Origin of the sequence: Kitasatospora sp. NPDC056184, from assembly GCF_042268405.1 — a bacterium.
Taxonomy (GTDB): Bacteria; Actinomycetota; Actinomycetes; order Streptomycetales; family Streptomycetaceae; genus Kitasatospora.
Map to the genome: position 1 here is coordinate 48147 of NZ_JBHJUI010000001.1, position 115343 is coordinate 163489.

At 75.5% G+C, this 115343-nt stretch carries 65 protein-coding genes (1 of these 65 only partly in view); 33 read left to right on the plus strand and 32 right to left on the minus strand.

The features are described 5' to 3' along the window. Positions 1-183 precede the first annotated feature (183 nt). The 14 genes from ACFC0B_RS00205 to ACFC0B_RS00270 all read left to right on the plus strand — a co-directional run bounded on the left by ACFC0B_RS00205 (position 184) and on the right by ACFC0B_RS00270 (position 12910). A complete protein-coding gene (locus ACFC0B_RS00205; protein WP_376079967.1) occupies positions 184-1968 on the plus strand; it encodes a nickel-dependent hydrogenase large subunit in 1785 nt (594 codons plus the stop codon). After that, positions 1965-2447, plus strand: coding sequence for a thioredoxin (locus tag ACFC0B_RS00210; RefSeq protein ID WP_376079969.1), 483 nt, complete (start codon positions 1965-1967; stop codon positions 2445-2447). Before ACFC0B_RS00205 ends, ACFC0B_RS00210 begins: the two co-directional genes overlap by 4 nt. Then, entirely contained in the window at positions 2444-3091 is a 648-nt protein-coding gene (locus ACFC0B_RS00215) for a DUF5947 family protein (RefSeq protein ID WP_376079972.1), read from the plus strand. The genes ACFC0B_RS00210 and ACFC0B_RS00215 overlap by 4 nt, the downstream gene beginning before the upstream one ends. After that, the gene (locus ACFC0B_RS00220; RefSeq protein ID WP_376079975.1) at positions 3088-3732 is read left to right on the plus strand and encodes a DUF6084 family protein; all 645 of its coding nucleotides are present in this window, start codon (positions 3088-3090) and stop codon (positions 3730-3732) included. The genes ACFC0B_RS00215 and ACFC0B_RS00220 overlap by 4 nt, the downstream gene beginning before the upstream one ends. Further along, positions 3729-5123 carry a hypothetical protein gene (locus tag ACFC0B_RS00225; RefSeq protein WP_376079977.1) on the plus strand — a complete coding sequence of 465 codons (1395 nt, stop codon included), beginning with the start codon at positions 3729-3731 and terminating at the stop codon, positions 5121-5123. The genes ACFC0B_RS00220 and ACFC0B_RS00225 overlap by 4 nt, the downstream gene beginning before the upstream one ends. Continuing rightward, positions 5120-5626, plus strand: coding sequence for a hydrogenase maturation protease (locus tag ACFC0B_RS00230; RefSeq protein ID WP_376079979.1), 507 nt, complete (start codon positions 5120-5122; stop codon positions 5624-5626). The genes ACFC0B_RS00225 and ACFC0B_RS00230 overlap by 4 nt, the downstream gene beginning before the upstream one ends. Beyond that, complete coding sequence (locus tag ACFC0B_RS00235; protein WP_376079981.1) at positions 5620-5724, plus strand: DUF6893 family small protein; 105 nt, start codon at positions 5620-5622, stop codon at positions 5722-5724. The genes ACFC0B_RS00230 and ACFC0B_RS00235 overlap by 7 nt, the downstream gene beginning before the upstream one ends. A gap of 116 nt (positions 5725-5840) precedes the next feature. Then, positions 5841-6221 (plus strand): hydrogenase maturation nickel metallochaperone HypA, encoded by a 381-nt coding sequence (gene hypA / locus ACFC0B_RS00240; protein WP_376079984.1) that lies wholly within the window; start codon positions 5841-5843, stop codon positions 6219-6221. 5 nt (positions 6222-6226) lie between these two features. Further along, a complete protein-coding gene (gene hypB / locus ACFC0B_RS00245; protein WP_376079987.1) occupies positions 6227-7003 on the plus strand; it encodes a hydrogenase nickel incorporation protein HypB in 777 nt (258 codons plus the stop codon). Then, positions 7000-9375 (plus strand): carbamoyltransferase HypF, encoded by a 2376-nt coding sequence (gene hypF / locus ACFC0B_RS00250; protein ID WP_376079990.1) that lies wholly within the window; start codon positions 7000-7002, stop codon positions 9373-9375. The genes hypB and hypF overlap by 4 nt, the downstream gene beginning before the upstream one ends. A 13-nt stretch (positions 9376-9388) precedes the next feature. Further along, positions 9389-9679, plus strand: coding sequence for a HypC/HybG/HupF family hydrogenase formation chaperone (locus ACFC0B_RS00255; RefSeq protein ID WP_376079993.1), 291 nt, complete (start codon positions 9389-9391; stop codon positions 9677-9679). Next, positions 9676-10800, plus strand: coding sequence for a hydrogenase formation protein HypD (gene hypD / locus ACFC0B_RS00260; protein ID WP_376079995.1), 1125 nt, complete (start codon positions 9676-9678; stop codon positions 10798-10800). Before ACFC0B_RS00255 ends, hypD begins: the two co-directional genes overlap by 4 nt. Next, positions 10793-11890 (plus strand): hydrogenase expression/formation protein HypE, encoded by a 1098-nt coding sequence (gene hypE, locus ACFC0B_RS00265; protein WP_376079998.1) that lies wholly within the window; start codon positions 10793-10795, stop codon positions 11888-11890. The genes hypD and hypE overlap by 8 nt, the downstream gene beginning before the upstream one ends. 198 nt (positions 11891-12088) lie before the next feature. Next, positions 12089-12910: a lipase family protein gene (locus tag ACFC0B_RS00270; RefSeq protein ID WP_376080001.1), complete on the plus strand. Its 822-nt coding sequence runs from the start codon at positions 12089-12091 to the stop codon at positions 12908-12910. 103 nt (positions 12911-13013) lie between these two features. Here ACFC0B_RS00270 and ACFC0B_RS00275 read toward each other — a convergent pair whose 3' ends face one another. Then, complete coding sequence (locus tag ACFC0B_RS00275; protein WP_376080004.1) at positions 13014-13421, minus strand: hypothetical protein; 408 nt, start codon at positions 13419-13421, stop codon at positions 13014-13016. A 276-nt stretch (positions 13422-13697) separates the two neighbouring features. Continuing rightward, positions 13698-15644 (minus strand): glycoside hydrolase family 5 protein, encoded by a 1947-nt coding sequence (locus tag ACFC0B_RS00280; protein ID WP_376082295.1) that lies wholly within the window; start codon positions 15642-15644, stop codon positions 13698-13700. Positions 15645-15986: 342 nt separating this feature from the next. Here ACFC0B_RS00280 and ACFC0B_RS00285 point away from each other — a divergent pair, with 342 nt between their 5' ends. Then, entirely contained in the window at positions 15987-17942 is a 1956-nt protein-coding gene (locus ACFC0B_RS00285; protein ID WP_376080007.1) for a hypothetical protein, read from the plus strand. An 85-nt stretch (positions 17943-18027) separates the two neighbouring features. Here ACFC0B_RS00285 and ACFC0B_RS00290 read toward each other — a convergent pair whose 3' ends face one another. The 3 genes from ACFC0B_RS00290 to ACFC0B_RS00300 all read right to left on the minus strand — a co-directional run bounded on the left by ACFC0B_RS00290 (position 18028) and on the right by ACFC0B_RS00300 (position 21415). Continuing rightward, positions 18028-18852, minus strand: coding sequence for a universal stress protein (locus ACFC0B_RS00290; protein WP_376080010.1), 825 nt, complete (start codon positions 18850-18852; stop codon positions 18028-18030). A gap of 103 nt (positions 18853-18955) precedes the next feature. After that, complete coding sequence (locus ACFC0B_RS00295) at positions 18956-19975, minus strand: hypothetical protein (protein ID WP_376080012.1); 1020 nt, start codon at positions 19973-19975, stop codon at positions 18956-18958. Between the two features lie 237 nt (positions 19976-20212). Continuing rightward, entirely contained in the window at positions 20213-21415 is a 1203-nt protein-coding gene (locus ACFC0B_RS00300) for a CapA family protein (protein ID WP_376080015.1), read from the minus strand. A gap of 255 nt (positions 21416-21670) precedes the next feature. Here ACFC0B_RS00300 and ACFC0B_RS00305 point away from each other — a divergent pair, with 255 nt between their 5' ends. Both ACFC0B_RS00305 and ACFC0B_RS00310 read left to right on the plus strand, forming a co-directional pair. Then, positions 21671-22387, plus strand: coding sequence for a hypothetical protein (locus ACFC0B_RS00305; RefSeq protein ID WP_376080017.1), 717 nt, complete (start codon positions 21671-21673; stop codon positions 22385-22387). Positions 22388-22529: 142 nt separating this feature from the next. Next, positions 22530-23021, plus strand: a complete 492-nt coding sequence (locus ACFC0B_RS00310) for a hypothetical protein (protein WP_376080019.1) — start codon at positions 22530-22532, stop codon at positions 23019-23021. Positions 23022-23058: 37 nt separating this feature from the next. On the opposite strand, the gene ACFC0B_RS00315 is transcribed toward ACFC0B_RS00310, so the two are convergent. The 21 genes from ACFC0B_RS00315 to ACFC0B_RS00415 form a co-directional block, all read right to left on the minus strand. Continuing rightward, entirely contained in the window at positions 23059-24318 is a 1260-nt protein-coding gene (locus ACFC0B_RS00315) for a glycosyl hydrolase family 8 (protein ID WP_376080022.1), read from the minus strand. 29 nt (positions 24319-24347) lie between these two features. Next, positions 24348-25772, minus strand: coding sequence for a DUF6519 domain-containing protein (locus tag ACFC0B_RS00320; RefSeq protein WP_376080025.1), 1425 nt, complete (start codon positions 25770-25772; stop codon positions 24348-24350). Positions 25773-25833: 61 nt separating this feature from the next. Next, on the minus strand, positions 25834-28056 hold the full coding sequence (locus ACFC0B_RS00325) for a hypothetical protein (protein ID WP_376080027.1): 2223 nt from the start codon (positions 28054-28056) through the stop codon (positions 25834-25836). Further along, positions 28053-31811: a putative baseplate assembly protein gene (locus tag ACFC0B_RS00330; protein ID WP_376080030.1), complete on the minus strand. Its 3759-nt coding sequence runs from the start codon at positions 31809-31811 to the stop codon at positions 28053-28055. The genes ACFC0B_RS00325 and ACFC0B_RS00330 overlap by 4 nt, the downstream gene beginning before the upstream one ends. Continuing rightward, positions 31808-35074, minus strand: coding sequence for a putative baseplate assembly protein (locus ACFC0B_RS00335; protein ID WP_376080032.1), 3267 nt, complete (start codon positions 35072-35074; stop codon positions 31808-31810). The genes ACFC0B_RS00330 and ACFC0B_RS00335 overlap by 4 nt, the downstream gene beginning before the upstream one ends. Continuing rightward, positions 35071-35478 carry a GPW/gp25 family protein gene (locus ACFC0B_RS00340; RefSeq protein WP_376080035.1) on the minus strand — a complete coding sequence of 136 codons (408 nt, stop codon included), beginning with the start codon at positions 35476-35478 and terminating at the stop codon, positions 35071-35073. The genes ACFC0B_RS00335 and ACFC0B_RS00340 overlap by 4 nt, the downstream gene beginning before the upstream one ends. Further along, complete coding sequence (locus ACFC0B_RS00345; RefSeq protein WP_376080038.1) at positions 35475-35807, minus strand: hypothetical protein; 333 nt, start codon at positions 35805-35807, stop codon at positions 35475-35477. The genes ACFC0B_RS00340 and ACFC0B_RS00345 overlap by 4 nt, the downstream gene beginning before the upstream one ends. Positions 35808-35820: 13 nt before the next feature. Beyond that, complete coding sequence (locus ACFC0B_RS00350) at positions 35821-36330, minus strand: phage baseplate assembly protein V (RefSeq protein ID WP_376080041.1); 510 nt, start codon at positions 36328-36330, stop codon at positions 35821-35823. An 18-nt stretch (positions 36331-36348) separates the two neighbouring features. Continuing rightward, entirely contained in the window at positions 36349-37443 is a 1095-nt protein-coding gene (locus ACFC0B_RS00355; protein ID WP_376082298.1) for a hypothetical protein, read from the minus strand. A gap of 55 nt (positions 37444-37498) precedes the next feature. Then, entirely contained in the window at positions 37499-37852 is a 354-nt protein-coding gene (locus ACFC0B_RS00360) for a hypothetical protein (RefSeq protein ID WP_376080043.1), read from the minus strand. Beyond that, positions 37849-38496 (minus strand): hypothetical protein, encoded by a 648-nt coding sequence (locus ACFC0B_RS00365; protein ID WP_376080046.1) that lies wholly within the window; start codon positions 38494-38496, stop codon positions 37849-37851. The genes ACFC0B_RS00360 and ACFC0B_RS00365 overlap by 4 nt, the downstream gene beginning before the upstream one ends. After that, positions 38493-39089: a hypothetical protein gene (locus ACFC0B_RS00370; RefSeq protein WP_376080049.1), complete on the minus strand. Its 597-nt coding sequence runs from the start codon at positions 39087-39089 to the stop codon at positions 38493-38495. Before ACFC0B_RS00370 ends, ACFC0B_RS00365 begins: the two co-directional genes overlap by 4 nt. Before the next feature lie 40 nt (positions 39090-39129). Next, positions 39130-45324 carry a DUF4157 domain-containing protein gene (locus ACFC0B_RS00375; RefSeq protein WP_376080052.1) on the minus strand — a complete coding sequence of 2065 codons (6195 nt, stop codon included), beginning with the start codon at positions 45322-45324 and terminating at the stop codon, positions 39130-39132. Continuing rightward, positions 45321-45698 carry a hypothetical protein gene (locus tag ACFC0B_RS00380; protein ID WP_376080054.1) on the minus strand — a complete coding sequence of 126 codons (378 nt, stop codon included), beginning with the start codon at positions 45696-45698 and terminating at the stop codon, positions 45321-45323. Before ACFC0B_RS00380 ends, ACFC0B_RS00375 begins: the two co-directional genes overlap by 4 nt. Beyond that, positions 45689-47653 (minus strand): ATP-binding protein, encoded by a 1965-nt coding sequence (locus ACFC0B_RS00385; RefSeq protein ID WP_376080057.1) that lies wholly within the window; start codon positions 47651-47653, stop codon positions 45689-45691. Before ACFC0B_RS00385 ends, ACFC0B_RS00380 begins: the two co-directional genes overlap by 10 nt. A 21-nt stretch (positions 47654-47674) precedes the next feature. Beyond that, a complete protein-coding gene (locus ACFC0B_RS00390) occupies positions 47675-48943 on the minus strand; it encodes a DUF4255 domain-containing protein (protein WP_376080059.1) in 1269 nt (422 codons plus the stop codon). 16 nt (positions 48944-48959) lie between these two features. After that, positions 48960-49673 (minus strand): hypothetical protein, encoded by a 714-nt coding sequence (locus ACFC0B_RS00395; RefSeq protein WP_376080061.1) that lies wholly within the window; start codon positions 49671-49673, stop codon positions 48960-48962. After that, positions 49666-50397: a hypothetical protein gene (locus ACFC0B_RS00400; protein WP_376080064.1), complete on the minus strand. Its 732-nt coding sequence runs from the start codon at positions 50395-50397 to the stop codon at positions 49666-49668. Before ACFC0B_RS00400 ends, ACFC0B_RS00395 begins: the two co-directional genes overlap by 8 nt. Before the next feature lie 13 nt (positions 50398-50410). Then, a complete protein-coding gene (locus tag ACFC0B_RS00405; protein ID WP_376080066.1) occupies positions 50411-50935 on the minus strand; it encodes a phage tail protein in 525 nt (174 codons plus the stop codon). A 7-nt stretch (positions 50936-50942) separates the two neighbouring features. Then, complete coding sequence (locus ACFC0B_RS00410) at positions 50943-52790, minus strand: phage tail sheath family protein (protein ID WP_376080068.1); 1848 nt, start codon at positions 52788-52790, stop codon at positions 50943-50945. Positions 52791-52990: 200 nt separating this feature from the next. Further along, the gene (locus ACFC0B_RS00415; RefSeq protein WP_376080069.1) at positions 52991-53950 is read right to left on the minus strand and encodes an acyl-ACP desaturase; all 960 of its coding nucleotides are present in this window, start codon (positions 53948-53950) and stop codon (positions 52991-52993) included. A 290-nt stretch (positions 53951-54240) separates the two neighbouring features. Here ACFC0B_RS00415 and hcp point away from each other — a divergent pair, with 290 nt between their 5' ends. The 3 genes from hcp (at position 54241) to ACFC0B_RS00430 (ending at position 57800) form a co-directional block, all read left to right on the plus strand. Then, complete coding sequence (gene hcp / locus ACFC0B_RS00420) at positions 54241-55911, plus strand: hydroxylamine reductase (protein ID WP_376080072.1); 1671 nt, start codon at positions 54241-54243, stop codon at positions 55909-55911. Then, complete coding sequence (locus tag ACFC0B_RS00425; protein ID WP_376080075.1) at positions 55908-56924, plus strand: 2Fe-2S iron-sulfur cluster-binding protein; 1017 nt, start codon at positions 55908-55910, stop codon at positions 56922-56924. The genes hcp and ACFC0B_RS00425 overlap by 4 nt, the downstream gene beginning before the upstream one ends. A gap of 225 nt (positions 56925-57149) precedes the next feature. Then, on the plus strand, positions 57150-57800 hold the full coding sequence (locus ACFC0B_RS00430) for a GNAT family N-acetyltransferase (RefSeq protein ID WP_376080077.1): 651 nt from the start codon (positions 57150-57152) through the stop codon (positions 57798-57800). 85 nt (positions 57801-57885) lie between these two features. On the opposite strand, the gene ACFC0B_RS00435 is transcribed toward ACFC0B_RS00430, so the two are convergent. The 5 genes from ACFC0B_RS00435 to ACFC0B_RS00455 all read right to left on the minus strand — a co-directional run bounded on the left by ACFC0B_RS00435 (position 57886) and on the right by ACFC0B_RS00455 (position 90899). Continuing rightward, positions 57886-68517, minus strand: coding sequence for an SDR family NAD(P)-dependent oxidoreductase (locus tag ACFC0B_RS00435; protein WP_376080079.1), 10632 nt, complete (start codon positions 68515-68517; stop codon positions 57886-57888). After that, positions 68517-73115: an SDR family NAD(P)-dependent oxidoreductase gene (locus ACFC0B_RS00440; RefSeq protein ID WP_376080082.1), complete on the minus strand. Its 4599-nt coding sequence runs from the start codon at positions 73113-73115 to the stop codon at positions 68517-68519. The genes ACFC0B_RS00435 and ACFC0B_RS00440 overlap by 1 nt, the downstream gene beginning before the upstream one ends. Next, complete coding sequence (locus ACFC0B_RS00445; RefSeq protein WP_376082301.1) at positions 73112-78508, minus strand: SDR family NAD(P)-dependent oxidoreductase; 5397 nt, start codon at positions 78506-78508, stop codon at positions 73112-73114. Before ACFC0B_RS00445 ends, ACFC0B_RS00440 begins: the two co-directional genes overlap by 4 nt. A gap of 93 nt (positions 78509-78601) precedes the next feature. Beyond that, a complete protein-coding gene (locus tag ACFC0B_RS00450; RefSeq protein WP_376080084.1) occupies positions 78602-89875 on the minus strand; it encodes an SDR family NAD(P)-dependent oxidoreductase in 11274 nt (3757 codons plus the stop codon). 232 nt (positions 89876-90107) lie between these two features. Beyond that, positions 90108-90899: a thioesterase II family protein gene (locus ACFC0B_RS00455; RefSeq protein WP_376080086.1), complete on the minus strand. Its 792-nt coding sequence runs from the start codon at positions 90897-90899 to the stop codon at positions 90108-90110. A 228-nt stretch (positions 90900-91127) separates the two neighbouring features. On the opposite strand from ACFC0B_RS00455, the gene ACFC0B_RS00460 reads away from it, so the two are divergent. Together ACFC0B_RS00460 and ACFC0B_RS00465 are read left to right on the plus strand one after the other, a co-directional pair. After that, positions 91128-91919, plus strand: coding sequence for an ABC transporter ATP-binding protein (locus ACFC0B_RS00460; RefSeq protein WP_376080088.1), 792 nt, complete (start codon positions 91128-91130; stop codon positions 91917-91919). A 3-nt stretch (positions 91920-91922) separates the two neighbouring features. After that, positions 91923-93287, plus strand: coding sequence for an FtsX-like permease family protein (locus ACFC0B_RS00465; RefSeq protein ID WP_376080089.1), 1365 nt, complete (start codon positions 91923-91925; stop codon positions 93285-93287). Between the two features lie 89 nt (positions 93288-93376). Here the strand turns inward: ACFC0B_RS00465 and ACFC0B_RS00470 are convergent, their stop codons facing one another. Next, positions 93377-94924, minus strand: a complete 1548-nt coding sequence (locus ACFC0B_RS00470; protein WP_376080091.1) for an AMP-binding protein — start codon at positions 94922-94924, stop codon at positions 93377-93379. 79 nt (positions 94925-95003) lie between these two features. On the opposite strand from ACFC0B_RS00470, the gene ACFC0B_RS00475 reads away from it, so the two are divergent. The 11 genes from ACFC0B_RS00475 to ACFC0B_RS00525 form a co-directional block, all read left to right on the plus strand. Beyond that, positions 95004-95249: a phosphopantetheine-binding protein gene (locus tag ACFC0B_RS00475; RefSeq protein ID WP_376080093.1), complete on the plus strand. Its 246-nt coding sequence runs from the start codon at positions 95004-95006 to the stop codon at positions 95247-95249. A gap of 408 nt (positions 95250-95657) precedes the next feature. After that, the gene (locus ACFC0B_RS00480) at positions 95658-96908 is read left to right on the plus strand and encodes a sensor histidine kinase (protein ID WP_376080096.1); all 1251 of its coding nucleotides are present in this window, start codon (positions 95658-95660) and stop codon (positions 96906-96908) included. Continuing rightward, complete coding sequence (locus ACFC0B_RS00485) at positions 96881-97537, plus strand: response regulator (protein WP_376080099.1); 657 nt, start codon at positions 96881-96883, stop codon at positions 97535-97537. The genes ACFC0B_RS00480 and ACFC0B_RS00485 overlap by 28 nt, the downstream gene beginning before the upstream one ends. 218 nt (positions 97538-97755) lie before the next feature. Then, positions 97756-98646: a proline iminopeptidase-family hydrolase gene (locus ACFC0B_RS00490; RefSeq protein WP_376080101.1), complete on the plus strand. Its 891-nt coding sequence runs from the start codon at positions 97756-97758 to the stop codon at positions 98644-98646. Positions 98647-98768: 122 nt separating this feature from the next. After that, positions 98769-99686 (plus strand): ACP S-malonyltransferase, encoded by a 918-nt coding sequence (locus tag ACFC0B_RS00495; RefSeq protein ID WP_376082304.1) that lies wholly within the window; start codon positions 98769-98771, stop codon positions 99684-99686. A gap of 237 nt (positions 99687-99923) precedes the next feature. Beyond that, positions 99924-101453, plus strand: a complete 1530-nt coding sequence (locus ACFC0B_RS00500; RefSeq protein ID WP_376080103.1) for an AMP-binding protein — start codon at positions 99924-99926, stop codon at positions 101451-101453. Further along, positions 101450-102700 (plus strand): type III PLP-dependent enzyme, encoded by a 1251-nt coding sequence (locus ACFC0B_RS00505; RefSeq protein WP_376080105.1) that lies wholly within the window; start codon positions 101450-101452, stop codon positions 102698-102700. The genes ACFC0B_RS00500 and ACFC0B_RS00505 overlap by 4 nt, the downstream gene beginning before the upstream one ends. Continuing rightward, positions 102697-103224, plus strand: a complete 528-nt coding sequence (locus ACFC0B_RS00510) for a cobalamin B12-binding domain-containing protein (protein ID WP_376080106.1) — start codon at positions 102697-102699, stop codon at positions 103222-103224. The genes ACFC0B_RS00505 and ACFC0B_RS00510 overlap by 4 nt, the downstream gene beginning before the upstream one ends. Beyond that, positions 103211-104539, plus strand: coding sequence for a methylaspartate mutase (locus ACFC0B_RS00515; protein WP_376080108.1), 1329 nt, complete (start codon positions 103211-103213; stop codon positions 104537-104539). Before ACFC0B_RS00510 ends, ACFC0B_RS00515 begins: the two co-directional genes overlap by 14 nt. Next, positions 104536-105735, plus strand: a complete 1200-nt coding sequence (locus tag ACFC0B_RS00520; RefSeq protein ID WP_376080111.1) for a cytochrome P450 — start codon at positions 104536-104538, stop codon at positions 105733-105735. Before ACFC0B_RS00515 ends, ACFC0B_RS00520 begins: the two co-directional genes overlap by 4 nt. A 33-nt stretch (positions 105736-105768) precedes the next feature. After that, positions 105769-115343, plus strand: partial view of an SDR family NAD(P)-dependent oxidoreductase gene (locus tag ACFC0B_RS00525; protein ID WP_376080114.1) — the 5' portion only. The gene runs 6685 nt beyond the window's last position; only the first 9575 of its 16260 coding nucleotides appear in the window; it begins with the start codon at positions 105769-105771; its stop codon lies beyond the right edge, outside the window.

A 115343-nucleotide genomic window follows, 5' to 3' on the forward strand; every position in this document is an offset into this window, starting at 1 on the left:
GTTTCTTTGTTTTATAATCCCCCGCCCACATTCCGCTCTAAAGTTACCGGGGGGGGCGCGGTTGGGGGCCCCCCCTCACCCCGGGCTCCCCCCCGCGGGGGTGCCGGGCGGGGCCGCCGCGCGGTGGGCGGGGCGGCCCCGCCGTCCATCCCCTCCCGCCTCCAGAAGGGCACGACAGACACGATGACGACGACGAGCAGGGCGGCCGGGGACGGCAACGGCCTGGTGGAGATGTCCTGGGACCCGATCACCCGGATCGTGGGCAGCCTGGGCATCCACACGAAGATCGACTTCAAGCAGAAGAAGGTCGCGGAGTGCTACAGCACCTCCTCGGTCTTCCGCGGCTACAGCGTCTTCATGCGGGGCAAGGACCCCCGCGACGCGCACTTCATCACCAGCCGGATCTGCGGCATCTGCGGCGACAACCACGCCACCTGCTCGGTCTACGCGCAGAACATGGCGTACGGGGTGAAGCCCCCGCACCTCGGCGAGTGGATCATCAACCTCGGCGAGGCCGCCGAGTACATGTTCGACCACAACATCTTCCAGGAGAACCTGGTCGGGGTCGACTACTGCGAGAAGATGGTCCGCGAGACCAACCCCGGCGTGCTGGAGCGCGCCGAGCGCACCGAGGCCCCGCACGCCGGCGACCACGGCTACCGCACCATCGCCGACATCATGCGCTCGCTCAACCCCATCGAGGGCGAGTTCTACCGCGAGGCGCTCCAGGTCAGCCGCTACACCCGGGAGATGTTCTGCCTGATGGAGGGCCGCCACGTGCACCCCTCCACGCTCTACCCGGGCGGCGTCGGCACGGTCGCCACCGTCCAACTGTTCACCGACTACCTGACCCGGCTGATGCGCTACGTGGAGTTCATGAAGAAGGTCGTGCCGCTGCACGACGACCTCTTCGACTTCTTCTACGAGGCGCTGCCCGGCTACGAGGAGGTCGGCCGCCGGCGCGTCCTGCTCGGCTGCTGGGGCAGCCTCAACGACCCCGACCACTGCGACTTCACCTACCGCAACATGACCGACTGGGGCCGGCGGATGTTCGTCACCCCCGGCGTCGTGGTCGACGGCAAGCTGGTCACCAACGACCTCACCCGGATCAACCTCGGCATCCGCATCCTGCTCGGCAGCTCCTACTACCAGGACTGGCAGGGCGAGGAGCTCTTCGTCACCCACGACCCGCTCGGCAACCCGGTCGACCCCCGCCACCCCTGGAACCAGCACACCATCCCGGCCCCGCAGAAGCGCGACTTCGACGACAAGTACAGCTGGGTGATGTCCCCGCGCTGGTTCGACGGCACCGACCACCTCGCCCTGGACACCGGCGGCGGGCCGATCGCCCGGCTCTGGTCCACCGCGCTGTCCGGGCTGGTCGACATCGGCTACGTCAAGGCCACCGGGCACAGCGTGCGGATCAACCTGCCGCGCTCGATGACCAAGCCGGAGACCACCTTCGAGTGGAAGATCCCGCAGTGGAGCAACGCCCTCGAACGCAACCGCGCCCGCACCTACTTCCAGGCCTACGCCGCCGCCTGCGCCCTGCACTTCGCCGAGAAGGCGCTGGAGGAGGTGCGGGCCGGCCGCACGCAGACGTGGGAGCGCTTCGAGGTGCCGGACGAGTCCGTCGGCTGCGGCTTCACCGAGGCCGTGCGCGGCGTCCTGTCGCACCACCTGGTGATCCGGGACGGCAAGATCGCCAACTACCACCCCTACCCGCCCACCCCGTGGAACGCCAGCGTGCGCGACAGCTACGGCACGCCCGGCCCCTACGAGGACGCCGTGCAGAACACGCCGATCTTCGAGGAGAACCCGCCGGACACCTTCAAGGGCATCGACATCATGCGCGCCGTCCGCAGCTTCGACCCCTGTCTGCCCTGCGGCGTGCACATGTACGTCGGCGGCGGCCGGACCGTCCAGCAGATGCACGTGCCCACCGGCCTGAGCGGGCTCACCGCATGACGGCGGAGGAGACCGGGCTGCGGATCCAGGACGCCCTCGACCGGCTCGACGGGCTCGGCGGCGACGGCGCCGCCCAGCAGGCCGGCGAGCAACTCGTCCGCGACCTCATGGACTTCTACCACGACGGCCTGGCCCGGATCGTCGGGGCGCTGCCCGGCCCCGCCCTCACCGCGCTGCTGGACGACCCGGCGGTCGCCGGACTGCTCGTCCTGCACGAACTGCACCCCGAGGACACCGAGACCCGGATCGGCCGGGCGCTCGCCGCGCTGCCCGAACCGGTCGAGCTGGCCGGCTTCGACCCCGCCACCGGGACCGCCCGGCTGCGCCGCACCCGGGCCGGCTGCGGCTGCTCCGAGGAGGACATCGAGGCCGTCCTCGCCTGCCACGCACCCGAGGTGACGGCCACCGTGGTCGACCGCGCGGCGCAACTGCTGCAGATCGGCGCCCGCCCGGACTCCGCCGCGGAGGCCGCCCGGTGAGCACCCGCCAACTCGCCCGCCCCGGCACCGCCCTGCTGCACCGGCTGCGCGAGCCCGTACCGCCGCAGCCGGAGCGCTGCGCCTTCTGCGGCCAGGGCGTCCCCCCGTCGCACCGGCACCTGGTCGACACCGAGGAGCAGACCCTCACCTGCGTCTGCACCGCCTGTGCGCTGCTGTTCCGGCAGCCCGGCGCGGCCGGCGGCCGCTACCGCCACGTCCCCGACCGCCACCTCACCGACCCCGGCCACCGGATCGGCGAACAGGCCTGGGCGGCCCTCGGCATCCCGGTCGGCACCGCCTTCCTGTTCCGCAACGCCCGGCAGGACCGGCTGGTGCTGCTTTACCCCGGCCCGGGCGGGGCCACCGAGAGCGAACCCGACGAGGCCGCCTGGCGGACCGCCCTCGGCGGCAGCCGGCTCGCCGCCGTCCTGGAACCCGACGTCGAGGCGCTGCTGCTGCGCCGCACCGAGGCCGGGATCCACTGCCTGCTGGTGCCGATCGACGCCTGCTACGAACTGGTCGGCCGGCTGCGGCGCTGCTGGAAGGGGTTCGACGGCGGGGCCGAGGCCCGGACCGAACTCGACGCCTTCTTCGCCCGGCTCGCCGAACGGGCCCGGCCGCTGCGAGAGGACGGACCCCGGTGACCCCGCTCGCCTTCTCCTGCACCGCCGTCCGGGCGGCCGAGCACGCCGCCGGGCCCACCCTGCTCTTCCGGCTGCGGATCACCGCGCCCGCCGGAACCCGGGTGCACGCCCTGGCGCTCCGCTGCCAGCTGCGCATCGAGCCCGCCCGGCGCGGCTACGCCGAGGCGGAGGCCGGGCGGCTCACCGACCTGTTCGGCGAACGCGCCCGCTGGGGGACCACCCTGAACCCGGTCGAGTTGGCCCAGGTGCCGCTGATGGTCCCCGGTTTCACCGGCGAGACCGAACTCGACCTGCCCGTCCCCGTGACCTACGACCAGGAGGTCGCCGCCGCCCGCTACCTCCGGGCGCTGGACGACGGCGACGTCCCGCTGCTGCTGCTGTTCTCCGGCACCGCCTTCGCCGGCCCCGGCGGCTTCCAGGTCTCCCCGGTCCCCTGGGACCGGGAGGCCGACGTCCGGATGCCCGCCCGGGTGTGGCGCGAGGCGATCGACCGGCACTTCCCGGGCTGCGGCTGGCTGCGGCTGCCGGAGGACCTGATGGACGCGCTGCTCGCCTACCGCTCGCGCCGCGCCCTGCCGTCCTGGGAGGCGACCGTGCGCGAGCTGCTGGCCGGCGCCGAGGTCGGGGAGGCGGCCCGGTGACCGCCCCCGCCACCCCCGCCGACCCCGACGGCGCCTTCGCCGACGAGGTCGAGGCCGACTTCGCGTACGCCCGGAAGGTCGCCGACGCCGTCCTGTTCGAGGGCTACGTGCTCTACCCCTACCGGGCGTCCGCGGCCAAGAACCGGCTGCGCTGGCAGTTCGGCGTGCTCGTCCCGCCCGGCTACGGCGCGGACCTCGGCGAACACTTCCACCAGCGCACCGAGTGCCTCGTCGAACCGCGCCCCGGCGACCGGCTGGCCGTCGAACTGCGCTTCCTGCGGCCGCGCCGACGCACCGTCGAGCGGGCCCTGCCCGGCGGCGGCTACGAGGAGACCGAGGAACTGGAGTTCGCCGACCGGGTCCTGGTGCCCTGGGACGAGGGGATCGAGCAGCGCGTCGAACTCGTCGTGGGCGTCGATGAGTTGGACGGCGAGGTGGTGCGACCCTTCCACCTCCCGGCCGGCCGGGAGGTGGAACGGCTGCGCGGCGCGGACGGCGTCACCGTCGGCCGGCTGCTGCGCCGCTGGGAGCGGACCGACGGCCTGCTGCGGCTGACCGCCCAGGAGGTGCCGGGGCCGTTCGCGGTGCGGCGGCTGACCGCCGTGGTGGAGAACACCACCGACTGGGCGCCGCGACGGGACGACGGCCGGGACGCGGCACTGGCGCGCTCGCTGGTCTCGGCGCACCTGCTGCTCGGGCTCGACCGCGGGACCTTCCTGTCGCCGACCGACCCGCCGGAGTGGGCCCGGGCCGCCGTGGCGCAGTGCCGCAACGAGCACACCTGGCCGGTGCTGGCCGGGCCGCCCGGCCGGGCCCAGGTGGTGCTCTCCTCGCCGATCATCCTGGAGGACCACCCGAGCATCGCCCCGGAGAGCCCCGGCGCGCTCTACGACGCCACCGAGATCGACGAGATCCTCGCCCTGCGGACCGCCGCCCTGACGGACCGCGAGAAGCGCGAGGCCCGGGGCACCGACGAGCGGGCCGGCGCGGTGATCGACCTCGCCGACTCGATGCCCCCGGAGGTGCTGGAGCGCCTGCACGGCGCCGTCCGGGGCCTGCGCGAGATCACCGGTGACGCGCCCGGACAGCCCTGGTGGGACCCGGGCGACGACCCCGGGGTGGACCCGGACCACGACCGGGTCCTGGTCGACGGCCGCGAGGTCGGCGCCGGCAGCCGGGTCGTGCTGCGGCCGGGACGGCGGCGCACCGACGCCCAGGACCTCTTCCTGGACGGCCGGACCGCCGTGGTGGAGGCCGTGCTGCACGACGTCGACGGCTCGGTGCACCTGGCGGTCACGCTGGAGGACGACCCGGGGGCCGACGTGTGGCGCGCCCAGGGCCGCTTCCGGTACTTCCAGCCCGACGAGGTCACCCCGCTGGAGGCGCCGTGACGGAGGGAAAGGTGCTGGTCGCCGGGGTGGGCAACATCTTCCTCGGCGACGACGGCTTCGGGGTGGAGACCGTGCGGCGGCTGCGCGAGCACGCGTTGCCGGCCGACGTGGAACTGCTCGACGTCGGCGTGCGCGGGGTCCACCTCGCGTACCGACTCCTCGACGGCTACCGGATGCTGGTGCTCGTCGACGCCACCGCCCGCGGCGGCGCGCCGGGCACGGTCTACCTCATCGAGGCGGACACCGGACCGGTGGAGGCGCCCGTGCTGGACGGGCACCGGATGGGCCCGGACGCCGTGCTCGCGCTGCTCGGCACGCTGGCCGCCGGAACGGGCGGCTCCCCGCCCGGCCGGGTCCTCGTGGTGGGGTGCGAGCCGGAGTCGCTGGAGGAGGGGATCGGACTGAGCGCACCGGTGGCCGCCGCCGTCGAGGAGGCGGTCCGGACGGTCCTGCGGACCGTCGGTGCGCACGCGCAAGCCAAGAGAGAGGCCTCAGCATGGTGAAGAACCTTCGGCGCGCGGTCGTGCTGGCCGTCGTGGTGGTGGTGATCTGGCAGAACCTGGACGACCTCAAGCGCTATCTTCACATCCGCCGGATGTGAGGGCGGCGTTGGTGCGTCCGGCGTAGTCCCGGCCGCGGCGGCGGCGCGGCTTCGGGCCGCTGCCGCCGCCGCGGCCTGTAATGGGGCCTGTTGCCTCCCAGCCGGGAACGGGGCCCATGCACGAGATGTCGATCGCGACGGCCGTCGTCGAGCAGGTGGACGCCGCGGCGCGCGAGCACGGGGCGGACGCGGTCGCGCGGGTGCGCCTGCAGATCGGCGAACTGGCCGGGGTGGTGCCCGCGGCCCTCGACTTCTGCTTCGAACTGGCCTGCGCCGGAACGCTGGTGGAGGGGGCGGTGCTGGAGACCGAGGCGGTGCCGGCCCGGGCCAGGTGCCTGCCGTGCGCGGCCGAGTGGGCCGTCGGCATGCCGCCCGACCTCGGCTGCCCGCACTGCGACGGCAGCCGGGTCGAACTGCTGGCGGGCCGCGAACTGCAGATCCTCGGCGTCGAGTGGGCGGGCCGTCCGCCGGGCGCCGGCGCCGGACAGGAAGGCTGAAACCCATGTGTCGCTCGGTGGAACTCCGGCAGGCGGTCCTCGCCCGGAACGACGACGGCGCGCGCGAGTTGCGCGCCCGGCTGCTCGCCCGGGGCACCGTGGTGGTCAACCTGCTCTCCAGTCCGGGCAGCGGGAAGACGGCGCTGCTGGAGGCCGAGCTCGGGCTGGCCCGGGAGCGCGGGATCGCGGTCGCGGCGCTCACCGCCGACCTCGCGACGGAGAACGACGCGGTGCGCCTGGCCCGTTCGGGCGTGCCGGTGAAGCAGGTGCTCACCGACGGGCTGTGCCACCTGGAGACCGGGATGCTCACCGGGCAGCTGGCCGGCTGGCTCCCGGAGGGGACCAGGCTGCTGTTCGTGGAGAACGTCGGCAACCTGGTCTGCCCCGCCTCCTACGACCTCGGCGAGTCGCTGCGGGTGGCGCTCGCCTCGGTCACCGAGGGGGAGGACAAGCCGCTCAAGTACCCGACGGCGTTCGGCCTTGCCAACCTGGTGCTGGTGACCAAGGCCGACCTGGCGGCGGCGGCGGAGTTCGACGAGGCCGCGTTCCTGGCCGCCGTCGCGCGGGTCAACCCGGGGGTGGAGGTGGTCCTCACCTCGGCCCGGACCGGGCAGGGGGTGGGGGTGCTGCTGGACCGGGCCCTCGCGGTGCTGGACGGCGGGCGGGTCCACCGGCCGGTGATGGCGGCGGCGCCGCAGCACGGGCACACGCACGGGCACGGACACACCCACGGGCACACCCACCCGCACGAGCACGCGGACGCGGCCGCGGAGCTGTCGTGACGGCAGGGCCGGTACCGGCCGGCCCGGTACGGCGCCGGGTGGCCGTGAGCGGGGTCGTCCAGGGGGTCGGCTTCCGGCCCTTCGTCTTCGCGCTCGCCACCGAACTGGGGCTCGCCGGGACCGTCACCAACACCGGCGAAGGCGTGCTGGCCGAGATCGAGGGAGGGCGGGAGGCGGTCGAGGCGTTCTGCCGCCGCGTCGCCGGCGACGCGCCGCCGCTCGCCCTGGTCGCCGCCGTGGACCACGCGCCGCTGCCCCCCACCGGCGCCCGCGGCTTCGCCATCACCCCGTCCCGCGGCGACGGCCCGCGCCGCACCCCGATCCCGCCGGACACCGCGACCTGCGCCGACTGCCTCGCCGAACTCGCCGACCCGGCCGACCGCCGCCACCGGCACCCGTTCATCAGCTGCACCAACTGCGGACCGCGCCACACCATCGTCACCGGCCTGCCCTACGACCGGGCCAACACCACCATGGCCGGCTTCCCGCTCTGCCCGGACTGCACCCGGGAGTACACCGACCCCGCCGACCGGCGCTTCCACGCCCAGCCGGTCTGCTGCCACGCCTGCGGGCCCCGGCTCGCCCTGGCCGTCCCCGGCCGGCCGACCGTCGAGCGCGAGGCCGCCCTGGACGGCGCCCGACGGCTGCTGCGCGCGGGCGCGGTGCTCGCCGTCAAGGGCATCGGCGGCTACCACCTGGCGTGCGACGCGCGGAACACGGAGAGCGTCACCCGGCTGCGCCTGCGCAAGCGGCGCAGCGCCAAACCCTTCGCCCTGATGGCCCGGGACCTCGCGGAGATCGCCGCCCTCGCCCGGCCGGGCCCGGTCGAGGAGGACCTGCTCACCGGCCCCGCCCGGCCGATCGTGCTGCTGCGCCGCTCGGGCCCGGCGTCGGCGGAGCTGGACGCGGTGGCGCCCGGCAGCCCCGACCTCGGCGTCATGCTGCCGTACACCCCGCTGCACCACCTGCTGCTCGCCCCGCCCGGCCCCGGACTGCTGGTGATGACCAGCGCCAACCTGTCCGGTGAGCCGATCGTGACGGACGACCGGGAGGCCCTCGCCCGGCTCGCCCCGCTGGTCGACGGCTGGCTGACCCACGACCGGGCCATCCACGTCCCCTGCGAGGACTCGGTGGTGCGGGTGGTGGACGGGGAGCAGCTGCCGCTGCGCCGCTCGCGCGGCTACGCGCCGCTGCCGCTGCCGCTCCCCGTGCCGGTGCGGCCCGCGCTGGCCGCCGGGGGCGACCTCAAGAACGTCCTCGCCCTGGCGGAGGGCGGCCACGCCTGGCTGTCCGGCCACATCGGGGACATGGACGACCTCGCCACGCTGGGCGCCTTCGACCGCGCGGCGGCCCAGTTGGGGGCCGTCACCGGGGTCCGGCCGCAGGTGCTGGTGGTGGACCGCCACCCCGGCTACCGGTCCGCCCGGCACGCCCGGCGCACCCTCCCGGCGGCGGAGCCGCGGACGGTCCAGCACCACCACGCGCACATCGCCTCGGCGATGGCGGAGCACGGGCTGGACGGGAGCCGCCGGGTCATCGGCGTCGCGTTCGACGGCACCGGCTACGGCGACGACGGCGCGGTGTGGGGCGGCGAGGTGCTGCTCGCCGACTACGACGGCTTCCGCCGGTTCGGCCGGCTGGCGTACGTGCCGCTGCCGGGCGGCGACGCGGCGGTGCGCCGCCCGTACCGGATGGCGCTCGCCCACCTGTGGGCGGCGGGCCTGCCGTGGACGGCGGAGCTGCCCGCCGTCCGGGACTGCCCGGAGGGCGAACTGGCGGTGCTACGCCGCCAGTTGGAGCGTTCACTGAACTGTGTGCCGACCTCCAGCATGGGGCGGCTGTTCGACGCGGTGTCCGCGCTGGCCGGGGTCTGCCCGCTGGCCGGGTACGAGGCGCAGGCGGCGGTCGAGCTGGAGGCGGCGGCGCTGGCGCACGGCCCGGCCGAGGGGTACGCCTTCGCGCTCCGCCGGGAGGACGGCGTGCTGGTCGCCGACCCCGGGCCGGTGCTGGCGGCGGCGGTCGCGGACCTCGGTGCCGGGGCGCCGGCCGGCCTGGTCGCCGCCCGCTTCCACGCCGCGGTGGCCGGCCTGGTCCGCGCGCTGTGCCGGGCCGCCCGGGAGGAGTGCGGACTGGAGACGGTCGCGCTGACCGGCGGGGTGTTCGCCAACGCGCTGCTCTCCGCCGACTGCGGGCGGGGTCTGCGGGCCGACGGCTTCACCGTGCTCCGGCACCGCCGGGTGCCCCCCAACGACGGCGGACTGGCGCTCGGCCAGCTGATGGTGGCCGCCCGGACCGGTGGCCGGGGTGTCGGACCGGATGCCGGTCCGGGCGTCGGTCCGGGCGCCGGTCGAGAGTCGGGAGTCGCGAGTTGAGAGGAGAGAGCGCATGTGCCTGGCGGTGCCCGGCAGGGTGATGGAGATCGCGGAGCGGGACGGCACACGGATGGCGGTCGTCGACTTCGGCGGCGTGGTCAAGGACGTCTGCCTGGAGTACCTCCCCGATCTGGCGGTGGGCGAGTACGCCATCGTGCACGTGGGGTTCGCGTTGCAGCGGCTGGACGAGGAGTCGGCCCTCCGGACCCTCGACCTGTTCGCCGAACTCGGCTTGATTCAGGAGGAGTTCGGCGACCCGTGGGAGGCGGCGGCCGGGCCGGACGGAACGGAGGAGCGGACGTGAGGTACCTGGAGGAGTTCCAGAACCCGGAGCTGGCGGGCGGACTGCTCGCCGACATCAGGGCGGCGGTGACCAGGCCGTGGGCGCTGATGGAGGTGTGCGGCGGGCAGACGCACAGCATCATCCGGCACGGGATCGACCAACTGCTGCCCGAAGGCGTGGAGTTGATCCACGGGCCGGGCTGCCCGGTGTGCGTGACCCCGTTGGAGGTGATCGACCGGGCGCTGGTGATCGCCGCCCGGCCCGGGGTGATCTTCTGCTCCTTCGGCGACATGCTGCGGGTGCCCGGCACCGACCGCGACCTGTTCCGGGTCCGCGGCGAGGGCGGGGACGTGCGGGTGGTCTACTCGCCGCTGGACGCGCTGCGGATCGCCCGGGAGAACCCGGACCGCGAGGTGGTGTTCTTCGGCATCGGCTTCGAGACCACCGCCCCGCCGAACGCCATGGCCGTCCACCAGGCCAGGAAGCAGGGCGTGCGCAACTTCAGCATGCTGGTCTCGCACGTGCGGGTGCCCCCGGCGGTCGAGGCCATCATGAGCGCGCCGGAGTGCCGGGTCCAGGCCTTCCTGGCCGCCGGGCACGTGTGCAGCGTGATGGGCGTCGACGAGTACCCGGCGCTGGCCGAGCGCCACCGGGTGCCGATCGTGGTCACCGGCTTCGAACCGCTCGACATCCTGGAAGGGATCCGGCGCACCGTACGGCAGTTGGAGCGCGGCGAGCACACCGTGGAGAACGCCTACCCGCGGGCCGTCCGCCCGGAGGGCAACCCCGCGGCCCGGGCCATGCTGGCGGACGTCTTCGAGGTGACCGACCGGGCCTGGCGGGGGATCGGCGTCATCCCGGGCAGCGGCTGGCGGCTCTCGCCGCGCTACCGCGAGCACGACGCCGAGTACCGCTTCGACGTCACGGGGATCACCACCCGCGAGCCCGCCCAGTGCCGCAGCGGCGAGGTGCTGCAGGGGCTGCTCAAGCCGGACCGGTGCGAGGCCTTCGGCACCGTCTGCACCCCGCGCACTCCGCTCGGCGCCACCATGGTGTCCAGCGAGGGGGCGTGTGCCGCGTACTACCTCTACCGGCGGCTGGGCACGCCGGGCGTCCCCCGGGAGGCGAGCCGCGTTGGCTGACACCGAGACCCTGACCGGGCCCCCCACCGGGCCGTCCGCCGCGCCCGACCCCTCCGGGTGGAGCTGTCCGCTGCCGCTGCGCGACCACCCCCGGGTGGTGATGGGGCACGGCGGCGGCGGGGCGCTGTCCGCCGAACTGGTGGCGGGCCTGTTCGCCCCCGCCTACGGCGGCCGGGCGCTGGCCGGCCTGGCGGACTCCGCCGTGCTCGAACTCGGCGGCGCCAGAATCGCGTTCTCCACCGACTCCTACGTCGTGCGGCCGCTGTTCTTCCCCGGCGGCAGCATCGGGGACCTCGCCGTCAACGGGACGGTCAACGACCTCGCCATGAGCGGGGCCCGGCCCGCCTACCTGTCCGTCGGCTTCATCCTGGAGGAGGGGGTGGAGATGGCCGTGGTGGACCGGGTGGCGAAGGCCCTCGGCGCCGCCGCCCGGGCGGCCGGGGTGGAGGTCGTCACCGGGGACACCAAGGTGGTCGAGGCCGGCCGGGGCGACGGCGTCTACCTGAACACCGCGGGCATCGGCCTCGTCCCGGCGGGGGTGGACATCCGCCCGCAGCGGGCGGTGCCCGGCGATGTGGTGATCGTCAGCGGGGACCTCGGGCTGCACGGCGTCGCGATCATGAGCGTCCGCGAGGGCCTGGAGTTCGGCGTTGCGATCGAGAGCGACTGCGCCGCACTCGGCGGGCTGGTCGAGGCGATGCTCGCCGCCGCCCCGGACCTGCACGCGCTGCGCGACCCCACCCGGGGCGGGCTGGGCGCGGCGCTCAACGAGATCGCGGCGGCGGCCGGTGTCGGGGTGGTGGTGAACGAGCGCTCCGTGCCGGTGCCGCCCGAGGTGGCCAACGCGTGCGCCGTGCTGGGCCTCGACCCGATGTACGTCGCCAACGAGGGCAAGCTGGTGGCCTTCGTGCCGCGCGGTCGGGCGGACGCGGTGCTCGCCGCCATGCGGGCGCACCCGCTGGGCGCGGGCGCGGCGGTGATCGGCGCGTGCGTGGCCGAGCACCCCGGCACGGTCGTCGCCCGGACGGCGTTCGGCGGCACCCGGGTGGTCGACCTGCCGATGGGGGAGCAGCTTCCGAGGATCTGTTAGCCCCGGGCGGGCGGAGGCCCCGGCGGACGGGAGGGCGTCCGCCGGGGCCCCGTGCCGTCCGGTCGCCCACGAACCGCCGGCGGGGTAGCGTCACTGCTGGTCACCGGAGCGTTGCGGACCGCGCGCCCGGGACGGGTTCCGGCGGGGTCCGCCGCGGCCCCCGTCGACCACCCGCCGATCCGACAGGAGTGTGCCCCCATGGCCCTACCCACCGGCTTCGACCAGAGCGCCACCGGCTTCGGCCTCCCGCTGGCCTACAACCTGGCCAAGGCCGCCGAACTCGCCTACCGGGACGAGGCGGCGATCGAGGCGCAGGCCCGCGCGTGGGGCTTCGACACCGTGCGCCACCACCGCACCCGCTTCACCCCGCCGTTCCCGCTCCAGGACACCCAGGCCTACACCATGGCCGGCGACCGGATGATCGTCACGGCGTTCCGCGGCACCGAGCCCGCGCAGATCCGCGACTGGCTCACCGACGGCACCACCCCGCCGTGGCCCGGGCCCGCCCGCACCGGCTACGTCCACTACGGCTTCGCCGAAGCCCTCGAATCCGTCTTCCCCGACGTCGCCGAGGCCATCGACGACCTGCGTACCGACGGGCAGGGCGTCTGGTTCACCGGGCACAGCCTGGGCGGGGCCCTCGCCATGCTGTCGGCCGCCCGGCTGAGCCTGGAGGACCCCAGGCTCCAGGCCGACGGCGTCTACACCTTCGGCCAGCCGCGCACCTGCGACCGCCTGCTCGCCGCCGCGTACGACAAGGGGCTCCAGGGCCGCACCCACCGCTTCGTCCACGACAACGACATCGTGCCCCAGCTGCCCCCGGAACCCGCGTTCACCCATGTGGAGACGCTGCACCGGATCGACTCGGCGGGCCGCGTCCGCGAGCGGACCGGGCTGGTCGCCGATCTGGGAGACCGCGCCAAGGGCCTGGGCGCCGCCGCCTTCTCCCCGGACGGCGAGGGCATTCGCGACCACCTGATGCGCACCTACCTGGCCGCCCTGGAGAAGGCCCTCGCCTGACCGTTGTCCGGGTCGCCGGCGGAGCGCCGCCGGAGGGTGTCCCGGTGTGCGGCGGGCCGCACGCCGGGACACCCTCCGGGCGGCCGGGCTCAACGTCCGGCGGTCACTTGGCGACGATCCGGGTCGTGGTGGTGGTGCGGGTGAGGTGCTCGTCGACGATGTACAGCGAGAGGTCCACCGCGTCCCTGGCCCACGCCTGACCGGTCGAGTCGGTGGTCACCGGGACGGTCGCGGTCCGCGGGGTGCCGGAACAGAGGACCTTGATCGTGCCCCGGCCCGACACGGCGGACTGCGTGCCCTTCACGGTGATGGTGGCCGTGTCGGAGGACGGGCTGCACTGGTAGGTCACGGTGACGTTCAGCGTGCGGCCGGCGTCCGCGACGGTGGCGCCGGTGCCGGAGATCGAGACGGGGTTGGCGTGGGCGGGCGCGGTCGCGAGGAGCACGCCCGCCGCGGCGACGGCGGGGACGGCCAGAAAACGGGTGAACTTCGTACGAACGGAAGAACGCATGACGGTCTGCTCCAGTCGGGACGGGGGCGCGGGGAATTCCCGCGCCCCCATCGTGCGGTCCACGAGCGGCCGGAGCGGTCGGGGAATGGGCGGACGACTGGAATCACCCGACGATATGGCGTGGAGTCGACTGCTGTGAGCTGCGTGTACGCCGTGTATATCGGGTGTCCACCGCATGCGGATAGGGTCGGCGGGGTGGTCCGTCCGGCGATATCAAGGGGAATTTCCGGGGGAATTCCCCGGTAATTCCCCCGCGCTGTGCGATCCGCCGCGGTGTCAGCCCAGCGGGCGGCAGAGCAGGGCGTCCGGAACGCCGTAGTGGAGCCACTTCCAGGTGTCGGCGACCCCTGCGAGGTACTCGCCGTCGGCGCACTGCCCCTTGTAGTGGCCCGGTGCCCAGTCACTGGCGGTGGAGCCGCCGGTGGCCGGGCGGTTGTCGCCGCGGTCGAACCACACGGTGCGGCCGGTGGTCGGCAGCGGGGTGGCGGACGGGGCGCAGAGCAGGGCGGCCATGGCGTTGTTGTGAACGCTGTAGCCGACGGCGAAGGTCTGGTCGGGGCACTGGAGCTTGTCGTAGCCGGAGGCCCAGTCGCCGCCGGTGACGTAGCGCTGGTCGGTGACGGTCACCCAGGCGCCGCCGCCGGTGGAGGGGCGGCCGGCGTCGGTGCACAGGCCGCGGCCGTCGCCGCGGCCGAGGCCCGCCAGGCGTTGGCCGTCGGGGCAGTTGCCCTTGCGGTTGCCGCTGCTCCAGTCGGGCAGGGCCAGCATGCGGGTGGAGACGTTCCGGTCGCCGTGGTCGAGGTCGAGCATGTTCCAGCGGGCCGTGGCCGCGACCGGGCCGCTGAACGAGGGCGCGTCGACCAGCTTGCTCCAGTCGGCGGCGCGCCAGTCGCCCGGGTCGGTGAGGCCGAGCCGCCGCCCGTCGGCGTCGTAGGAGAGCAGCGCCCAGGAGTCGTTCGGGACGCCGCCGCTCTGCCAGCCGATCAGCGGCCAGACGGCGAAGTCGGTGTCGTGGGCGGCCAGGAGGTCGGTGAAGCGGTCGAACCAGGCCTGCTCCTTGCCGTTCGTGGACCCGCGTCCGGCGGCGCCGAACTCGCTGATCCACACCGGCGCGGTGAAGTGCTGGCCGGACCGGGTGACGAAGAGGGCCTGCTGGTCGACCACCTGGGCGAGCTGCTCGGGTGTGAAGTCCTCGTAGCGGGGGTCGCTCGTGGAGCCGGGGCCGCTGCCCGCGCCGGTGTTGGCCGGACCGGTGTAGGCGTAGAAGTGTGCCGCGTAGACCAGCTTGTCGGACCGGACGAGCGTGTTGGACAGGGTGGCGACCGGGGTGAGCATCGGCCGGCCGTGGGAGAAGCCGGCGGCCGGGATGCCGTACCAGTTGATGCCTTCCATGACGACCAGCAGGTCCGGGTCGGCCTGGAGGATCCGGTTGCCGGCCTCCTCGAAGGCGGCGTACGCGTCGTGGGCGTCGCCCATTCCCCAGTTGGGGTCGTCCCAGACGTCGCGGCGGATCTCGTTGCGCAGATCGGCGCCGACGACCCGCTTGTCCGCCTTGTAGCGGTTCACCAGGAACAGCCAGTCGTCCACCCACTGCTGGGTCGTCTGGCCGCTGTTCCACCGCTCGTTGCCGTCCAGGCCGCAGCAGAACCGGTAGCTGGTGGTGTGGTTGTTGAGGATCACCGCGAAGCCGTCGGCGGTCAGCGCGGCGACGACGGCGTCGAACACCTGGAGCGGTGTCCTGCCCCGCAGCTGCGGGTTGGCGGTGACGGCGGCGTCCGGCACCGGGGCGGTGTCGTGGATCATCGCGTCGGCGAACGGGAGGCGGATCGTGTTCAGACCGAGGCCGTGGAGGTCCGTCAGGATGCGGCTGATCGGGACCCGGTCCAGGCCGAGCGGGATGTTGTACGACACCTGGCGGGCCTGGTTGTTGGCCGGGTCCGTGGTCGAGCCGCTGCCCTCCCACGTGCCCTGGGCGCCGGCCCAGTTGCCGGCCTTCAGCTTGAACCGGTCGCCCTTGGCGTCGACGACGTAGCGGCCCCGGGTGCTCAGCGGGCCGGTCCACGAGGCGGCGAGCCCGGCGCCGCTCAGGACCGGCGCGGCGGGGGCGCCGGCGGTGGCCGGAAGGGTGGTGGCGGCGGTGGCGGGGGCGGTGGCCGCCGTTCCGGCCAGGAGCGAGGCCGCCGCGACGGCGGCCACGAGGAGCCGGCGGGGTAACCGCGGCATGCGGGCGGGACTGCTGGGGTTCACGGTGTCTCCAGTGGGAGGAGCGGAGCAGGGATTGCTGACGCTACGTCCAACTGCGGCCCGCGAAAAGGGGGAGCCGGTCGGGGGAAGCGCCGCCGGGGCCGCGGGGCGGGCGCCACGTTAACCGCGGGGGAAAGGACCGTTCCGGGGCCGTGAAATCTCGGTCATGGCGATCCGGGAACCGTGCGAAACCGGGCAATGGTTCGGTCGGCGAATGTTAAGTTACCCGGCGGTCAGGAGCGGCGTGCGGCTGCTCCCGGCCGTGCGCTCTGCCACAAGTCACCACCGATCCAGCCATGTTGACCGGAAGGGACCCTCCACGTGACCGTGCGCAAGCTGACGCTGTCAGCAGCCGCCACAACCACCGTGCTCCTCCTCTGCGGCGCCGTCCTGAACGGAGCGGCGGCAGCACCGGCCGCCGCCACGACCGCCGCCACCGGCGCGGCCGCCACGTCGGCCGCCTCACCCGGTGTGCCCGCGACGCTGGCGCCACCGGCGTCCGGCACGGCCGCGGCGACCCTGGCGACCCCGGCGCAGGGCAGCGCGCCGGCCACCGCCACGGCCGACCCCGGCCTCGCGCTCTCCTCCTACGACCCGGCCACCGGCACCGCTGTGCTCGCCCCGGCCGCCGCCGGCCCGCAGCAGACGTCCGCCCGGGCCGCGGCCCCGGACGCCGCCGTGGCGGCCGCGGCCGCCGTCCGGCCCGGGCAACTGATCGACAGCCCGCCCACCCCGGCGGCCCCGCACGGCGCGCTGGTCGCCGTCACCGGCGTGCAGCAGGCCGCCGACGGGACGGTGGCCGTCACCACCCGCCCGGCGACCCTCCCCGAGCTGCTCGGCGCGACCAGCACCAGCCTGCACAGCGCCGTCAGCCCCGGCGCGTTCCAGGTCGAGCCCCGGCTCGGCGGCATCCAGGTCACCACCGACCTCGGGACGGCCGGCGGCCAGGGCTCCGTCTCCGGAAGTCTGGGGCTCACCGCCAACGCCACCGTCCCGCTGCCGAACGGGTCCTCGGCGACGCTCTCCGGCTCGGTCTCGCTCACCCCGGCCGTCGACTTCTCCTACCGGGGCGGCCTCGGCCTGATCGACCCCCAGCAGGCCCGGGTCGGCTTCAGCCTGGGCGCGCACGCCGACTGGCGGGTCAGCGCGAACCTCACCGGCGGCACCTCCGTGCGGATCCCGCTGGCCACGTACAGCGCCAGCCCGGTGGTGATGGTGGGCCCCCTGCCCGTCGTCATCAACCTGAACTTCACCCTCTCCGCCGACATCGCCGCGGACGGCACCGTCACCCTCGACGCCCAGCAGGCGTACGACGGTCAGTGGGGCGTCCACTCCGACTACGTGAAGGGCCCGGGCTGGACCACCACCACCGACCCGGGGACCTCCACCGTCACCCCGCTGCGCCTCGACGCCCGGGGTTCCGCCTCGGCGAAGGCCGGCCTGCTCGCCGAGGGCTCGATCGCCCTGTACGACACGATCGGCGTGAAGGCGTCGATCGAGCCGTACCTGCGGGCGGCCGTCAGCGGCTCGGTCGTCCTCGACGGCGCCGGCGGCACGCCGGACGTCAACGGCTCGGCCGTGCTCTACGGCGGACTCGACATCAACGGGGCGCTGATGGCACGGCTCGCCGTCCTCGGTACCCCGGTCCTCTCGGCGGACCTGCCCTTCCTCGCCTTCCACCGCGAATGGCGGCTCGCCTCGGGGAGCACCGGCCCGAACCCGCCGCGCATCGTGGACTGGACCCCGCTCAGCTCCGGCCTGGCCGACGACAACCGCTCCGCCCACCTGAAGGCCCAGCCGGACTGGGACCCGTACGCCGTCAAGGCGTCCTGCCCGGACGGCAGCCGGCTGATCGGACTCAGCCACGGCGGTGACGACGGCCTGTGCACGGACGTCACGCAGGCGGAACTCTGGGACGCCGGCCGGGCGTTCGTCGTCGACCACGGCGGCACCCACGTCACGGCCGACTGGGCCCCGGGCTACACCAAGGCGCAGTGCCCCGCCGGTTCCTACGTCTCCGGCTACAGCCGCAACGGCCGGACGATGGGCGTGCTCTGCGCGAAGTCGGCGGCACCGCAGGGGGCGTCGACCCGCACGCTCTGGTTCGACAAGGGGGACAACCGCCCCGCGGTGGCCGGGGGCGGTGACTTCGCGTACGGCTTCGCCAAGGGCCAGTGCGCGGACGACGAGTTCGTCGCGGGGGTGGCCTACAGCCAGCCCTGGTGGCAGCTGTGGGCGGCGCGGCCGTACGCGCTGCTCTGCCAGAAGCTCGCCTGACGTCCGCCTGACGTCCGCCCGGCCCCGGCCACCGCACGACGGTGGTCGGGGCCGGGTCGGTGGCCGGGAGGGCGGGAGGGCGGGGTCAGTGCAGGGGCACGACGGCGAGCGGGCAGGGCGCGTGGTGGATGACCGCGTGGGCCACCGGGCCCAGGTGGGCGCCCACCGGGTTGTGGTGGCGCCGGGCCCCGATGACCAGCAGGCCGGTCCCGGAGGCCGCGTCGACCAGCGTGATCCCGGCGTGGCCCATCAGCACCTCGGTGGACACCGGGAGCTCCGGGTGGCGTTCGAGCCAGGGCGCGAGGGCCGTGTCGAGCGCCCGCCGGGCGTCGGCGGCCAGCTGGTGCTCCAGACCGCCGATGGAGCCGAAGTGCAGGTACTCGTTGCCGGCCGGCGGCCCCCAGGCGTGCACCACGGTGAGCGGGACCTCACGCCGGGCGGCGGTCCGGAAGGCGAGGTCGAGCACCGGGTCGCACGGATGGGCGAGGTCCACGCCCGCGGTCACGCCGCGCGGCTCCTCCGCCCGGGTGTCGCCGCCCGCGGCGGCCCGCACCAGCACCACCGGGCAGTGCGCCGCGCCGAGCACCCGCCGGCTCACCGAGCCGGTCAGGAAACCCCGCAGCGAGCCGAGGCCGCGGGACCCGAGGACCAGCAGCACCGCCCGTTCCGAGGCCGCCGCCAGCGCGGCGACCGGGTCGTCCGGCGCCCGGGCGATCCGTACGTCCAGACCCGGGAAGAGGACCCGCAGGGCGTTCGCCTCGGCCGTCGGCGCCCGGTCCGGCTCCCGCGGCCCGGCCAGCACCAGTTCGAGCGCCAGCCCCTGCCGGACGGCCTCGCGCGCCGCCCAGCGCGCGGCGGCCCGGCCGGGCTCCGAACCGTCGAAGCCGGCGATGATCCGGTCAGCTGCCACGGTCCGCCTCCGATCCCGGCGCCCGCCCGCCGGCGGGCCCGCCCTCCCTCCATCATCCGCCCGCCGCCGCCGTCCCGCCGGACGCCCGCACCGGGCCGCCCGGCTACGGACGGTGGTCGTCGAGGGTGAGGCCGCCGGTGAGGTCCGAGCCGTCCACCCAGAAGGTGCCCGTGTTGCCGTACCGGTCGTAGGCGGCGATCTGCGGGTTGAACGACTCCTTGAAGCTGCCCAGCGGCCCGTTCGGGATGTGCCAGCCGTCACCGACGGTGGTGGCGTGCACCCAGGTGAGGCACAGGTACCGGTCGGGGTCGTTCTGCTCGTAGATCGTCGCGTAGTCCCACCACTCGTTCCCCTCGGGGAAGTTGACGATCTGGCCCAGGCTGTGCCCGTCCGACGAGGAGAAGTACGCGGAACCGTGCGGCTCCTGGTACCAGACGTAGCCGCCGTAGAAGTTCCGGTGGCGGTCCTCGGGCGGGATGTCGGCGGCGAAGAACCCGTCGTAGCCGGAATCGCTGAAGTGGCCGCTCACCGAGAAGGTGACGAAGTGGTTGTCCGCGGACTTCAGTGACAGACGGTAGTTCCAGGCGTCCGTCGTCACGTACTTGGTGTTGTCGCCCTCCTGGGTCGCGGTGCGCGCGTACTCCCAGGCGACGTCGCCCTTGCGGTACGTCACGGCCGCGCGCGGTTCGAGGGTGACCCGGTCGTGGTACGCGCCGTTCAGGGAACTCGTGAAGGTGTCGCCGGAGTCGGTCCTGACCCGGACGCCGATCGACTTCGGGTCGACCGCGGCGGGCCCGCAGTACACGTAGAACGTGATCTTCCGGCCGCCGCCGTCGTCGGACGGGGCCCCGGCGGGGGCCGCGGTGAACCGGTTCGGGGCGTCCGTGTAGGACCAGCCCGTGCTCCCGTTCCAGCCGAGCGCCGACTCGTCGGCGTAGTCGATCAACCACAGACGGGAGAGCAGGTGCTGCGGATCGACATCGAGGGCGTGCCCGTCCTCGTCGGTCGGCTCGACCGAGATCGTCACGCCGATCCGGTTCCGTCCGTTCGCGTAGACGGTGCCACGCTCGCCACCGCTGTCGAGTACGACCGAGAGCCTCGACACGCTCGTCCACGTCGGCATGCTGGGTCCCCTCCCGAGGGCCTCGAAGGAACGGCCCTCGTCCCGGGTTCGGTGCCGGGCCGGGCCTCTCCCCAGCCTGACGGTCCGCCGTCCGCGGTGGTGGGAGGAGCGCGCACAATGGCCGGTTTCCGCACGCATCGCCACTCGTCGGGTCTCCGTCCGCTGGGCAACGGGCCGGCTGCGCGGCCGGCCGGCCGGGCGGGGGCGGGCTGCCTGCGGGCGGTTGGGCGGGGGCGTCTACGGGGCCGTGGTCAGCCCCGCCGTGGCGGCGCCGCGGCTGAGGACCACCGAGCCGATGTGCTCCAGGGCGCGGGCGTAGTCGGCGCGGTCGGGGGCGTGGCGGGCGGCCTGGCGGAGGTCGAGGACGCGGTAGGGCGGGCCGAGGTCCGTGATCTGGGGGAGGAACTCGGCCCCGGTGACCGTCCAGCGCCGGTCCGGGGTGTCCGGCGGGGTGAAGGTGAAGCGGGCGATGGAGCTCCAGTTGCCGCGCGGGTCCTCGGCGCCGTCGTAGGTGAACATGTGGCCGGCGAGCTGGTCGCCGAGGCCGTAGACGGTCCAGGTGTCGCCGATCTTCTCGTAGGCCTGCGGGATGTGGGCGTGGGTGCCGAGGACCAGGTCGACGGCCGGTCCGTCCCCGGCCCGTCCGGCGGCCAGCTCGCGGGCCAGGGTGAGCTGCTGGTCGTTCGGGGCGTCCTGCCACTCGGTGCCCCAGTGGACGCTCACCACGACGACGTCCGCACCGTCGGCGCGGGCGGTGCGGGCGTCGGCGAGGATCCGGTCGCGGTCGATCAGGTTCACCGCCCAGGGACGGTCCGCCGGCAGCGGGATGCCGTTGGTGCCGTAGGTGTAGGCGAGGTGGGCGACGGTGGCGCCGCCGGCCCGGAGCAGCGCGGGTCGGCCGGCCTCAGCCTCGTCGCGGGCGGAGCCCGTGTGGGCGAGGCCCACGGCGTCCATGGCGTCGAGCGTGCGGCGGATGCCGGCCGGTCCGTCGTCGAGGGTGTGGTTGGAGGCGGTGTCGCAGGAGGTGTATCCGGCGTCCTTGAGGGCCCGGGCGACCTGGGGCGGCGACTTGAACGCCGGGTAGCCGGTGAACGGGCCGCCGTCGGGGCCGTAGACGGTCTCCATGTGGCAGATGGCGAGGTCCGCGCCGCTGATCAGGGGCTTGACGTCGGCGAACATCCGGCCGAAGTCGTAGCCGTTCCCGCCGGCGTCCTCGTTGGCCTGCCGGATGATCTCGGTGTGCGGCAGCACGTCGCCGGTGGCGACCAGGGTGAACGCGCGCGGCCCGGTCGGGGACGCGGTGGCGGTGGCGGTCGTGGTGGTGGCCGTGGTGGTGGTCGGGTCGTCGGCCGGGGGCGACGCGGGCGGGGAGCCGCAGCCCGCGGCGACGAGGAGCAGCGGGACGGCCGCCGTGAGGACCGGTCGACGGGGCAGGCGCATGGTCGGCTCATCTCATGATCGGAAGGTGCTATCGGCACTCCGACTATGCGGCGCCCCGGCGGCTCCGCCGCGTCCCCACGCCCTGGGGTCACCCGGGGGATCCGGTGCCGGCCGCGGCTCGGGCCGCCGCGGGCGTTCCGAGGCGGGGTGAACCGGATCCGCCGCGCCGTCCGTGTTCGGGGGCGGGAGCCGCGTCGGGCCGCAGGGCGGGCGTGCGAGGCGGTACCGCTCCACGAACCCCTGGGAGAAGCAGAGATGAAGCACATCCGCCGGACGGCCGCGGTCACCGGGGGCGCGGTCGCGGCCCTCGCCCTCGCGGGCACCGGGACCGCGTTCGCCTGGAAGCCGAGCGACGCCTCGTTGGAGGTCGGCTGCCGGACGGACGCCGGCCAGGTCGAACTCGTCCTCGGGAACCGCTACAAGGCCGCCGGCGACTACACCCTGAGCCTGGTCGGCGGCACCGAGGTGCACCGGGGGCGGATCGAGGCGAACGCCACCGTCAAGGTGACCGTCGGCTACTCGGGCCAGGGCGACACCTGGCGCTACACCCTGGCGGACACCCACGTGGAGAAGAAGGTCGCGGAGGTGCCGCTCTGCCCGTCCGCCACCCCGACCCCGACCGGCACGCCGTCCGTTCCGACGACCCCGGCCCCGACCCCGACCTCCACTGCGACCCCGACCCCGACCCCGACGCCGAGCGGGACGCGGTCCGTCCCGCCGGCCCCGGTGCCGACGGCGACCGCGTCGGTGCCGCCCTCGCCGAGCGCCACGCCCCCGGCGACCACCCCGGCGACCACCCCGCCGGCCGCGCCGAGCGCCTCGCCCACGCCCGGGGCGACCGCCGAGCCCGCCCTGGCCCGGACCGGTGGCGGGGACAGCACGCCGCTCGCCCTGGCCGGCGGCGCCGTGCTGGCCGCCGGCACGGGCCTGGTCCTCGTCGCGCGCAGGGCGGCGGCCAGGCGCCGCGCCTGACGGTGCGCGGCGGTACGGGTGCGGTGCGGGTCGGCGGATCCCGGTCGCCGGCCGCCGTTCGAACCCCGCGGGGTGCGCCGCCCGTGCTACCGGCTGAGGCCGGTCGGCAGTCGGCCCGCGCGACGGACGAGGGAGCACAGCGATGGCCTGGTACCAGGGGCCGAGCCGGATCACGGTGACGGCGGTGGAGGGGCGGTATCCGCAGCGGGCGGTGGTGACCGTCCGGGGCGCCGCCCCGGTGGAGGTCCCCGGCGAGGTCGGCGCCGTCCACGTCGTCGAGGCGGCGAGCTGGCAGCTCGACCTGGAGCACCGGGACCAGGGCGAGTGGTACCCCAACATCCTTGCGGTGCAAGGGCGGTGGGAGGAGGTCCGGGGCGTGCCGACGCAGGTCGTGCACAGCCGCAACCGCGACCACGACGGTGACCGCCGGGACCGCAACCTGGTGCTGCGGATCGAGCGGGTCGCGCCGGCCGGTGACGGGCCCTCGGTCGCCACCGGGCCGGCCGCGCCGCTGCGCACCTCGGCCGGAGCCGCGAGCGGCGGCACGGTCCCGGCCCCGGCCCCGGGCGTGCGGACGACCGTCTCGGGCGCCGCGGCCCGGCCGGTGACCTCGACCGGGACCTGGAGCGGCTGACGGCCGTCCGCCCCCGCCCGAGGGGGTCCGAACGGAGTTACGGCCGCCAGTAGTTGCCGGAGGCCACGATCATCGACTGGAGCTGGACGCTGCCCCCGTAGTAGAGCGAGGGGTCGATCGGCGTCGCGACCAGCTTGTTCCACAGGGCGTCGAGCCAGGCCTGGGAGCCGGGGTCGGTCGTCGCGGTGACGACGAACGGCGCGGTGAACGCCATGTCGGTGCCGCTGTCGAAGGCCGAGCCGTTGAGGCGGTAGCCGGTGACGACGCGGTCCGGGTTGCCGCCGGTCTTCGATCGGATCCAGGAGTTCAGCCTGCGCGCCGAGGCGAGCGAGGCGGCGTCGCCGCTGGTCACGGCGTCGGCGCCGATCCGCCACGGGTCGCGGCAGGCGTTCCAGCCGTAGTCGCCGTCGTGGGGGCTCTCCAGGACCTCGCCGGGGGCGGGCTTGGGCGTGCTGTTGGTGTTGACCACGAAGTCGGCCAGCAGACCGGTGCTCGCCGCGTACGTGGACTGCTGGGAGGTGATCAGGTTCTGGTGGGCGCTGCGGACGGTGTCCCAGGCGGCGTCGCCGGTCGCGGACCTGAAGGCCCGGAAGTGGTCGACCATCCAGTCCGAGGACCGCGTGACGTAGTGGAGCGGATCGCCGGAGCCGGACCAGTCGCCGAGCAGGGTCAGGTGCGTGCTCGGGTTGATCTCGCTCGCCTTGATCGCGTTGATGCGCTTGACCGCGAGCTTCTTGTAGTCGTACGTCCCGGTGGAGCCCCACTGCCGGTCGGCGAGCAGCAGCCCGTAGGCGACGTCGAGGTCCCCGTCGGTCGCCGAGTCGGAGCCGTTCACGCTCCTGCACGAGGCGTCCTGTTCGGCGGCCAGCAGGTCGGGGTTGTTGACCGACGGATGGGCGAGCACGAACGTCAGCAGGCCGTCGAAGGCGGTCCTCGCGCCGGGGTCGGCGCCGGCCATCAGGGCGGTGATCACCAGGCCGTAGCCCTGGCCCTCGGCCACGTACGGGTGGTCGGCGTCCGGGGAGCGGACCTCGTACCAGCCGTTGCCACAGTTCTGCTTGAGGAAGGCGGCCTTCCAGGCGTTGTACTTGTCGATCACCTGCTGGTCGACGGCCGACTGGGCGCCGCTCGGCCGCAGCGTGCCCGCCGTGTACGGGAAGGTGTGGCTGCCGAAGGGGACGGCCGGCCCGGCGGCGGCCGTGGCGGCCGTGGCAGCCGTGGTGCTCGCGGCGGGCAGCAGGGCCAGGACGGTGGGGGCCAGGGCGATGGCGGCGAGGACGCTCTTGAGTCGGTGCACGTCTGCTCGATTCTCCGATGCGCGGGGGCTCAGGTTTCGGAGGAGGTGGGGGTGCCGGTCAGGGGGGTGAAGGTGCGGCGGAGGTCGACGGTGGTGGCGGGGGCGGTGATCCAGGCGAGGGGGGCGTGGTGGAGGCGGGGGCCGGCCGGGGGGTGGAGGAGGGGTTCGCCGGCGGCGTTGCGGGGCCATTCGACGTCGCCGGTGGCGGTGCGGGCGGGGACGAGCCAGTGGTCGCCCCGGGTGTAGGTGCCGCAGGGGCGGAAGTACACCTGGACGCCGTCCTCCAGGTCGAGCCAGCCGCCCTCCCGCAGGGGCAGGGCGCCGCCGGACAGCGGGACGGCGTCGCGGCCGCGCGGGGCGCGGTGGTCCCAGCGGCGGAGGAAGGGGTGGCGTTCGGGCAGGCGGCCGGTCGGCGGGGGCGGTTCGGCGGACAGCCGCACCCGGCGGCCCGGCAGGTCGGTCTCCTCGACCTGGAGCAGGTCCGCCGGTTCCGTGCGGCTGAGGTGGGCGCTGTCCGTGACCTCCACCCAGTCGCCGACCGAGAGGGCGAGCCTGTCGTCGTCGCCCAGCGAGGTGAGGTCGACCCAGACGCCCTCGACGGAGGTGATCGGCAGGACCACCGAGCCGTTCTCCCGGGACCACGTAAAGGTGGCGCCGCCCTCGGCGGAGCCGCCGCGGTGGACCTCCACCCGGTACAGCTGGTTCTCCGGGCCCCGGTAGCCGGCCTCGGGGTGGGCCAGGCACGGGTCCTCGCTCGCCCGCTCCGGGCGGCGGGCGCGGGCGGCCAGCGCGCAGGCGGGGCGCTCGCGCGCTTCGGCCCAGGCGTCGAAGGCGGCCCGGACCTGGGGTGCGCCGCCGCCCTCCGGCAGGGACAACTCCGCGGCGGGCAGGGCGAGTACCTGCCAGACGACCTTGGCCCGGGCCGCCGTGTCGGGCATCGCCGCACCGAGCGCGGTCTCGCGGATCTCCGGGTCCTCGACCGCCGTGACGCTGCGCTCCCAGACCTTCAGGTAGACCAGGAACGGGAACTCCCCGGGCAGCCGGTCGCCGGGGAGGTCCTGGTCCCGGTAGGCGTCCGGCTGGTCCCAGTACGTCCAGCCGGCGGGCCCCTGGCGGAGGTCCTCGCCGTCCGGGGAGTCGTCGTCGGACACGGCGGGGGCGGGCTCGGGGCGGTCGGCCTCGCACAGCACGCCGTCGACGTAGTAGCGGCCGCCGCCGATGGTGAGGTCGTCCAGGTCGTGGCTGCCCGGCACGTGGCCGATCGCGAATCCGGCCGCCGCGGCCGGTCCGCCGTGGCGGCCGATCAGATCGGCGGCGAGCGTGCGCAGCTGGTACCGCTCGATCGCGGCCTGCTCGTTGGCGTCGGCGTCGAGCTGCACCCGGCCCTGCTGGGTCAGCACCGCGGAGTAGTGCTTGCCGGGCCGGAAGGTCAGGCGCGAGAAGTCTGCGTGCACGATTCCCTCACAGGGTCGAGGTCGGGGAGAAGGTCGGGAGCAGGGCGGGAGCGGAGGAGGATCAGGTGACGAAGAAGACTCCGGCGTCGGTGCCGGCCGGGGTGTACTCGGCCAGCCGCGCCCGCAGGTTGTCCTCCCGCTGGGGCTGGAACAGGTCGTGGAAGGCGCCGAGTTCGGAGCCGTCCTCGGCGCCGCGGGTGATCTCCGGCGCGCAGCCGGCGGCCAACTGGCCGTAGCCGGGCGTGCCGTAGCGCAGGCCGGTGAACAGCGGGCGGACCCGGGCGGCCTCCAGGTCCCGCAGCCGGGCGGCCTGCGCCGCGGGCAGCTCGCCGCGCTCGACCAGTTCGGTGACCGCCGAGCGGACCAGGTCGGGCTGGCAGGCGTACCGGCGCGGGGTGCGCGAGCCCGGGGGGACGTAGCAGAACCGCAGGCAGCCGAGCGCGCGGCGGGCCACCCGCAGCCGCCCGGTGAAGACGCAGTCCTCGGCGATCGGCACCGCGTGGGCGTGCACCTCGCCGACCACCGTGGAGCGGTGCGCGTGCAGCAGCGCGTGGGCGTGCGCGCAGTCGGGCCCGGAGAGCGCCGGCCGCTCGGGCCCGGTGGCGTCCAGGACGCTGTCGTCGAGGTGGATCTCCAGCGGGTCGGCGTCCACCTCGTCGCCGACGACCTGGATCGCGCCCAGGACGGTGCGCTCGATCCGCACGCAGGCCGTGGTGCGGTCCAGCACGAGGCTGGGCTCCTGCGGCGCGTGCGGCGCGCAGTGCGGCTCCAGCGACCAGCCGGGCACCAGGGTGCAGTGCCGCAGGGTGACGGAGGCGAGCGGACCGGTGACGTTGACCCCGCGGCCGGTGATCAGCAGGCCGTCCAGGACCAGCCGCCCGCCCGGGTCGACGCCCCGGACGTTGAGCGCGTCCGGCCGGTTGCTGTACCAGTCGAGCAGCCGGATCACCGGACGGGTGCCCTCGGCGGCGCGCAGTTCCAGGCGGTCGTCGGCCGCCAGGTCGAAGTCCAACTGCTCCTGGTAGGCGCCGCTGTGGGTGATCTCGATGACGGCGGAGCCGCCCGCGGCACCGGCCTGCTGGTCGGCGCGCCACTGCTCGTACACCTCGTTGATCCGCTCGTACGGCCGACCGGGGCCGACCCGGTACACCGTCCGGCGCGGGGGCTCCGGGCGGTCGCGCGGGTACTCCCCGCCGCCGGTGTCGTCGGCGAACACGTAGTGGTGGTCGACCCAGACGCCGCGGCGCGGGGCGGTGCGGGCGCCGAAGGCGATCCGGCCGAGCACCGGGTCGACGGCGACCTGGCCGCGCTGCGGCCGGTACGTCCAGTCGGTGAGGTCGGCCACCGTGATCTCGGCGGGCGGGACCGGTTCCCGGGCGCCGTCGCGCCAGATGGCGAAGCTCTTGCCGGGCCCGTAGTAGTCGGCCGGGTTCTCGGCCAGCTGTCGGCGCCGGATCGGGGCCGGCACGTTGTCGATCGCCGCGAGATGGGTGGCCGAGGGCTCCGGCTCGGGCCTGGTGAAGAGCGGGGCGTCGTTGCCGAGGACCGAGAAGGTGAAGAGGTTCCTGGCCCGGTCGATGCAGTAGGCCGGGGCCCGGGTGACGGAGTACGGCTTCAGCCGCCAGACGTAGAGGGCGACGCCGGCCGGCGTGTAGCCGCCCCGGCGGCGGGGGGAGGCGGCCCGCCGCACGTCGACGGTGTGCGCCTGCTCGTCGAAGGGCCCGCCGAGCAGGTCCAGGGCGGCGCCCCGCCGGACGTCGACCAGCCGCCCCCGGCCCGACCGGCGGCGGTCGGCCGGCTCCTCCTCCGGTCGCAGCAGCCGCACCGGCCGGGTGCCGCCGAGCAGCCGGGAGAGCTCCACGGCCCGGGCCGGCCAGTCGGCGACCGAGGCGGACAGCTCCTCCAGCAGGGCGAGCGTGCCCTTGCGCCGGCGGTTGGCGACGGTGTTCGCGACGTCGAGCCGGGGCGCCAGCCGGGCGGCGAGCCGGTCGCGGGCCGCGGCGCGCTCCGGGGAGGCGCCGCCGTGCAGGCCGGTGGCGAGCACCTCCTCGTAGCCGGGCAGGATCCGGTAGCCGACCAGGTCGCCGAGGTAGGCGACGGCCCAGTCGGCGGCGGTCTCCACGAACCAGTCCCGGTAGCCCTGGTCGATGCCGCCGCGGACGATGTCGACCTGCTCGGCGATGACGGCCAGCAGGGCGCGCAGCGGCTCGCCCGCCTCGGCGTCCCGCAGCCGGTGCCACTGCGGCAGCAGCTCCAGCAGCCCGTCCGGGTCCCGCTCGCTCATGGGCGGACCTCCTTGAGGATCAGCGTGTCGGGCAGATTCGGTGACAGCAGGGCGAGTTGGGCCGGGCGGATGCCCCGGAAGACCGTCAGCACCCGGCCGGCCGGCAGCGGGCGGGTGTCGGTGACGGCCGGGTTGAGGCGCAGCAGCTCCGCCACCGTGATGCCGTGCCGGGCGGCGATGTCGGTGAGGGTCTCCCCGGCGGGGTCGCGCACCCGGTAGCGCTGCTCGTCGAAGCGGGCGAGCCGGGCCGGGACGGTCGGCTGCGGCCGCGCGAGCTGCTCGGACAGGTGCTCCAGCCCCTCGGGGGTGAGGCTGCCGGGCACGCCGGTGAAGGCGTCGACGTCGACCCGGTCCACGCCGGGGACGGCCTGGGCGACCGCGAGCACCTCGGACAGGTGGGCGCTCTGGCCGAGTTGGCGCCCGCCGTAGCCGAGGCGGTCCAGCAGGGCGCGGCGCAGCGCCGGTTCGACGAGGTCCCAGGAGTGGTCCGGGTCGACCTCGACGCTCAGGGCGACGACCAGCAGGACGAGTTCGCGCAGCGCGACCTCGACCGGCAGCCGCGGGTCGCCGTAGGCGGCGAGCGAGGAGCGCAGGGTGCGGACCAGGTCGGAGTCGGCGGTGAGCGGGATGTCGTCCACCCCGGCCACCGTGACGTGCACGAGTTCGCGCCGGCCGTCGGAGAGCCGGGTGGCGGCGGCGCGCCCGATGCCGGCCCGGGAGCGGGTGAAGTCCTCGTAGTCGGGGACCGAGACCAGCCGGTCCAGGGCGGTGACGGCGAGCGGGATGGTGCGCCGGGCGAGGCCCGGGCCGTCCGGGCCGGCGCCGCCGGTGGCGGGCAGCGGGTTGACGACGGCGGAGACGCCGAGCGGACGGGTGGTGAGCTGGGTGATCCGGCCGGCGCCGACGTTGCCCGTCTCACCGATGCCGATCCGGTAGCGAGCGCGGACGTTCTCCCGGCCGGTGGGCAGGCGCGAACCGTGCACGCCGTCGCCGAAGGTGACGGTGGTGCGGCCGTCGGTGGCGGTCGCGGTGACGTAGACCTGTTCGTCGGCGCCGCGCCCGGCGAGGCTGTCGACCTCGTGCCAGCGCACGCCGTCGACCCGGACCTCCAGGGTGCTGCGCGCGCCTCCGGGGGTGTCGGCGGCCAGCCAGGTGAGCGGCGACTGCCAGAGGGCGAAGCGCTGGCCCGGGACGCCGGCGTCGCCGCTGCCGATGGCCTCGTCGCGGGTGGCGCCCTGGGTGGCGCGGACCACGTTGCCGAGGACCTGGACGGTGTCGCGCCGGTAGCGGTGGGCGAGGTCGGCGCTGAGCGTGATCGTGGTGCGGACGGTGTCGCCGGGCAGCCGCGGGTCGACGCCCTGCTCGACGCCGGCGATCATGGCCAGCTCGGTGGCCCGGACCCCGGTGGTTCCCGGGATGTCGGTCCGCTCGCCGCCGACCGTGATCCACCGGCCGGGGGTCAGCCCGTCGTAGAGCCGGGCGAGTTCGATCCGGCCGCCGTGGACGTCCTCGGTGACGGGCTCGTCGGCGAGCCGCAGCGACTCCCCGCGGGCGTAGACGGTGGCGTCCCTGATGTGCGAGAGCTGGGTGTCCTGGTCGTCCAACCACGGCTGTTGCAGGGTCAGTTCGGTCACCTTGCCGGTGATGCCGAAGTCGGCGCGGGAGATCACCCGGACATCGGTCACCCGGGTGATGACCTCGGCGAGGTCGCGGCTGCCCGGGATGCCGCCGTCGAGTCCCTTGCGCGGGCGCTGGACGACCACCCAGCTGCCGGGCGCGATCTGGTCGTACACGGCGTCGAGGGTGAGGACGGTGCCGGAGACCGGCTGCAGCTTGGTGGTGAGGACCACCTCGACGGCGGCGGCCGACTGGTCGGTGGCGGGGGAGCGGTGCACCCGGACGTTCAGCTCGCCGGACTCGCCGGTCCTCTCCTGGTCCGGGTCGAGCCGGTAGTCGAGCGCGGGGCCGGGCCCGCCGTCGATCCTCACGTGCACGCGGTTGTCGGCCTGCGGGCGGGAGACGAAGACCGTGCGCTCGGGCAGCTTGGGCAGGAAGCGGGAGCTGACGCCGGCCTCCGGCTCGGGGGCGGGGGCGTGCGGGTCGGGCTGCGGGGCCGGCGGCGCGGTGGTGACCACCTTGACCTGGCCGGGCCCGAACGGGAAGGTGTGGTCCCACGGCAGCGAGAAGCCGCTGTGCACCAGGCTGCCGGCCTCGACGTACGTGAAGTCGGCGGTCTCGGGGACGGCTCCGGTGGCGTCGAAGGTGACCCGGACGCCGATCAGCGTGCTGCCGGAGAGCGGCCAGTCCACGTAGCGGTCGATCCGGCCGTCGTCGCCGAAGACCGGCTTGAGCGGCGCGGTGGCGCCGAACGGGGTGGCGACCACCCGCATCGCCTGGATCTCGTGCACGGCGAGCGGCGCGGTCAGGTCGACCCGGCGCCAGGCGGGGTAGAGGCCCTCGCGCAGCCGGGGGTCGAGGGCGGCGAGCAGCTGCGCGCCGAGGTCCGAGCCGGGGGCGAAGAGGCGCCGGGGGTCGCGCGCGAGGTCCCGGGCGCTGAGCGGGGGCCGGGTGGGGGCGGTGCGCAGCGCCGCCAGCAGCGCGCCGAGTCCGCGCACGGCCGGGTCGGCGGGCGCGGAGCCGGGCGGCTGGGGCTCGGACCGGTCGGGCGCCTGCGGCGGCTCCAGCTGGTGGGCGCGGTCCTGGAGGCCGGCCAGTTCCCCGCCGAGGCGGTCGAACCAGTCGGCCACCGGCCGCTGGGACCGGGCCAGTTCGGCGGCCTCGGCCGCCCGGGCGATCACCGGGGTGAGCCGGTCGGCGAAGTCGGCCGGGGTGCTCAGCGGACCGGACGGCAGGTCGAGGTCGGCGCGCAGCGGGGCCAGCACCTGCGCGTCGAAGTCCCGGACGATCCGGCTGTGCCGGGGCCTGGGGTCCGGGGCGGTCGGGGAGTCCGTGATCCGGTCCGCCAGCTCGGCGCGCAGGTCCTTGAGGGTGCGCAGGTCGCGGGGCAGCCCGATCACGGTGACGTCGTTGTCGCGGTCGAGCCGGACCTCGGGCACCAGCCGCAGCACCCGGTGGACCGGGTCGGCGGCCCGGTCGGCGCTGAAGACGAACAGCAGCCGGTCGCCGGGCCTGATGTTGTTGGCGGTGCCGGCGGCGAACAGCTCGGCGCGTCCGCCGGGGTTCAGCTGGCCGGGCGTCAGCTGGTACGGGCGGCGGCGCAGGACGGCCAGTTCGTTCCAGGCCGCCCGGGCGGCGAGGTCCTCGGCGGTCTCGAAGGACTGCGGGTCCTCGCCGGGGCCGGGCACGCTCTGGCTGCGGGCGCCGCGCGGCACGGTCACGGTCGGGTCCTCGGCGGCCCGCGGGTCGTGGTCGAGGGTGTAGGCGAGGTAGGTGTCGGCGGCCACGCCGGGCCGGGGCCGGTGCCCGACCAGCCGGCCGAGCAGGGTGAGCGAGGCCTCCTCGGTGGCGGTGCGCAGATAGCCCTCGTTGGCGATCCGCTCCGAGGTGAAGGTCAGCGCGTCGGCGAGCACGGCCCAGGCGTCCAGCAGCGCGATCGCCGGGTCGTCCGGGATGCGGACCGTCAGGCCGCGCAGCGCCGGGTAGGCGGGGCCGGACAGCCGGGCGAGCTGGCTCGCGAGGAACTCCCCGTAGTGGCCGACGCGGTAGCCGATGGCGTCCAGCCCGGGCGGGTTGAACAGCGGGACGGGGGTCGCGGTCGCGGTACCCGCGCAGCCGCAGGCGCACTGGCCGGTCATCGGCCGCCTCCGATCACGATCGAGAGCCGGCCGTTCTCCGGCCGGTCGGGGTCGTTGTCGCACAGCGCGATCTCCAGCGCGCCGAGCCGCAGCAGCCCCTCGGCGGGCTCGCCCTCGTCCCGCCCGAACTGCCGCCGCAGCCGGGTGACCCGGGCGCTGACCACGCCGGGGACGGCGGCGGCCGCGGCCACCAGCCGGGAGACCCGCACCGGGTCGCCGAAGCCCAGCGCGTCGGGGTGGAAGAAACCCGGGCGCCCGTCCGGCCGGGCGCGGCTGCCCAGCACCCGCCGCAACTCGGCCAGGACGTGGCCGCGCTGGTGGCCTGGGGCGGCGCAGATCCGCAGTTCGAGGTCGATCGGCACCAGCAGCGCGGGGCGCACGACCAGGTCGTGGCCGATCCTGCGGTACGCCTCCAGGCCGTGCCCGACGGCCTCCAGCAGGGCGCTGTCCGCCGCCGCCTGCCCGTGGGGCTCGACGGCGACGTGGACCTCCTGGACGCTGCCGGTCCAGCGGAGTTCGGCGGCGGCGCGCCGGACACCCGGCAGGGCGGCGGCCAGCTCCGCGTAGTCGGCGGCCGTGACGGCCCGCAGCCGGGTGCGGCGCAGCGCGAGCGGGGCCGACTGGCGGACCTGGTCCAGCGGTTCGGGCTCGACGCCGCCGGTGGCGGGCAGCGGGTTGCGGACCAGGAGCACCGCGTCCTGCGGCCGGGCGGCGCCGCCCTCCCGCGGGTGGCACGGCCCGTCCTGGCAGACCACCAGGTGGTTGACGGCCTCCGCGCCGACGTTCCCGGCCGCGCCGTTGCCGATCCGGTAGGCGATCCGCAGCTCCGCGCCGGGCCGGGGCGGCAGGCCGTGGCGGCCGTCGCCGAAGCGCAGCGCGAGGCGGCCGTCGTCCTCCACCTCGCCCACGAAGTGCCGGTCGCGGGGGCCGTCGGCGAGCAGGTCCCGGCGGGGCGTCCACTCCCGTCCCTCGGCGGTGGCCCGGACCGCGGGCAGTGCGGCGCGCGGGTCCTGGACGGCGATCCCGCGCGCCGGGCCGGCCAGCGCGGGGGAGTCCGGGTCGAGCCCGGTGGCGTACCGGGCGCCCCAGCTCTGGGCCACCTCCCAGACGCCGGGGTGCCGCAGCGGCACGCCGGAGCGGGCCCGCGCGGTGAGCACGTCGAGGCGGCGCAGCTTGGCCGCGAGCAGGTGGCCGCGCCGGGCCAGCAGCTCCCGCAGTCCGGCGGTGGGCCGCTCGGCGAGGTGCAGCTCGCGCACCGCCTGGGCGCCGAACAGCAGGGTCAGTTCGGCGAGTTCGGCGCGGGAGAGGTGGTGGCCGCGGCGCGCCCGGTGCCACAGCTCCTCCAGCCGCTGCCGGACCCGCTCGGGAATCGCGGCGAGCAGGGCGGCCTGTCCGGCGCAGACGTCCGCCCGGTCCGGGTAGGCGGCCGCCTGGGTGACCGGCGCCTCGTGCAGCAGCGGGCGGAAGTGCTGCGGCAGGACGGGGTAGCGGGTCTGGTCGAGCAGCGTCTCCAGCGCCGCCGCCTGGGCGTCGGCGGTGGGCGGCTCGACGACGGCGCCCCCGCCGTCCTCGCCCTCCGCGCCCGCGCCGGGTGCGAGCCGGACGCTCAGCCCGGCCCGGAGCACCGCCGCCTCGCCGACCAGCGCGGCGAGCTCGCGCACCTGCTCCGGGCCGAGCCGGCGGCCGGTCCGGGCCCGGTCGAGCAGTGCGTGGACCGCCTCCGCGGCGGGACTGCCCCCGGTGCGGTCGGCGCAGCCGGACCCGCCCGGCCCGCAGGGCGCCACGCGGACCGGCTCCGGCGGCACCGCGACGGTCTCCGGGGCCCCGCCGCAGAAGGTGAGGGAGCGGCCGTGGTCGACCAGGACGACGTTGCCGCGGGCGACGCTCACGTCGGGGATCGGGTCGCACGCGGTGCCGCCGTGCGCGGAGAGGCAGACCGGGAAGGAGAGCGCGTCCTCGGGCGCCCAGGCGACCTCGACCACGGGCTGCCCGTAGAGCTCGTCGACCAGGGGGGTGACGGAGGTGAGGCGGACGGCCTGGCGGTGCGCGGGGTCGGCGTCGGCGGCGGCGCCGGTGCGCGGGCCGAGCACCTCCTCGACGATCAGCAGGTCGCCGGGGCGCAGCGCCAGGCGCCGGGGGCGGGGCCGCGGCCGGCCGTCCCCCTGACGGTCGCCCTCCTGCCGGCCGTCCTCCTGCCGGTCGCCGTCCTGCTGCTCGGCCGCGTCCTGCTCGGCCGGGTGCCACTCGTCGCGCAGGGTGGCGGAGGTCGCGCCCTCGGGCAGCACGCAGTCCTGGTCGCCCCAGGTCCAGAACCGCAGGGTGTTGTGCGCGGGGTGCAGCACCAGGTCCGCCCCGCCGAGCGGTTCGAACACCTCGACGGAGGCGGTCCGGGTGAGCGCGTCCAGCTCCTCGTCCGGGATCACCGTCGACAGCTGCGGGCGCTCCTGCGGGCCGAGCCGGCCGAGGTCGACGGCGGCGAAGCGGAAGGTGCCGTGCCGCAGGGTGAGCGGGCGGTCCGCCGCCAGCGCGACGAACGCCCGGGCGTTGCAGCCGTCGTGCACGGCGTAGTCGATCAGCCGGACGTGGCGGCGCACCGACACCCGGAGGCGGGCGGTGTCGAGGTACGCCTCGGTGGCCACCGCGTCCTGCTGGTAGGAGAGCTGGTCGGCGGTGTAGGCGAGCAGCTCGACCAGGGTGATGCCGAGGTCGGGCAGGTGCCGCTCGGACCAGCCGGGGGTGGTGAGGCTCATCCGGTCCAGTACGAGCCGCCGCAGGCTCTCGTAGTCGCGGGCGGTGCGGTCGATGACGGGGGCCGGCCGGACGGCGGGCGGGCAGCTCTCCTCGGTGCGGCAGTCGTAGGGGGAGGGGCAGTCGAGGCCGAAGGAGAAGCCGGTGCTCGCGTACCGCGGGTCGAAGCCCGGGTACGGGCGGGTGCCCGGCCGGCCGTGGGCGTCCGCCTCGACCACGGTCAGCCGGTAGCGGGAGGTGTCGCCGGAGCGGTCGAGGGTGACGCGCATCCGGTCGTCCAGCTCCGGGTCCTCCGCGCGCTCGATGTCGACCGCGACGGCGCGCAGGCCGGTGATCCGCCGGCCGCCGTCGACGCGGATGTTCTCCGGGCCCAGCTCCTCCGGCGCCCGGCCGAGGAAGGTCACGCCCAGGGTGCGCCCGTCGTCCTCCGGCTCGGCGCCGTCCAGGCCCAGCAGGTGCGCCGCGCGCACGTCGGCGCGCCGGAGTTCCGTCCCGCACTCGGTCCGCCCGGTCATGCCGCCACCCCGCCCTCGAACACGTCCTGCCGCCGGGTACCGGTCCGCAGGACGACGTACGCCAGCTCGACCCGCACCACGTTGTCCTCGCTCTCCACGTCGAGCGAGGCGACCTCGATCACATCGCCGAGCCACCGCTGCAGCGCCGCCTGGACGGACAGCTGCAGGGTGGCCGCCAGCTCCGGGCTGTTCGGCGCGAAGACCAGGTCGAGCAGTCCGCAGCCGAAGTCCGGGTGCATCACCCGCTCGCCGGGGCTGGTGAACAGCAACTGCTCGACCAGGTCGCGCACATGGTCGTCGTACGCCGCCTCGGCGGTGCGCCCGCGGCTGTCGATCCGGAACGGGAACGCGAGGTCCGTCCGGGCCGGTCCGGCGCCGTTCCCGGAGCGCTGCGCGGTGCTCATACCCCCACCGCCCGCTGCTGGACGACGGTCACGATCGGCGGCCCCTGCGGGACCTGCTCGGCGCTCTGGCACAGTCCGACGGCGGACTGCGGCAGCGCGGGGGAGCCGTTCACCCGGATCCGGGCCGAGGGCACCACCCAGCGGACCGTGACGCAGGGCTGCGGCTTGCCGGCCACGGTGAACGGGCAGCCGGTCACGGTGTACGGGTCGGCCGTGCTGGTGACGGCCTGGCCGGCGACCAGCACCCGCGCCTGGGCGGGCCGGGCCGCCGCCTGGGCGCCGTGCGGGCAGGTCACCGTCGCATTGACGTGCAGCAGATTTCCGGGCACGAGGTCTCTCCCGTCAAGTCACGCTCAGGGCGTCCTGGTTGATGGATACGGTGGCGCCGACGAGCGAGATCGAGGCGCCCTGGCCGTTGCTGATGCGGATGCCCGAGTCGTTGATGACGATCGAGGCCCCGGTCGGTGTGCGGAGGGTGATCCCCGTGGTCGGATCGTCGGACAGCACGATCACCCGCCGTCCGGAGGTCTCCAGCACCGTGTTCGGCGCGCCCGGCGGCCCGGTCGTCGCCTCCACCGGGACCTCCGTGGCGGAGCCGTACCAGCAGCCCGTCCAGACCGGGTAGCTCTGGTCGCCCTGCTCGAACTCCAGCCACACGCCCGCCCCGACCGGCGGGACCGCGTAGTGCCCCATGCCCGGCCCGGCCACCGGGAAGCACGGCATCGCCCAGCCCGACACGACGTCGCCCAGCACGTCGGGCACCTGGGCCTGGATGCGGCCGATCCCGAGCGGGTCGGCGTTGTTCACCACCGTCGCCCGGAACTTGCCGAGGTAGCGGGTGGGTTCGGCCATGCCGGCAACTCCTCCTGGTCACGGGACGACGGTCGGCTGGAGGGCGATCAGGCCCTCGCGGGTCAGCGTGAAGTTCTGGGTGTACGCGCCGCGCTTGAGGTTGTGGGTGACGCTCTTGACGAAGTACAGGCCGTCGTAGGTGAGCCCGGCGCCGCGGACGCCGACCAGCTCGCGCGGCCGCAGCACGCGGCCGTACCGGACGACGTCGAGTTGGCCGGAGCCCGAGACGGCGTCCGCCGACTGCATCGCCTGGGCGATGATCTCGGCCACGGCCTGGGTGGTGTCCTTCTTGGCGGTGTCGGCGACGACCTTCTTCTTCAGCGCCGGCGCGGGCCTGAGCGCCAGCGGCGGGCGCAGCACGGCGACCTCCGGCACCGGCAGGACGGAGGACACCTTGGTCGCCGGGAGCTGGATGCGGGCCTCCGGCTCCTCGCGGGCGGTCCCGTCGAAGGCGAACGTGAGCTGGTCGACGTTGGACAGCGCGTCCATGTTGACGTTCAGCGCGTGCTGCGGGACGCCGAGCCGGTTCTCCGGCCCCCAGTAGGCGCGGCTCGTCCCGGGGAACGGGCCGGGGTCGAGGTAGAACACGTAGCCGTTGGCCTTCGCCAGCTCGGTGACGTACCCGAGGTCGGTGCCCTTCTGGAAGTCGATCCGCCGGATCGGCATCGGCGTCTGCGGCACCAGCTCGGGGATGACCAGCGGCACGATGCCGTACTGGCCGTACAGGCTGATGATCGCGGCGACCCGGGCCGCCGGGGACATCGCGGGGAAGGGCACCGCGGCCCGCTCCTCCAGGTCCATCAGCACCGTGAGGTCCTCGCCGGTGACGGTGAGCGTGGACTGGCCGGGCTGGTTGCTGATGCCGGCCTCCTGGCGGATGATCACACCGTCCATCAGCACGGTCGGGGTGCCGGTGACGGTCGCCACCAGCACCACCCTGGTCTTCGGGTCGAAGAAGCCGCCCGGCAGCAGCGCGGTGTTGATCAGGCCGTGCTTCGACAGGTCGAAGGCGAGCTGGAACCCGCTGCGCTGCCCGGACGCCACCGTGACCTGCGCCGACAGCAGGGCGTCGGTCACCGGCTGCGGCACCGGCACCGGGATCTGCGGGCCCATCAGCAGGCTGAGCCGGATGGACCCGACCGGGCCGTCCCCGGTGACGGCCGGGGCGTCAGGCACGGCCCACCCCCGGCACCGCGCCGGGCAGCGCGACGGTGATCCGCCGGCCCGGCGTCGCGGTCAGCTCCCGTGGATCGACCACCGGATTCGCGTCGGCGATCCGCCACCACTGGTCGGCGCTGCCGAGGTAGCGGTGGGCCAGCAGATCGGGGCGGTCACCGGTGCCGACGGTGTGCTCGGCGAGCGGGGTCAGGCCGTCCGGGGCCGGCAGTAGCCGGCGCCCCAGGTACGGCACCTGCCGCCCGTCCGGTTCCGTGCGCACCGAGACCGGGACGCCGTGGTACCGGCTGGTCAGCGGGTACGGCGAGGGCGCGGGCAGCGCGTCGAACGGGTTGCCGGCGGTCATTGGAGTCCTCCTCCCAGGCCGAGCGCGCCCAGCCGGCCGTCGGCCGCGGCGCCGACCAGCCGCTCCTTCTGCGCCAGGTGTGCGAGGTAGAGCTCGGCCCCGCGGTGGCCGGTCGGCAGGTCGCTGACGGTCAGCACGCGCAGGCCGATGGCGACGGTGGCCCGGATCGGGTTCAGGTCGATGTCGAACGCCTCCTCGGTGATGGTGAGTTCGGTCAGCCGCACCGGCAGGATCCGCTTCCCGCCCCAGGTGAACAGGGTCAGCGGCGCCTCGATCGGCGTGATCTCCAGCGTGCCGAGCGCGGCCAGCGCCTGAGTGGCCCGCAGCCGCGCACTGGCCGGCTGCACCAGCAGCTCCAGCGTGGCCAGCTGCGGATGGACGCCGTTCGGGGCCGGCACGTCCAGTTGGTCGGTCGCGTCCAGCTCCGCGGTGAACTTCCAGGTCTCCACGGCCGGCCCCTTGAGCCGCAGCGCCTCCGTCCGGTCCCCGCTGCCGTCCGCCCCCGCCGTCTGCGGGGCCAGCGACCGCTCCAGGCTGTCCGGGTTGAACTGCAGCACGACGATCCGCTGCGGCGTGCCGCGCTGCGGGTCGACGATGACCAGCCCGGACCGCACGGGCCTGGGGGCGTCCGTGTAGCCCGTCATGACGCGTCACCCTCCGATGCGAGGGCCGTCGCGATGCTCGCGGCGCGTGACCGAAGCTCCTCCACCTGGTCGTGCGACGCGATCTCCCTGATCCGGGGGAGGAACTGCGGATAGCCGGTGTACGTCGCGGCCCAGAGGCCGGCGAGTCGGACCTGGGGCTCGCTGTCGGTGTACGTCCCGCTGATCCGGTGGAACACCTCCTCGTCGAACTCCGCGGTCGCGGCGAGCCCGATCCGGAGGATGTTCCTGACCCGTTCGCGGGGTTCGTCGGCCTCGTCGAGCCGCTCGAACAGTTCCGGAAGGGTCCACGGCCGCAGGTGATCGAGTACCGGACCCACGAACGGTTCCACCGCGGGCCGGCTCGGTCCGGCGAGGACGGCGTATCCGATGCCCGACACGGCATCCACGACGTAGTGCAGCGAGACGTCGTCCGTGCCCAGCCAGATCACCTGCCCGTCCACGCCCTCGTGCTTGTCGCGGGCGATCTCCCGAACGAGCTCCCAGCCGAGGCCGCGGGCAAGGTCGTCGGCCTGCTCGGCGCCCACTCCGGGCCGCAGGACATATCGATCGGACTGGTATGCGTACTCGGTCACGCTTGTCATCCTTCGTGCGGCGAGCGGAACGCGGCCCGCGCTATTTCCGGTTCTCGGCGAGGTACATGTCCTTCAGCACGGCGCCGATCTTGGCGAAGAGGGCCTGCTTCACCCTCTCGTCCGTCGGATCGACGCTCTCCAGCCCGAACTCCTTGACGATGGCGGGAATCCTCTCCTCGATGCCGAAGTCCTTGACCCAGGCGGCAACGGACCTGACATGGCGGTCCGCGAGCTTGTCGGCGTTCTTCAGGGGGCGCAGTTCCCTGTTGTACCTGTTCCTCGACTCCCTGTTGAATTCGTCCACCTGTGCCTTGCCGACCCCGGGATCCGCGCGCATCTGCTTCAACTTCTCGACGTCGGCGGCACGCTCCGCCTTGATCCGGTCGCGCTCGCTCTCGATGGACCGGGTGCCGGCCAGATCGTCGGTCAGCCACTCCCCGCCCTTCTCGGAGCCGGAGAAGGCGGCAGGGAGGGATTCGAAGACGCCCTTCAACACGCGGGGCCGGTTCTTCCCTTCCTTCTCGTTGACGAGGCGCTGCACCACGAGGGCGTTCGTCACCAGGGCCTGCGGATCGCGCTCGACCTCCTGCCCGGCCAGCAGCCAGGCGGTTTTGAGCATGTCGGTCCGGTCCTTCTTCGGGATCCCGGACGGCTGCGGCCTTCCGCGGAAGAAGTTGTCCATGAAGGTGACGTAGGCGTCCCATTGGCCGTTCTTCGTCAGCTCGTCGGCTATGCCGGGCTTCTTCACCCCCTTCGTCGTCTTCGTCAGATAGATGTGACTCAGCTGCTCCTCGGACAGGAACCCTTCGCCGACGACCACCTTGTTGGCAGCCTTGTCGCCGGTCTGAGTGCGTCGGAGCGATGCGATCTGCCCCTGCTCGTCGGGGAAGTCCAGAACGTCCTGTTCCTTCTGCTGCAGCGGATCGAGCGCCCGCGTCTTCCTGGTGATCGCGGGCGCCGGGACGGGTTCCCGCACGGTGTGCCGGGGGACGCTGCCCGGCTCCTTCTGCGTGACGTCGACATTCCCGCTCGCCTTCACGATCCCCGGATCGTTCTCGATCTCTTTGGCGAGTCGGTGGAGGAATTCCAGGACCTCGCGGCGCGAGATCGTCACGTCCTGTCCCTTGAGGACCAGATCCTCCGGATTGATCAGCGCGACGATCCCGAAGTGCTCCGCGCCGCGGACCGCCAGGTCCGTGAGCCGGTACCACAGGCGCATGCCGGCCAGCGCCGCACGGAGCGCCGGGCGTGGAACACCGCGCGCCAGCATCCGTTGGACCCGCGGCCGGATGCGGGCGACGACCAGGTCGAGGCGCTGCCGCTTGGCCTCCGGCGAGTTCTCGTGGGCGCGGCGTTCGGCGCGTTGCTGCCGGCGCTTGCGCTGCCAGGCGCGGAGGCGGTCGCGTTGCTTGCGGTAGGCGTCGCGGATCCGGTGGGCGCCGTTGGTGAGGGCACGGCCCAACCTGCTGGTGAGGAGCTTGCGGCCGAGGGCGCGGGCAGCGGCCCGGACGCGGCTGAGGGCGGCCCTGACGGTCTGCCGGGAGGCGTTGAGGGCGCGGCCGACGGGGGAGGCGGCGCGGCGGCGCGCGGTGGGCTTCGGGCGGGCGGCCTCGCGGCGCGGGCGTCCGGGGGTGGCGGCCGGGCGGTGGGCGGTGGGGCGCTCCGCGGGGCCGACGGTGTGCCGGGCGGGCCCGGTGCGCGCGGGGCGGGGGCGGCCGGGGGAGGGGCGGCGGCGCAGCGACCGGGTGGCCCGGCGCAGGCTCGCCCGGGCCTTGTTGACGGCGTTCCCGGCCGCCTTGCGGGCGCCCTTTCCGGCCTTGGCCAGGCCCTTGAGGATCCGCTGCGCGATCCCCTTGAGCCTGGTGCCGACCGCCTTGCCGGCCCCCTTGAGCTTGCTCAGCAGGAAGTTGGAGATGAAGTCCAGCAGCGCGACCACGCCCGCCGCGACCGCGTCGGCGAACAGACAGGCGGCCGATCCGGACTTGACGGCCTTGAGGAAAGCGACGAACTTTCCGATCGCGGCGACGATCCGGCTGATGGTGTTCCAGGCCGCGACCAGCCCCTGGACGATCGCCATGATCGCACCGGCCGCCGGCACGATCATCGACACCAGCTTCTCGACGACGAGCGAGATGATCATCCCCGGCAGCGCCGCGACGATCGCCTGCCAGGCCATCCGGCCGATCTGGGCCATCGAGATGCAGCCCTTGACCAGGACGTTGACGATCGTGGAGGTCAGCCCGACGACCGACTCCACCTTCTCGTTGAACCACGTCCGCACCGCGCTCTTGATCGCGCCCCACAGGTGGTGCTGGATGCCGTCGATCGCGGCGGTGCCGAGCTTCTTCAGCCAGCCGCCCGGGTCGGGGGCGATGTCGCCGATCAGGGCCGCGAACTCGCCGAAGACCGCGATCGCCTTCCGCACGAAGTCGATGGCGTCCAGCACGGCCTTGCGGACCGCCTCCACGGCGGCCTTCAACCCCGCCTCCAGCGCGTTCAGCAGCGCGTTCAGTCCGGCGGCCAGCGCGTCCAGCAGCTTGTTGACGGCGTTCTTGAGCCGGTCCGCCCAGGCGTTGACCTCGGCGATGGCCCTGTCCCGCCACTCCTCGATCTTCTTGCGGAACCTGTCCCGCAGTTCGGGGAAGGCCGCCAGCAGGACGTCGCAGATCCTGATCAGCGCGTCCGCGAGCCTGGTGATCAGCTCGACGGCGAACTTCCGCGCCTGGTCGATCGCCCAGTTCGCGAACGTGCGGAAGCCGTCGATGATGTCGTTGATCAGGCCGCGGAAGTAGTCGAAGACCTTGGTGACCGCCTCGACCAGCGCGTCGAAGGCCGCCTTGACCTTGGACTTGACCCAGCCCCACCAGCCCTCGGACTCCTCCTTCTTGCGGTCCTTCTCCTTCCGGGCCTTCTCCTCGGCCTCCTTCCGCTTGTCCTGGATCTTCCGGTTGTCCTGCTGCCGGCGGTCCTGGACGTCCTTGTCGGCCGCGGTGCGCTTGTCGTCGATCCGGCCGCTCGTGTCCCGGTGCTCGGTGCCGGCGTCCTGGTCCGCGGTCCGGATCCTCCCGTCCTGCTCGGTGCGCCACCGCTCGCGCTCGGCCCTGACCTTCTCCGCGGCGTCGCCCCGCTCGCCGGCCTGGGCCTCGGCGTTGTCGGCGACGGCCCGGTCGATCTCCGCCTGGTTCTGCCGGCGCGCGTCGGCCTCGCCCTGCCGCTGTGCGGCCTGTTCGGAGCCCAGCCGGCCCTGGCCCTGGCCGACGGCGGCCTGGATCTGCGGGCCGCGCTCCTGCTGGGTGACGACGCCGATGCCCGGCTCGGCGCCGACCGTGCCACCGGCCCGGGCAGCTCCGCCCTTGCCCCCGCCGCCCGGGACGGAGGCGGTGAGGGTCTCCTGCGGCACGTCCGGGTAGATCAGGTCCTCGCCCATCGGCTTGGCGGTGTCCTCCCGGCCGACGCCGAGGATCCTGCCCGAGCTCTCCGTGAGCTTCGCCGCCTGCCGGTCGGTGCGCGCCGGGTCGCTCTCCCCGGTCAGTTCGACCCTGGGCGCGGGGCCGACGGTGGTGTTCAGCGCCGGGTCGGTCGAGGGCACGCCGTCGACGGCGACCTGGACCCGCTGCACCTCCTGCGCCGAGACCTGGTTGCCCGCGTCGTCGGCGACGTGGGGATCGGCGACCCGGTCGGCCGGGTTCCGGCCCTCGGCCTTCTTCTGCTCGGCCTGCTGCTTCCTGCCGTCCGCGCCCTCCGGACCGACCCGCTCCAGCCGTTCGGTCACCGCCTCGGCGGGCGGAGCGGCCTCGGGCGGGCCGGACCGGGTCTGCGGGGCGCCGGACGGGCGCCGGGCGGTCGGCGGGGCGGCCTGCAGCCGGGCGTGCTGCTCGCCGACCGTACGGTCGACCGAGCCGTCCACGCCGTCCAGGGTGGTGGCCAGCTGATCGGGCGGCAGGCTCGCGGCGGTGGCGAGCGCGCTCTGCGGGTCCTGGCCGGAGACGTCGGGCGGGGCGGGCTTCTCCTCCCGCTCGGCCGGGGCGCCGCCGCCCCCTGCCGCACAGCCGGTGCCGCCACCGCCACCGCCGCCTCCGGCAGCGTCCGGCTCAGCCTCGGTGGTGGGCTGCTGCGGGCCCGCGCAGGCACCGCCGCCGGACTCCAGGGAGGCGTCCGGGGCGGGCCGGGCGGCGAGTTCGGCCGGTGCGTCCGCCTGCTCGGCCGCCGGACCGGGTGCGGCCCCGGGGGCGCCGTCGAGGGTGCTGTCGAGGGCGCCGGTGGGCCTGCCCGGGGCCTCGCCGCCGACCGGTCCGGCCCCGGCGTTGGCCGTGGCGGGCGCGGCGGTGGGGGCCGGGACGTCCGGCTCGGGTGCGGCTTCCCGGGCCTCCTCGGCTGGCGCTTCCGGCTGCTCCTCCGCTTCCGGCCGCGGCTCCGGGGCGGTGGGTTCGGCGGCCCGCGCCGGGTCCTGGGCCGGGTCGGGGCCGATCTCCTGCTCGACCGGGTGCTCCGGTTGGAGGTCGCGGCCGGCGCGGTCCTCGGCCTCCCCGGCCTCCCCGGCTTCCCCGGCCTCCGCGGCGGGCGTCGGGGGGACGGCGGCCTCGGGCTGGGCCGGCGCGAGCGGTGCGGCCGGCTCCTCGTCGACCTCCGGCCGGCTCTCCCGCTCCTCCTGGACCTTCTCGGCCTTGGTCGCGGGCGGCTCGGGGAACGCCGGTGCCTCGGCGTTCGCGGCGGATGCGCCGCCCGTCGACAGCGAGAGCCGGTCGAGGGTCGGGACGGCGGACAGGTCGAGGTCCGCGGAGGGCAGGAAGTCCGCGGGCCCCAGCCCCTGCTCGGCGGCGGCCGGCTGCGGCGGCTCCTCCTGATCCGCTCCCGGAGCCTCGCGGACCTCGGACTCCGCGCCGGTCTCCACGCCCAACGGCCGTTCCTGGTCCTGGGGTTCGCCCTGCGGGTGGTCGCCCTCCAGCAGCCCGTGCCGGGCGAGCGGGCTGTCCGGGGACTGCGCGACCGCGTCCAGGCGCTCGGGTTCGACCGGCGCGGGCTGCGGCGCCGCGGCGGCGGGTTCCTGCGGCCTCGTACCGGCCGAGGGCTGGACGGCGGCCTCCGGTTGTGCGGCTTCGGGTGTGCCGGTGACGGGGGCGGTTTCCGCTGCCGGGGCGGGCGTCTCCGGTGCGGTCACCGGTGCCGTTTCCACCGGGGCCGGGGCCGGGGCCGGGGCCGCCGTGGGCGCCTCCGGGGCGGTCGCGCCCTCGGCGGGCGGTGCCGGTCGGGCGTCCTGCCGGTCCTGCTGCTGCGGGTGCTCCTCCCCGCCCGGCGTGCCGTCCTGCTCCTCGCCCTGCTCGGGCCGTCCCTCCGGGCCGTCCGGCCGGTCGTCCTCCTGAACCGGTTTCCCGGGCCGGCCGGTCTGCCCGGTCGGCCCGGGTTCCTGTTCGGCGGTCGGCCCGGCGGTCTCGGTGACCGGCTCGGGCGTCTGCGCGCCGTCCACCTCGGCAGGGCGGTGCTCGGCGGCCTCGACCAGCTCCAGCACCCGGGTGTAGTCCGAGGAGGGCAGCCGGTCCGCCAGCCGTTCCAGCACGGAGGCCTGCAACTCGGGGGCGAAGCGCGCGAGTTGCAGGCGCACCCGGCCGGACGAGTCGGTCGGGTCGCCGCGCAGCGAGCGCAGGATGCCGCCCGCCAGCCGGTCCACCAGGGTGGCCGGATCGAGCCGCTCGGTGCGGAACCGGTCGGCGTCGACCGTCGCGTAGCGCAGCCACCCCGGGGTGGCGCCCGGCGTCGCCGCCGCCGGCCCCTCGCCGCGCGCGGTGTGCTCCGCCTCCCGTTCGATCGCGTCCTGCGGCAGGCTGACCGCGCCCAGGTCGCGGCCGGCCCGCAGCGCGCCGAGCGGGTTCGGGGCCTGGACGGTGTGCAGCAGCTCGTGGGTGAGCAGCCGCCGGCCGTCCTCGGCGGCCGGCCGGTACCTGCCCTCGGCGAAGAACAGGTCCGGGCCGACGGCGACGGCGTCCGCGCCGAGCAGCTCGGTCAGCGCGGCGGAGTCCCGGTCGGTGTGCACCCGGACCCGGCCGAGGTCGTGCCCGAGCCGCGCCTCCAGTTCCCGGCGCAGGCCCGGGTCGAGCGGCTGCCCGGCGCCGGAGACGATCTCCTTCGGTTCGGGCGTCCGGGCCTTCGGCGTCCGCGTCCTCCGCCGGGCCGCGCCCTGCTCGGAGCCCTTCGACGCGGTGGCGGTGGCGGCCGTGGTGGTGGCGGTGGGTCGGCTCATGCCCGCCCCCGTCCCGGCGACCGGCCGCCGCCGGACAGCCCGGCGTGCACGGCGCGGGCGAGCGCCTCGCCGAGCCGCCGCGGGGAGGCGTCGGCCGGCAGCGGGGGCAGCCCGGAGAGCAGGTCGAGTACGCGGTCGCCGCCGGCCGCGAGCGGCACTCCGCGCGCCTCGACCAGCCGGGCCAGTTCGCCGCGGAACGCCGCCGCCACCCGGTCCCGGTCGATCCCCGCGAAGCCGTCGAGGACCAGCTCGCCGATCTCGACCTCGATCCGTCCGGCAGGACCCCGCTCGGCCCCGCGTTCGGGCCCGGGTCCGGCCCCGCGTTCGGGCCCGGGCCCGGTCCGGGGATCGCGCCGCCCCTCGGTCAGATCCATCCACCGACCTCCGAGGGTGTCAGCGAGCGTTCCAGCTTCAGGTACTCGGTGCGCGCGGCGGCCAGCAGGTGCCGCATCTGCAGGGGGCAGTCCTCGTCGGCGGCCTGGAAGGCGGCCGACAGCGCGATGTTGCGGATGGAGCCGCCGGTCACGGTGAGCTGGGCGAGCCGCTCCGGGTCGAGGCCCTGGCGGGGGGTCCGTTCGGGGATGACCCGCCGCCAGATCTCGGCGCGCTCCGGCACCCCGGGGAACGGGAAGTCGACCACGAACCTGATCCGCCGCATGAACGCCGGGTCCAGCGCCTTCTTCATGTTGGTGGTCAGCACGGCCAGGCCCCGGTAGGCCTCCATCCGCATCAGCAGGTAGCTGACCTCCAGGTTGGCGTAGCGGTCGTGGCTGTCCCTGACCTCGCTGCGCTTGCCGAACAGCGCGTCGGCCTCGTCGAACAGCAGCAGCGCGCCGCCGCGTTCGGCCGCGTCGAAGACCCGCCGGAGGTTCTTCTCGGTCTCGCCGATGTACTTGCTGACCACCTGGGAGAGGTCGATGACGAACAGGTCCACACCGAGCTGCCCGGCGACCACCTCGGCCGCCAGCGTCTTCCCGGTGCCCGACCCGCCGGCGAACAGCGCGGTGACGCCGAGGCCGCGGCGCAGCACCGACTCGAAGCCCCACTCCTGGTAGACGGTGCCGCGCCGGCGGACGTGGGCGACGATCTCGCGCAGCGTCGCGCGCTGGCGCTCCTCCAGCACCAGGTCCTCCCAGCCGGCCCGCGGCTCGACCCGCCGGCCCAGCTCGTCCAGGGACATCCGGGCCTCCAGCAGCCCGGCGTGCCAGGCCAGCGGGCTGAGCTCCCGGTCGTCCCCGGCCGCCCGCCGGGCAGCCGCCGCGGCCGACCGGATCACATGGCCCGGCAGGGAGAACTGGGCGGCCAGCGCGCGCAGTTCGCCCTCGGTGACACCCGGCGCGCCGGCCAGCGCGGCGGTCCAGATCGCCAGCTGCTCCTCGGGGCCGAGCGGGGGCACGGTCAGCCGGGCGCGGTCCGGGGCGCCGGCGGGCGGCGGATCGTCGCCGGAGACGACCAGCGGGACCGCCAGGCCAGCGAGGAAGGACTCCGTGCCGTTCGGGGTCCGCGGGCGCTCCCGGTCCGGCTCCCCGCCCTCCACCAGCAGGGCGGCCGGGATCAGGATCGCCTCCCGCTGCCACAGTCGGGCGAGCTGCTCGCGCTCGGCGGGCTCGGCGGGCAGGTCCTCGCGGTGCGCGGCGTAGAGGACGAGCCCGGCGCGGTGGGCCGCCGTCGCGGCGATCTCCCAGCGGGTGCGGCGGTCGGCGCCGGTCAGTTCGGCGTGCGGCGGGCCGGTGAGCCCGGCGTCGGTCCAGCACCGCGCCAGGTCGGCGGCGCAGCGCTCGTGCGGGGCGGGCAGCGCGCCGGGCGGCCCGACCCGGGTGAGCAGGCCGTGCAGCCGCACGTCCAGGTACGGCACGCCGACCAGGAAGTGCAGCACCCGCTCGTCGATCCGCAGCCGGGAGGTGGTGAGCGCCGTCTCGTCGTCCAGCTCGACCAGCCGGAACCGGCGCAGCGGGGCCACCGGGGTGAGCGCGCTCCAGTGCGGCCGGTCCAGGGCGGCGAGGGCGAGCGAGAAGGTCGGGTACCCGCGTGCGGGGTCGCCGCCCGCCGCGGCGCACCGGGCGGCGGCGGTGGGGTCGATCGCGGGGGCGGTGGCCAGCACGAGGACGTCGCGCTCGAACGGGGTGAGCCCGAAGGAGGCGGCGAGCGCGTCCAGGGCCGTGGCGGGTTCACCGGGCGGCGGCGCGGGCTCGCCGGACCGCGGCCGGACGGTGCGCCCGGCCGCGTGGGCGTCGACCCGGGCGAGCACGGCGGCGACCGCGGCCGACAGCGCCTGCCGGTGCGGCTCGTCCGCCGGGCCGCCGCTGCTCCGTCCTCGGCGCGTGCTCATCGCTCTCCCCCCGTCCTGTGGTCAGTGCGTCAGGTCCACGACGGGACCGGTGAGGGACCCGTCGTCGGCCACCGTCAACGGGCTCGGCACGCCGTCCACCTGGACCCGGGCCAGGTACGCCGTCGGGCGGACGCCGGCGACCGGCACCCGGACCTCGAACGGGTCGCCGCGCGGCCGCCGCGGCGCGGGTGCGCGGAACTGGTGGCTCGCCGCGCGCCGCCCGGCGGGCGGGTGCCGCTCGTCCAGCAGCAGCAGGACGTCCTGGTCGTCCCCGAGCGGCAGGTCCAGCCGGACGGCCAGCCGGGCCGAGACCCCGGCCGGTCCGTCGGCGCGGTCCGCGGTGCGGATCGGTCCGGCGATCCGCGGTTGCCGGGCGAAGGTCTGGGCGTTGGACTCCAGGGCGAGGTGGTCGGCGGCGGGCCGGCCGTCCAGCGCCAGTCCGTGCAGCACCTGCAGCCGGTACACGCCGGGCGGCAGGTCCTCCGGTACGGCGACCACCAGGCGGTCGTCCCGGACGCCGCCCGGGCCGACCGGCACCCGCCGCTCGCCCAGCCGGGCCACCACCAGGTCCGCGCGCAGGCCGGAGCCCTCCACCACCAGCTCCCGGTCCTTGGCCACCGGCCCCTCCTCGGGGGCGCCGGGGGACCCTGCGGGCCGGGAGAGCACCCGTTCGACGACCGGCCCGCGGGAGGGCAGGGCCCGCACGGTGCGGCGCAGCACGGGCTTGCCGGCGACCGGGTCGGCCTTGCCCTCCACGAGGACGGCGGTGGCCTGGTAGACGACGGACAGCGCGTACGGGACCTGGTACAGCGCGGTCCACAGCTTGGACAGCTCGTCGACGTCCATCGGCGTGGGCGTGAAGCGCACCCGCTGCGGCGAGGCGGCCAGGTCGCTCCCCGCCAGGTACGGCCGGTCGGCGGCCTCCTCGATCAACTGCCGGGACAGCGCCGGCTGTTCGGTGAGCGCCCGGACGACGCAGCCGAGCAGCCGCTGGCCGACCAGCTGGGACTCCTCGCCGTAGCAGCTGATCAGGTAGTGCAGGTCGAGGGCGGCGGTCGGCCGGGTCAGCAGGATGCCGTCCGCCGTGCGGGTGGGCGCGTCGAGGTTGCGCAGCGAGGCGTTGGGCGTGACCTGGTAGAGGAAGACGGTGATGGTCGGGTCGGTCGGTGGATCGGTCGGCGGCCGGCGGGTGCCGACCTCGACCGCGAACGGGATGTCGGGCGAGAGCGCGCGGGTGAGGAGCAGTCGCAGCGCCTCGCTCACGGTCGCGATCGCGAGGTGGTTGCTCATGGGCCCGCCCGCCCGGTCATGAGGGGTCCCGGGTGAGGTAGCCGGCCAGGTCGACGGCCGGGGCCGGACGGGACGCCGCCGGCCCGCGCGGTCCGGCCGGGGTGCGTTCGGCGGCCCTGACCTCGACTCGGCCGATCTGGACCCGCACCACCCGCTCGACGGGCCGCTGCCGGCGGCGGGCCGCGGTCCCGGGAGCCTGGCCCGGGGCGGCCGCGGCGGCGGCCCGCCGTCCGGACGCCGGGGCGGTGGCGGGCCGGGCCGGTGCGGGCGGTGTGCCGACCGACGGCCCGGAGGCGGCCGCGCGGGGCGGCGCCGCGGCGGGCACGGCGGTGACGGGCCGGGCGGCGCCGGTCGGCGGGGCCGCCGGGCGGGCGGCCGCCACCCGGACCACCGGCCCGGCGGCGGGCGCGGCGGTGGGGGCGGTCGGCGGTGCGACCAGCAGCGGCGGGTGCGGCGACGGAAGGACGGGCGCGGCGGCGGGCCGGTCGTCGCCGACCGCCGCCCGGGGGGCTCCGGGCGGCACCGCCGGAGACGGTGCCGACCGGGGGAGCGGTGCGGCGAGGGGGCGCCCGTCGGCTGCGACCGGCGCCTCCTCGGCGGCCGGCAGCGCCGGTCCGAGCGCCGTGATCCGTTCGAACGGCTCCGGCAGACGCGGGCGCGCCCGCACCCCGGCCGCGGGGTCCGCGCCCGGGCCGCCCTTCGCGACCAAGCGGTCGAAGTGGTCAGGCATCGGCACACAGCTCCAGGTAGTAGCGGCGCCGCAGCGGGCTGAGCGCCAGGATCTCCGCCTCGCTCCAGCCGTAGGCGGTGGCGAGGAGGTGGACGTCGAGCAGGGTGGCCCTGGCCCAGTCGTCCAGCTCCTCCCAGAGGTAGGAGGCGATGTCCAGCTCGGCGAGGGTCGGCCGGCCGCACGCGGGGCAGCTGAGGTTGAGCCGGACGTCCGCGCAGGGGTCGGCCGCGGCTGCGGCCTCGGCCATCCGCCGCTGGACCGGTTCGGGGAGCTGCCGGGCGGCCACCGGCTCCCCGCCGTGCTCGGCGGTCAGCACGCACCGCTCCAGCAGGACGGCCCTGGCCCGCTCCGCCGGGGCCTGTTCGGCGGCGGCGAGGTCGCCGGGGGTGGCCGGCCGGAAGGCGACCCGCCAGCCGTCCAGCTCCACCCGCAGCGGACCGGTCGCCGGTGGCGCGGCGCCGGTCAGCTGTCCGGCGTCGAAGGCGGCCTCCATCTCCTCCGGGCAGTCCGGGCAGCCGATCCGCATCGTGAGTCGTTCGCCGAACAGTGCGGCGCGCAGTCCGAACAGTGCGGCGTCCCGCTCGCCGAGCGGCACCGCCAGCAGCTCCGCCGTCGCGGCGCCGGGGCGGGCGACGGTGTGCAGCAGCAGGGCCCGCCCGGTGCGGCCGGCCGCCAGCCCGGCCTCCCAGGTGGCCAACAGGGCGGCCTGCCCGGCGCGTTCCACGATCCGCCGCCGCTCAGGCCGGCTGCTGGAACGACGGTTCTTCCGGTTCGGGCGTCTCCTCGTCCCGCTCCCAGCCCTCCACCTCCAGCTTGAGGCTCTGGATCGCCACCGCGTTGGCGTTGGCGTCCAGTTCGCCGAGCACCTGGTACTCGCTCGGCCAGGCGCGGTACAGCTTGTGGGCGACCGCGACCTGGCCGGCCTCGTTGAGCACCTGGATGACCAGGTCTTTGCGGAAGTCCCGCAGCGAGACCTCCGCCCCGCGGCCCGCGCCGACCATCCAGACCTTGTTGGCCCAGCGGTCGAACTCCGGGTCGTGGGTGACGCCGCGCTCCAGGGTGACCGCCTCGAAGTCGGTGCGGCCCGGCGATTTCCGCGGCGCGCTCGCGTCGCCCCCGCTGCGGTGCTTCACCACCTCGGTGGTGCGCTTGAGCGGGCTGACCTTGCTGATTCCGGCGACGACCCGGCCGTCCCAGACGACCAGGAATTTGAAGTTCTTGTACGGATCGAATCGGTGCGGATTGACGGTGAACTCGACCATGGAGATCCTAAACCTCGAACTGTCCGGCGAGCTGCTCGATCTTGACGATCACGAATTCCGCGGGTTTCAGCGGCGCGAATCCGACCACGACGTTCACCACTCCGCGATTGATGTCGTCCTGCGTGGTGGTGTCCCGGTCGCACTTGACGAAATAGGCGGAGCGCGCGGAGGTGCCCTGGAACGCGCCCTGCTGGAACAGTGAGTGCAGGAACGCGCCCACGTTCAGCCGGATCTGCGCCCACAGCCGCTCGTCGTTGGGCTCGAACACGACCCACTTGGTGCCGCGGTAGAGGCTCTCCTCCAGCATCAGCGCGAGGCGCCGCACCGGGACGTACTTCCACTGCGAGGCGAGCACGTCGGCGCCGGCCATCGTCCGGGCGCCCCAGGCGACCGGGCCCACCACCGGGAAGGTCCGCAGGCAGTTCACCGCGAGCGGGTTCAGCAGGCCGTTCTCCCGGTCCGTCAGCGGGACGGTCAGCGCCCGCACCCCGGGCAGGCCGGCCTCGGTGCCGGCCGGGGCCTTCCAGACGCCCCGCCGGCCGTCGGTGCGCGCCATCACGCCGGCGATGGTGCCCGAGGGCGGGAAGCTGCGCAGCCGGCCGGTCAGCGGGTCGACCAGCTCCAGGTGCGGGAAGTAGAGCGCCGCGTGGTCGCTGCGCACCGAGTCGAAGGCGGACAGGCCCGCCCGGGCGGCGTCCAGCGTCGTCCAGGCCTGCGGCGAGTCGACGATCAGGAACATCCGCTGCTCCGCGCAGAGCGCCTGGGCGGCCGAGACGACCGTGACCGCGTCGTCGACGCTCGGGTAGCCGGCCAGTTCCGGCAGCACCAGCAGGTTGACGTCCTGCACGTCGCGCAGCGCCTGGATGCCGGTCTTGGCCGCCTCGCTGCCGATCAGGTCGGTCAGGCCGGGGGCCGCGCCGTCCTGGCCGCCGGCGAGCGCGAGCACCGGCGGGTTGACCGAGCCCTCCAGCCCGAGGTTGTTGGCGGCCTCGCCGAGGAAGCGCACCACGTCGGCCGGGTCGGTGGAGCCGGCGACGACCTGGAGCTGCCGGCCGAAGACGCTCACCCGGGTGCCCGCGAAGGCCCGCCGGCCCGGGGCGTCGGGCAGCGCGCGCAGTTTGCGCTCCAGCAGCAGGGCGAGTTCGGCGACGGTGGCCGGCGCGGCGCCGTCCGCGGCCGGGTCGTGGATCCGGAGGGTCCGCGTGACGTCGCCGATCTTGACCTGGATCTCGTGGGTGAGGTCCGGCAGGGTGGCCGCGAACGGCTTGGAGACGGTGCCGACCGGGTCCGGCCGGCTCTCCGCCAGGACCTTCACCCGGACGACCGCCGAGCCGCTGTTCACCACCGTCTCGGCGAACCGGGGGTCGGCGGCCCGGACCGAGAGGTCCGCGTAGGACTCCTGGACGGCGCCCGAGGTGTCGAACACCTGGAGGTTGAAGGTCGCGGCCGGGGTCGGCGTCCGGTAGTCCACGGCGACCCGCAGCGCCGCGCCCCAGGCCCCCGGTTCGACGGCCGTGACCTCCAGCGCCGGGGCCGCGGTGGAGATCTGGGTGGAGGTGAGCGTGACGCCCGCGGCGGCGCCGGTGCCGGCCGCCGCGACCCGGACCACGACCCCGATCGAGCCCCCGTTGAGGAAGAACTGCTGGACGGCGTAGCTGACCGGGCTCTGGCTCGCCAGCCCGCCGAAGCGGCGTTCGAAGTCCGCGAAGCTGGTGACGGTGACGGGCTGGTCGATCGGGCCGCGCCGGGTGGCCCCGACGAAGGCGGTCACCGAGGTGCTCACCGCGGTGATGGTACGGACGCCACTGGGGAGCTCTTCGATGTAGACGCCGGGGTAGGTCGGTGTCGTCGGCAATTCCGCCTCCGTTCACTTCGTGCGTCAAGAGACCCGGATAAAGGGCGGGGATTTCCTGATGCATTGACGGCAGGCTCAGTCTGGTATTGGGCGCGACGGTTCGTCAAGACCCTTTTTGGAAAGGGTAATTGTATGACAGTGTTTATTATCGGGGTTTCGGAATCGGGAATTCCGAAACCCCGTGCGCGTCGGGGCCGGGGTCAGCCGTCGGCCCTGGCGGCGCGGCGGGCCAGGATCGCGGCCTGCCGCTCGTCGAACCGGCCGGCCTGGGCGGCCAGCTCGGCGAGGTGCGCGCCGAGCTCCTGCTGCGCCCTGAGCCCGTCGGGGCCGAGTCCGCCGAGGTCCATGATCCGCAGGTGGCGCAGCACCGGCTGGAGCACGTCGTCGTGGTGGACCCGCAGGTTGTAGACGCCGCCGAGGGCGATCCGGGCGGCGGCGCGCTCGAAGCCGGGCATGCCGTGCCCGGGCATCCGGAAGCCGGTCACGACCTCGTTGACCGCCTGCATGGCCTGGTCGGGGGCGAGTTCGAGCGCGGCCTTCAGCAGGTTGCGGTAGAAGATCATGTGGAGGTTCTCGTCGTTGGCGACCTGGGCCAGCATCCGGTCGCAGACGGGATCCCCGGACTCCCGGCCGGTGTTGCGGTGCGAGATGCGGGTGGCCAGCTCCTGGAAGGCGACGTAGGCCACCGTGTGGAGCGGGGAGTGCCGGTTGTCGGAGACGAAGCCGCTGCTCATGTGTGACATCCGGGCCCGCTCCAGCTCCGCCGGGTCCACCGCGCGCGAGGCGACCAGGTAGTCGCGCAGCACGATGGAGTGCCGGGCCTCCTCGGCGGTCCACTGGTGCACCCAGGTGCCCCAGGCGCCGTCGCGGCCGAACAGGGACGCGATCTCGTGGTGGTAGCTGGGCAGGTTGTCCTCGGTGAGCAGGTTCACCACCAGCGACACCCGGCCCACCTCGGTGAGCGGGGACTGCTCGACCGACCAGGCCTCGCCGCCGAGCGGTCCGTCGAAGTCCCGGCCCCGGCTCCAGGGCACGTACTCGTGCGGCATCCACTCCTTGAAGACGCGCAGGTGGCGGTCGAGTTCACGCGCGACGACCTCCTCCAGGTCGTGCAGCAGGCGGGCATCGGTCAACGACGGGCGGGTGGGGGTGGCGCTCACGGGCTCCAGCTTCCGGGACGGGCGGCAGAACCTACGGCTTCGTAGGTTACGTAACCGTAAGTTGGCCGGACGGCCGGTGTCTGGGGTCCTTGGACCCCATCTGCCCGGCCGGTCCGCGACCCGCCGCCCGGGCCCGCCGCGGGCGAGGGCCGTCCGGCCCCCGCACCGGGCCGTCCGGCCCTGGACGGACCCCGGCACCGGGCGGCCATCCTGGGCGCAGGGGAACCACCCCCGTGCGGGCCGTGCCTGACGTCCTGCCACGCCACCCACGAGTCCCGGAGGACCCGGACATGTTCTGCTACCAGTGCGAACAGACCGACCGCACCGGCACCACCCCCGGCTGTGCCGGATCGATCGGCAACTGCGGCAAGGACGCCGCCACGTCGGACCTCCAGGACCTGCTGATCCACGCCGTCGAGGGCGTCGCCCAGTACGCCTCGAAGGCGCGGGCGCTGGGCGCCCCGGACGACGAGGCCGCCTCGTTCGTCCTCTACGCGGTCTTCACCACGCTGACCAACGTCAACTTCAACCCGACCCGCTTCGACGCCATGATCCGGGAGGCCGTCGCCGTCCGCGACCGCGTGAAGGAGGGGTACGAGCGGGCCGCCCGCGCCGCCGGGCGCGAGCCGGAGACCCTCACCGGGCCGGCCGCCTGGACGCCCGCCCCGGACACCGCCGGGCTGGCGGCCCAGGCCGCGGACGCCCGGGTCGACCTCGGACTCCCGCTGGTGGGGCCGGACGTGGTCGGGCTGCGCTCGCTCCACCTCTACGCCCTCAAGGGCATCTGCGCCTACGCCCACCACGCCGACGTGCTCGGCCGCAGCAGCGCCGAGGTGTTCGGCGGCGTGGAGGACGCCCTGGCCCACCTGGCGTCCCGGCCGGCCGACGCCGCCGACCTGCTGGAGCGCGCCGTCGGACTCGGCCGGCTGAACCTCGCCGCGATCGAACTGCTCGACGCCGCCAACACCGGCACCTACGGCGCCCAGCAGCCCACCGCCGTGCGCACCACGCCGGTCGCCGGCAAGGCGATCCTGGTCAGCGGCCACGACCTGCGGGACCTCGCGGCCCTGCTGGAGCAGACCAAGGACCAGGGCGTCAACGTCTACACCCACGGCGAGATGCTGCCCGCCCACGCCTACCCGCTGCTCAAGGCGTACCCGCACCTGGCCGGCAACTACGGCGGCGCCTGGCAGGACCAGCAGCGCGAGTTCGCGGCCTTCCCCGGCCCGATCCTGATGACCTCCAACTGCATCATCGAACCCCACGTCAGCTACCGCCGCCGGATCTTCACCGCCGGCCCGGTCGGCTGGCCCGGCGTCCGGCACCTCACGGACCACCGGTTCGCGCCGCTGATCCAGGCCGCCAAGGCGCTGCCCGGCTTCCCGGAGACCCCGGCCGAGGAGGAGTTCATCACCGTCGGCTTCGGCCGCGACGCCGTCCTCGCGGTCGCCGACCAGGTGGTCGACGCCGTGCGGCAGGGCGCCATCCGGCACTTCTTCCTGGTCGGCGGCTGCGACGGCCCCACCCCGGGCCGCGACTACTACACCGACTTCGCCCTCGGCGCTCCCCGGGACAGCGTGGTGCTCACCCTCGGCTGCGCCAAGTACCGCTTCAACCGGCACGACTTCGGCGAGATCGGCGGCATCCCGCGGCTGCTGGACCTCGGCCAGTGCAACGACACCTACTCCGCCATCAGGATCGCCGGCGCGCTCGCCGACGCCTTCGGGTGCGGCGTCAACGACCTGCCGCTCACCCTCGCGCTGTCCTGGACCGAGCAGAAGGCCGTCGCGGTGCTGCTCACCCTGCTGGCGCTCGGGATCCGCGACATCCACCTCGGCCCCTCGCTGCCCGGCTTCCTCACCCCCGCCCTGGTCGACGGCCTGGTCGAGCGGTTCGGCCTGCGGGTGATCGGCGACCCGGCCGCCGACGTGGCCGCCGCGCTGGAGCGGGCCGCGTCGTGACCGAGGTCGTCCTCACCACCAGCGACGGCGCGCGCCTGGAGTTCCCCTGCGACCCCGGCCGGAGCGTGCTGGAGGCCGCGGCGGAGGCCGGCGCCGCCCTCCCGGCCTCCTGCCGCCGGGGCACCTGCGGCTCCTGCCACGCCTCCGTCACCGACGGCCGGTACGACCTCGGCCCGCACAGCGCGCAGGCGCTGCCGCCGGACGAGCGCGAGCGCGGCGGGGTGCTGCTCTGCCGCACCTACCCGAGCGGGCCGCTGTCGGCCGCCCTGCCGTACGAGCAGTCCCGGATCCTGTACGGCGGCATCCCGGTCCGCGAGGCCGCCGTCGTCGCCGTGGAGCCGGTCGCCCGGGACACCGTGCGCCTGGAACTGCGCGCCGACGACCTCGACTGCCAGTTCGACGCCGGACAGTTCATGGAGCTCCAGCCGCCCGGCAGCGAGCTGAGGCGCGCCTACTCCCTGGCCAACACCGGCAACTGGGAGGGCCGCCTGGAGTTCTACGTCAAGCTGCGGGAGGGCGGGGCCTTCTCCTCCTACCTCGCCGACCGGGCCCGCCCGGGCGACCGGCTGACCGTGCACGGGCCGCAGGGCGCCTTCGGCCTGCACGAGACCGGCCTGCGGCCGCGCTGGTTCGTGGCCGGCGGCACCGGCCTGGCCCCGCTGCTCGCCATGGTCCGCCGGATGGCCGAGTGGCAGGAGACGCAGCCGGCCCGGCTGTTCCTCGGCGTCAACGAGCCGCAGGACGTCTTCGGCCTGCGTGAACTGGAGGCCGTCGCCGCGGACCTGCCGGGCTTCCGGTACGAGATCTGCGCCTGGAAGCCCGGCCCGGAGTGGTCCGGTCCGACCGGCCTCCCGTCCGAGCTGCTCGCCGCCGCCCTCGCCGAACTCCCGGGCACCGCACCGGACCTGTACGTCTGCGGCCCGCCCCCGCTGGTGGACTCGGTGCTGCAGGCGGCCTCGGCGGCCGGGGTGCCGTCGGACCGGGTCCACCGGGAGCGCTTCCTGGCGACCTGACCCGCCCCGCCCCGAGCCGGCCCCGAGCCGGCACCGCGCCGGTCGCCCGGCGCGGTGCCGGTCCGGGCCGCCCTCGAACGCCGAACCCGGCGAAGACGCACGTCAGTTGTTCGGTTCGGGCACCGCGGTCGCACGCGGTAGGGTGAGCCGTCCGGCGCAGGCGATCCAGGCTCCCGTCGCACCGGCACCGCGACGCTGCCCGTGTCCGCCGACCGATGGAACTCCATGACGCAGCGCCAGGACCAACCTGTCATAAGGCCGATCACCGAGGCCGACGTCCCCGCCGCGGTCGACACCCTCACCCGGGCCTTCACCGGCTACCCCTACATCCGGCACGTGCTCGCCGCCGACGGCCACGAGGAGCGGATCCGGCGCCTGCACGAGCTCCAGACCCGCACCGGAATGGCGTACGGGCGCGTCTGGGTCGCCGAGGACTGCCGCGCCGTCGCCGTCTGGCACACCCCCGACCAGGACCTCTCGTCCGCCCACGAGGAGATCGGCCGGCAGGCCGTGGAGATCCTCGGGGACCGGCTGGCCGCCCTCGTGCTCGCGGAGCAGGCCGTCGAGCCCCACCTGCCGCAGGAGCCGACGTGGTTCCTCGACTCGGTCGGCGTCGCCCCCGACTCCCGGGGGCGGGGCCTCGGCCGCGCGGTGCTGGCCCCCGGCATGGCGGCGGCCGCACGGGAGGGACGCCCGGCGTTCCTGGCGACCGCCACGGAACGCAACGTCAGGTTCTACGAGGGCCTCGGCTTCCGGGTGACCGCGGAGCTGGCGCTCCCCGGCAACGGCCCCCGCACCTGGTGCATGCGCAAGGACCCCGGTCCCCGGACGGGGCGGGGGACGCGGTTCAGGCTGCCGTGGACCCGCGGCCGGTGACCGGGGAGCGCCTCCCGGCGACCTGACCCGCGCGGGCCGGCCCGGTGTCCGGGGGACACCGGGCCGGCCCGTACCGCACCCGCCGTCAGTCCAGGTCGGTGGCACCGCCCATGACCAGGTTGATCAGCGCCTCGCTGTCCATCTCGTCGATCGAGGCGGACGAACCGGCCGTCGACGGCTCGCCGTCGGCGGAGGCCGCCTCCCCGGTCCGCGGGGCCCGGACGCCGGCCAGCTCCAGGAGGCTGTCCAGCAGGCCCGCGTCGCGGAGCCGGAACAGCGGGATGGAGCCGAGGATCTCCGCGACCTTCTCGTCGGTGAGCGCCTCCTCGCCGCTCTCCTCCTCCTGCGGCACCAGTTCCGTGGCCAGGTGGTCGGCCAGGACCTGGGCGTTCGGGTAGTCGAAGATCAGACTGGTCGGCAGCTTCAGACCGGTGACGATCGTCAGCTTGTTGCGCAGACCCATCGCCGACAGGGAGTCGAAGCCGAGCTCGCTGAAGGCCCGGTCGGCCGGGACCTCCTGCGGGTCGGCGTAGCCGAGGATCGTCGCCGCCTGGGTGCGGACCAGCTCCAGCAGGGCGGGCCCGCGCTTGGGCGCCGGCATCGCGGCGAGGCGCTCGCGCAGCGAGCCCGCCCCGGCCTCCGGCTCCGCCTCGCCCGCGACCCGCTTCGCGGTGCCGCCGCGGACCAGGCCGCGCAGCAGCACGGGCAGTTCGTCGCCCGCGCGGTCGAGGACGGCGCGGTCCAGGTTGACCGGCAGCAGGACCGGGTCGGCCAGCTCGCCGGCCAGGTCGAACAGGGCCAGCCCCTGGTCCACCGTCAGCGCGCCCACCCCGGACTCGGCGATCCGGCGCAGGTCCGACTCGCTCAGCCCGGAGGCCATGCCCGCGCCGTCGGTCTGCTCCCACACGCCCCAGGCCAGCGACGTGCCCGGCAGGCCGGCCGCGCGCCGGTCCGCCGCCAGCGCGTCGAGGAACGCGTTGGCCGCCGCGTAGCTGCCCTGGCCCGGTGCGCCGAGCACGCCGGAGGCCGAGGAGAACAGCACGAAGGAGGTCAGGTCCAGGTCCGCGGTGAGCGCGTGCAGGTTCGCCGCGGCCCGCACCTTCGGACGCAGCACCGTGTCCACCCGCTCCGGGGTGAGCGAGGCGATCACGGCGTCGTCGATCACGCCGGCCGCGTGCACCACGCCGCGCAGCGGCCGGTCGGCCGGGATCCCCGCGAGCAGGCCGGCCAGCGCGTCGCGGTCGGCGACGTCGCAGGCGACCAGTGAGGCCGTGGCGCCCAGGCCCGCGAGCTGCGCCCGGAGCTCGTCCGCGCCGGGTGCGTCGGCACCGCGCCGGCCGACCAGGAGCAGGTGGCGCACGCCGTGCCGGGCGGCGAGGTGTCCGGCCACCGCGCGGCCGAGGGCGCCGGTGCCGCCGGTGATCAGCACGGTGCCGTCGGGGTCCCAGACCGGTCCGTCGGCCGGGCCCGCCTCGGCGGGGGAGACGGCCTCGATCCGCGGGGCCAGCAGGGCGCCGGCCCGGACGGCGGTCTGCGGTTCCGCGCCCGCCGCCGCGGCGGCGAGCCGGTCGGCCGCGGTCGGCACCGCGTCCAGGTCGACCAGGACGATCCGGTCCGGGTGCTCCGCCTGCGCGGAGCGCACCAGGCCCGCCACCGCCGCGCCGGCCAGGTCCCGGGGCGCCCCGTCCCCGCAGTCCTGCGCGTCGCGGGTGACGACGAGGAGCCGGGAGGAGGCGAAGCGCTCGTCGGCCAGCCACCGCTGGAGGAAGCCCAGCATGCGGTGCACGGCGGTCCGGACGGCCTCCGCCGGCTCGGCCGCGGCCCCGGTGGCCGCCTCCTCGCCCACGGGGACGACCAGGGTGCCGAGGCCGACCGCCGCCTCCAGGTCGGGCCGGACGTCGATCCCGAGAGCGGCGGCCAGACCCCAGGGGTCGGCGCCGACCACGGCCCAGCCGGCGGTGCCGCCGGCCGCCGCCGCGTCCGCCGGCTGCCAGGCGAGGCGGTACATCGCGTCGGCGCCGACGGCCGCCGCGGGCGGCCGGGTCAGCGCGGCCGCGGGCCGCAGCACCAGCGAGCCGATCGAGGCGACCGGCTGCCCGGTCGCGTCCGCCACGTCCAGGGCGGCGGTGCCGGTGCCGGTCGGCCGGACGTGGACCCGCAGGCCGGACGCGCCGACGGCGTGCAGCTCCACCTGCTCCCAGGAGAACGGCAGCACGGGCTCGCCGCTCCCGGCCCGGCTCAGGCCGATCGCGTGCAGCGCCGCGTCGAGCACCGCCGGGTGCAGGCCGAACCCGTCCGGGTCGACCGGCGCCGACGGGTCGAACCCGACCTCGGCGAAGACCTCGCCGCCGCGCTTCCAAGCGGCGCGCAGGCCGCGGAAGGCCGGACCGTAGGCGAGTCCCGCCTCGGCCAGCTGCTCGTACCGCCCGTCCAGGGACACCGGCTCGGCCCCGCTCGGCGGCCACGCCGCCAGGTCGAAGGACGGCTTCGCGCCGCCGCGGGCCAGCAGCCCGGTCGCGTGCCGGATCCAGGGCCGGCCGGCCGGGCCGCCCTCCGCCCGCGAGTGGACGGTGACGGTGCGGCCGCCGTCGCGGCCCGGTGCGCCCACGGCGCACTGGATCCGGACGCCGTCCGCCCCCGGCATGATCAGCGGGGCTTCCAGGACCAGCTCGTCGAGCCGGTCCAGGCCGACCTGCTCGCCCGCGTGCAGGGCCAGCTCGACGAAGCCGGTGCCGGGGAAGACCACGGCCCCGGACACCTCGTGGTCGGCCAGCCAGGCGTGCGTGCCCAGCGACAGCCGCCCGGTGAGCAGCAGGCCGCCGTCGCCGGCCAGTTCGGTCGCCGCGCCGACCAGCGGGTGCGTGCCGCCCTGCTCGCCGCCGACGCCGCCGCCGGCGCCCTGGTACCAGTAGCGCTTGCGCTGGAAGGGGTAGGTCGGCAGCTCGACGATGCCGGGCGTGAGCCCGACGCCCCGGTACACCGCGGCCCAGTCCGGGGACAGGCCGTGGACGTGCAGCGCCGCGAGGCCGGACCACAGCGCCCGCAGGTCGTCCTGGTCCTTGCGCAGCAGCGGGGTGAGGACCGCGCCCTCGACGCCCTCGTCGCCGAGGGTCTCGCCGGCGAGCGCGGTCAGCGTGGCGTCCGGGCCGAGCTCGACGAACCGGGTCACGCCCTGCTCCCGCAGGGTGCTGACGCCGTCCGCGAAGCGGACCGCCTCCCGGACGTGGCGCACCCAGTACTCCGGGTCCACCAGCTCGTCCTCACCGGCGAGCCGGCCGGTGAGGTTGGACACCACCGGGATCCGCGGCGGCGCGTAGGAGATGCTCCGCGCGACCTCGCGGAACTCCTCCAGCATCGGCTCCATCAGGGCCGAGTGGAAGGCGTGCGAGACGGCCAGCAGCTTGGAGCGGCCGAAGCCCGCGCCCACCGCGAACACCGCGTCCTCGGCACCCGAGACGACGATCGAGGCCGGGCCGTTGACCGCCGCGACGTCCACGCCCGGGACGAGCGCGGCCCGCACCTCGGCCTCGGTCGCGGCGATCGCCATCATCGCCCCGCCGGCCGGCAGCGCCTGCATCAGCCGGCCGCGCGCGGCCACCAGCCGGGCCGCGTCGTCCAGCGACCACACCCCGGCGACGTGCGCCGCCGCGAGCTCGCCGACCGAGTGCCCGGCGAGGAAGTCGGGGCGCAGGCCGAGGGACTCGGCCAGGCGGTACAGCGCGACCTCGACGGCGAACAGCGCCGCCTGCGCGTACTCGGTCCGGTTCAGCGTCCCCTGGTCGCCCGCGAGGACCTCGCCCAGCGGGCGGTCCAGGTGCGGGTCCAGCGCGGCGCAGACCTCGTCGAACGCGGCGGCGAACACCGGGGAGGCCGCGTACAGGCCCGACCCCATGCCGATCCGCTGGGAGCCCTGCCCGGAGAAGAGCACCGCGCTCCGGCCGGCCGCCGAGGCCGAACCGGTGACCAGGCCCGGGGTCTCCTCGCCGTCGGCCAGGGCCATCAGGCCGCGCAGGAAGTCGCCCCGCTTGGTCCCGACCAGCACCGCCCGGTGCGCGAACGCGGACCGGGTGCACGCCAGCGAGTGGCCGACCGACGCGAGGTCCTGGTCCGTGCTCTCGTCGAGGAAGGACAGCAGCCGCTCGGCCTGGCCGCGCAGCGCCGCCGGGGTCCGCGCGGAGACCGGCCAGGCGACGACCGCGGGAGCCGCCTGCTCGGGCTCCGGCACGGGTGCGACGGCGGGCGGTTCCTCGATGATCACATGGGCGTTGGTGCCGCTGATGCCGAAGGAGGAGACACCGGCCCGGCGGACCCGGCCGTTGCGGGGCCAGGTGACCGGCTCGGCCAGCAGGCTGACGTGGCCGGCCGACCAGTCGACCTCGGGCGAGGGCTCCGACACGTGCAGCGTGCGCGGCAGCTCCTCGTGGCCCAGCGCGAGCACCATCTTGATCACCGCGGCGGCGCCCGCCGCGGCCTGGGCGTGGCCGATGTTCGACTTCACCGAACCGACCCGCAGCGGCCGGTCGGCGGGCAGCTCCGCGCCGTAGGTGGCCAGCAGGGCCTGGGCCTCGATCGGGTCGCCGAGCCGGGTGCCGGTGCCGTGCGCCTCGACGGCGTCCACGTCGGCCGCGGTCAGGCCCGCGTTGGCCAGCGCCTGGCGGATCACCCGCTGCTGGGCGGGGCCGTTCGGCGCGGTCAGACCGTTGGACATGCCGTCCTGGTTCACCGCCGAGCCGCGGACCAGGGCGAGCACCGGGTGACCGTTGCGCCGGGCGTCGGAGAGCCGCTCCAGGACGAGCATGCCCACGCCCTCGGCCCAGGCGGTGCCGTCGGCGTCCGCCGAGAAGGCCTTGCACCGGCCGTCCGCGGCCAGACCGCCCTGCCGGCTGAACTCGACGAAGGTCTCCGGCGTCGCCATCACGGTGACGCCGCCGGCCAGGGCCAGCGAGCACTCGCCGCTGCGCAGCGCCTGGCCGGCCCAGTGCAGCGCGACCAGCGAGGAGGAGCACGCCGTGTCGACGCTGACCGCCGGGCCCTCCAGGCCGAGCGTGTAGGCGACCCGGCCGGTCACGATCGAGCCGGTGCTGTTGCTGCCGACGTAGTCGTGGAACTGGACGCCCGCGTACACGCCGGTCGCGCTGCCCTTGAGCTGCGACGGGTCGATGCCGGCCCGCTCCAGCGCCTCCCAGGACGCCTCCAGCAGCAGGCGCTGCTGCGGGTCGACCAGGGCCGCCTCCTTGGGCGGGACGCCGAAGAACGCCGGGTCGAAGTCGCCCGCGTCGTAGAGGAATCCGCCCTCGGTGACCGAGGTGGTGCCGGGACGCAGACCCTCCGGGTCGTGCAGCGCGCCCAGGTCCCAGCCGCGGTCGGCGGGGAAGGGGCCGATGGCGTCGGTGCCCTCGGACACCAGCCGCCACAGGTCCGCCGGGGAGCCGACCCCGCCGGGCAGGCGGCAGGCCATGCCGACGATCGCGATCGGCTCGTCGTGGTGGTTCTGCTGGGCCGCCACCGCCGCGACCGTCCCGGACGTCTCGCTCAGCAGGTGCTCGGCGAGGGCGGCCGGGGTCGGGTAGTCGAAGACCAGCGTCGCCGGCAGCCGCAGCCCGGTGGCCGCGTTGAGGTTGTTGCGCAGCTCCACCGCGGTCAGCGAGTCGAAGCCGAGCTGCTGGAACTGGCCGGCGGGTTCGACGTCCGCCGCCGAGCCGTAGCCGAGCACCGCCGCCGCCTGCGCGCGGACCAGGTCCAGGGCGGCCGCCGCCCGGTCGGCCTCGGGCAGCGCGGCCAGGGTCCGGCCGAACGGGGTGTCACCCTCGCCGGTCCCGGCCGCGGTCCGCAGCCGACCGGGGCCGGCCAGGTCCAGCAGCGGCCGGGGCAGCGCGGCGGCGCGGTCGCGGAGCACCGCGGCGTTCGGCTTGACCGGGACCAGCGCGGCCAGTCCGGTGCCGAGCGCCGCGTCGAACAGGGCCAGGCCCTCCCCGGTGGACAGCGCGGCCAGCGCCGCGGTGCCGACCGTCCGGCCGGTACCGGCCATGCCGCCGGGCTGCTCCCACTGGCCCCAGGCCAGCGAGAGCGCCGGCAGGCCGAGGGCGCGGCGGTGGGCGGCGAAGGAGTCCAGGAAGCTGTTGGCGGCGGCGTAGTTCGCCTGGCCGGGCGCGCCGAGCACACCGGAGACCGAGGAGAACAGCACGAACGCGGCCAGGTCCGCCCCCTCGGTCAGGGCGTGCAGGTTGATCGTGCCGTCCACCTTGGGACGCAGCACCGCCGAGGTCCGCTCCGGCGTCAGGGCCGTGACGACACCGTCGTCGAGCACGCCGGCGGCGTGCACCACCGCGGTCAGCGGGTGCGCGGCGGGCACGGTCGCCAGGGCGGCGGCGAGGTCCTCGCGGTCGGCGACGTCACAGGCCACCGCGTCGACCTCGGCGCCCGCGGCGGTCAGCTCGGCGCTCAGGCCGGCCAGCGCCTCCGGGCCGCCGCGGCTCAGCAGCAGCAGCCGGCGCACGCCGTGCTCGGCCACCAGGTGGCGGGCCAGCACGGCGCCGAGCGCACCGGAGGCGCCGGTCACCAGGACGGTGCCCTCCGGGTCGAAGGGCGGGACCGCCGGGTCAGTCGGCCGGGGCAGCCGGGCCAGCCGGGCCACCCGGGCCGCACCGGCGCGCAGCGCCACCTGCGGCTCGCCCGAGGCCAGCACCGCGGGCAGCAGGGCGTCGAGGTCCGAGTCCGCGTCCACGTCGAGCAGGACGAACCGGCCGGGGTGCTCGGCCTGGGCCGACCTGACCAGTCCCCAGACCGCGGCACCGGCCGGGTCGGTGACGTCCTCGCCGTCGACGGACAGCGCGCCGCGGGTGAGCACCACCAGGACCGGGGCGTCGGCGGAGTCGTCGGACAGCCGCTCCTGCACGGCGCGCAGCGCCTCCGCGGTGGCGGCGTGCACGGCCTCGGCGTCAGCGCCGGCGGTGGTGGAGAAGAGCGCGTGCCGGTCCGCCGGGCCCGGCCGGTCCGCCGAGGCGGGCAGCGGCCGCCACTCCAGGCGGTACAGCGGCGCGGCAACGGTGGCCGAGGGCAGCACCAGCGGGCGGAAGGCGACCGAGTCGATCGAGGCCACCAGGCCGCCGGCCGGGTCGGTCACCTCGACGGCGAACGCGTCGGCGCCGGCCGGGGTGAAGCGGACCCGCAGCACCGTGGCGCCGGTGGCGGCCAGTTGGACGCCGGACCAGGAGAACGGCATCCGCCCCTGGTCCGAGCCGTCGCCGCCGTCCGCGCCGTCCGCGGCGTCGCCGACCGCGCGCAGCGCGTGGGTGGCCGCGTCCAGGGCCGCGGGGTGCAGGCCGAACGCACCGGCCCGCTGCGCCTCGCTCTCGGGCAGCCGGACCTCGGCGAAGATCTCCTCGCCCTGCCGCCACACCGCGCTCAGCGCGCGGAACGCGGGCCCGTAGTCGATCCCGGACCCGGCGAAGGCCTCGTAGAGCCCGTCCAGCGCGACCGGCTGCGCCGCGCTCGGCGGCCAGGCGGTTGCCGTGGCCTGCGGGGCGCCGACCGCCGGGGCGAGCAGGCCGGTGGCGTGCAGGGTCCAGTCCGGACCCGGGCCGGAGCCGTCGGACTCCTCGGGCTGCGCGTACACGGTCAGCGCCCGGCGCCCGGTGGCGTCCGGGGCGTCGACCGCGACCTGCAGCTGGACGCCCGTCCCGGCGGGCACCACCAGCGGGCTGCTGAGGGTGAGCTCCTCGACCCGGCCGCAGCCGACCAGGTCGCCGGCCCGCACGGCCAGTTCGACGAACGCGGTGCCGGGGACGGTCGCGACGCCGCCGAGCACGTGGTCGGCGAGCCAGGGCTGGGCCTCGACCGACAGCCGGCCGGTCATCACCGCGCCGTCGGTGTCGGCCAGCACGACGGCGGCGCCCAGCAGCGGGTGCTCCCCGCCGCCGTAGCCGGCCGCGGCCAGGCCCGCCGCCGCCACCGTGGCCGAGCCGCCCGCGCCGCCGCGGGCGTCCAGCCAGTAGCGCCGGCGCTGGAAGGCGTAGGTCGGCAGCTCGGTGCGCCGGGCACCGCTGCCCGCGAACAGCGCCGCCCAGTCCACCTCGGCGCCGCTGACGTGGAGTCGGGCGACGGCCGCCAGCAGGGTGGCCGGCTCGTCGCGGTCCTTGCGCAGCACGGGCACCAGCGCGGCCGGGCCGGCCGCGTCGGCCAGGGTCTCCTGGGCGGGCGCGATCAGCACGCTGTCCGGCCCGATCTCGGCGAACCGGGTCGCGCCCTCGGCCTCCAGCCGCCGCACCCCGTCGTGGAAGCGCACGGTGTCGCGCACCTGCCGCACCCAGTAGTCCGGGTCGGCGAGCTCCTCGGCCCCGGCCACCCGGCCGGTGAGCCCGGAGACCAGGGTGAGGGCCGGCGCGTGGTACGTCAGCCCGGCGGCGACCTCGCGGAACTCGGCGAGCATCGGGTCCATCCGGGCGGAGTGGAACGCGTGCGAGACCTTGAGGCGGACGGTCTTGCGGCCCTGCTCGCCGAAGTGCGCGGCGATCTTCAGGGTCGGCTCCTCGTCACCGGAGAGCACCACCGAGCGCGGGCCGTTGACGGCGGCCAGGCTCACGCCGTCGGTCAGCAGCTCGCCGACCTCCTCCTCGGTGGCCTGGACGGCGACCATCGCGCCGCCGCCCGGGAGGTCCTGCATCAGCCGGCCGCGGGCGGCGACCAGGGTGCAGGCGTCGGCGAGCGACAGCACCCCGGCCACGTGCGCGGCGGCGAGTTCGCCGACGGAGTGGCCCAGCAGCAGGTCCGGGGTCAGGCCCCAGGACTCGACCAGGCGGTAGAGGGCGACCTCGACGGCGAACAGCGCGGGCTGGGTGTACCGGGTCTGGTTCAGCAGCCGGGGCTTGCCGAACACCACCGTGCGCAGCGGCTGGTCGAGTTCGAAGCCGGCGCACACCTCGTCGAAGGCCGCCGCGAACACCGGGAAGGTCTCGTACAGGCCCTTGCCCATGCCCACGTGCTGGGCGCCCTGGCCGGAGAACAGGAAGGCGGTCAGCCCCGGGTCGGCCGCGCCGTGCACCACGGCGCTGCCGTCGGCCAGGGCGGCCAGCGCGGCGCGGGCCTCGGCCCGGCCCTCGGGCCCGCGGCCGGCGAGCACCACGGCCCGGCGGTCCAGCGGGGCCCGGCCGGTCGCCAGGGAGAAGCCGAGGTCGACCGGGTCGGCCCCGGGGTGCGCGTCCAGGTGGGCCAGCAGCCGTCCGGCCTGGGCCCGCAGCGCGTCCTCGCCGTGTCCGCCGAGCGGCCACGGGACGGGCGCCGCGCCCGGCCAGCCGGCCTGCTCCGCCGTGCCCCCGGCGGCGGCCGGGGCGGGCTCGGGCAGCTCCAGGACGATGTGCGCGTTGGTCCCGCTCACGCCGAAGGAGGAGACCGCGGACCGGCGCGGCGCACCGGTCTGCGGCCACGCCCGCCGGGCGGACAGCAGCCGCACGTTCCCGGCGGACCAGTCGACGCGCTCGGACGGCTTCGCGGCGTGCAGGGTCTGCGGCAGCACGCCGTGGCGCATCGCCTCGACCATCTTGATCACGCCGCCGACGCCGGCCGCGGCCTGGGCGTGCCCGATGTTGGACTTGATCGAGCCGAGCCACAGCGGGCGCCCGTCGGTGCGCTCCCTGCCGTAGGTGGCGAGCAGCGCCTGGATCTCGATCGGGTCGCCGAGCACGGTGCCGGTGCCGTGGCCCTCGACCGCGTCGACCTCGGCGGCCGCCAGGCCCGCGTCGGCCAGCGCCTGGCGGATCACGCGCTGCTGGGACGGGCCGTTGGGGGCGGTGAGGCCGTTGGACGCGCCGTCGGAGTTGACCGCGCTGCCGCGGATCACGGCGAGCACCTGGTGGCCGTTGCGCCGGGCGTCGCTGAGCCGCTCCAGCAGCAGGGTGCCGGCGCCCTCGGCCCAGCCGGTGCCGTCGGCGCCCTCGGCGAAGGCCTTGCAGCGGCCGTCCGGGGCCAGCCCGCGCTGCTTGCTGAAGGCGATGAACGGGCCCGGGGCGGACATCACCATCACGCCGCCGGCCAGGGCCATCGTGCACTCGCGGCGGCGCAGCGCCTGGACGGCCAGGTGCAGGGCGACCAGCGAGGAGGAGCACGCGGTGTCCACGGTGAGCGCGGGGCCCTCAAGACCGAACGCGTAGGCCACCCGGCCGGAGATCACCGAGGCGGCGTTGCCGGTGCTCAGGTAGTCGTCGATGACCGCGGCCACCGCACCGGGCGCCAGGTCCTCGTAGTAGTCCTGGCTGCCGCTGCCGAGGAACACCCCGACCCGCTGCCCGGCCAGCCCGCTCGGGGCCAGGCCGGCCCGCTCGAAGGCCTCCCAGGCCAGTTCGAGCATCAGGCGCTGCTGCGGGTCCATGGTCAGCGCCTCGCGCGGGGAGATCCCGAACAGGCCGGCGTCGAACTCGGGCGCGCCGTGGAAGAAGCCGCCCTCGTTGACGTAGCTGGTGCCGGGGTGGTCCGGGTCGGCGTCGTACAGCGAGCCGTCCCAGCCGCGGTCGGCCGGGAACGGGCCGACCGCGTCGGTCCCGGTCGACACCAGCTGCCACAGGTCCTCGGGGGAGCGCACGTCCCCGGGGTACCGGCAGCTCATCGCGACGATCGCGACCGGCTCCCGGTCCGCCGCCTCGACCTCGCGCAGCCGGCTGCGGGTCTCGTGCAACTCGGCGGTCGCCCGCTTGAGGTAGTCGAGCAGCTTTGCTTCCTCAGCCATCAGAAACCCTCGCCGTTTCCGCTCGATCCGAGCTCTTTGTCCAGCAGGTTGAACAGGTCTTCCGCGCTTGCGGATTCGAGCACGAGGGCCAGCTCGGGGCCGGCGCCTCCGGCGTCCTGGGAGCCGCCGGGCGAACCGCCCGGCAGGCCGCCCGCGCCGCCCAGTCGGGCGGCCAGTGCCTGGAGCCGGGCGCCGAGCCCGGCCCGCGCGGCCTCCTCCGGGGCGAGCCCGGCGACCAGGGCCTCCAGCCGGTCGAGTTCGGCGGACACCGCCGCCGCACCCCCGGGGGCCAGGTCGGCCAGCTCCGCCTCGATGAACTCGGCCAGCGCCCTGGGGTTGGCGTGGTCGAACACGATGGTGGCCGGCAGCCGCACGCCCGCCGCGGCGCTGAGCCGGTTGCGGAACTCGACCGCGGACACCGAGTCGAAGCCGAGGTCCTTGAAGGTGCGGCCGGGTTCGACCGCGCCGGCCCCCTCGTGGCCGAGCACCGCGGCCGCCTGCTCGCGGACCACGCCCAGCACGATCCGGGAGCGCTCCGGCCCGGCCCGGCCGGTCAGCCGGTCGGCCAGGACCGGGCCGTCCGCGGACGGCCCGTCGGCCGGGTCCCCGCCCGCCAGGGCGCGGACGGCGTCCGGCAGTTCGCGCAGCAGCGGCCGGGGCCGGGCCGCGGCGTAGACCGGGGCGAACCTGGTCCAGTCGATGTCGGCGACCACCAGGTGGCTCTCGTCCTGGCCCAGGGCCCGCCACAGCTCGTCGAGCGCCGCCCCGGGCTCCAGCGAGGCCAGGCCGATGTGCCGCAGGTGGTCGTCCGCCTCGGCGTCGACCATGCCGCCGCCGGCCCAGGTGCCCCACGCGATCGAGGTGGCCGTCACCCCGCGGGCCCGGCGCCGCTGGGCCAGGCCGTCGAGGTAGGCGTTCCCGGCCGCGTACGGGGCGCGGCCCGCGGTGCCCCAGACGGCCGCGCCGGAGCCGAACAGCACGAAGGCCTCCAGCGGGCGGTCGCCGAGCACCCGGTCCAGGTGGTGGGCACCGGCGATCTTGGCCCGGGTGGCCCGGGCGAACTCCCGCGGCGTCAGGTCGGTGGGCGCGGTCTCCGCGGGCAGCTGCCCGGCGGCGTGCACCACGGCGGTCAGCTCCGGGAGGCCGGCGACCAGCTCGGCCACCGCCCCGCCGTCGGTGACGTCGCAGGCCGCCACGGTCACGGTGGCGCCCAGCGCGGTCAGTTCGGCCGCCAGCTCGGCCGCGCCGGGGGCGTCCGGGCCGCGCCGGCCGGCCAGCACGAGGTGGCCGGCACCGGAGCGGGCCAGCCGGCGGGCGACGGCCGCGCCGATGGCACCGGTGCCGCCGGTGACCAGCACCGTGCCGCTCGGCCGCCAGTCGTCGGCCGTCCCCGGCCCGTTCGCGTCCAGCGGGGCGGGGACCAGGCGCCGGGCGTAGGCCCGGGCGCCGCGGACGGCGACCTGGTCCTCCTCGGCCCGGCCGGTGAGGACCGCGCAGAGCAGGCCGGCCGCCTCCGGTCCGGGGTCCGCCGGAAGGTCGATCAGACCGCCCCAGACGGCCGGCAGGTCGAGGGCGAGCACGGTGCCCGCGCCCCACAGCGCGGCGGCCGAGGGGTCGACGTCCTCGCCGTCCCCGACGGCCGCGCCGGACCGGGTCACGCACCAGAACGGCGCGGTGATCCCGGCGTCGAGGACGGCCTGCAGCAGCGGGATCGTCGCGGTGACGCCCGGCGCGGGGACCTCCGGCGCCTCCTCCGGTCCGGCCAGGGCCGTCAGCGAGAGCACGCCCGCGGGCCGCTCCTCGCCGAGGAGTCCGGTGATCCGCGCGGCCAGCTCGGCCCGGTCGGCCCCGGCGGCGTCCACCGTCAGCCGGACGACCTCGGCGCCGTGCGCGGTGAGCGCCTCGACGACCTGCTCCGCCGCCGGCGCGCGGTCGTCGGCCGCGACCAGCCAGACGCCGGACAGCGCGGGCTCGGGCAGTTCGGCGACCGGGGCCCACCGCACCCGGTACCGCAGCGAGCCCGCCGCGGCCTCCGGGGCCGCCGGCGCGCCGAACGGCTCCGGCGTCGTCCAGTAGGACGTGTGCTGGAACGGGTAGGTGGGCAGGTCGACGGTGCGGCCGTGCGGGAAGAACGCGGCCCAGTCCGCGGTGAAGCCGCTGACGTGCAGCTCGGCCGCCGTGAGCGCGAACCGCTCCAGCGCGGCGACCGGGTCGCCGTCCGGGCCGGGCGCCCCGACGACCACGGCCTCGTGGTCGAGGGCCGCGAGCGTCTCCCGCACCAGGGCGGTGAGCTCCGGGTCAGGACCGACGGCGAGGAAGGCGCGGTGGCCGCGCTCGGCGAGCTCCTTGAGCACCGGTGCCGGGTCCGCCGCGTCGCCGAGCGCGGCGAGCCACGCCCCGGTCCCGGTGGTGTCCAGGTCCAGCCGGCCGCCGAGCGCGGTGGAGTACACCGCGGGGCGGCGCGTGGCCGGGTCGGTGTCCTCGGCCGGCGCGGGGCGGTCGGGCAGGCCCGGTCCGTCGGCGCGGCCCAGCGAGGCCGCGGCCCGTGCGCCCTCGGCCAGCGACAGCAGTCCGGCGACCGTCGCCGCGGCGACCTCGCCCGGGCCGTGCCCGACGACCGCGTCCGGCTCGACGCCGTGGGCCCGCCAGAGCGCGGCCAGCGCGACCTGCACCGTCCAGCGGACCGGGTGCGCGACCTCCGGCAGGTCGGCCGAGGGCGCGCCCTCGGTGCCGCGCAGCACGTCGGAGACCGACCAGCCGAGCAGCGGCGCGAGCTCCCGGTCGCAGGCGGCCACCCGGTCGGCGAAGACCGCGGAGCCGTCCAGCAGGCCGGCCGCGGCGCCGGGCCCGGCGAGCCCGGCGAGCCCGGGGGAGACCTGACCGGAGAACACGAACGCCGTCCGGCCGGTGAGTCCGGCGCTCCCGGTGACGGTCCCGGCCCGCGGGCGGCCGTCGGCCAGCGCGTCGAGCGCCTCCAGCAGCTGCGACCGGTCCCGGCCGACGAGTACGGCCCGGTGCTCGAACGCGGACCGGCCGGTGGCCAGCGAGCGGCCGAGGTCGGCGAGCGCGAGCCCGGGACGGGCCCGCAGGTGGCCGGCCAGCCGGCCGGCGGCCGCCGCCAGCGCCGCGGGCGTCTTGGCGCCCAGTGCGAACGGGACGACCCGGGGGTCGGCGGCGGGCTCCTCGTCGGTCCCGGGCTCCGGCTCGACGGCCTGCTCCAGGACGACGTGCGCGTTGGTCCCGCTGATCCCGAAGGAGGAGACCGCGGCCCGGCGCGGCCGGCCGAGCTCGGGCCAGTCCTCGTTCTCGGCGAGCAGCCGCACCGCGCCGGCCGACCAGTCCACGTGCGGGGTCGGCTCGGCCAGGTGCAGGGTCCGGGGGAGGACGCCGTGCTCCATCGCCAGCACCATCTTGATGATCCCGGCGACGCCGGCCGCGGCCTGCGGGTGCCCGAGGTTGGACTTGACCGAGCCGAGGCGCAGCGGCTCGGTGCGCCGCCCGTAGACCTCGATCAGGGACTGCGCCTCGATCGGGTCGCCCAGCGTGGTGCCGGTGCCGTGGGCGTCGACCGCGTCCACCTCGGCGGGGGTCAGGCCCGCCGCGGCCAGCGCCGCGCGCAGCACCCGGACCTGCGCGGGACCGTTGGGCGCGGTGATGCCGTTGCTGGCCCCGTCCTGGTTCATCGCCGAGCCGCGGATCACCGCGTGCACCCGGTGGCCGTGGCGGCGCGCGTCGGAGAGCCGTTCGAGCACCAGCACGCCGGCGCCCTCGGACCAGGAGGTGCCGTCGGCGTCCGCGGAGAAGGCCTTGCTGCGCCCGTCGGGCGCCAGGCCGCGCTGGCGGCTGAAGTCGACGAACATCTCCGGGGTGCCCATCACGGTGATCCCGCCGGCCAGGGCGAGGTCCACCTCGTCGCGGCGCAGCGCCTGGCAGGCCAGGTGGGTCGCGACCAGCGAGGAGGAGCACGCGGTGTCCAGCGAGATGGCCGGGCCCTGGAGGCCGAGGCTGTACGCCACCTGGCCGGAGACCAGGCTGCCGCCGGGGCTGCCCTGGATGTAGTCGTGGTACATCAGGCCCGCGTAGACGCCGGTGTTGCTGCCGTGCAGCGTCGTCGGGTCCAGGCCGGCCCGCTCGATCGCCTCCCAGCAGACCTCCAGCAGGATCCGCTGCTGCGGGTCGGCGCGCCGGGCCTCGTTGGGGCTGATGCCGAAGAACTCGGCGTCGAAGCCGCCGGCCCCGGGCAGGAAGCCGCCCTGCCGCACATAGGTCTTGCCCGGCTTCCCGGGCTCGGGGTCGTAGATCGACTCGGTGTCCCAGCCCCGGTCGGCGGGGAACTCGCCGATCGCGTCCCGGCCCTGGGCGACCAGCTCCCAGAGTGCCTCCGGCCCGTCGACGCCGCCCGGGTAGCGGCAGCCCATGCCGACGATCGCGATCGGCTCGACCGCGGCCTCCTCGACCTCGCGCAGCCGCTGCTTGGTCTGCTGCAGATCGGCGGTCGCGCGCCTGAGGTAGTCGCGCAGCTTGTCCGTCGTGCCCGTGTCCTGATTCACCGTGCTCCGGTCTTCCATCCCCCGCCCCTTCGCACCCGGCCCGCTCACTGGATCCCCAACTCCTGGTCGAGCACGTCGAAGAGCTCGTCGTCACTGGCCTGCGCCAGGTTCCGTGCCGGCGCCCCGCCTTCGGGGCCGCCGGTGCTTGTTCCGTGCCCCTGCCAGCGGCGCAGCAGGGTTTCGAGCCGGGCGGCGACCGCCGTCCGGTCCGGTCCGGCCGGGTCGGCCGCGGCCAGCAGCTCCTCCAGCCGGTCGAGTTCGGCGTGCACGTGCGCGGCCGGGTCGGCCGGCGCCGGGTCGATCAGGTCCCGCAGGTGGCGGGCCAGAGCGGCGGGCGTCGGATGGTCGAAGACCAGGGTGGCCGGCAGGGCGCAGCCGGCGAGCGTGCCGAGCTGGTTGCGCAGTTCGACCGCGGTGAGCGAGTCGAAGCCGAGTTCGGACAGGGCCCGGTCGGGCCGGACCGCGGCGTCGGACGCGTGCCCGAGCACCGCGGCGACCCGGCCGGTGACCACGCCGAGCAGGTAGTCCTCGCGCTCCGCCTCGGGCAGCCCGGCCAGGGCGCGCGGCAGCAGGCCGTCCGCTCCCGGCTCGGCCGGGCGGTCGCGGCGTCCCGGGCCGGCGAGCGCGCGCAGCACGGCGGACGGCCGGTCGGTGCGGGCCCGCAGCGCCGCCGCGTCCAGGCGGAGCGGGGCGAGCACCGGGTCGGTCCCGCCGAGCGCGGCGTCGAAGAGCGCCAGGCCCTCGGCGGCGGTGATCGGGGGCAGGCCCAGCCGGCGCAGCCGGCGCAGGTCCGCCTCGTCCAGTTCGCCGGCCATGCCGCCGTCCGCCGCCCAGGCGCCCCACGCGAGGGAGAGCGCGGGCCGTCCGGCGGCGCGGCGGTGCGCGGCCAGGGCGTCCAGGAAGGCGTTGGCGGCGGCGTAGTTGGCCTGGCCCGCGCCGAGCACCAGGCCCGCGGCCGAGGAGAACAGCACGAAGGCCGCGAGGTCCAGGTGCGCGGTCAGCTCGTGCAGGTGCCAGGCGCCGTCGGCCTTGGGCCGCAGCACCGTGTCGAAGCGCTCGGGGGTCAGGGTCTCCAGCAGGCCGTTGTCGACCACACCCGCGGCGTGGACGACGGCGGTCAGCGGGTGTGCGGCCGGGACGCCCGCGAGGAGCACGGCGACGGCGGCCCGGTCGGCGATGTCGCAGGCGACGACGTCCACGGTCGCGCCCAGTCCGGTCAGCTCGGCGGCCAGCTCGGCGGCGCCGGGGCCGTCCGGGCCGCGGCGGCTGGTCAGCAGCAGCCGGCGGACCCCGTGTTCGGCCACCAGGTGGCGGCCGAGCAGCGCGCCCAGGCCGCCGGTGCCGCCGGTGATCAGGACGGTGCCGTCCGGGTCCCAGCCGGCCGGGCCGGTCTCCCGTTCGGGGGCGCGGCGCAGCCTGGGGACGACCAGGGCGCCGGCCCGGATCGCGAGTTCGGGCTCGCCGCTGCGCAGGGCCCGGTCCAGCAGCTCGGCGTCGACGGTGGTGTCGCCGTCGGTGCCGCCGCCGGTGCCGGCGTCCGTGTCGATCAGGACGAAGCGCCCCGGGTTCTCGGCCTCGGCGGCCCGGACCAGGCCCCAGACGGGAGCCGCACACGGGTCGCCGTGCTCCTCCGGGCCGACCGCGAGCGCGCCGGAGGTGACCACGGCCAGCCTGGCGGCGGGTGCGGACGCGTCGGCGAGGTGCGCCTGCACCGAGGCGAGCACGTCGTCCAGGACCGAGCGCACCAGGCCGGGCAGATCGGTCCCGGCCGAGGCGGACACGTGCAGGACCTCGGTCTCCGGGGCCGGTTCGGCGGACGGGGCCGGCGCGGCCTCCCACTGGAGCCGGTGCAGCAGGTCCCCGACCCCGTGCGCGGACGGCCCGACGGCGAGCGGACGGGCCACCAGCCCCTGGACCGTGGCCACCGGCAGACCGGATCCGTCCGCGACCGTCACGGTCACGGTGTCCGGACCGGCCGGGCTGATCCGCACCCGCACCGAGGCCGCGCCGGGCGTGCCGAGCGTGACGCCGGTCCACGCGAACGGCACCACCGGCGCCGCACCGCCCTCGTCGGACGGGTCGGCGGGCAGGTCGGCGAGCAGCTGGACGTGCAGGGCCGCGTCGAGCAGCGCCGGGTGCAGACCGTAGCGGGCGGCGTCGGCGCGGGCGGTCCCGGTCTCGGGGAGGGCGACCTCGGCGTACAGCTCCTCGCCGCGGCGCCAGGCGGCCCGCAGGCCGCGGAACGCCGGGCCGTAGCGGTAGCCCTCGTCGGCCAGCCGCTCGTACCCGTCGGCCGACTCGATCGGCACGGCACCGGCCGGTGGCCACTGCACCAGGTCGGCGCCGGGCTCGGCGGCCGCCTCCGGGGCCAGGATCCCGGTCGCGTGCCGGGTCCAGGCGCTGTCGCCCGCCCGGTCGTCACGGCGGGTACGGGAGTGGACGGTGAACCGGCGCAGGCCGTCCGCGTCCGGCTCCTGGACGTTCACCTGGACGGTGGCGCCGTGCTCGGGCACCGCGAGCGGCGCCTGGAGGGTCAGTTCGCGGACGGCCGGGCAGCCGGTCTCCAAGCCGGCCCGCAGGGCCAGTTCGACGAACCCGGTTCCGGGGAAGAGCACCGTGTCCAGGACCACGTGATCGGCGATCCAGGGCTGTGCGGCGGTGGACAGGCGGCCGGAGAGCACGATCCCCTCGGAGTCGGCGAGCACGGTGGCCGCGCCGAGCAGCGGGTGGTCGACGGCCTCCAGGCCGAGGGAGGACGGGTCGCCGTCCGAGGAGGAGGCCACCAGCCAGTAGTGCTGCTGCTGGAAGGGGTAGGTGGGCAGGTCGGTGGTGCCGGTGCCCGGGTGGAAGGTGGTCCAGTCGACGGTGGTGCCGTGGGTGTGGAGGGCGGCGAGGGCGGTGACGGCGGACTGTTCTTCGGGGCGGTTCTTGCGCAGGGTGGGGATGAGGGCCTGGTCGCCGTCGGTGGTGCTGTGTGCGGCCATGGCGGTGAGGACGGCGTCGGGGCCGAGTTCGAGGAGGCGGGTCGTTCCGGTGGTGGTGAGGGTGGTGACGGCGTCGGCGAAGCGGACGCTTTCGCGGACCTGGCGGACCCAGTACTCGGGGTCGCTCAACTCGCCTTGGGCGGCGGTCTTCCCGGTGAGGGTGGAGACCAGGGGGATCGTCGGCTCGTGGTAGGTGAGGGTGGCGGCGACGGTGCGGAACTCCTGGAGCATCGGCTCCATGAGGGCGGAGTGGAAGGCGTGCGAGACGGTGAGGGCCTTGGTGCGTTCGAAGCCTGCGGCGACCTTTGCCACCGCCTCCGTGTCGCCGGAGACGACGACGGCGCGGGGGCCGTTGACGGCGGCGATGTCGACGCCCGGCTGGAGTGCGGCGCGGACCTCGTCCTCGGTGGCGACGATGGCGGTCATGGCGCCGCCGGCGGGCAGGGCCTGCATCAGCCGGGCCCGGGCCGCGACCAGGGTGCAGGCGTCCTCCAGCGACCACACCCCGGCCGCGTGGGCCGCGGCGAGTTCGCCGATGGAGTGTCCGGCGACGTAGTCGGGGGTGACGCCCCAGGACGCGAACAGCCGCAGCAGGGCCGTCTCGACGGCGAACAGCGCGCACTGCGCGTAGCCCGTCCGGTCGAGCAGGCCCTCGTCGGACGGGGACCACATGACGTCCTTGAGCGGGCGCTCCAGCCCCTTGTCCAGGATGGCGCAGACCTCGTCCAGGGCGGCGGCGAACACCGGGAACGCCCGGGACAACTCGGCGCCCATGCCCACGCGTTGCGAGCCCTGGCCGGTGAACAGGAACGCCGTCCGCCCGGCCGTGTGCGTCCCGTGCACGACACCCGCCGCCTCGGAACCCTCCGCCAACGCCGCCAGACCCGCCAGGAGTTCCTCCCGGCCGGAACCGACCACTACCGCACGCTGCTCGAAGTGCGTGCGCGCCGTCGCCAACGACCGCCCGATCAGGGGTAGTTCAGCATCCGAAGCAGCCTCGACCCGCTCCAGCAGCAGCCCTGCCTGCGCCCGCAGTGCCGCAGGCGTGCGGGCCGACACCGGCCATGCCAGCACGCCAACCGGCTCCTGCGGCTCGTCGCCGGTGGCGGCGTACTCGCCGGGCTCCTCGACGATCACGTGTGCGTTGGTGCCGCTGAGCCCGAACGCGGACACCCCGGCCCGGCGCACCCGCTCTCCGGTCGGCCACGCCACCTCGTCGGTGAGCAGCCGTACCCCGCCGCTGGACCAGTCCACGTGCGAGGACGGCGCGTCCACGTGCAGGGTCCGGGGAAGGACGCCGTGCCGCATGGCCATCACCATCTTGATGATCCCGGCCACACCCGCCGCTGCCTGCGTGTGCCCGAAGTTCGACTTCACCGACCCGAGCCACAGCGGCCGGTCCTCGGCCCGCTCGCGCCCGTACGTCGCCAGCAGTGCCTGCGCCTCGATCGGGTCGCCCAGCGTCGTCCCGGTCCCGTGCGCCTCGACCGCGTCCACGTCGCCCGTGCCCAGGCCCGCGTCCGCCAGCGCCGCCCGGATCACCCGCTGCTGCGCAGGACCGTTCGGCGCGCTGAAACCGCTCGACGCACCGTCCTGGTTCACCGCGCTGCCGCGCACCAGGGCCAGGACGCGGTGCTCGTTGCGCACCGCGTCCGACAGCCGCTCCAGCACGAGCATCCCGGCGCCCTCGGCCCACGCCGTTCCGTCGGCCGCGTCGGCGAACGCCTTGCAGCGCCCGTCGGGCGCCAGGCCGCGCTGCTCGCTGAAGTCGATGAAGGTGCCCGGCGTCCCCATGACGGCGACGCCGCCGGCCAGGGCGAGCGTGCACTCGCCCCGGCGCAGCGCCTGCGCCGCGAGGTGCAGGCCGACCAGCGAGGACGAGCAGGCCGTGTCCACCGACACCGCCGGGCCCTCCAGGCCCAGGGTGTAGGAGACCCGCCCGGAGATCAGGCTGCCGATGCAGGTGCTGCCGGGGTAGTCGTGGTACATCACCCCGGCGTAGACCCCGGTCGCCGAGCCGCGCAGCGTGCCCGGCCGGATCCCGGCCCGCTCCAGCGCCTCCCACGACACCTCCAGCAGCAGCCGCTGCTGGGGGTCCGTGGTCAGTGCCTCGCGCGGCGAGATGCCGAAGAACTCCGCGTCGAACTCGCCCGCGCCGTCGAGGAATCCGCCCTGGTCGACGTAGCTCGTACCGGGCCGTTCCCCCGTCGGGTCGTAGCACCGCTCCGGGTCCCAGCCGCGGTCACCGGGGAAGGTGCCGACCGCGTCCACGCCCTCGGCGACCAGCCGCCACAGCCCCTCCGGCGAGGTGACCCCGCCGGGGTAGCGGCAGGCCATGCCGACGACGGCGATCGGTTCGGTGGCGCGCTGTTCGTTGTCGCGCAGCTGCCGGCGCGCCTCCCGCAGGTCGGTGGTGGCCCGCTTGAGGTAACTGAGCAGCTTCTCCTCGCTGGCCATGGGCGTACCGGCCACCAATCCCTGGGTGTTGTCCGTCACTTGATCCGTCTCCCGTTTCGAACGCTAACGACGCGTGGCTGGCCCGACCCACCCCTATTCGGACCGGCCCTGCCCCAGTTCTGCGGTGAGCCACGCGGACACCGCCTCGGCGGTGGACGGCGCGTCGTCCGCGACGATGCTGAAGTGGTCGCCGGGCACCGTCCGCACCTGGTCGGCCAGGCTCCAGTCGGTGCGCCAGGCGTCCGGGTCCGTGCCGGGCTCCGTGGTGGCGGCCGGGTCGTCGGACCCGATGGCGAAGCGGCGCTCGGGGCGCAGCAGCACGGTGGAGGCGGCGAGCCCGGTGACCGGGACGGTGGGCAGCAGCTCCATGTAGCGCGCCATCGCGGTCAGCTTGGTGCGGTCGAGGGCCTCCTGGTCCGACTCCTGCCGGAGCATGCCGGCGGCCATGTCGACCACGGTCTCCGCCCGGGACTTCGCCGACTCGGCGGAGCCGGTGGCGTCGCCGGAGGCCGCGCCGCCCACGGGGTAGGTGTCCAGCAGGAGCACGGTCGCCGGTCCCCGGCCGAGCGCTTCCAGCCGGGCCGCGACCGCGTAGGCGAAGACGCCGGCGGAGGAGTAGCCGAGCAGCGCGTAGGGGGTGTCGTCGGCGGCCTCCAGGACGCCCGCGGCGAGGACCTCGACCACGGCGTCCGCCGTCGCCGGGAGCGCCTCGTCCGGCAGGAAGCCCGGCATCGGCAGGACGGACACCTGGGCCGCCTCGCGCAGCCGGGCCGCGATCCTGGCGTACTGGTAGGCGCCGCCCATGGCCACCGGCGTGGACAGGCAGAGCAGTCGGGGCAGGCCCGCGCCCTCGCTCAGCCTGACGGCGGCGGGTGCCGCGCCGAGGTCGGCCAGCGAGCCGAAGGAGGCGCGCAGGTTGGCCGCCGAGCCGAGCACGGCCAGGCCCTCGCGGGTCTTGCCGGCCTGGACGGCCTCGACGAACAGCCGGCGCAGCCCGTCGGAGGCGGGGTCGGCGGCGGCCTGCGCGGTGCCGCTCGCGGCTCCGTCCGGTCCGGTGCCGCCGGGTGCGGCGGTACCGGCGAGTTCGGACAGCAGGTGCGCGGCGAGCGCCTCGGAGTCCTGGAGGTCGAAGACGACGGTCGCGGGCAGGCGCAGTCCGGTGCTGGTGGCGAGCCGGTTGCGCAGGTCCACGGCGGTCAGCGAGTCGAAGCCCAGTTCGAGGAACGGCCGGTTCGGGTCGACGGATCCGGCGCCGGAGTACCCGAGCAGCTGCGCGACGTTCTCCAGGACCAGGTCGCGGACCGCTTCGGCCCGTCGGGCGGCGGGCATGGCCGCGAGGCGGCGGCGCAGGTCGGCCGGGTCCGCCGGGGCCGCGGCGGCGGCCGCCGAGCGCCGGGACGGCGCGGCCAGCGCCCGCAGCAGGTACGGCGTCTCCGTGGTCGGCGACGTGCCGGCGGAGAGCAGCAGCTTGGCCGGCACCAGGAAGGGCTCCGGCCGCACGGCGGCGACGTCGAGCAGGTCCATGCCCTCCTCGGCGGAGAGCGCGCCCATGCCGGCCCGCGCCATCCGGGCCTGCTGCGCGCCCGAGAGCGTCGCCGCCCACAGGCCCCAGGCCAGCGACTGGGCGGGCAGCCCGTGGGCGCGGCGGTGCGCGGCCAGGGCGTCCAGGAAGGAGTTGGCGGCGGCGTAGTTGCCCTGGCCCGGGTTGCCGAACAGCCCGGAGGCCGAGGAGAAGAGCACGAACGCCGTCAGGTCGGCGCCCCGGGTCGCCCGGTGCAGGTTGAGCGCGGCGTCCACCTTCGGGCGCAGCACGGTGGCCAGCCGCTCCCCGGTCAGGGCCGTGACGGCGCCGTCGTCGAGCGCCCCGGCGAGGTGCACGACCGCGGTCAGCGGGTGCTCGGCCGGGATGCCCGCCAGCAGGGCGGTCACGGCGTCGGCGTCGGCGAGGTCGCAGGCCGCGGCCTCGACGTGGGCGCCGAGCCCGGCGAGTTCGGCCGCCTCCTGCGGCAGGGTGCCGCCGCGGCTGACCAGCAGCAGGCGGCGCACGCCGTGGGCGGTGACGAGGTGGCGGGCCACCAGGGCGCCGATGGATCCGGTGGCGCCGGTGAGCAGGGTGGTGCCGTCGCCGCCGAAGGCGCTGCCGACCGGGGCGGCCCCGGCGTCCGCCGCCAGGGCGCGCGGCCGGACCAGTCGGGGGACGGACGCCGCTCCCGCGCGGATGACGGCCTGCGGTTCGCCGGAGGCGACCAGGGCGGCCAGCAGCGCGTGCGAGGCGGGGTCGTCGTCCAGGTCGGCCAGCACGAAGCGGCCGGGGTGCTCGGACTGGGCCGAGCGGACCAGGCCCCAGACGGCGGCGCCCGCCAGGTCGGTGACGTCCTCGCCGGGCAGCGCCACGGCGCCGCGGGTCACGAGGACGAGCGGGCCCTGCTCGGGCGCGGGGTCGGGGCCGGTGTCGTCCCGGTCGGCGAGCTCCCGGTGCAGCAGGTCGAGGACCGCGCGGGTCGCCCGGTGGACCGCGTCCGCGTCCGTCCCGGGGACCGGCTGGTCGACGGTCCGCACCGGCCGCGGCCCGTCGTCGGCGGCGAGGGCGGCGGGCAGCCAGTCGACGCCGAACAGCGACTCGTGCCGCCCGGCCGCGGCCGGCCTGCCCAGGTCGGTCCCGCCGCGCAGCAGCAGCGACTCGACCGCGGCCACCGGCGCGCCCGCCTGGTCGGCCAGCGTGATCGACACCGCGCCGCCGCCGAGCGGGCTCACCCGCACCCGCACCTTGGTCGCGCCGGTCGCGTACAGCTCGACGCCGGACCAGGCGAACGGCAGTCCGCGGGTCACCTCGCCCTCGGACAGCGCGATCGCGTGCAGGGCGGCGTCCAGGACGGCCGGGTGCAGGCCGAAGCCGAGCACCTGCGCGCCGGGGGAGTCGTCCAGGCCGACCTCGGCGTACACGTCCTGGCCCAGCGACCAGGCCGCGCGCAGCCCCCGGAACAGCGGGCCGTAGCCGAGACCGGCCTCGGCCATGCCCGGGTAGAGCTCGTCGAGGTCCAGCGCCTCGGCGCCGGCCGGCGGCCACTCGGCCATCGGGGCCGGGCGGGCCTCGGCGTCGGCGGCGAGGGTGCCGGCGGCGTGCCGGGTCCACGGGTCCTGGGCGGTGGCCCGGGAGTGCACGGCCACCGGCCGCCGGCCCGCGCCGTCGGGGGCGCCGACCACGATCTGGAGCTGGACCTGGGCCCTGCCGCGTTCCGCCAGGATCAGCGGCTGCTCCAGGGTCAGGTCCTCCAGCCGGCGGCAGCCGACCTCGTCCCCGGCCCGGACCGCGAGCTCCACGAAGGCCGCACCGGGGAGCATCACGGCCCCGCCGACGCGGTGGTCGGCCAGCCACGGGTGGGTGCCGAGCGAGAGCCGGCCCATCAGGGCGACCCCGTCGGAGTCCGCGAAGCCGACGGCGGCGCCGACCACCGGGTGGGCGACCGGCTCCAGGCCGGTGGCGGCCAGGTCGCCGCCGCCCCGCAGGGCCTTCGGGTCCACGTCGGGCCAGTAGCGCCGGCGCTGGAACGCGTAGGTGGGCAGCGGCACCCGCCGCGCGGCGTGGCCGGCGAACAGCAGGGCGCCGTCCAGCCCGAGCCCCTCGGCGTACAGCCGGGCCGCGGCCCGGTGCACGGAGAGCGCCTCGGGCCGGTCCTTGGCGAGCAGCGGGACCATGACTGCGCCGCCGTCGGGGTCGCCCAGACAGGCCTGGGCGAGGGCGCTGAGCGTGCCGTCGGAGCCGAGCTCGACGAACCGGGTGACCCCGGCCTCCTCCAGGCTGCGGACGGCGTCGAGGAAGCGGACCGTCTGCCGGCAGTTCGCCACCCAGTACTCCGGGGTGCCGAGCTCGCCCGCGTCGGCGAGCCGCCCGGTGACGGTGGACGCCACCGGGATGCGCGCGGCCCCGTAGGACAGGCCGGCCGCGATCTCGCGCAGCTGGTCCAGGATCGGGTCCATCTGCGGCGAGTGCACCGCCTGGTTGATGGTCAGACGGCGGGTGCGGCGGCCGAGTCCGCTCCAGTGCGCGGCCAGTTCCAGCACCGGCGCCTCGTCCCCGGAGATCACGACCGACCGCGGCCCGTTGACCACGGCGATGCCGACCCGGTCGCCGAGCAGTGCCTCGACCTCGTCGGGCGCGGCCTCGATCGCGACCGCGGCGCCGCCGGTCAGGCCCTCCATCAGGCGGCCGCGGTGCGCGGTCAGCCGGACCGCGTCCGCCAGCCCGAGCACCCCGGCGGCGTGCGCCGCCGCCAGCTCGCCGACCGAGTGCCCGAGGACGAAGTCGGGCTTCTGACCCCAGGATTCGAGCAGTCGGAAGAGCGCCGTCTCCAGCGCGAAGACCGCGGCCAGGGTGTAGCCGGTCCGGTCGATCAGGGCGGCGTCGGCCGAGTCGGGCCCGGCGAGGACCACCTCGCGCAGGTCGTGCTCCAGGTAGGGGCCGAAGGCCTCGGCGACCTCGTCGAAGGCCCGCGCGAACGCGGGCAGCGCGGCGTACAGCTCGCGGCCCATGCCGGCGCGCTGGATGCCCTGGCCGGGGAAGAGGAAGGCCGTCCGGCGGCCCGTGCGCGCCGCGCCCCGGACCACGCCCGGCGCCTCGCGGCCCTCGGCCAGCGCGGCCAGGCCGGCCAGCGCCTCCTCCCGGTCGGCGCCGACCACGGCCGCCCGGTACGGCATGGCGGAGCGGGACGCGGCCAGGCGGTGGCCGACGTCGGCCAGGTCCAGCCCGGGGTGGGCGAGCAGATGGGCGTGCAGCCGCCCGGCCTGGGCCGGCAGCGCCTCGTCGGTGCGCGCCGAGAGCAGCAGCACCGGCGTCGCGCCGACCGGGGCGGGCCGCGCCTCCGCTCCCGGCTCGTCCTGCTCGTCCGCCGGGGCCTGCTCGATGATGACGTGCGCGTTGGTCCCGCTGTACCCGAAGGCCGAGACGCCGGCCCGGCGCGGGTGGCCGTTCTGCTCCCACGGGACGTTCTCCGCCAGCAGTCTGACCTGCCCCGCCGACCAGTCCACGCTGCTGGTGGGCACCTGGGCGTACCGCGAGCGGGGGAGCAGCCCGTGGCGCAGCGCCAGCACCATCTTGATCACCCCGGCCACACCGGCGGCGGCCTGGCTGTGCCCGATGTTGGACTTGACCGAGCCGAGCCACAGCGGCCGGTCGGCCGGCCGGTCCTGGCCGTAGGTGGCCAGCAGGGCGCCGAGCTCGATGGGGTCGCCCAGGGTGGTGCCGGTGCCGTGGCCCTCGACCGCGTCCACCTCGGCGGGCTTCAGGCCGGCCACGGCCAGCGCCCGGCGGATCATCCGCTCCTGGGCCACGCCGTTCGGCGCGGTCAGGCCGTTGGAGGTGCCGTCCTGGTTGACCGCGGTGGAGCGGACCACGGCGAGCACCTCGTGGCCGCGGCGCCGGGCCTCGGAGAGGCGTTCGAGGACCAGCACGCCCACGCCCTCGGACCAGCCGACGCCGTCGGCCTCGTCCGAGTAGGCCTTGCACCGGCCGTCGGGCGAGGAGCCGCCCTGGATGTCGGACAGGGCAAAGGCCTCGGGGGAGGCCAGCAGGGTGACGCCGCCGGCCAGCGCGAGCGAGCAGTCGCCGTTGCGCAGCGCCTGGGCGGCCATGTGCAGGGCCACCAGGGAGGAGGAGCAGGCGGTGTCGATCGAGACCGCGGGCCCTTCCAGGCCCAGCAGGTACGAGACCCGGCCGGAGACCACGCTGCCGAGCGTCCCGGTGCCCCGGTGGAAGAGGTTGTCCGGGAGTAGCCCGGCCGGGCCGGCGTCGTAGTCGCTCTGCATCGCCCCGGCGAAGACGCCGGTCGGGCTGCCCTTGAGGGCGACCGGGTCCAGCCCCGCGCTCTCCAGCGCCTCCCAGCACACCTCCAGGAACTTGCGCTGCTGGGGGTCCATCATCAGAGCCTCGTTCGGGCTGATCCCGAAGAAGGGCGCGTCGAAGTCGGTGGCGTCGCGCAGGAACCCGCCCTCCGGCTGCTTGCCGGTCGCGGCCACCAGCTCGTTCCAGTAGTCCATGTCCCAGGCGCGGTCGGCCGGGAAGGCGGAGACCGCGTCGGTGCCGGCGGTCACCAGCCGCCACAGGTCGTCGGGCGACTCGACCCCGCCGGGGTAGCGGCAGGCCATGCCGACGATCGCGATCGGATCGCTCTCCGCGCTCTCGGGCAGCGGCTGCTCCGGTTCGTCGGCGAGGGTGCCGAAGATCTCGCCGTGCAGGTGCCCGGCCAGCTCGCGGGCGGTCGGGTGGTCGAAGACCACGGTCACCCGGAGCCGGACGCCGGAGGCGGCGGTCAGCCGGTTGCGCACCTCGACCGAGGTCAGCGAGTCGAAGCCGAGGTCCTTGAACACCCGGTCGGCGTCGACCAGTTCGGGCCCGGCGTAGCCGAGCACCGCCGCGACGTGCACCCGCACCAGCTCGGTGAGGGCGGCGAGCTGCTCGGCGCGGGGCAGGCCGGCGAGGCGGGCGCGCAGCGGCTCGGCGCCGGCCTGCCGGTCCGCGGCCGGCCGCCGGACGGCGGGCACCAGGCCGCGCAGCAGGTCGGGGAAGGCGTCGGGGTCCGCGCGCAGGGCCGCGAGGTCCAGCCGGATCGGGACCAGCACGGCCTCGTCCAGGCCCGCGGCGGTGTCGAAGAGATCCAGCCCCTCCTCGGCGGACAGCGCGCCGGCGGCGCCCTTGCCGGTGCCGCCCATGCTGTCGGACAGGGCCCACTGGCCCCAGGCGAGCGACTGGGCGGGCAGCCCCTGGGCGCGGCGGTGCGCGGCCAGGGCGTCGAGGAAGCTGTTGGCGGCCGCGTAGTTGGCCTGCCCGGGGGCGCCGAGCACACCGGCCGCCGAGGAGAAGAGCACGAACGCGGCCGGCTCGTGGGACGCGGTCAGCTCGTGCAGGTGCCAGGCCGCGTCGGCCTTGGCGGCCAGCACGGCGTCGAAGCGCTCCGGGGTCTGCGAGGCGAAGGTCCCGTCGCGCAGGACGCCGGCCGTGTGCACCACGGCCGCGATGTCCCGCTCGGCGAGCAGGGCGCGCACGGCCTCGCGGTCGGCGAGGTCGCAGGCGGCGACCTCCGCCTCCGCGCCCAGCTCGGCCAGCTCGGCGACCAGCTGCGCCGCGCCCTGCGCGTCGGCGCCGCTGCGGCTGACCAGCAGCAGCCGGCGGATGCCGTGCCGCTCGACCAGGTGCCGGGCCAGCAGACTGCCGAGCGCGCCGGTACCGCCGGAGATCAGCACGCTGCCGTGGTGCGCCGCCGCGACGGCCCAGGTCTGCCGCTCGCCCTCGGCGGCGGGCAGCGCCCGCACCAGGCGCGGGACCCACAGGTCCGTGCCGCGGACGGCGCTCTCGGCCAGGCCCGCCGCCACGATGCCCGGCAGCAGCCCGGAGACGTCCTGCCCGTCCTCGGCGTCCACCAGGAACAGCCGGCCCGGGTACTCGCTCTGGGCGGAGCGGATCATGCCGTGGACCGCGGCGCCGGCCAGGTCGGCCGGGTCCTCGCCGGGCAGCGCCACCGCGCCGCGGGTGACCAGCACCAGCTGGGAGGAGTCGAACCGGTCCTGCGCGAGCCAGGACTGCACGGAGGCCAGCACCCGGTGCGCCGCCGACCGGGCCGCGTCCGCGTCCGGGCCGCCGTCGACCGGCAGCACGAGGATCGGGGGCACCCGGTCGGCCGTCCCGGCCTCGTCCAGCAGCGCCACCTCCGCCCCGGTGGTCTCCGACCGCGCCGGAACGCCGCGCCGGGTCCACTCGGCCCGGTACAGCAGGTCGCCGCCGCGCCGGGACGGGCCGTCGGCGTCCGCCGCGGAGAAGGTCCGCAGCGTCAGTGATCCGACCGAGGCGACGGGCAGCCCGGCCGCGTCCGCGATCTGGAGGGAGACGGTCTCGGCGCCGTCGGCGGACGCCCCGGCGGCGCGGGTGATCCGCACCCGGACCGTGGGCGCGCCCGCGGCGAACAGCTCCACGTCGGACCAGGTGTACGGCAGGGCCGCGCCGCCCCCGGCCGCGTCCGGGCCGTCCGCGCCGAGCAGGCCGATCGCGTGCAGCACCGCGTCGAACACCGCCGGGTGCAGGCCGAAGTCGGGCGCGTGGTGCCGGACCTGCTCGGGCAGGGCCGCCTCGGCGAACACCTCGTCGCCGCGGCGCCAGGCGGCGCGCAGCCCCTGGAACACCGGGCCGTAGGCCAGACCGCCCGCGGCGGCCAGGTCCTCGTACATCCCGTCCAGGTCGAGGGCCTGCGCCTGCTTCGGCGGCCAGGCGGTGAGGTCGAAGGCCGACCCGCCGTCCGCCGCGGCGAGCAGTCCTTCGGCGTGCTGCGTCCAGGGCTCCTCGATGTCCGGCCCGTCGGGCTGGGAGAAGACGGCCACCGGCCGGGCGCCGTCGGCGTCCGGGTTGCCGATGCTCACCTGGATCCGGACGCCGCCCTGCTCGGGCAGCACCAGCGGCGCCTGGAGGGTCAGTTCCCGTACCGCGGTGCAGCCGACCCGGTCGCCCGCCCGCAGCGCCAGCTCGACGAAGGCCGTCCCGGGCAGCAGCGTCCGGCCGCCGACCCGGTGGTCGGCGAGCCACGCGTGGGTGGCGGCGGCGAGGCGGCCGGAGAGCACGATCCCCTCGGAGTCGGCGAGCACGGTGGCCGCGCCGAGCAGCGGGTGGTCGACGGCCTCCAGGCCGAGCGAGGACGGGTCGCCGTCCGCGGAGTTGGACTCCAGCCAGAAGCGCTGGCGCTGGAAGGGGTAGGTGGGCAGGTCGGTGGTGCCGGTGCCCGGGTAGAAGACGGGCCAGTCCACGGCCGTGCCGTCGGCGTGCAGCGCGGCCAGCACCGTGACGACCGACTGCTCCTCCGGCCGGCCCCGGCGCAGCGACGCCACGGCCCGCACGGCGTCGGGGTCCTCCAGGCACTGTCCGGCCATGGCGGTGAGGACGGCGTCGGGGCCGAGTTCGAGGAGGCGGGTCGTGCCGGTGGTGGTGAGGGTGGTGACGGCGTCGGCGAAGCGGACGCTTTCGCGGACCTGGCGGACCCAGTACTCGGGGTCGCTCAACTCGCCTTCGGCGGCGGTCTTCCCGGTGAGGGTGGAGACCAGGGGGATCGTCGGCTCGTGGTAGGTGAGGGTGGCGGCGACGGTGCGGAACTCCTGGAGCATCGGCTCCATGAGGGCGGAGTGGAAGGCGTGCGAGACGGTGAGGGCCTTGGTGCGTTCGAAGCCTGCCGCGACCTTTGCCACCGCCTCCGTGTCGCCGGAGACGACGACGGCGCGGGGGCCGTTGACGGCGGCGATGTCGACGCCGGGTACCAGCGCGGCGCGGATCTCGTCCTCGGTGGCGACGATCGCGGTCATGGCGCCGCCGGCGGGCAGGGCCTGCATCAGCCGGGCCCGGGCCGCGACCAGGGTGCAGGCGTCCTCCAGGGACCACACCCCGGCCGCGTAGGCCGCCGCGAGTTCGCCGATCGAGTGCCCGGCGACGTAGTCGGGGGTGACGCCCCAGGACGCGAACAGGCGCAGCAGGGCCGTCTCGACGGCGAACAGCGCGCACTGCGCGTAGCCCGTCCGGTCGAGCAGGCCTTCGTCGGACGGGGACCACATGACGTCCTTGAGCGGGCGCTCCAGTCCCTTGTCCAGGATGGCGCAGACCTCGTCCAGGGCGGCGGCGAACACCGGGAACGCCCGGGACAACTCCTCGCCCATGCCCACGCGTTGCGAGCCCTGGCCGGTGAACAGGAACGCCGTCCGCCCGGCCGTGTGCGTCCCGTGGACGATGCCGGGGGCATCGGTTCCGGTCGCCAGCGCGGTCAGGCCCGCGAGCACCTCCTCGCGGCCGGAACCGACCACAACCGCGCGGTGCTCGAAGTGCGTACGCGCCGTCGCCAACGACCTCCCGACCAAAGCCAGTTGATCGTCCGAAACGCTCTCAAAGCGATCCAGCAGCAGCCCCGCCTGCGCCCGCAGCGCCTCCGCGCTGCGCCCCGATACCGGCCACGCCAGCACACCGGAAGGAGCCGGCGCCCCGTCGCCGCCGGTCGCGGCGTCCTCGTACTGCTCCAGGATCACGTGCGCGTTCGTCCCGCTGAGCCCGAACGCCGACACCGCGGCCCGCCGGGGCCGGCCGGTCTCCGGCCACGGCCGGCGCTCCGTCAGCAGCCGGACGTTCCCGGCGGTCCAGTCCACGTGCCGGGTCGGCTCGTCCACGTGCAGGGTCTGCGGCAGCACACCGTGGCGCAGCGCCATCACCATCTTGATGACGCCGGCCACACCGGCCGCGGCCTGGGTGTGGCTGAGGTTGGACTTCACCGAGCCGAGCCACAGCGGGCGGTCCTCCGGGCGGTCCTGCCCGTAGGTCGCCATCAGCGCCTGTGCCTCGATCGGGTCGCCGAGGGTGGTGGCGGTGCCGTGCGCCTCCAGCGCGTCCACCTGGTCCGCCGAGAGCCGGGCGTTGGCCAGGGCCGCCCGGATCACCCGCTGCTGGGAGGGGCCGTTCGGGGCGGTCATGCCGTTGGAGGCGCCGTCCTGGTTCACCGCGCTGCCGCGGATCACCGCGAGCACCGGGTGCCCGTTGCGCCGGGCGTCGGACAGCCGCTCCAGCAGCAGCATGCCCGCGCCCTCGGACCACCCCATGCCGTCCGCCGACTGCGCGAAGGAGTGGCAGCGGCCGTCGGAGGCCATGCCGCGCCCGGTGCTGAACTCCGCGAACATCCGGGGCGTCGACATGATGCTGACGCCGCCGGCCAGGGCGAGCGAGCACTCGCCCTGCCGCAGCGACTGCGCGGCCATGTGCAGGGTGACCAGGGAGGACGAGCAGGCCGTGTCGACGGTCACCGCCGGGCCCTCCAGGCCGAAGTGGTAGGACACCCGGCCGGAGACGACCCCGGAGGAGCCGTAGCTGCCCGGGTAGTCGTGGTACATCACGCCGTTGAACACGCCGACCTGGCTGCCCTTGACCGACTGCGGCGGGATGCCGGCCCGTTCGAACGCCTCCCAGGAGGTTTCCAGCAGCAGCCGCTGCTGAGGGTCGATCAGCAGCGCGTCGCGCGGCGAGATGCCGAAGAACCCGGCGTCGAAGTCGGGGGAGTCGTGCAGGAAGCCGCCCTCGGTGACGTAGCTCGTGCCGGGCCGCTCGCCCGTCGGGTCGAAGAACCGGTCCAGGTCCCAGCCGCGGTCGGCGGGGAACGGGCCGACCGCGTCGACCCCGTCGGCCACCAGCTGCCACAGCTGTTCGGGCGTGGCCACCTCACCGGGGAAGCGGCAGGCCATGCCGATGATCGCGATCGGCTCCCGCGGGGCGTCGGCCAGCTTGCGGTTCTGGTCGCGCAGGCGCTCGGTCTCCTTGAGCGAGACCCGGAGGGCGTGGAGCAGCTTGTCTTCGGGCTTTTCCATGTCGCCCTCACCCTTCAATCAAGTATCGGCGAACCTGGTGCACGTGCCTCACACTAGGAGCGCCGAAAGGCGTCTCCCTACCCCTAGCCGACCCCGGGCCGGGCCCCTGAGAACCCGGCCGCGCGGGGCCCGGCGAAGGCGTCGCCGGGCCCCGGCGCACGGTCCGGCCTGCGATGATCCGGCGCCCCTACGGAGCGTGGGCGCCGACCCCTGGGTGGAATCCGGCGCGGTGTCAGGGGTGCTGCGGTGCGGCCGCCCAGGCGCGCATCCGGTCCCGGACCGACGCCAGCACGGCCGGCGCCTGCTCGGAGAGGTAGAAGTGTCCGCCGGGGAACTCCTCGATCCGGCACTCGGCCGTGGTGTGCCGCTCCCAGGCGAGGTTCTCCTCGGGGCTGGTCATCTCGTCGCTGTCGCCGGTGAGCACCTGGATCGGGCAGCCGAGCACCGGACCGGTGTCGGCGCGGTAGGTCTCCACCGCCTTGTAGTCCCCGCGCACCGCCGTCAGGACCATGCCGAGCAGGTCCTCGTCGTCGAGCACCTCGTCGCCGGTGCCGCTCAGCTCCCGGAGGGCGCTGATGATGCCCTGGTCGTCGCGCCGGTGCACGGCCTCGTCCCGTACGGTGGACGGAGCGCGCCGGCCGGAGGCGAACAGCCCGAGCGGCTCGACGCCCTCGGCCTGCAACCGCCGGGCCACCTCGTAGCCGACCAGGGCGCCCATGCTGTGGCCGAACAGGGCCAGCGGCCGGTCGCACCAGGGGCGCAGTTCGGCGGTGATCAGCTCGGCGAGGGCGCGGACGTCCTCGACCACCGGCTCGCTGCGCCGGTCCTGGCGGCCGGGGTACTGCACGGCCAGGACGTCGATCTCGGGAGCCAGCGCCCTGGCGACGGGGAAGTAGTAGGTGGCGGCCCCGCCGGCGTGCGGCAGGCACACGAGCCGGACGGCGGCGTCCTCGGCGGGCTGGAAGCGGCGGATCCAGGCGCCCAGGTCGGGGGCCCTGTTCTGGGTCGGTGCGTTGGTCGTCATAATGCCTCGAATCTGGCAGCCGCACCGGGGCCCTTCAACCCCTATCGGGCGGGCCCGCGCCAGGGGTGCCGGGCCACCGTCCGGCCGTATCGGCCCAGTTGGGGCGGGCCCCGGCGGGGAGTGGGGTGTTAGCCCTACCATCGGCGGGGAGTTTCCACCCCTGACTCTCGGCGGTCCGCGCGCGATGCTCATAAGCGTCAGGAATTGCGCCCGACGAGATGAGGAATGATGAACCGAGTAGGCGCCCTGGGCCGTCCGGTCGTGGGGGACGTACTCCGGCTGACTTCGGTCAGCAAGGTCTACGACAGGACCGGCGTCCCGGTCAGCGCGCTCAACAATGTGAACCTGTCCATCGCCGCCGGCACCTTCACCGCGATCATGGGGCCCTCCGGGTCCGGCAAGAGCACCCTGCTGCACTGCGCCTCGGGGCTGGACCGGCCGAGCAGCGGCGAGGTGAGCATCGCCGGCCAGCCGATGGCCTTCGGCAACGAGACGGACCTCACCAGGTTCCGTCGCGGCCGGATCGGCTTCGTCTTCCAGCAGTTCAACCTGCTGCCGTCGTTGACCGTCCGTCAGAACATCACGCTGCCGCTCCGGCTGGAGGGCAAGCGGGTGGACCGGCAGCGGATGGCCGCCGTGGTGGACCGGGTGGACCTGACCCACCGGCTCGACCACCACCCGGCCCAGCTGTCCGGTGGCGAGCAGCAGCGCGTGGCGATCGCCCGGGCCCTGGTCACCAACCCGCAGATCATCTTCGCGGACGAGCCGACCGGCGCGCTCGACACCCACCGGGCCGGCGAGGTGCTCGACCTCTTCGACCAGGCGGTGCGCGAGTTCGGCCAGACGGTGATCATGGTCACCCACGACCCGATCGCCGCCTCGCACGCCGACCTCGTGCTGTTCCTGGTCGACGGCCGGATCGTCGACGAGATGGCCCGGCCGACCCCGGCGGCCGTCGCCGAGGAGATGGCCCGCCTGGGTGAGGAAGTCGCCCGCCGTCACGCCCGATCGGAGTCCTGATCCATGTTCCGCATCGCCCTGAGCTCGCTGCGACTGCGCAAGGGCAGCTTCGCCGCGACCTTCCTCAACGTGTTCCTCGGCGCGGCCATCCTGATGGCCTTCTCCTCGCTGTTCGACACCGGCGTCGCCGACGGTGTCTCGGCGCAGGACAAGAAGACCCTCACCACGATGTGCTACGTGGTCAACGGTTGGGGTGTGCTGATCGTGGCCTTCGGGATCGCGGCCACCCTCAACCTCACGGTGCGCCAGCGGAGCAACGAGATCGCCCTGCTCAAGTCCGCGGGCGCGGTCCCGTCCCAGATCACCCGGATGATCATGGTCGAGACCGCGGCGGTCACCCTGCTGGCCGCCGTGCTCGCGATCCCGGTCGGCTACTTCGCCGGCAAGGCCGTGGTCAACATGCTGGTGTCCACCAAGCAGGTGGCCCGCGGCATCGACTACCACTTCGGCGTGATGGCGCTGGGCAACGGGCTCGGCATCACCTTCCTGGCCGCCGCGATCGCCGCGTACGTCACCGGCCGCAGGGCCGCCACGATCAGCACCCGTGAGGCGCTGGTCAGCAGCGTGTCGGGCTCCACGAAGATGACCAAGAAGCGGATCGCCTTCGGCATCGTCTTCCTGCTGCTCGGCATCGACGCCGGCGTGCTGGTCTCGACCGTGCTCAAGGACCGCGGCTACATCACCATGTCCATCGCCGGCGAGGCGTGCATCCACATCTCGATCGGTCTGGCCCTGCTCTCCCCGGTGCTGCTGCGGGTGGCCAGCACGCTGGTCGGGAGCCTGGCCCGCGGCTTCGGCGGCACTCCGGGCTACCTGGCCCAGGCCAATATCCGGGAGCGTGCCAACCGGATGGCGGGCGTGCTGATGCCGATCATCCTGTTCGTCGGGATGGCGGCCGGCTCGCTGTACATGCAGGTCCTGCAGAACGACGCGGTCAACTCCGGCCGGCTGGTGCGCTCCCAGGACGACAAGAACGTGGAGACCCTCAACTTCGTGATCGTCTCCACGATCGCGGTCTTCGCGGCGATCGTGCTGATCAACCTCGCGGTCACCGCGACGGTCTACCGGCGGCGCGAGTTCGGCCAGCAGCGGCTGGTCGGCTCCACCCCCGGGCAGGTCGTGCGCACGGTGGGCTTCGAGAGCGCGATCATCGTGGTCACCGGGCTGATCGCGGGCACGATCGCGGCGCTGGCCTCGATCATCCCGTTCAGCATCGCCACGGCGGACAAGGCCGTCCCGGACATCGGCCCGGGCATCTACCTCATCGTGGTGGCCGTCGTCATCGTGCTGACCTTCGCGGCCAACCTGGGCGCCACCCGCCGGACGCTGCGCGAGCACCCGCTCGACGCCCTCGCGGCGGCGGCCTGAGGCCAGGGTGGTGCACACACGGGAGAAGTCCCCGGGAGGTCGAACACCTCCCGGGGACTTCTCCCGTGCGCGACCCGCCGGCCTCCGGCTCAGAGATCCTTGAGCGCGGCGGCCGTCGCGGTGAGCGCGCCCCGGTCCACCTTCCGGTTGGGCGACAGCGGGAACTCCTCGACGAACAGGAACCGGCGCGGGATCGCGCCGGCCGGCAGCAGCTGCCGCAGCCCCCGCACCAGCTCGACGCCGGGGACCGGGTCCCCGGTGCAGAAGGCCACCAGCACGGTGCCGGCGGGCGTCGGGGCGCCGACCACCACCGCGTCCCGGACCCCGCAGGCGCGCAGCGCGTGCTCGGCCTCGGCGGGCTCGATCCGCCAGCCCTGCACCTGGATCTGCGAGTCCAGCCGGCCCAGGTACGCGAGGTCCGCCCCGCAGGGGCCGATCCGGCGGGCCCGGTCCCCGGTGCGGTAGTAGCGCCGGCCGTCGCGCTCCAGGAAGCGGCCGGTGCCGTCGGCCGGGTCCAGGTAGCCGGGGGTGAGCTGGGGGCCGGCGATGCAGAGCTCGCCCTCGTCGGTGGCCGGCTGCCCGTCCGCGTCGAGCAGCAGGACCTCGTGGCCGGCGTGCACGGCGCCGATCGGCACCACGCCGTTGACCGCGATGGCCGCCGTCGTGTCGTCGGACCAGCGGTAGGCCGCGACGGTCACGGTGAGCTCGGTCGGGCCGTACAGGTTCTCCACGGTCGCGGCCGGCGCGGCCCGCCGCCAGTCCTCGACGTCCCGGCAGGTCAGCGCCTCGCCGGCGAAGAAGCTCCAGCGCAGGCCCGGCATCGCGCCCGGGGCCAGGCCGCCGGTGCGGCGCACCAGGTCGATGGCGCTCGGGGTGGAGAACCAGACCGTCACGCCGTGGTCGGCGAGGAACTCCGGCAGGGCCCGGAACGCGTGCGGCGGCAGCGTGAGGAACTCGGCGCCCGCGCCCCAGGCGCAGAACAGGTCGAACACCGAGCAGTCGAAGTTCAGGTCGAAGACCTGCGAGAACACGTCGGCGGGGCCGAAGTCGTAGCGCGCGTCCAGCAGCGAGAAGTAGTGGGCGAACGCGCCGTGGGTGAGCCGCACGCCCTTGGGCCGGCCGGTCGAGCCGGAGGTGAACAGGACGTAGGCGAGGTCGTCCGCGGCCACCGCCCGGGGCTCGGCGAGCGCCGCGGCCGGGTCCACCTTCAGCGTGCCGTACGGCAGGTCGTCGGCCTGCGCGGTGCCGTCCGGGCCGACCAGGAGCACCGCCCGGCCGTGGTGGACCTCGGCCAGGGTGGGCACCGCCTCCCGGTCGGCGACCACCACGTCCACCCCGGCGGCCTCCGCCATCTGGGCCAGCCGGGTGGCCGGGAAGTCCGGGCGCAGGGGCACCACGGTGGCGCCGGCGTAGAGCGCGGCGAGGATCGCGGTGTAGGCCTCGGGTCCCTTGCGGGCCAGGACGCCGACGGTCCGGGCCCGTTCGGCGACCAGGGTGCCGGCCCACAGCAGGGCCCGGTCGTGCAGCTGCCGGTAGGTCCGGGTGTCGTCGCCGTGGCGCACTGCCGCCCCGTCGGGGGAGGCGGCCAGACCGCGCAGGAACCTGGCCGGGAGCGTGTTCTCTGTCGGGAATTCCATGTCCGCCTCCGATGGCCGGGAATGAAATAGGGGTTCGAACTCGTCGACCCGAACTGACGCCGTCGGTAAGGTCGCCGGCATGTGGGATGAGCGATTCGAAGAATCCGTGCGCCGTTTTCTGCCGTATCTGCCCGCCGATGAGGAACTCGCAGCCGACGCCCCGTTGCGGGATTTCGGTCTCGACTCCCTGGCGACAGTCGACCTGCTTTCCGTACTGGAGGACGCCTACGACGTGAGGTTCTACGACGAAGCCCTGTCGCTGGCGACGTTCGAGACGCCCGAGACGCTGTGGAAGACGCTTTCCCGGATCCGGACGGAGGCGTAGCGGCACTCCGGTGCCACGACACCGGCGGCCCGGTCCGGGCCGTCCGGCCATCGCGGATCCGCCCCGCGGCCACGTCCTCCGGGCGTGGCCGCCTCGTCGTTCACCGGCGCCGCCTGCCCCGCCATCCTCGGGCTCCTCTCCTCCGTCCCCCATGTTTAGCGACTGCACCCCTGAACCGACCAGCCCCTTAGGGGCACCCCACGGGCCCGGCGAGGGGGTAGGGGTGCCGGTCGACGGGACCGCGCGGGGGCCGGTGCCGACCTTGAACGGGGTGTTTACCCCCCTGACAGAACGTCACCGAGGATTGAGACTTGATCAGGAGGACAGGCACGAGTACGAGGAGACGACAGTGACGCGAGCACGCACGGGTGGCGGGCCGACCGCCGCCCCGGCCCCGGCGGGGCAGTCATGAGCGGGGTGTCGCGGGTGGCCGGCCGGGTCGCCCGGGTGCTGACGGCCTGCGGCCGGGGCCTGGTGCAGGCCGCGGCGTCCCAGCTCGCCGGTGTGCCGCTGCTGGTCGGTTCGCTCCTGTCGATCATCTTCCTCCCCCTGGGCCTCGGGGTCCTGACCGCGCCGGTCCTGCTCCGGGCGACCCGTGCGTTCGCCGACACCCAGCGCCGCTGGGCCCGCGAGTGGTCCGGGGTGCCGATCGCCTCGCCCTACCGGCCGCTGCCGCGCGTCGAACCGGGCCCCGGCGGCCGGGTCGAGCTGTGCCGGGAGCTGGTCAGGGACCCGGCGACCTGGCGCGACCTGCTGTGGCTGCTGCTCAACGTGCCGGTGGGCGCGCTCCTCGGGGTGCTGCCCGCCGCGCTGCTCGTCAACGGCCTCGGCGGCCTCCTGGTGGCGCCGTTCCTGGTGGCGCTGACCACCGCCCACCACCTCTACTGGACGCTGAACATCCCGCTAGGCGCGGTCTGCCTCACCGCCGTGCTCGCCGGGGCGCCGCTGATCGTCAAGGCCCACGCGCTGTTCTCCGCCGCGCTGCTGTCGCCCGGCCGCGGGCAGCTGACCGCCCGGGTCGACTCGCTGACCGACTCGCGCACCAAGGTCGTGGACGCCTCGGCGGCCGAGCTGCGGCGGATCGAGCGCGACCTGCACGACGGCGCGCAGGCCCGGCTGGTGGCCCTCGGCATGAACATCGGCCTGGCCGAGCAGCTGATGAAGCACGATCCGGAGGCCGCCTCGGCGCTGATGGTCGAGGCCCGGGAGCACAGCGGCCAGGCCCTCTCCGACCTGCGGGACCTGGTCCGCGGCATCCATCCTCCGGTGCTGGCCGAGCGCGGTCTGGACGGGGCGGTGCGGGCCCTGGCGATGTCCATGCCGTTCCCCGTGGACGTGCGGATCGAACTGCCGGGCCGGCCCGAGGCGCCGGTGGAGTCGGCCGTGTACTTCGCGGTGGCCGAGGCGCTCACCAACGCCGCCAAGCACAGCGGCGCGAGCCGTGCCTGGGCGCAGTTGAGCCACGAGGACGGCAGACTGGTGGCGATCGTCGGCGACGACGGCATGGGCGGTGCCTCCCCGACGGCGGGCGGCGGACTGGCGGGGGTGGAGCGCCGCCTGGCAGCCTTCGACGGAGTGCTCGTCGTGACCAGTCCCGTCGGGGGACCCACCATCATCACCATGGAGCTGCCATGCGCGTTGTCATCGCCGAAGACCTGACCCTGCTGCGGGACGGGTTGATCAGGCTCTTGACCGCCTACGGCCTGGAGGTGGTGGAGGCGGTGGACAACGGTCCGTCGCTGGCCCAGGCGCTGGCCGTGCACAAGCCGGACGTCGCGGTGGTGGACGTGCGGCTGCCCCCGACCCAGACCGACGAGGGCCTGCGGGTCTCGCTCGAAGCCCGCCGGCACACGCCCGACCTGCCGGTCCTGGTGCTGTCGCAGCACGTCGAGCAGCTCTACGCCAAGGAGCTCCTCGCGGCCAGCGGCGGGGGTCTCGGCTACCTCCTCAAGGACCGGGTGTCGGACGTGACGAGGTTCGTCGACGCCGTCCGGACGGTCGCCGCGGGCGGTACGGTCCTGGACCCGGTCGTGGTCAACCAGTTGCTGTCGCGCCACTCCCAGAACAAGACCCTGCAGAACCTGACCCCGCGTGAGCACGAGGTGCTGGGGCTGATGGCCGAGGGGCGGACCAACGCGGGCATCGGCGGTCGCCTCACCATCACGGAGAAGGCGGTCTGCAAGCACATCAACAACATCTTCAGCAAGCTCGACCTGATCCCGCACGACGACGACAACCGCCGGGTGCTGGCGGTCCTGGCCTACCTGAGCGAGACCCATCCCTCCTGAGACCCGTCCCTCCTCACCCGACGACCCCGCCAGGCCCCTCCGGCCCCCTGCCGGAGGGGCCTCCGCATGCCCGGATCCGGCCCCCGTAGGGGTTTTCGACCGGTGACCGAGCGTCAGGCGGAGGGGTGCCCCGCCCCCTAAGGGGCTGGTTCCGAGGTGGTGGGCGGAGCTAGACATGTGGGGCGGGACCGGCCGCTGACAGCAGTGAGGTGATCGGGATGGACGTCGCCCAGGGTGTGGTCCCCTTCGGGGAGTACCGGACCTGGTACCGGATGACCGGGACGCCCGGTGCCGGTCGTCCGGTCGTGGTGGTGGTGCACGGCGGTCCCGGCAGTACGCACCACTACCTGTCGAACCTGGCCGAACTGGCCCGGTCCGGCTGGCCGGTGCTGCACTACGACCAGCTCGGCAACGGCGGGTCGACCCGGCTGCCGGACAAGGGTGCGGACTTCTGGACCCCCGAGCTGTTCGCGGCGGAGCTGGACAACCTGCTGCACTCCCTGGGCGTGACGGACGACTACGTGCTGTTCGGCCACTCCTGGGGCGGGCTGCTGGGGGCCCGGCACGCCGCGGGCCGGCCGGCGGGGCTGCGCGGCCTGGTGGTCGCCGACTCGCCCGCCTCCTACCCGCTGTGGCGCCAGGAGATGGCCGTCCTGCGGGCGGCCCTGCCGCCGGGGGTGGACGAGACGCTCCGCCGCCACGAGGAGGCCGGCACCACCTCCTCCCACGAGTACTACAAGGCGGTGCGGGTCTTCTACGACCGCCACGTGTGCCGGGTCGTCCCGTGGCCGCGCGACTACCGGGCCTCCTACCTGGAGATGTCGGAGGACCCGACGGTCTACTCGGTGATGAACGGGCCGAGCGAGTTCCACGTCGTCGGCACGCTCAAGGACTGGTCGGTGGTGGACTGCCTGCCCGACATCGACGTCCCCGCCCTCGTGGTCACCGGCCGGTACGACGAGGCCACCCCGGCGACCGCGCAGCCGTACGCCGACCTGATCCCGGACGTGCGCTGGGAGGTCTTCGAGGAGTCGAGCCACGTGCCGAACCTGGAGGAGCCCGAGCGCTTCCTCGCGGTCCTGCTCGAATTCCTCCAGGACCTCGCATGACCCGCCCGACCCCGCTCGACGCGCAGCAACCGCTCGACCCGCACGGCTCGCACCATTCGGATGAACAGGGGGAATCGATGAACACCGGTGCCATCGAGGCCGGGGCGCGGACGGGGCAGGCGATGGTCTTCCCCGGCATGGCCCCGAGCAAGTTCGCGGACGTCGGCCGGTTCATGGCCGTCAACCCGTTCGCCCGCAGGCTGGCCGCCACGGCCGGCAAGCGGCTCGGCTACCCGCTGCTGGAGCGGATGCGGCAGGACGACTCCGACTACAGCACCGCCGCCCAGGTCGGCTTCCTGGTGAACTGCCTGGCCCTGGCGCAGTGGGCGGAGCAGGAGCTGGGCGTGTCGGCGGACGTCTGCGCCGGGCCGAGCTTCGGCGAGAAGGCCCTGGCCGCCTACTGCGGCGCCCTGGAGGTCGAGGACGCGGTCTGGATGACGGCCCGGCTGGCCCGGCTGCAGGACGCGTTCTTCGCGACCGAGTTCCAGGACGTCGTGACGCACTCGTTCACCCGCACCCCGCGGGAGAAGCTGGACGAGGTCCTCGACGAGCTCACCGCCCGCGGGGAGTGGCACGAGATCTCCTGCCACATCGACCGGGACTTCTTCATGGTGTCGCTGCGGGAGCGCAACCTCGACTGGCTGCTGGAGCGGCTCCGGTCGCTGGGCGGCTTCTCGCTCTACACGATGCGGCCCCCCATGCACGCCTCCGTGTTCGGGGCGCTGCGGCGCCAGGCGGAGGACGAGGTGATCGGCACGCTGTCGTTCGCCGACCCGGTGCTGCCGGTGGTGGCCGACCAGGACGGCGCGGTCCTGCACACCGGCGAGCAGGTCCGGACGATGCTGCTGGACAGCTTCGTCCGGCCGATGCGCTGGACGGACGTCGTCGACACCCTGGTGCGCCGGGGCGTCGGCACGGTGTGCGTGGCCGGCCCGGACAGCCTGTTCGGCCGGGTCGCCGGCACGACCGCCAACTTCGAGGTGCTGGCCGCCACCCCGCGGCTGGCGATGCAGCCGCGGCGCCGGGGCGCGGTCGCCTGACGGTCCGGGCGGGCCGTCAACTCGCCATCCCCGGAAGGTCGTTCCACCGCACGTCGGGGCGGGTTCCGCAGCCCGGCTAGGGGACCTTAAGGGGTGTGATTCCCGCCTGGCCGACCGTTAGTTTCTCGGTGCGGACCAGCGCGACCCCTGCGAATCCTTCGCGACATTGCTTCGTCGCGTCACCTTCTCGTGGCTTGGAGCAAGCCTGTGGACACCTTCGGTCATCTGACGCGCACCATGCTTGTCCATTCCTTCCTGGACGAGGCCGAAGCCCGGAGCCCCGACGCCTACGCCGTCCAGGACGCGGGCGGCCGGTGGACCTACCGGGAGCTGGCCCGCTACAGCCGGGCGGCCGAGTACTGGCTGCAGACCCGGGGCGTGCAACGCGGCGACCGGGTCGTGGTGCAGTGGGAGACCACGCGCGAGCTGGTCGCCCTGATGTTCGGCGTCTCCCGGCGCGGCGCGGTCTTCGTGCCGCTCAACCCCGGCATGAAGCCGTACCACCTGGAGAGCGTCATCGCGAACGCGCAGCCGGTGCTGGTCCTCTCCGGCCCGGACACCGCTGACACCTGGGCCGGGATCGAAGAGGCGGCGGCCGACGGCTCGTCGGCCGAGCCGACCCCGGTGGAGCCGCAGGACATCGCGGTCCTGGTCTACACCTCGGGCAGCACCGCCGCGCCGAAGGGCGTCGTCGAGCCGCACGCGCAGATCGCCTTCGCCACCATGTCCATCGGCGAGGTGCTCGGGTACCGCGAGGACGACGTGGTGTTCTGCCGCTTCCCGGTCTCCTGGGACTACGGCCTCTACAAGGTGCTGCTGTCCTGCCACGGCCGTTCCGAGATCGTGCTGGCCGGCGCGGAGTCGGACCTGCGGCTGCTGGGCCTGATCCGCCGCACCGGGGCCACCGTGGTGCCGATCGTCCCCTCGCTGGCCGCGATGATCGCCACCCTGGCCGAGCGGGAGACCTCGCCGCAGGAGCCGAACCGGGTGCGGATGTTCACCAACACCGGCGCGGCCCTGCCGCAGCCGACCATCGAGAAGCTCCGCAAGGCCTTCGACGGGGTCCGGGTGGTGCGCCAGTTCGGCCAGACCGAGTGCAAGCGGATCGCCGTCATGCCGCCGGAGCTGGACGACCACCGGCCCGACTCCGTCGGCCTCCCGCTGCCCGGCACCCGGGTGCTCATCCTCGACGAGGACGGCGCGGAGCTCGGGCCCGGGGAGGTCGGCGAGATCGTCGCCGCCGGTCCGCACGTGATGCCGGGCTACTGGCGGGCGCCCGAGCTGTCGGCCCGCGCCTTCCGGCCCGACCCGGCCACCGGCGAACTGCGGCTGCACACCGGCGACTACGGCAGCGTCGACGAGGACGGCTTCCTGTACTTCGAGGGCCGCCGGGACGACATGTTCAAGCGCAAGGGCATCCGGATGAGCACGCTGGAGATCGAGGCCGCCGCGGTGGACATCCCCGGGGTGCACGCCGCCGCCGTGGTGCCGCCCTCGGGCGACCGGGACCTGTGCCTGTTCGTCGAGGCCGACCTGCCGCCGCACACCGTGCTGCGCGAGCTGTTCCAGCGGCTGGAGCCGCAGAAGGTCCCGTCGCTCTGCCGGGTGCTGGAGCGGATCCCGCTGACCGCGCACGGCAAGAACGCCACCGCCGAGCTGGCCCGGATGCTCGACGCCGAACTCGCCGCACCGGCCGAGCCGGCCGCACAGCCCGCGTCGGCCGCACAGCCCGCGTCGGCCGCACAGGCCGAGGAGGTCGCCCGATGAACCGCCCGACCGACCGCTACCGGGAGCTGGCCGCCCGCTACGGCACCCCGCTCTACGTCTACCACCTGGACCTGATCGCCGAGGGCCACCGCGCCCTGGCCGGCTCCGTGCCCGAGGGCTTCGAGCTGTACTACGCGCTGAAGGCCAACCCGCACCCCGCGGTGGCCCGCGCCCTGCGCGAGGGCGCCGACCGCCCGTGCCGGGCCGAGATCAGCTCGGCCGGCGAGCTGGACTCCGCGCTGGCCGCCGGCTACGAGGCCGGCGAGTGCCTCTACACCGGGCCCGGCAAGACCCCGACCGAACTGGAGTACGCGCTCGGCCGCGGCGTGCGGATGTTCTCCGTGGAGTCGTACACCGACCTCCAGCACGTCGGCGAGGCCGCGCTGCGCCTGGGCGCGGTCGCCCGCTGCCTGCTGCGGATCAACAGCGCCGGGACGAAGGCCGCCACCACCGGGATCCGGATGATGGGCAAGCCCTCGCAGTTCGGGATCGACAGCGAGACCCTGCCGGAGCTGATGCCGCTGCTGACCTCGGTGCCCGGCACCGAGGTGGTCGGCGCGCACTTCTTCACGATGAGCAACGCGGTCGACGAGGCCGGGCTGGTCGGCGAGTTCGAGCGGACCGTGCGCTCCGCCGTCCAACTGGCCGAGGAGGTCGGCCTGCCGCTGGAGTTCCTGGACATCGGCGGCGGGTTCTCCTCCCCGTACGCGGTGCCGGGCGAACGCGCCGAGTACCCGAAGCTGGCCGTCGAGCTCGAACGGATCCTGGACCTGCACCTGCCCCGGTGGCGCACCGGCACGCCGCGGCTGGCCGTGGAGTCCGGCCGCTACCTGGTGGGCGAGGGCGGCTTCCTGCTCAGCGGCGTGGTCAACGTCAAGGAGAGCCGCGGCAACCGGTTCGTGATCCTCGACGCCGGGATCAACGCGCTCGGCGGCCTGTCCGGCCTCGGCCGGCTGCTGCCCGCCGCGGTGCAGCTCGACGGCGAGGAGCCGCAGGACGTCGCGAGCCTGGTCGGGCCGCTCTGCACCCCGGGCGACTCACTGGGGCGGGACGTGCGGCTGCCGCTGCTCGAACCGGGCGACGTGATCGTCGTCCCGAACGTCGGCGCCTACGGGGTCAGCGCGAGCCTGCTCGGCTTCCTCAGCCGCCCGGCCCCGGTCGAGGTGGTGCTGCGCGGCGACGAGGTCGTCTCGGCGACCCGGCTGGAGTACACCCGGGCCGAGGTGCCGGAGGTGGAGGCCCGATGACCGGCGCGGTCGCCGGCGGGACGTCGCACCGGGGCGCGCCGGCCGTCGGGGACGGGCCGCTGCCCACGCCGCGGTCCGCCGAGCCGGCGCACCCGCGCGGGACGGTGGTCGTCAGCAGCATGGCCTCCGACGCGCACACCTGGAACCTGGTCTTCCTCCAACTGCTGATCGAGGAGCTCGGCTTCGAGGTGGTCAACCTCGGCGCGACGGTGCCCGACGAGATGCTGCTGGAGGAGTGCCGGGAGCGCCGCCCGATGCTGCTGGTGCTCTCCAGCGTCAACGGGCACGGCTACCACGAGGGCCTGCGGGTGATCCGGCGGCTGCGCGAGGACGCCGGACTGGCCGGCCTGCCGGTGCTGATCGGCGGCAAGCTCGGCATCACCGGCGGCGAGAGCGCCGAGCACATCGACGAGCTGCTCGGCGCCGGGTTCGACGCCGTGTTCGACGACCGGCCCGAGGGCATCACGGCGTTCACCGGCCTGCTCGGCCGCCTCTCCGAGCGGCAGGTCCATGAACTTCGGTGACCACGTGCGGCGGGTCCACGCCGACGGCGCCCTGGTGGTCCAGCCCCGGATGGGCATGGCCGACCCGGCGCTGATGCGCGCCGGCCTGGAGGCGACCGAGCGGGCCGACGCGGACACCGTCGGCACGATCACCCTGGACAGCTACACCCGGACCGGCGACCTGGACTCGGTGCGGCGGGCGCTGCGCGACGGCGTCGCGCTCAACGGCTACCCGATCGTCAGCTACCCGGCCGAGGTCACCCGGGGCGTCGTCGAGGGCCTGGCCGGGCGCGGCTTCCCGGTGCAGGTGCGGCACGGCTCGGCCCGCCCGCTGCACATCTTCAAGGCGCTGCTGGACGCCGGGCTGCACGCCACCGAGGGCGGCCCGGTCTCCTACTGCCTGCCCTACGGGCGCACCCCGCTGGACGAGTCGGTGCGTAACTGGGAGGCGTCCTGCGAGCTGGCGGCGGAGTTCGCGGCCGGCACCGGGGCGCGCCCGCACCTGGAGACCTTCGGCGGCTGCATGCTGGGCCAGTTGTGCCCGCCGAGCCAGCTGGTCGCCATCAGCGTGCTGGAGGCGATGTTCTTCCACGCCAAGGGGATCCGCTCCCTCTCGCTCAGCTACGCCCAGCAGACCAACGCCCAGCAGGACGCCGAGGCGATCCGGGCGCTGCGCGCCCTGGCCGGGCAGCTGCTGCCGGGCGCCGACTGGCACGTGGTGGTCTACGCCTACATGGGCGTCTACCCGCGCACGCCCCGGGGCGCGAACGCCCTGCTGGCCGAGGCGGCCCGGCTGGCCGTGGTCACCGGCTGCGAGCGGCTGATCGTCAAGACCGTGGTCGAGTCCAGCCGGATCCCCACGGTGCAGGACAACGTGGACGCCCTCACCCACGCGTCCGCCGTCGCCCGGGACCACCGGCGCAGGGCCCGGCCGGACCGGCTCCCGGCGCCGCCGCCGCTGACCGACAACCAGGTGTACCAGGAGGCCTCGGCCCTGGTGGCGGCGGTGCTCAACGGCGCCGGCGACCTCGGCGGCGCCCTGGTCGGCGCCTTCAAGCGGGGCCTGCTCGACATCCCCTACTGCCTGCACCCGGACAACGCCGGGCGCAGCCGCAGCTACCTCGACGACGCCGGCCGGCTCTGCTGGTCGGAGCTCGGCGGGCTCCCGCTGCAGCGGATCGCTACGGTGCGCCCCGGCCGCCGGATCACGTCGGGAGATCTGAAACAGGCCCTGTGCTACGTGCAGGACAGGTTCGACGCGGTCGCGCTCGACCGCGAGGCCGACCGGCCGGTCGGTACGGCAGAGCACGAGATTCTGGAAGGGAAACCGGCATGACGACCGATCGGCAGACCCGTGACTACCCGTTCGACATGACGGAAGTCGACGTCTCCCCGATGTACGCCAAGCTCCGCTCCGAGGAGCCGATGAGCCGGGTGCGCCTGCCCTACGGCGAACCGGCCTGGCTGGCCACCACCTACGCCGACGTCAAGATGGTGATGGCCGACCCCCGGTTCAGCCGCGAGATGGCGCAGGGCCTGGACCAGCCGCGGCTGCGCCGCGAGCTGACCGGCGACGGCATCATGGGCATGGACCCGCCGGACCACACCCGGCTGCGCAAGCTCGTCAACAAGGCGTTCACCGCGCGCCGGATCGAGCAGATGCGCGCCGACATCAGGTCCCGCGTGGCCCGGCTGATCGACGCGATGGTCGAGAAGGGCCAACCGGCGGACCTGGTCGAGGACATGGCGCGGCCGCTGCCGGTGTCGGTGATCTGCGACCTGCTCGGGGTGCCGTTCTCCGACCACCACATCTTCCGCAAGTGGACGGAGGGCCTGACCAACGACGCCACCATGAACGGGAACGTGCTGGAGGAGATCGGCGGCGAGCTCGGCGAGTACATGTCCGCCCTGATCGCCCAGCGCCGGGCGGAGCCGACCGACGACCTGCTCGGCGCCCTGGTCTACGCCCGCGACGACGGCGACAAGCTGACCGAGGACGAGCTGATCGCGATCGCCGGACCCGGCCTGCTGACCGGCGGCGTCGAGACCGTCTCCTCCGGGCTGCCCAGCTTCCTGTTCACCCTGCTCGCCGACTTCCCCGACCAGCTCAAGCTGCTGCGCTCCCGCCCGGAGCTGATGCCCAACGCGGTCGAGGAACTGCTGCGCTACGTGCCGATCAACACCGCGGCGATGTTCGCCCGGTACGCCACGGAGGACGTGCGCTTCGGCGACGTCGTGGTGCGGGCCGGCGATCCGGTGATGCCGGCCCTGGCCGCGGCCAACCGGGACCCGTTGGTGTTCGAGGACCCGGAGCGGCTGGACATCACCCGCCAGGCGAACCCGCACATGGCGTTCGGGCACGGCCCGCACCACTGCATCGGGGCCGCGCTGGCGCGGATGGAGCTCCAGGAGTCGATGACCGGTTTGTTGACGCGTTTCCCGGACCTGCACCTGGCCGATGGCCGGGACGGCGTCCGGTGGCAGTTCGGCGTGATCGTGCGGGGACCGGTTTCCATGCCGGTCGGTTGGTGATCGGTTCCTGTTCCTGATAGGGGAGTTTCGGCAATGCCCATCTTGTTCGACGACACGTCCTACGCCTTCCTGCTCGGCTTCGTGCGGGAGCGGGTAGCGGCGGTACTGGGCGCCTTCGTGCCCGACGCGCCCGGGACGGTGGATCCCGAGACTCCCCTCAGCGAGCTCGGTTTCGACTCGCTGGCCGCGGTCGAGCTGCAGACGCGGCTCGTCGCGGACACCGGTCTGGAGCTGCCGGTCACGGTGGTCTTCGACCACCCGACGGCCGCGGCCCTGGCCCGGCTGATCCGGGCCGGGCTGGTCGGCGACGCCGAGCCCGAGCCGGAGCCGGAGCCCGAGCGGCCGGCCGCCGGCGCCCGGTCGGCCGAGGAGGAGGCGGTGGCGATCGTCGGGGTGGGCTGCCGCTACCCCGGCGGCGTCACCTCGCCCGAGCAGCTGTGGCAGCTGGTGGCCTCCGGCCGGCACACCGTCTCCGGCTTCCCGACCGACCGGGGCTGGGACCTGGACGCGCTCTACGACCCGGATCCCGGCACCCCCGGCACCAGCTACGTGCGGGTCGGCGGGTTCCTGCCGGACGCCGGCGAGTTCGACGCCGAGTTCTTCGGCATCTCCCCGCGCGAGGCCTCCGCGATGGACCCGCAGCAGCGGCTGGTGCTCGAAACCGCGTGGGAGGCGCTGGAGCGGGCGTCGATCGACCCGGCCTCGCTGCGCGCCACCCGCACCGGCGTGTTCATCGGCGCCGAGGCGCAGGAGTACGGGCCGCGGCTGCACGAGGCCCCGGACGGGATGGACGGCTACCTGCTGACCGGCAACGCGCCGAGCGTGGTCTCCGGCCGGGTCGCCTACGCCTTCGGCCTCCAGGGCCCCACCCTGACGGTGGACACCGCCTGCTCCGGCTCGCTCGTCGCCCTGCACCTGGCGGTCCAGGCGCTGCGCCGCGGCGACTGCCCGCTCGCCCTGGCCGGCGGCGTCGCGATCATGGGCGGCCCGGGCGTGTTCACCTCCTTCGCCCGCCAGCGCGGACTGGCCGAGGACGGCCGGTGCAAGCCCTTCGCCGCGGCCGCCGACGGCACCGGCTTCGGCGAGGGCGTCGGCGTGTTCGTGCTCGAACGGCTCTCCGACGCGCTGCGCAACGGTCACAAGGTGCTCGGCGTGGTGCGCGGCAGCGCGATCAACTCCGACGGCGCCTCCAACGGCCTGACCGCGCCCAGCGGCCTCGCCCAGCAGCGGGTGATCCGGGCGGCGCTCGCCGACGCGGACCTCGCCCCGGTCGACGTGGACGCCGTCGAGGCGCACGGCACCGGCACCCGGCTCGGCGACCCGATCGAGGCGGGCGCGCTGCTCGCCGCCTACGGCAAGGACCGCGAGCAGCCGCTCTGGCTCGGCTCGGTCAAGTCGAACATCGGGCACACCCAGGCCGCGGCCGGCGCCGCCGGTCTGATCAAGATGCTGATGGCCATGGAGCACGGCGTGCTGCCGCGCACCCTGCACGTGGACGAGCCGACCCCGCACGTCGACTGGAGCCTCGGCAACGTCCGGCTGCTGACCGAGGAGCAGCCCTGGCCCGAGGCCGACCGGCCCCGGCGCGCCGGCATCTCCTCCTTCGGCGTCAGCGGCACCAACGCCCACCTGATCGTGGAACAGCCCCCGGCGCCCGCCGCCGAGGAGGGCGCGCCCGAGACCGCCCCCGCCGCGTCCGCGCCGCTGCTCCTGCCGGTCTCGGCCAGGAGCCCGCAGGCCCTGCGCGCCCAGGCCGGGCGGCTGGCCGCCTTCCTCGCGGCCGAGGACGCCGAGGACACCGGGGGTGCCGGGGGTGCCGGCGCCGCCCTCGCGGACACCGCCTTCTCCCTGGCCACCACCCGAGCCGCGCTGGAGCACCGCGCGGTGGTGCTCGCCGGGGACCGCGCGCAGGCCGTCCGCGGGCTCACCGCCCTCGCCGAGGGCACCGACCCCGGCGATGTCGCGGTGCGGACCGGCGCGGCCCGGCCCGGCGGCCTGGCGGTGCTGTTCACCGGCCAGGGCTCGCAGCGCCTGGGCATGGGCCGCGAGCTCTACCGCGCCTTCCCGGTCTTCGCCGAGGCACTGGACGAGGTGATCGACCGGCTCGACCTGCAGCTGGAGCGGCCGCTGCGCGAGGTGTGGTTCGGGGAGGACGCCGAGGCGCTCGACCGGACCCAGTACGCCCAGTGCGCGCTGTTCGCCCTGGAGGTCGCGCTCTACCGGCTGTACGAGTCCTGGGGGGTGACCCCCGCGGTCCTGCTGGGCCACTCGATCGGCGAGCTCGCCGCGGCGCACGTGGCCGGGGTCTGGTCGCTGGACGACGCCTGCCTGGTGGTCGCCTCCCGCGGCGCCCTGATGGAGTCCCTGCCCGAGGGCGGCGCGATGGCCGCGGTCGCCGCCACCGAGGCCGAGGTCCTGGACCGCCTCGCCGCGCTGCCCGGCCTGTCCGGCGCGACCGGCATCGCGGCCGTCAACGCCCCGGGCGCCGTCGTCGTGTCCGGCCCCGCCGCCGAGGTCGAGCAGGTCACCGCGGCCTTCGCCGCCGAGGGCCGGCGCACCACCGCGCTGCGGGTCTCGCACGCCTTCCACTCGGCGCTGATGGAGCCGATGCTGGAGGAGTTCGAGCAGGTCCTCCAGGTGGTCGAGTACGCGCCGCCGAGGATCCCGCTGATCTCCGACCTGACCGGCCGTCCGGCCACCGCCGAGCAGCTCCGCGACCCCCGCTACTGGGTCGAGCAGGTGCGCCGGCCGGTCCGGTTCGCCGACGGCGTCGCCAGCATGCTCGCGCTGGGCGTCGGCGCCTGCCTGGAGATCGGCCCGGACCGGGTGCTGAGCGGCCTGGCCGAGGAGTGCGCGGCCGCCGCCGGCGAGACCGAGCTCTCCTTCACCCCGGCGCTGCGCCGCACCGGCCCGGAGGCCGAGGCCGTCCTGTCCGCGCTCGCCGAGCTGCACACCCGGGGCGTCGCGGTGGACTGGCCGGCCCTGCACGGGGGCGCCCCGGTCCGCCGGGTCCCGCTGCCGACCTACGCCTTCCAGCGCAAGCACTACTGGATGGCCGCGCCGAGGGGCGTCGCGGACGCCTCCGGCCTCGGCCTCACCGCGTCCACCCACCCGCTGCTGCCGGCCGAGGTCGGCCTCGCCGGGTCGGCGGGCCTGGTGCTGACCGGGCGGGTCGCCCTCGGCACCCACCCCTGGCTGGCCGACCACGTGATCTCCGGCGTGGTGCTGCTGCCCGGCACCGCCTTCGTCGAGATGGCCCTGCACGCCGCCGGACGGGTCGGCTGCGACCTGGTCGAGGAGCTCACCCTCCAGGCGCCGCTGGCGGTGCCGGAGGACGGCGCGGTGGTGGTCCAGGTGGTCGTCGGCGCCGAGGAGGCCGGGCGCCGGACGGTCGAGGTCCACTCGCGCGGCGAGTGGGCCGACGAGGCCGACTGGACCCGGCACGCCGTCGGCACCCTGGCCACCGCCGAGGCTGCCGAGGCCGCGGGCACCGCCGGACCGTCCGACGCCGACCGGTTCGCCGGATTCGCGCACTGGCCGCCGGCCGGGGCCCGCCCGGTGCCGGTGGACGGCCTGTACCCGGACCTCGCCGGCCAGGGCTACGGCTACGGCCCGCTCTTCCGCGGCCTGCGCCGGGTCTGGCGCGAGGACGGCCCGGGCGGCGCGGTCTTCGCCGAGGTCGAACTCGACGGCGAGGCCGGGGCGTTCGCCCTGCACCCGGCGCTGCTGGACGCGGTGCTGCACGCCACCGACTTCGCCCCGGGCGAGGCCCGCGAGCCCGAGGAGATCCGGCTGCCCTTCGCCTGGAGCGGCGTCCGGCTCCTCGCCGCGGCTCCGACCGCCGTCCGGGTGCGGATCGGGTCGCTGCCGGGGCAGGGCGTCTCGCTCGCGCTGGCCGACCGCACCGGCGCACCGGTGGCCGAGGTGGCCTCGTTCCGCTCCCTGCCGGTCGCCGCCGAGGCGCTCCGCGCCGCCCGCGCCGAGCCGCTCTACGAGGTCGCCTGGAAGCCGGCCGCCGCCGTCGCGCCCGCCGCGACCGAGCCGCCGTCCGGCCGCGCCCTTGCCGTGCTGGGCGCCGAGGACCCGTGGGACCTGGGAGTCCCGTGCTCCGCGGACCTCGACGCGCTCGCCGCCGGCGCCGTGCCCGCGGCCGTCCTGCTGCCCGTGCTGCCCGCCGACTCCACCGACGGCCTGATCGGCACCGCGCACCTCGGCGTGCACCGGGTGCTCGCCACCCTGCGCGGCTGGCTGGCCGACGAGCGGTTCGCCGCGTCGAAGCTGGTCGTGGTCACCCGGGGCGCCGCCGCCGCGGCGACCGCCGCGGGTCTGGCCGCCGCGCCCGTCCGCGGCCTGGTCCGCTCGGCCCAGGCCGAGCACCCCGGCCGGTTCGTGCTGCTCGACCTGGACGACTCCGACCGCCCGGTCGGCGCCGCCGAACTGGCCGCCGCGACGGCCACCGGGGAGCCCGAGCTGTGGCTCTCCGAGGGCACCCTGCTCGTCCCCCGGCTCACCCGCCTGCGGGACGCCGCCGAGCCGGCCGCCCCGGGCACCCCCTGGGCGGCCGGGGCCGCGAACCCGGACGGCACCTTCCTGATCACCGGCGGCCTCGGCGGCGTCGGCGCGGCGGTCGCCCGGCACCTGGTGGCCGAGCACGGCGTCCGCCGGCTGCTGCTGGTCGGCCGCCGCGGCGCCGCGACGCCCGGGGCCGAGCAGCTGCTCGCCGACCTGGCCGCGCTGGGCGCGCACGCCGAGGCGGCGGCCTGCGACGTCGCCGACCCCGAGGCGCTGGCCGCGCTGCTGGGCGGCATCGACGACGCCCACCCGCTGACCGGCCTGGTGCACGCCGCGGGCCTGGTGGCCGACGGCCTGGTCGAGGCGCTCACCGCCGAGCAGGTCGACGCCGTCCTGCGGCCCAAGCTCGACGCGGCCTGGCTGCTGCACGAGCTGACCCGCGGCCTGGACCTGTCCGCCTTCGTCCTCTTCTCCTCCTCCGCGGCCCTCGCCGACGGCGCCGGCCAGGGCAACTACGCCGCCGGCAACGCCTTCCTCGACGCACTGGCCGACTACCGCCGCTCCCTCGGCCTGCCCGCGCTCGCCCTGGCCTGGGGCCTGTGGGCGGACCTCGGCGGCATGGGCGCGGCGCTGACCGACGCCGACCGCCGGCGGATCGCCCGGCTCGGCCTGGCGCCGCTGACCGCGGCCGAGAGCCTGGCCGCCCTCGACCGCGCGCTGGCCGCCGGCCGGCCGACCGTGGTGCCGGTCCGGGTCGACCGGGCGGCGCTCGCGGCCCGGGCCGGCGCGCTGCCGGCCCTGCTGCGCGATGTGGCCGGCCCCGCCGCCCGCCGGGTCCCCCCGGCCGCCGGCTCCGCCGCGCCCGCCGCCGAGGCCGTCACCGGCCTGGCCGCGCTGCCCGAGCCCGAGCGCGACCGCGCGGTGCTCGACCTGGTGCGCGCCCGGGCCGCCGCCGTCCTCGGGCACACCGGCGCCGAGGCGGTCGGCGCGCGCCGCGCCTTCAGCGACCTCGGCTTCGACTCGCTGTCCGCGGTGGAACTGCGCAACAGCCTGGACGCGGCGACCGGCCTGCGCCTGCCGGCCACCCTGGTCTTCGACTACCCGAACCCGCGGGCGCTGGCCGACCACATCCTGGCCAAGCTCTCCGGCACCGCCGCCGCCCCCGCCGTCCGGCCGACCACCGCCGTCCAGGCCGACGAGCCGATCGCGATCGTCGCGATGAGCTGCCGCTTCCCCGGCGGCGTCGGCACGCCCGAGGAGCTGTGGCGGCTCGTCCACGACGGCGTGGACGCGGTCAGCGGCTTCCCGGACGACCGCGGCTGGGACGAGGCGGCCATCTACGACCCGGAGCCCGGCCGCCCCGGCAAGAGCTACGCCCGCGAGGGCGCCTTCCTGCACGACGCGGCCGAGTTCGACGCCGAGTTCTTCGAGATCAGCCCGCGCGAGGCGCAGGCCATGGACCCGCAGCAGCGGCTGCTCCTGGAGATCTCCTGGGAGGCCTTCGAGCGGGCCGGCATCGACCCGGTGTCCCTGCGCGGCAGCGACACCGGCGTCTTCGCCGGCGTGATGTACCACGACTGGGGCACCGGGCGCGGCGCCGTCTCCGAGGAGACCGCCGGATACCTCGGCAACGGCAGCCTCGCCAGCGTGGTCTCCGGCCGGGTCTCCTACGCGCTGGGCCTGGAGGGCCCCACGGTCACCGTGGACACCGCCTGCTCCTCCTCCCTGGTCGCGATGCACTGGGCGATCCAGGCGCTGCGCCGCGGCGAGTGCGCCCTGGCCCTGGCCGGCGGCGTGACGGTGATGTCCACCCCGGACACCTTCATCGACTTCAGCCGCCAGCGCGGCCTGGCCGCCGACGGCCGCTGCAAGTCCTTCGCGGCCGCCGCCGACGGCACCGGCTGGGGCGAGGGCGCGGGCATGCTGCTGCTGGAGCGGCTCTCCGACGCCGAGCGCAACGGGCACCGGGTGCTGGCCGTGGTCGACGGCAGCGCCGTCAACCACGACGGCGCCAGCAACGGCCTGACCGCCCCCAACGGGCTGGCGCAGCAGCGGGTGATCCGCCAGGCGCTGGCCGCCGGCGGGCTGCGCCCGCAGGACGTCGACGCCGTCGAGGCGCACGGCACCGGCACCACCCTCGGCGACCCGATCGAGGCCCAGGCCCTGCTGGAGGTGTACGGCCAGGACCGCGAGCAGCCGCTCTGGCTCGGCTCGGTGAAGTCCAACGTCGGCCACACCCAGGCCGCGGCCGGCGTCGCCGGCGTCATCAAGATGGTGATGGCGCTGCGCCACGGCGTGCTGCCGCGGACCCTGCACGTGGACGCCCCGTCCCCGCACGTCGACTGGACCGCGGGGAACGTGCGGCTGCTGACGGACCGGCAGGACTGGGCGGCCGCCGGCCGCTCCCGCCGGGCCGGCGTCTCGTCCTTCGGCATCAGCGGCACCAACGCCCACGTGATCGTGGGGGAGTACCAGGCGCGGCAGGGCGAGCCCGAGGCCGCTCCGGAGCCGGCCGCCGACCCCGCGGTGCTCCCGTTCCTGCTCTCCGCCCGGACCGCCCCGGCGCTGCGAGACCAGGCCCTGCGGCTGCGCGCCTTCGTCGCCGAGCGGCCCGAGCTGCCGCTGACCGGCCTGGCCGGCGCGCTCGCCTCCACCCGGACCGCGTTCGACCAGCGCTCCGCGGTGCTCGCCGCCGACCGCGCCGCCCTGCTCGACGGCCTGGACCTGCTCGCCGCGGGCGGGACCGGCACCGGCCTGGTGCGCGACACCGTGAACGAGGGCCGGCTCGGCTACCTGTTCTCCGGCCAGGGGGCCCAGCGGGTCGGCATGGGCGGCGAGCTGTACGCGGCCTTCCCGGCGTACGCCGCGGCCTTCGACGAGGTGACCACCGCCCTCGACGCCGCCGCCCACGCGGCCCTCGCGGCCGGCGAGCCGTACGCGCCGGCCTCCTGGCGGCCGCTGCGCGAGGTCGTCCTCGGGCTCGGCGACCGGGCCGAGGACGGCCTGATCGACCGGACCGGGTACACCCAGGCCGCGCTGTTCGCGGTCGAGCTCGCGCTCTTCCGCCTGCTCGACTCCTGGGGCGTCACCCCGGACCTGATGGCCGGGCACTCGGTCGGCGAACTGGCCGCGGCCCAGGCCGCGGGGGTGTTCTCGCTGGAGGACGCCTGCCGCCTGGTGGTCGCCCGCGGCGCCCTGATGCAGGAGCTGCCGGCCGGCGGCGCGATGGCCGCCCTGGGCGTCACCGAGGAGGAGGCCGCCGCCCTGATCGCGGGCCTCGACGGGTCCGCGGGCCCGGTGGACGTGGCCGCGGTCAACGGCCCGGCCGCCGTGGTGGTCTCCGGCGCCGAGGACGCCGTCCTCGACCTGGTCCGCCTGGTGCGCGAGCGCGGCGGGGAGACCCACCGGCTCACCGTCAGCCACGCCTTCCACTCCGCGCTGATGGAGCCGATGCTCGCGGAGTTCCGCCGGGTCGCCGAGGGCCTGACCCTCCACCCGCCGCGGATCCCGATCGTCTCCACCGTCACCGGCGAGCTCGCCGGGGCCGACGAGCTCCGGTCCGCCGACTACTGGGTGCGCCACGCCCGCCAGAGCGTCCGCTTCGCCGACGCGGTGCGCCGGATGGCCGCCGAGGGCGCGCGCACCTTCGTCGAACTCGGACCGGACGCCGTGCTCAGCGCCCTGGGCGCGCGGTGCGTGGACGCGGCCGAGGGCGCCCCCGCCCCGGCCTTCGCCCCGACCTGCCGCCGCGACCGGCCCGAGGCCGCGGTGCTGCTGGCCGCCCTCGGCCTGCTGCACGCCCGCGGCACCGCCGTGGACTGGCCCGCGCTGCTCGGCGCCGCGCCCGGCGGGATCGACCTGCCGACGTACGCCTTCCAGCACCAGCGGCACTGGACCGACCCGGTCCCGGCCGGGGACGTCACCACGGTCGGCCAGCTGGCCGCCGACCACCCGATGCTCGGCGCCGTGGTGCCGCTGCCGGGCTCCGACTCGGTCGCGCTCACCGGGCGGCTGAGCGCCCGGCGCCAGCCCTGGCTGGCCGACCACGAGGTGAACGGCGCGATCCTGGTGCCCGGCACCGGCTTCGTCGAACTCGCGATCCGGGCCGGCGACCAGGTCGGCTGCCGGGCCCTGGACGAACTGACCCTGGAAGCCCCGCTGATCCTGCCCGGCGGCGACCAGGCCCACCGCGGCGTCGCGCTGCAGGTCCTGGTCGAGGGCGAGCAGGACGGCCGGCGCCGGTTCGAGGTGCACTCCCGGCCGGACGACCGGCCCGAGCAGCCCTGGACCCGGCACGCCTCGGGCGTCCTGGCCCTGACCGGGGCCCCCGAGCCCGCCGGGCTGGCCGAGTGGCCGCCGCCCGGGGCCGAGGAGATCGACGTCACCGACGCCTACGAGCGGCTGAACGCCCGCGGCTACGGCTACGGCCCGGCCTTCCAGGGGCTGCGCGCCGCCTGGCGCCGCGGCGACGAGGTGTTCGCCGAGGTCGCGCTGCCCGACGACATCGGGGCCACCGGCGCCGCGTTCGGCCTGCACCCCGCGCTGCTCGACGCCGCCATGCACGCCGACCTGCTCGACGACGGCCAGGGCGCCACCCTGCTGCCGTTCGTCTGGAACGGCGTGACCCTGTACGCCGCCGGCGCCCGGGAACTGCGGGTGCAGATCACCCGGCTGGACGGCGACGAGCTGTCCGCCATCGAGGTCGCCGACACCGAGGGCAACCCGGTCGCCTCCGTCGCCTCACTGGTCTCGCGGCCGGTCACCGGGCAGCAGCTCGGCGCCGGCGCGCCGTCCGACCAGGGGTCGCTGCTGCGGATCGAGTGGACCGCGCTCACCGCCGCCGAGGCGCCGCTGCCCGCCGACTGGACGCTGATCGGCGCCGGCGCACCCGAGCACCGGGGCGTCGCCGACCTCGTCGCCGCCCTGGACACGGACGCCCCGGCCCCGGCCGTCGCGGTGCTCGTCTGCCCGGTGACCGACACCGACACCGACGCCGACGTGCCGCGGCAGGCCCACGGCACGGCCGACCGGACGCTCGCCGAGCTGCAGGCCTGGCTCGCCGAGCCGCGGCTGCGGCAGTCCCGGCTGCTGGTGCT

What these genes read in the sequence shown, in the direction of transcription:
- ACFC0B_RS00470 (WP_376080091.1), bottom strand. Translation starts at nt 94,924, where the DNA reads ATGGAATTCCCGACAGAGAACACGCTCCCGGCCAGGTTCCTGCGCGGT.
- ACFC0B_RS00500 (WP_376080103.1), top strand. Translation starts at nt 99,924, where the DNA reads ATGCTTGTCCATTCCTTCCTGGACGAGGCCGAAGCCCGGAGCCCCGAC.
- ACFC0B_RS00510 (WP_376080106.1), top strand. Translation starts at nt 102,697, where the DNA reads ATGACCGGCGCGGTCGCCGGCGGGACGTCGCACCGGGGCGCGCCGGCC.
- ACFC0B_RS00375 (WP_376080052.1), bottom strand. Translation starts at nt 45,324, where the DNA reads ATGAGCCGACCCACCGCCACCACCACGGCCGCCACCGCCACCGCGTCG.
- ACFC0B_RS00515 (WP_376080108.1), top strand. Translation starts at nt 103,211, where the DNA reads ATGAACTTCGGTGACCACGTGCGGCGGGTCCACGCCGACGGCGCCCTG.
- hypB (WP_376079987.1), top strand. Translation starts at nt 6,227, where the DNA reads ATGTGTCGCTCGGTGGAACTCCGGCAGGCGGTCCTCGCCCGGAACGAC.
- ACFC0B_RS00210 (WP_376079969.1), top strand. Translation starts at nt 1,965, where the DNA reads ATGACGGCGGAGGAGACCGGGCTGCGGATCCAGGACGCCCTCGACCGG.
- ACFC0B_RS00430 (WP_376080077.1), top strand. Translation starts at nt 57,150, where the DNA reads ATGACGCAGCGCCAGGACCAACCTGTCATAAGGCCGATCACCGAGGCC.
- ACFC0B_RS00385 (WP_376080057.1), bottom strand. Translation starts at nt 47,653, where the DNA reads ATGAGCACGCGCCGAGGACGGAGCAGCGGCGGCCCGGCGGACGAGCCG.
- ACFC0B_RS00455 (WP_376080086.1), bottom strand. Translation starts at nt 90,899, where the DNA reads ATGACGACCAACGCACCGACCCAGAACAGGGCCCCCGACCTGGGCGCC.
- ACFC0B_RS00460 (WP_376080088.1), top strand. Translation starts at nt 91,128, where the DNA reads ATGAACCGAGTAGGCGCCCTGGGCCGTCCGGTCGTGGGGGACGTACTC.
- ACFC0B_RS00300 (WP_376080015.1), bottom strand. Translation starts at nt 21,415, where the DNA reads ATGCGCCTGCCCCGTCGACCGGTCCTCACGGCGGCCGTCCCGCTGCTC.
- ACFC0B_RS00465 (WP_376080089.1), top strand. Translation starts at nt 91,923, where the DNA reads ATGTTCCGCATCGCCCTGAGCTCGCTGCGACTGCGCAAGGGCAGCTTC.
- ACFC0B_RS00310 (WP_376080019.1), top strand. Translation starts at nt 22,530, where the DNA reads ATGGCCTGGTACCAGGGGCCGAGCCGGATCACGGTGACGGCGGTGGAG.
- ACFC0B_RS00295 (WP_376080012.1), bottom strand. Translation starts at nt 19,975, where the DNA reads ATGCCGACGTGGACGAGCGTGTCGAGGCTCTCGGTCGTACTCGACAGC.
- ACFC0B_RS00340 (WP_376080035.1), bottom strand. Translation starts at nt 35,478, where the DNA reads ATGAGCACCGCGCAGCGCTCCGGGAACGGCGCCGGACCGGCCCGGACG.
- ACFC0B_RS00445 (WP_376082301.1), bottom strand. Translation starts at nt 78,508, where the DNA reads ATGGCCAGCGAGGAGAAGCTGCTCAGTTACCTCAAGCGGGCCACCACC.
- ACFC0B_RS00450 (WP_376080084.1), bottom strand. Translation starts at nt 89,875, where the DNA reads ATGGAAAAGCCCGAAGACAAGCTGCTCCACGCCCTCCGGGTCTCGCTC.
- ACFC0B_RS00520 (WP_376080111.1), top strand. Translation starts at nt 104,536, where the DNA reads ATGACGACCGATCGGCAGACCCGTGACTACCCGTTCGACATGACGGAA.
- ACFC0B_RS00505 (WP_376080105.1), top strand. Translation starts at nt 101,450, where the DNA reads ATGAACCGCCCGACCGACCGCTACCGGGAGCTGGCCGCCCGCTACGGC.
- ACFC0B_RS00390 (WP_376080059.1), bottom strand. Translation starts at nt 48,943, where the DNA reads ATGAGCAACCACCTCGCGATCGCGACCGTGAGCGAGGCGCTGCGACTG.
- ACFC0B_RS00325 (WP_376080027.1), bottom strand. Translation starts at nt 28,056, where the DNA reads ATGAGCGAGCGGGACCCGGACGGGCTGCTGGAGCTGCTGCCGCAGTGG.
- ACFC0B_RS00255 (WP_376079993.1), top strand. Translation starts at nt 9,389, where the DNA reads ATGTGCCTGGCGGTGCCCGGCAGGGTGATGGAGATCGCGGAGCGGGAC.
- ACFC0B_RS00280 (WP_376082295.1), bottom strand. Translation starts at nt 15,644, where the DNA reads ATGCCGCGGTTACCCCGCCGGCTCCTCGTGGCCGCCGTCGCGGCGGCC.
- ACFC0B_RS00270 (WP_376080001.1), top strand. Translation starts at nt 12,089, where the DNA reads ATGGCCCTACCCACCGGCTTCGACCAGAGCGCCACCGGCTTCGGCCTC.
- ACFC0B_RS00495 (WP_376082304.1), top strand. Translation starts at nt 98,769, where the DNA reads ATGGTCTTCCCCGGCATGGCCCCGAGCAAGTTCGCGGACGTCGGCCGG.
- ACFC0B_RS00355 (WP_376082298.1), bottom strand. Translation starts at nt 37,443, where the DNA reads ATGGGCCCGCAGATCCCGGTGCCGGTGCCGCAGCCGGTGACCGACGCC.
- ACFC0B_RS00360 (WP_376080043.1), bottom strand. Translation starts at nt 37,852, where the DNA reads ATGACCGCCGGCAACCCGTTCGACGCGCTGCCCGCGCCCTCGCCGTAC.
- ACFC0B_RS00335 (WP_376080032.1), bottom strand. Translation starts at nt 35,074, where the DNA reads ATGACCGGGCGGACCGAGTGCGGGACGGAACTCCGGCGCGCCGACGTG.
- ACFC0B_RS00365 (WP_376080046.1), bottom strand. Translation starts at nt 38,496, where the DNA reads ATGACGGGCTACACGGACGCCCCCAGGCCCGTGCGGTCCGGGCTGGTC.
- ACFC0B_RS00485 (WP_376080099.1), top strand. Translation starts at nt 96,881, where the DNA reads ATGCGCGTTGTCATCGCCGAAGACCTGACCCTGCTGCGGGACGGGTTG.
- ACFC0B_RS00480 (WP_376080096.1), top strand. Translation starts at nt 95,658, where the DNA reads ATGAGCGGGGTGTCGCGGGTGGCCGGCCGGGTCGCCCGGGTGCTGACG.
- ACFC0B_RS00235 (WP_376079981.1), top strand. Translation starts at nt 5,620, where the DNA reads ATGGTGAAGAACCTTCGGCGCGCGGTCGTGCTGGCCGTCGTGGTGGTG.
- ACFC0B_RS00395 (WP_376080061.1), bottom strand. Translation starts at nt 49,673, where the DNA reads ATGCCTGACCACTTCGACCGCTTGGTCGCGAAGGGCGGCCCGGGCGCG.
- ACFC0B_RS00350 (WP_376080041.1), bottom strand. Translation starts at nt 36,330, where the DNA reads ATGGCCGAACCCACCCGCTACCTCGGCAAGTTCCGGGCGACGGTGGTG.
- ACFC0B_RS00305 (WP_376080017.1), top strand. Translation starts at nt 21,671, where the DNA reads ATGAAGCACATCCGCCGGACGGCCGCGGTCACCGGGGGCGCGGTCGCG.
- ACFC0B_RS00330 (WP_376080030.1), bottom strand. Translation starts at nt 31,811, where the DNA reads ATGACCGGCCAGTGCGCCTGCGGCTGCGCGGGTACCGCGACCGCGACC.
- ACFC0B_RS00475 (WP_376080093.1), top strand. Translation starts at nt 95,004, where the DNA reads ATGTGGGATGAGCGATTCGAAGAATCCGTGCGCCGTTTTCTGCCGTAT.
- hcp (WP_376080072.1), top strand. Translation starts at nt 54,241, where the DNA reads ATGTTCTGCTACCAGTGCGAACAGACCGACCGCACCGGCACCACCCCC.
- hypA (WP_376079984.1), top strand. Translation starts at nt 5,841, where the DNA reads ATGCACGAGATGTCGATCGCGACGGCCGTCGTCGAGCAGGTGGACGCC.
- ACFC0B_RS00275 (WP_376080004.1), bottom strand. Translation starts at nt 13,421, where the DNA reads ATGCGTTCTTCCGTTCGTACGAAGTTCACCCGTTTTCTGGCCGTCCCC.
- ACFC0B_RS00380 (WP_376080054.1), bottom strand. Translation starts at nt 45,698, where the DNA reads ATGGATCTGACCGAGGGGCGGCGCGATCCCCGGACCGGGCCCGGGCCC.
- ACFC0B_RS00490 (WP_376080101.1), top strand. Translation starts at nt 97,756, where the DNA reads ATGGACGTCGCCCAGGGTGTGGTCCCCTTCGGGGAGTACCGGACCTGG.
- ACFC0B_RS00205 (WP_376079967.1), top strand. Translation starts at nt 184, where the DNA reads ATGACGACGACGAGCAGGGCGGCCGGGGACGGCAACGGCCTGGTGGAG.
- ACFC0B_RS00405 (WP_376080066.1), bottom strand. Translation starts at nt 50,935, where the DNA reads ATGGTCGAGTTCACCGTCAATCCGCACCGATTCGATCCGTACAAGAAC.
- ACFC0B_RS00435 (WP_376080079.1), bottom strand. Translation starts at nt 68,517, where the DNA reads ATGGCTGAGGAAGCAAAGCTGCTCGACTACCTCAAGCGGGCGACCGCC.